We start from the raw sequence: 115343 nt of genomic DNA, 5'->3' as shown, positions 1-115343 counted from the left end.
GTAGGCGCGTGAGGCCGCCGAGCACTTCTGCCCCTGGTACTCGAACGCGCCCCGCACCAGCGCCGTAATCAGCGCCGCCGGGTCGGCCGACGGGTGGGCGATCACGAAGTCCTTGCCGCCGGTCTCGCCGACGACGCGGGGGTAGGAGCGGTACACGTTCTCGGCGACGGTCCGGTTCAGCTTGCGGAACACCGCGGTCGAGCCGGTGAAGTGGATGCCGGCCAGGTCCGGATCGGCCAGCGCGACCTCGGAGACGGCGAGCCCGTCGCCGGTGACGAGGTTGATCACGCCGGGCGGCAGGCCCGCGGCCTCGAACAGCCGCATCGTGTAGTGCGCGGCCAGCTGCTGGGTGGGCGAGGGCTTCCAGAGCACCGTGTTGCCCATCAGCGCCGGCGCGGAGGGCAGGTTGCCGGCGATCGCGGTGAAGTTGAAGGGCGTGATCGCGTAGACGAACCCCTCCAGCGGGCGGTGGTCGAAACGGTTCCACACGCCGGCCGAGGAGCGGGGCTGGTCGGCGAGGATCTGCTGCCCGAAGTACACATTGAATCGCAGGAAATCGATGAGTTCGCAGGCGCTGTCGATCTCGGCCTGGATCGCGGTCTTGGACTGCCCGAGCATCGTGGCGGCGTTGAGTGTGTCCCGCCACGGGCCGCTGAGCAGGTCGGCGGCGCGCAGGAACACGGCGGCGCGCTCGGCATAGGGCAGGTCCCGCCAGGCGGGGGCGGCGCGCTTGGCCGCGGCCACGGCCCGGGCGGCGTCGTCGGTGGTCGCGTTGTGCGTCACACCCAGGACGTGCCGGTGGCGGTGCGGCTGCACGACGTCGATCGGCTCACCGGCGGCCATCCGTCGCTCGCCGTCGATCGTCATCGTCAGCTCGTGCCGCTCGCCGGCCAGCTCGCCGAGGCGGCGCTGCAGGCTCGCCCGTTCCGGGGTGTCGGGGGCGTATCCGCGGACCGGCTCGTTTACGGGCTCGGGCACGGTGATCAAGGCATCCATGAGGGTCTCCCACGTCGTCTCGGCAGCGTTGGCGAGGTCTTTCCCATCCTCCCACGCACTCACGGACTGCTCGAAGTTGTCCACAGGCGGGCTCCAAAAGGAACTCGCGTACGCTGCAGATCGTGGGTGCGAAGCGTGCTGCGGTGGCGGAGCCGGCAGTGGAGACGTGGCGGCCGGCGCGTGCGGTGTTCGTGGCCGCGTTCGCGCTCGTGCTGCTGTTCCTGACGCTCTTCTCGGCGTACGGGCACGTCCCCGACGCCGCCGTCGCCGCGCTGGTGCTGCCGGGCGTGCTGACCCCGACGCTGATCGCCGGGGCGGCCGTCGGAGTCCTGGCCGTCGGGCGTTTCGCGGCCGAGGCCGGGGCGCGCGGGCGGCTGCTGTACGGCGCCCTCGGCGGCCTGCCCGTCGGGCTGCTCGCGATGGGCGGGATGCTCGCGGCGTACCACTCGGGCCCCTCCGTGGCCTACGTCGCCGTCACGGTGGCCGTCACCGGGGTGCTGGGCGGCCTCATCGCCGCGGCGCACCCGATCAGCGCGGTCGCGGCCGGCGCGGCGGCGGGCGTGCTGGCCTCGGCGATCGGGCTCCTGGCGGCGTACTTCCAGAACGACCTCGCCGACCTCTTCGGCAACCGGGAGACGGTCGGGAGCATGGCCGACGCGGCGTACCGGCTCCAGCTCACGACCTCGATCGCCTCCGGCATCGCGGCCGGCGCCATGGCCTTCGGCTACCTGCGGCGCACCGGGCTCGCACTGCCGTGGCCGTCGTACCCGCTGGCCGGGGCCTTCCCCGGGCTGCTCACCCTCGCGGCGGCGCTGGTCGGCTGGATCGGCGCTCTGCCGCTGTCGCACGCGGTGGCAAAGCAGAGCGAATTCGACGCGGCGATCATCGCCAACCGGCTCCCCGAGCAGGTCAACCACGGGCTGATCCTGCTGTTCGCGGGCGCGTTCGTGGCGATGATCCTGGTCGGGCGCACCCTCAAACGCGCTTAGGCCCGGTCGACGAGCTGGTCGAGCTCGGAGGGGTCATACCATTCCAGCTCGTGATCCTCGGCGCCGTCCACAGTGAACTGCGCATCCGGGTCGCCCGCCTCCGCCTCCTCGACCACATCGGCCGCCGCGGCGACGTCGGCCTCGGCGTCGTGGCCGTCCACATGGATCGCGGCCACGGTGCGCAGCGCGATCTTCCCGGAGATCTCGACGTTGCTCGAGCCGAGATCGAGCCCGTTCATCTTCACCATCGCGCCCGGCAGGTCGGCCGAGAGCACGACCCGGCGCCGAGGCGCCTTCGCGTCGTGCCGCAGCAGCCGCAGACCGCTCTGGGCGGCACGCGTGAAGGCGACGTACTCCAGCTCCTCCTCGTCGCCCTCGGCGTACCACTCCCGCAGCGAGGGCGTGACCGCGTGCGCCTCGGTCGGCGGCGGCAGCTCGCCACTCTCCCGCAGCACGGTGAGCTGAGCGAGCGTCGCGGGCAGGTACACGCGCGTGAGGTCCGTCGTCACGCTTCCTTGTACTACACCCTTGCCCGGGTTTCGACACGCATGTCGGGCGTGTCGGACCGATTCGTCGTAACCAGTGCTAAGCGAACGGTGGCAAACTGAGGCGATGGAGCCGCGATTCCTGCTCATGGCCGATGTTGCCGAGCAGTTGAACGTGTCTGCCTCGCAGGTGTACCACATGGTGCGCAGCGGGGAGCTGCCGGCGATCAAGGTCGGCGGACGCGGCCAGTGGCGCATCGAGCGGAGCAAGCTCGAGGAGTACATCGAGCGCAAGTACGCGGAGACGGCCGAGTGGGTGCGCAGCAACCCCCTCGTCGATCCCTCTCCAGACCTCGACTGACCTGCGCCTTTACGCCTTTCGCCACTTTCCATATTTCGCTCGTACCGCCTGAATCGGTCACGGCAGTCCCGCGCGCGCGAAAGGACGAGTCGGTCTTAACCGCCCATACCCCGCCATAAGCCCCCGCAGCATTCTTGACGGCACCGCGCCCCCTCGATACAACGGTTCCTGAAGGCAAACGAAAGCAAACGCAAGCATCGGGGGGCTTCTCATGACGGTGTCGACCGAGCAACGTCCGGGCAGCGGCTCACGCGGCGGATCCGCGGCCACCCGCAGCGGCAACGGCAGCGCCGCTCACACGACCACGGCCGCCCGCAGCGGCAACGGCAGGTCCGCTCGCATGACCACGGCCGCCCGCGACGGCACCGCCCCTCGAAGAAGCCCCGCGATCCGAGACAGCGACGCTCCTCCACGGAAGAGAACGGCCCGAGGAGGTGCCGCCGGCGGCGACGACGCTCCGGCTCGCGACGATGCCGCCCATCTCCGGGCCGGCCCCGTTCAGCGACGCAGGGCCGGCTTGCGAGCCGTCCCGAGTCGCGCCCCGTCCGCCGACTCCGGCCGCGGCTCGGACGACGGGGTAGACCGCGACGATGGCCATGAGCGACGGCCGGCACTCAGCGCCGTCCCACGCATAGCCGATACCTCACCGACGCGGCGCCGGGCCGGCGATACGCGCACCAGAGCGAGCCGAAGCCCCGAGGTCCGCGGCCTGCGGACCAGCGCGAGGCCGACCCCGGGCGCCCCCGCCGTCATCCTGCGCCTGCCCCCGCCGCTGGACCCGCCGATCGTCAATCCGCCGCCCGAGCCGCCGCGCCCGCTCGGCTACACGATGGAGCCGCTGCCGTTCGACTGGCCGCCCGGCTCCGCTCCCGCGCCCCGGCCGCCGGTGCGCGCGCCCAGGCTCCCGGCCGCCCCGCCGCAACCGACCGTGCGATCCGACTCGTATCAGGCCGTCAAGCGCTTCGCCGCCATGTGCGTGGAGATCCTCAACGGCTACCGCCCGCCGAGCCAACTCCGCCCCCTGGCCCACCCACAGAAGTTCGGGGACGTCAGCGATCAGGTGCTGCGCCGGACCGTTCGCATCCGCATGAACCCCAGCCACGCCGCACGCAAGGGCGCCCTCGTCCGCGTCCGCCGCGTGCTCGTGACCGAACCCCTGGCCGGCGTGGCCGAAGGCGTGGTCGTGCTCGAGCACGGCACGTCGAGCTGGGCCATGGCCGTGCGCTTCGAGAAGGCCAACCGCCCCAACTTCGGCGTATTCGGCTGGGTCTGCACCCTGGTCCAGGTCCTCTGAGCCACCTCACCCGCGACGGCGAGGTCCGGGCCGCTCCGATCACGGGGCCGAGCGGCCCGACCCCGTCAACGCTCCCGCCGCTCGTGGCTCCGGGGAGGGACAGCACACGAGCGGCGGCTCCGGAGGGCGGTCGTCCCGGATTCGGTGGGCCGGGACAACCCCTCCAAGGCGGCCATCGCGCCCAATCGTGCCGGGGCGCGATGGCCGCCGCCCACCACGCGTACCCCCGGTGTGCTCGGTAGCTCGATGAAGCGGCGGGTGCACTGGGTTCCAACCACCACCAATGGCGCGGCCGCCGCGGGTCGAATGGGCCCGGCCCGCGGCGGCCGCCTACAACCGAAGACCACCGCGCTGGACGCGGCCGCCGCATTTCCCCCAGAGCCCATGCGGCGGCCGCCCTCCCCTTCACCGACCGATTCACTCGTAATGAACAGCTCGACGGTCCGCCGTGCACTCGCGCACCCAGCTGACCCTCGAACCCGGCGAGCGTCACAAATCCCGCCCCGACAACCCCGAACCCGCCCGGCGAACCCCACGAACCCGAACCCGCTCGGAGAGCGCCCCGAACCCGGAACGCACCCGGCCGCTGGTCAGCACCGCGAACTCCGCGCCCGCCCGTCAGCACCCACGAACCCCGCCCTCGCTCGGCAAGTGCCACGGACCCGGAACCCGCCCGGCCAGCGCATGAACCCCAACGCGCCCGACGAGCGCTGCGAATTCCAGGCCGGCCGGATGAGCACCACGACGCCAAGCGCCCGCAACTGCGCATCCGCAGCGTGCAACCCGCGGCCCAGCGCCAGAGCCGAAGCCCGGGCGAGAGCCGCGCCCGCACAAACGCCGAAGCCCGCGCTGGGGCCAGAGCCGAGCGCCCGAACCCGCACGAGAGTCCGAGCCGGCACAAGAACAAGAGCCGAGCGCCCAAACCGCGAGCCCGCAGTTGAACCAGAGCCGAGCGCCCAAACCGCGAGCCCGCGCTTGAACCAGAGCCGAACGCCCAAACCGCGAGCCCGCGCTTGAACCAGAGCCGAACGCCCAAACCGCGAGCCCGCGCTTGAACCAGAGCCGAGCGCCCGAACCCGAGCCGCGGTACGGGCCAGAGTTCAGCGGCCGAGCCGGAGTCCAGGTCAGAGGTCAGCGCCAGAAGCCGACAGGTGTCGCGACCGGATGTGGGCCCAAAGAAGCGGGCGCTCCCTGGCGAACCAGGGAGCGCCCGTTTCGGTAGCGCAAAAGGGGGCCGGGTTAGGCGGGGCCGCCCGGGGCGCCGTGGCAGCGCTTGTACTTCTTGCCCGAGCCGCACGGGCACGGCGCGTTGCGCGACGGGCCGTTGCTCGCCGCCGCCTGGCCCGGTGAAGGCTTGCGCGCGCCCGCGTTCGGCGCCGGCGGACCCGAGCGGCGGGCCGAGGGCGACGGCCGCTGGCCCGCGGCCGAGCCGTTGGCACCGCTGGCGCCGCTGCCGAGGCCGAGGGCCGGGGCCTGCTCCTGCTCGATGACGACCCCGGACTCGCCGGCCGCGCCGTCGATGGTCGGGGCGGAGTACTGGAGGGCGCGGGGGGGCGCGGCTTCCGCCGAGGCCCTTCGCGCGGATCTCGACGTGCGGCTCCGGCAGCGGCACGGCAGGAGTCTCCTCGTCCGCCTCGGCGGCCACGGGCTCCTCCACCGCCTCCTCGACGTGGACCTCGAGGTTGAAGAGGAAGCCGATCGCCTCCTCCTTGATGCCCTCCTGCATCTGCTGGAACATGTCGAAGCCCTCGCGCTGGTACTCGACCACGGGGTCGCGCTGCGCGTAGGCGCGGAGGGTGATGCCCTCCTGCAGGTAGTCCATCTCGTAGAGGTGCTCGCGCCACTTACGGTCGATGACGTTGAGCAGCACCTGACGCTCGAGCTCGCGAACGGCCTCGGCGCCGAGCTCCTCCTCGCGGCGGTCGTACGCGCTGTGGGCGTCCTCGATGAGCTGGACGCGCAGGAATTCGGGGTCGAGCTGGCCGCCCGCCTCCTCCTCGAGGTCCTCGATCGTGACGCCGACCGGGTAGAGCTGCTTGAGGCTGGTCCACAGCTGCTCGAGGTCCCAGTCCTCGGAGGTCTCGCCGAGGGAGGTGGCGCCGACGACGTAGGCGCCGATGACGTCGTCGATCATGTTGCGGACCTGCTCGCTGAGGTCCTCGCCGTCGAGCACGCGCTTGCGCTCGGCGTAGATGACCTTGCGCTGCTTGTTGAGCACCTCGTCGTACTTCAGAACGTTCTTGCGGATCTCCGCGTTCTGCGCCTCGATCTGGGTCTGCGCGCTCTTGATCTGGCGCGTGACCATCTTCGACTCGATCGGCACGTCCTCGGGGATGTTGAACCGGTCCATGACGGCCTCGACCGCGCTGGCGCGGAAGCGGCGCATGAGCTCGTCCTGCAGCGAGAGGTAGAAGCGCGACTCGCCGGGGTCGCCCTGCCGGCCGGAACGGCCGCGGAGCTGGTTGTCGATGCGGCGGGACTCGTGCCGCTCGGTGCCGAGCACGTAGAGGCCGCCGGCGTCGGTGACCTCGTCGGACTCCTCCTCGACCAGCTTCTCGAACTCGGGCAGGATCTCCGCGAACGCCTTCTCGTACTCCTCCGGCGTCTCGTCCTCGGTGATCCCGCGCTGGCGCAGCTCGGCGTTGGCGAGGTATTCCGCGTTGCCCCCGAGCAGGATGTCGGTGCCACGGCCGGCCATGTTGGTCGCGACCGTCACCGCGCCCTTGCGGCCGGCCTGCGCGACGATCTCCGCCTCCTTGGCGTGGAACTTCGCGTTCAGCACGGCGTGCGGGACACCCTTGCGGCGCAGCAGCTGGGACAGCAGCTCGGACTTCTCGACGGAGACGGTGCCGACGAGGATCGGCTGGCCGAGGCTGTGGCGCTCGACGATGTCCTCGACGACGGCGTTGTACTTCGCCTTCTCCGTCTTGTAGATCACGTCGGGGTGGTCCACGCGGATCATCGAGCGGTGCGTCGGGATGGAGACCACGCCCACGCTGTACACCTTGTTGAACTCCGCGGCCTCCGTCTGCGCCGTTCCGGTCATGCCGGAGAGCTTGCCGTAGAGGCGGAAGAAGTTCTGCAGGGTGATCGAGGCAAGGGTCTGGTTCTCCTGCTTGATCTCGACGCCCTCTTTGGCCTCGATGGCCTGGTGCATGCCCTCGTTGTAGCGCCGGCCGTGCAGGATGCGGCCGGTGAACTCGTCGACGATGAGGACCTCGCCCTCGTTGACGACGTAGTCCTTGTCGCGCTTGTAGAGCTCCTTGGCCTTGATCGCGTTGTTGAGGTATCCGACCAGGGGCGTGTTCACCGACTCGTACAGGTTGTCGATGCCCAGCTGGTCCTCGACCTTGGCGACGCCGCGCTCGGTGACGGAGATGGTCCGCTTCGACTCGTCGACGTCGTAGTCGGCCTCGCCCTCCTTGCCCCGCTTGAGGCGGTTCACCACGCGGGCGAACTCCTGATACCACCGGGCGGACTGCTCGGCCGGGCCGGCGATGATCAGCGGGGTGCGGGCCTCGTCGATGAGGATCGAGTCGACCTCGTCGACGATCGCGAAGTTGTGGCCCCGCTGCACGAGCTCGTCGCGCGACCAGGCCATGTTGTCGCGCAGGTAGTCGAAGCCGAACTCGTTGTTCGTGCCGTAGGTGATGTCGCACGCATAGGCGGCCTTGTGCGCGCTGGAGGGCTGGTTGGGCAGCACCGTGCCGACGGTGAGGCCGAGGAAGCGGTGGACCCGCCCCATCCACTCGGCGTCGCGCTGGGCCAGGTAGTCGTTGGTGGTGACGACGTGCACGCCCTTGCCGGACAGCGCGTTGAGGTAGGCCGGGAGCACACAGGTGAGGGTCTTGCCCTCACCGGTCTTCATCTCGGCGATGTTGCCGTAGTGCAGGGCCGCGCCGCCCATGATCTGCACGTCGTAGTGGCGCTGGCCGAGCACCCGGGAGGCCGCCTCGCGCGCGACCGCGAACGCCTCCGGCAGGATGTCGTCCAGCGTCTGACCGTCGGCGAGCCGCTCCTTGAACTGCTCGGTCATGCCGGCGAGCTCTTCGTCGGTCAGGTCGGCATACTCGTCCTCCAGCGAGTTGACGGCGTCGGCGACGGCCTTCAACTTGCGCACCATCCGGCCCTCGCCGGCGCGGAGGATCTTCTCGAAAATCGACACGGGTCAGCGCTCCCTCAAACGTCTGCGACCCATCGTAGGCGGCTTTCCCGCCGACCTGCCGCCCCTGCCTGGCTACTCTTCGGACACTAACCCCCATACTAGGACAAATCACCCGAGGTACCGAGGAAATATCCGTCTCAGGGCGCCGAACGATACGGCAGGATCGGCGTTCATGGACCCGATCGAACTCGCCACCGGTGACGGGCTCGTCCTGCGCGCCTGGCAGCCCGAGGACGCCGTGGACGTCTTCCGGGCGTGCCAGGACCCGCTCATCCAGCGCTGGACCATGGTGCCCGTCCCCTACCTGCTCAAGCACGCCGAGGACTTCACCGGGCCGGTCACCCGGACGGCGTGGGCGGAGCAGACCTCAGCCCCGCTGGGGGTCTTCGACGCCCGCTCGGGTGAACTGCTCGCCTCGGCCGGGCTGGTCGTGCTGGACAAGGCCGGCGGCAACGCGGAGCTCGGCACCTGGGTGGCGCCGTGGGCGCGGGGCCGCCGGGTGGCCGAGCGCGCCGGGCGCGCGGTCGCGCACTGGGCGTTCGAGGTGCTGGGGCTGCGCCGGCTGACCTGGCGCGCCGAGGTGGGCAACCACGCCTCCAAGCTCACCGCCGAGCGGATCGGGTTCACCTTCGACGGGGTCGCGCGCGCCGCGCTGCCCGCGCGCGGGGGCGGCTTCGTCGACGGCTGGCACGGCGTGCTGCTGCCGGGCGAGGTCTGCGACACCCCGCCGGCCTGGGTGGCGCCGGGCGGCCCGGGCGCGCGACGGGCCCAGGCGCTCAGCCACCCGCCCGGCCGCCTGCCGGCCGGCCCGTGCACGCTGCGCCTCCTGCGGGAGAGCGACCTGGACGACGTCGTGGCCACCTTCCGCGACCCGGGCACCGTGCAGTGGACCTCGATCCCGTTGGACTACCGCCCCGAGCAGGGCCTGGACTTCATCCGCCACGCGTACCCGGCGATGTGGCTGCGCGGCACGGGCGTCGGCTTCGCGTTCGCCGACGGCGACGACCGCTTCGCCGGCACCGTCGACCTGCGCATCAGCGCGCTGGACCCGGTGACGGCCGAGGTCGGGTACTCCGCGGCACCCTGGGCGCGCGGGAAGGGCTACACCACGGAGGCCGTGCGGGCCGCGTGCGCCTACGGTTTCGAGCGTCTGGCGCTGGGCCGCATCGTGTGGCGCGCGCACGTGGGCAACAACGCGTCCCGCCGGGTGGCGGAGAAGGTGGGGTTCGAGGTGGAGGGCGTGCAGCGCGACAGTTGCGTCCAGCGCGGCGAGCGCGTGGACGGCTGGGTGGCCACGCTGCTGCCGGGGGACCTCACATGAGCGTCGAGCTGCGGCAGTGGCGCCCCGAGGACGCCGAGACCATCGTCGCCGCCGTCAACGACCCGACGACGCGGCGGTACCTGCCGATGCTCCCGGACCCGTACACCCGCACGGACGCGCTGGACTTCATCGAGCGCGGCGCCAACGAGCGCGCGGTGATCGACGGGGCCACCGGCGAGGTGCTCGGCTGCATCGGCTTCATCCCGCGCGGCCCCGGCGTCGCCTCGGTCGGCTACTGGGTCAGCCCGGCGGCGCGCGGGCGCGGGGTCGCCTCGGCCGCGCTCGGGCGGCTGAGCCGGGAGCTCTTCAAGGGCGAGTTCCATCGGCTGTACCTCGAGATCGAGGCCGAGAACATCGCCAGCCAACGGGTCGCGGTGACGGCCGGCTTCATCCGCGAGGGCATCGCGCGCGGGGGCGGGCGGCGGCCGGACGGCTCGCGGTTCGACATGGTGATCTGGGCGCTGCTCGACGACGATCCGGTCGGCCCGAGCCCGCGGGCGCTGCCCGATCTGCCCGGGGGCCGGCTCACCGACGGCGTGGTGACCCTGCGGCCCCTGGTGCCGGCCGACGCCGGCCCGACGTACACCTTGCGGATCCGGCCCGACGTGAGCGGAAGGTCCGTCGCCGCCGCCCCGCTGGACCTGGCCGTGGTCGAGCGCCACTGCGCCGAGGCCGCCTCGAAATGGCTGGCCGGGCAGCGGGCCGAGCTCACCATCCGCCGGGCGTCGGACGACGAGTACCTCGGCGAGATCGCGCTGTTCTACTTCGAGCCCGCGCTGCGGGAGGCGATGATCGGGTACAGCCTCACGCCCGAGGCGCGCGGCCACGGGTACGCATCGCGGGCCGCCCGCCTGGTCACCGACTGGGGCTTCGAGATCGGCATGGCCCGCATGGTCGCCGGCACCGCCGTGGACAACGTGGCCTCCCAGCGTGTGCTGGAGGCGGCCGGGTACCACCGCGAGGCGCTCCAGCTCGCCCGCCTCCCCGGACCCGACGGAGAGCGAATCGACAACATCGCGTTCGCCAAGGTGCGCCCATCGGTCACCTGAACGTCACGTGACGTTGCCGTACGGCCTCTTTCGTAACATCTATGCGCCGTCGTGCAGTCATTTCCGGGGTGGGTGCCGCCGCCGGTGCGGCCGTGCTGCCCGCCGCCCTCGTCAGCCCCGCCTACGCCGTCGACACCGCCTCGGGCACCGCCTCCGCCACCGCGACCGACCGCCACCGCCCGGCCCGCCCGCTGGTCATCGGCCACCGGGGCGCCAGCGGCCACCGCCCCGAGCACACGCTGGCCTCCTACCGCCTCGCCATCGACCTCGGCGCCGACTACATCGAGCCCGACCTCGTGCCGACCAAGGACGGCCAGCTCGTCGCCCGGCACGAGAACGAGATCGGCGGCACCACGGACGTCTCGACGAAGCCGCAGTTCGCCTCGCGCAGGACCACCAAGACGATCGACGGGCTGACGGTGACCGGCTGGTTCACCGAGGACTTCACGCTCGCCGAGCTCAAGACCCTGCGCGCGGTCGAGCGGCTGCCCTCGGTGCGCCCGCACAACACCATCTACGACGGCCTGTTCGAGGTGCCCACGTTCCAGGAGGTCATCGACCTCGCCCGCGTGGAGGGCAAGCGCGTCGGGCGGACGATCGGCGTGTACCCCGAGACGAAGCACCCGACCTACTTCAACTCGATCGGCCTCGCGCTGGAGCCGCTGGTCGCCCGGGTCCTGAAGCGCAACGGCCTCGCCGGGCGCACGGCCGCCGTGTTCCTGCAGTCGTTCGAGCCGACGAGCATCAAGAAGCTGCGCGGTCTCGTGGACACCCCATCGGTCGTACTGCTCGACGCCACCGGGCAGCCCTTCGACTTCCGCACCAGCGGCGACCCCCGCACCTGGGCCGACCTCGCCAAGCCCGCGGGCCTGGACTACCTCAAGGCGTTCACGGACGGCGTCGGCGCCACGAAGAACCTCGTCGTCGCCCGCGACTCGGCCGGCAACCTGCTGGCGCCCACGCCGCTGATCGGCGACGCGCATGCGCGCGGCCTGAAGGTGCACGCGTGGACGTTCCGCAACGAGAACCAGTTCCTGCCGCTGAACCTGCGCACCGGCAACGACCCCAACGCCTGGGGCAACGTCCTCGAGGAGATCGGGGTCTTCCTGGCCGCCGGCCTCGACGGGCTCTTCGCCGACTACGCGGACACGGCGGCACTGGCCCGCGACCTGCACCTACAGGCCACGAACCGCTGAACCGCCCCGCGGCGCGGACGCCCGGCGCAGACGCGGACGCCCAGCGTGGGACGACCGTCGGCCCGCGCAGCTGCGCGGGCCGACGGTGAGGGGATTGGACAACCGGCCCCGGTGGGCCACCCGGGGCAGCGGACGGCCCACCGGGGCACGGTCGTGCTCGGTGTGATGCTCGACGACGATCCGGCGTCGAGCCCGACACAGATGTTCGGCGTGGGCTCCGGCTACATGCCGAGGCTCATGACGCCGTAGTCGTACGCACGGCGGCGGTAGACCACGCTCGGGCGTCCCGACTCCTTGTCGTTGAACAGGTAGAAGTCGTGGCCGAGCAGCTCCATGTGGAACAGTGCATCGTCCACGGTCATCGGCTCACCGGGGTGTTCTTTCTCGCGCACGATGTGCCACGGCTGGTCGTCGGCTTCCTCGATGAGCTCGAAGCCCTCGGCGCGCTCGGCCTGGACCGGCGTTTCGGCCCTGGTGGCGAGCGCGGTCGTGGTGTGCCGCTCGGGTGGCGTGAATGCGAGTGACGCGGTCGCGGCGGCGACGGACACCGGCGCGTGCCGGCCCCGGTGCACTCGCCGCCGATCTGCGGCGCGGCTCAGCCGGCTGTCAAGCTTGCTGATCGCGGCGTCCAGGGCGCTGTAGAAGTCGGCGGCGCAGGCCTCCGCTCGGATCACCGGACCACGTGAGTAGCACGTGATCTCGACTCGCTGGCAGTGATCGGATTGGCGCGGATTGCGCTCGTGAAACAACTCGACGTCGACGCGGATGAGCTTGTGGTCGTAGCGCTCGATCTTCTGCAGCTTGTCTGCCACGTGCTGCCGGTAGTGATCGGGCACCTCGACGTTGCGGCCCTTGACGACGATGTCCACTCCTGACCTCCCCCACGGGTTCTTCCAGAGAAACGGGTTCGGGTTTCGGTATCGAGACTCGGCCGGAACGCGCCTCCCCAGAGGCTGAGCCCACGCGGCACGCGACCGAACAGCGGGTGTCAGGTCCTCCCTTCGCGGCCTTCTCGCCGCGGCTCACCAGGAGCGCCGCCGTGGCGAGCATTGGTCGTCTCTCGACGTTAAACCGAGGACAGCCGCTAGTCACCCCCCGTTCAAAAGAACGGTCAGTTCCCCGCCCGAAACCCACCCCGAGGGATTACCCCACGCTACGCAGGAAGTAACATTCGGTATAAATCGACCAAATCGCGTGATCCACTACTGACGTAGCGTAGTGCCGCGTACCGTCCACCCGGCCCGCCGTCGTCCACTCAGCCGAGCCGAACCCCGCTGAACCACGCCGTCCGCCGGCACCCGCTCCGAGCCGTCCGCCACCCCCGGAGCCGAGCCATCCGCCGGCACCCGCCCCGAACCGTCCGCCGGCATCCGCTCCAAACCCCGCCGAACCGGACTCCGCCCGGCCGACGCGCCAACCACCACACCGTCCGGCGCCGCCCGGCCGTAGTCTCGATCGCCCGCCGCCCAGCCGGTGTCTCGCCGCACCGCGTCGCGCTTGGCGCCCCCGCGGCGAGTCCCGTCCCGCTGCGTCGCGGCGAGCACGGCCGCGCCGTCGACCCGCACGCCCGCCCCCGCGAGCCGTTCCGCCGCCGCGGCCAGGGTGACCCCGGTGGTGACGATGTCGTCGAGGAGTACGACCGCGGCGCCCTCACGGTTCACCAGAGCCCGCAGCGCCGCCGCGGGCCGGGGCCGCACCGCGAACGCGTGCCGGGCCGCCACCGCGCGCCGGGCGGCCGTGAGCTCCGCCGAGTCGTCGTGCCGGGGAAGCGCCCGCAACGGCCGCGCGATCGCGACCCCGGGCCGCCCGCGCGCCGCCGCCCGGGCCAGGCGAAGCATGTGATCCCCGTGCCGCCGCCGCACGGCCGCCGCCGTGGCGGGGACGGGCACCAGCACGACCGGCCCACCGGCCACGGCCCGATCCACCACGCGGCCGAGCTGAGCCCCGAGCACCCCGCTCAACTCGTGGCGATTCTTCTCCTTGTACTGCACAATCGCCCGCCGCACCGCCCCCGCGTACGCCGCGAGCGCGAAGGTCACCGGCATCCCCTCCGGCGACGGATCCGGCGAGGTCCGCTGCGGCCGGGCCCCCTCCATCGCCGAACGGCACCGCTCGCACAACGCCCGCGGCGAGGGCTCGTCACACCCCGCACAGGTGGCCGGCAGCACCAGGTCGAGCAACGACTCCGCCAGCCCCCACGCTCCAGCCCGCATCGACTCACCCACCCCGGCCAAGCCCCACCACAGGCCGGTTTAGTCCGCGTAGAAGGGGGCAGTGACGAGTGCAGCGGGGTTGGGTTCCGGCGTCACGGGGATGGGGTCGTTGCTTGTCGAGTACATGCGCTGGGCCACCCCGTTCGCCTCGGAGACGATCGAGTAGTCCAGCGGGAAGCCCGGACGGTTCACGCGCGTCACCAGCTGGGTGACGTCCGTCGCCGCGTCCGTCGTGCGCGAGAAGGCCGGCAACGGCTCCTCCTGCGCACCGTCGATGGTGACGGCCACGATGTTGTACCGCGGGCCGTCGTTGCCCACACCGATCGGGTGCACCGACCGGGGGGACGGCTTGCCGCCCACGGCCAGCGTCGTCTCCGTGAGCCAGCCGACCGCCTGGCTGTCGCCGAGCGACGTGGTCACCGGCTGCGCCGTGCCGATGCTGAACTTGTTGCTGTCCTTGTCGTAGAGCAGCGGCGCGACCATGAGCTGCCGGTTGGAGACGAACGCGATGCGCCGGCCCTCGGGCGCCACCGCGAAGGCCGTGATCGCCGCGCTCGACAGCGCGCCGAGCTCCACGGGGTCGTACTCCTTGTTGCCCTCCTCCGTGCGGCTCACCCACAGCTGGTTGCCATCGGCGATCATCAGGCGCTTGACCGGATAGCTGATCCAGGCCGGCCGGCTCAGCCGCGGCGCGGCGATGCCGACGTCGGCGTATTTGGGCGTGCCGCCCACCGACTGGTCCGGCGTGTAGACGAGCAGGTGCTGCTCGCTTTTGCCGGCGGTCTGGGACTTGGTCACGAGCGCCGCCCGGCTGCCCTGCCGGTTGATCGCCGCCGACACGACCCCCTTGTTCTGACCGCCGGGCATGAACAGCGGGTTTTCGGTCACACCCGAGCTCAGGGTCATGCTGCGCACGGCCTCGTTGACGATCACGTAGACCTTGCCCTGGTCCACCGTCGCCGCCTCGACCGCGGGGTTGTAGTCGAGATACCCCTCCGAGTCCACGCCGGAGTCCTGGTTCTCGATGGTGAGCTTCACCGGCTTGTGGTCGGGCAGCGACCAGCGGATCTGCCACGCGAGCCGGACCAGGTCGTCCTTGCTCTGCGCGGCCGCCTTGCCGTTGAGGTTCACCCTGATGTCGTTGTCCTCGATGACCGGGTTGTCCGGGACCGTCAACGAGTTCAACCACTTGTTCACCACGGGCGACAGCAGCTGCCCCGGGCCGTTCTGCAGCCACCCCAGCGTCTCGGCCACCTGCTTGGCCGGCGACAGCGAGCTGGGCATGTATCGCAGCTCCGGCACCAGCCGCGGGCTGTCGCCCCCGTTGCTCCAGAAGTAGATGGGCTGCTGCGCATACCACTCCCGCAGGCCCGACTCGCTTATGTAGATGTAGTCGGTCGGCACGTCCTGCAGCCGGCGCTGGCCACCGACCAGGACCGTGGAGAAGGTCGCCGTCGGCAGCGGGCCACCCTTCCAGCCGGTGACCTCGCCGTTGGCGTTGAGGACACCCAGCGGCGTCAGCTTCACCTCGGCGGTGTCGCGGCCGTTGCCGTTGGGGACCGGCTCGATGCGCGGGTCCCGCACGATGACCACGCTGCCCGGCTTCTGCGGCTTCCAGGCGTCGGCCGTCGAGCCGACCATGAACAGCTTCATCCGTTTCAGCGCCTCTTTGTTGGCGTCGTCCGGCTCGCCCCCGTCACCGCCGCCACCCAGGTTGGCCCCGACCGACGCCTGCAGGAACCGCTCGATCAGCTGCTCCGAGGTCATCCCGTCGGTGGGCTTCGGCGGCGTCTTCTGGCCGCCCTGGGCCGCGGCCGGGCTCTGCGCCGGGCCCGCGTATCTCGGCTCGGTATGCGACGGCAGCCCGCACCCGCCGCCGAGCACGGCGAACGCGGCGAGCGTCGCCACCATGGCCAGCCCCCGCCGCAGCCGGGCGGCCACGACGGTCCGGGGAGCCGGCGGAGCCGGGGAAGGGCGGAACGAGCGGGTCACGGGGTCTCGCCGATCAGCGCGGCCTCGTCGGCGCGGGCGTCGTCCGGCACGAGCCGCAGCGGCGAGGAGACCAGCCGGTCCCCGCTGCGGGCCGGCAGCGTGAGGCGGAACTGGGCGCCCTTGCCGGCCGCGCCCCAGGCCTCCAGCCAGCCCCCGTGCAGGCGGGCGTCCTCGAGGCTGATGGACAGGCCGAGGCCGGTCCCACCCGTCTGCCGGGCGCGCGAGGGGTCGGCGCGCCAGAACCGGTTGAACACCAGCTTCTCCTCCCCCGGCTTGAGCCCGACGCCGTGGTCGCGGACGGTCACGGCGACGGCCGAGCTGTCGGCGGCCAGGGTCACCACGACCGGCTTGCCCTCGCCGTGCTCGACCGCGTTGCCGACGAGGTTGCGCAGCACGCGCTCGACGCGGCGCGGGTCGACCTCGGCGATGACGTCGCCCTCGGGCACGACGACCTTCAGCTCGACCTTGCACCGCTCGGCGAGCGACTGGAGCTGGTCGGTGACCCGCCGCACGACGGGGACCAGGTCGGTGGGCTCGGCGTCCAGCGCGGCGAACCCGGCGTCGAACCGGCTGATCTCCAGCAGGTCGGTGAGCAGGCCCTCGAACCGGTCGAGCTCGGCCTGCAACAGCTCCGCGCTGCGGGCCGCGGCCGGGTCGAACTCGTCGCGCGAGGCGAAGAGCAGGTCGGCCGCCATCCGCACGGTCGTCAGCGGCGTCCGCAGCTCGTGCGACACGTCGGAGGTGAACCGCCGCTGCAGCCGGGACATCTCCTCCAGCCGCACGATCTGGCGCTGGAGGTTGGCGGCCATCTGGTTGAACGCGGCGGCGAGCCGCGCCAGATCGTCCTCCCCGCGCACCACCATGCGCTGATCGAGCAGGCCGGCCGAGAGCCGCTGGGCGGTGCGCGCGGCCACCCGCACGGGCGTGACCACGAGCCGGGTCATCATGGCCGCGATGAGGGCGAGCAGTGCGACGAGCGCGATGCCGGTCCCGGTCACGACGGCGCCCGTGAACCGGACGAGCTCGTCCTCGTTGTCGAGGGGAATCACGTAGTACAGCTCGATCGGCACCGAGCCCACCGCGACGGGGGTGCCCATCACGAGGTATTTCTGCGTGCCGTCGCCGATGTTCAGCGTGGCGATCTGCTGGTAGGTGCCGCCCTTCGACCCGACCACGAGTGACCGCAGGCCATTGACCTGCGGGTCGTTCATCACGTCCTTGTCGCGGGTGGGCGGCCAGGAGGCGGCCAGGGGCCCGCTGCGGCGCAGCATGACGACCTCGGCCCGCTGGTTGTTGATCGACCCGTAGAGCTGGGTGACGACGTTCTTCACGCTCGGCGGCAGGCCCGGGTCGTCGGGCTGGGTGAAGCCGGCGAGCTCGCGCATCGCGTAGGAGGACCCGCTGTCGATCATCGACTTGGACTGGTCGAGCTTGCCCTCCAGCACGCTGTTGCTGATCAGCGACGCGACCGTGTAGCTGAAGGCCAGCACGAGCGCGGCGGAGAGCGACAGCGTGATGCCGACGACCCGGAACTGCAGCGAGCGGCGCCACTGCCGGCGGGCGACGGCCCAGAGCCGGCGCAGCCGCCGGCTCATGGCCTGCGGGACGAGCCGCCGGGGTCGCAGACGGCGGGCTCGCACGATGATGGGGTCGATGCGCACCACGAAAGGCCTATCCGGTCCCGGCCTTGTAGCCGACGCCACGCACGGTCAGGATGATCTCCGGCTTCTCGGGATCCGGCTCGATCTTGGCCCGCAGGCGCTGCACGTGAACGTTGACCAGGCGCGTGTCGGCCGCGTGGCGGTAGCCCCAGACCTGCTCGAGCAGCACCTCGCGGGTGAACACCTGCCGCGGCTTGCGGGCGAGCGCGACCAGCAGGTCGAACTCGAGCGGGGTCAGCTTGACCTCCTCGCCGTCGCGCATCACGGTGTGCGCGGGCACGTCGATGGTGATCTGGTTCCCCGGCGGCCCTATGGTCAGCAGCTCCGGCGCCACGTCCTCGCCCCGGCGCAGCCGCGCGCGCATGCGGGCGACGAGCTCCTTGGGCTTGAACGGCTTCATCACGTAGTCGTCGGCACCCGACTCCAGGCCCAGCACCACGTCGACCGTGTCGCTCTTGGCGGTGAGCATCACGATCGGCACGCCCGACTCGGCCCGGATGGACCGGCACACGTCGATCCCGCTCATCCCGGGGAGCATGAGGTCGAGCAGCACGATGTCGGGGCGGGTGTCCCGGAAAGCGGCAAGAGCGCGCTCACCGTCTGCGACGAAGGACGGCAGGAAGCCCTCGCTGCGCAGGACGATGCCGAGCATCTCGGCGAGGGCGGGGTCGTCGTCGACCACCAGGACACGGGCTCTCATGCGGTCCAATATTTCACCTCGACGCCCGAAGTTGGGAACCCGATCGCCGATCTTGGAATTTTCGCGCCCGGTAGTGTCGATCTCGTGACGCTCGGTAATCAGGCCACCCGGAGTCGCGCGGGCCGACTACGGTGTCCCGCGTGGAGGAGACCCGGGCCGTGATACCGATGCGTCCGCTCACCTTCGGGGAGCTGCTCGACGCCGCCGTGTCGCTACTGCGTGCCCAGGCCCCGCTGCTGCTGGGCACCGCCTTCGTGCTCTCCGCCGTCCAGCAGGTGCTGCTCTACCCGCTGCGGGAGTGGGCGCACATGCGGCCGCCGGCCTACTGGCTCGACCTCGACGACCACCCCGCCGAGTCCTGGATGGTGTTCTGCGTCTCCATGGCGCTGGAGGCCGGGATCCTGACGCTGCTCGGCGGGTTCGCGGGCGCCGCGGCCGGCCCGGGCCTGCTCGGCCGCAAAGCCCGCGGCCGGGACCTGCTGCGCCAGGTGGCCCGCCGCGCGCTACCGCTGGGCGTGATCGCGCTGGCGACCACCGCCCTGATCTTCGTCACGGCGTTCATGCTCATGCTGCCCTGGCCGCTGCTCTACGGGCTGCTCGGGCTCGCCCCGGCCGCCCTGGTGGTCGACCGCGTCGGGCCGTTCGCGGCCATCGGACGCTCGTTCAAGCTCGCCGGGCGCGGGCTGCGGGGCATGTCCATCCGGGTCGGGGGCTACGTCAGCTGGGCGGCCATCCGCATCGCCCTCGGCCTCGGCGGCGGGGCGCTGCTCGAGATCTGGCTGCGGCCCTACACCACCGGTTACGCGATCGCCATGGTCGCCGTCTGGGTGGTCGTCGACACGGTGGCATACGCGATGCTCGCCTGCGTCGACGCCGTGCTCTACCTGGAGATCCGGATGCGGGTGGAGGGGCTGGACGTGGCGATCGGGCGCCTGCGCCGTCTCAACCGCCCGATCGACCTGGCCGGATCGGTCATCCTCGGGGCGGCGGTCCGATGACCCGGGCCTGGGCCGGCTTTCTGCAGGCCGTCGACGACCTGATCGGCGTGCCGCTGGCGACGCTGCTGCTGATCGTCGCCGCGATCGCGTTCGGCCTGCTGTACTACTTCTACCCGAGATGGATCCCCCGGCGCTTCCCCAGCCTGCGCCTGCGCCGCCAGCGCAAGGCCAAGCAGGACAGCGAGCAGCTCGACGTCGACCTCGGCGCGGACGAGGAGCCCGAGCCCGAGGCGGAGCCGTCCGATGGCGAGGAGGTCCCCGAGCTGCCCGCGCACGTGTTCGCCTCCCTGGCCGACCGGCTCGCCGCCGAGGGCCGCTACGCCGAGGCCGTCCGCGAGCGACTCCGCTCGATGGTCCGCGGCCTCGTCGAGCGCCAGGTCCTCGAGCACGCGCCCGGGATGACCGTCACCGAGCTGGCCCGCGCGGCCGGCGCGGCCCGCCCCGCCGTCGAGGCGCCCATGCGCAGCGCGTCCGGGATCTTCTCCGACATCTGGTACGGCGAGCGTCCGGCCACCGCCGAGCACGACAGTCGCATGCGGGAACTCGCCGCGGAGGTCGGCCGATGACCACGACGGCGACGCAGCCGACGCCGTCGGCAACGGCGAAGAAGCCCAAGAAGCCGCGCAATTGGCGATGGCTGCGACTCGTCGTGCCCCCGGCGGCCACGCTGCTGCTCATGCTCGTGGGCACGCTCGTCTACCAGGCGGGCGAGCCGAGCGACGACGACCCCGCGTTCCTCTCCCCCACCAGCCGGGCCGGCATCGGCGCGGCCGACCTCGCCGACCGGGTGCGCCGGGCGGGCGTCGAGGTCGTCGCCGAGCAGAAGAGCTCCGACGCGCTCGTCGCCGCCTCGGCCGGCAACGCCACGCTGCTGATCACCACGCCGCAGCTGATGCACAAGTACTACCTGCGCATGCTCAAGGTCCTCCCGTCCTCGACCCGCGTGGTGATCGTCGAGCCGAACGCGAGCGCGATCGTCGACGGGCTGCTGCCGATGCGGGGCACGAGCCGCAACTACATCGCCAAGACCGCCGCGCCCGGCTGCTCCTACGCGCCCGCGGCCAAGGCCGGGACCGCGGCGGTGGTGCGCACCCGCTACGGCTCGCTGGACGAGGACCTCGGCCGCGAGGTCGCGCGCTGCTACGCCGACTCACTGGTGGTGTACGAGCGCGCCGCCGTCACCGTGACCGTCGTGGGCTCGGCGGACGTGTTCCGCAACGACCGCATCGGCGAGCACGGCAACGCGGCGCTCGCCACCGGGCTGCTCACCGCGGCGCCCCGGCTCATCTGGCTGGACCTGCACCGGCGCGAACCCCCGCCCGGCATCACGAACGACCCCGCGCTCGCGGGGGCCTCGGGCGCGCCGCCGTCGCTGCGCCCCGTCGACCCGTCCAACCCGGCGGACCCGGCCGACCGCGACTTCCCGCAGCCGGGCCAGCGCGCCACCGGCAACCAGCCCACGAGCCAGGCCAACTCGAAGAACGAGGACCCGAAGCCGCCGCGGGAGCCGCCCAACCCGCTCTGGAGCGCGTTCCCGCCGTGGACGTACGTCGCGACCGCCCTCGTCGTGCTCGGCGTCATCGCGCTCGCGGTGGCGATGGCCCGGCGGCTCGGCGCGCCCGTGGTCGAGCCGCTGCCGGTGGTCGTGCGCTCCAGCGAGACCGCGATCGGCCGGGGCCGGCTCTACCAGCGCGCGAAGGCCCGCGGCGAGTCGCTGCAGGTGCTGCGCGACGCCGCCTTGGCCCGGCTGGTCCGGCTGCTGCGCCTCGCGCCCGACGTCGAGCGGCCGGTTCTGGTCGCGGCGGTCGCGGCGAGCAGCGGCTGGCCGCCGCCCTCGGTCGAGCACACGCTCTTCGGGCCGCCGCCCGACACCGACGACGAGCTGGTCGCCGCGGCGCAGCGCCTCGAGCAGCTGGTCAACGCCGTCACAACCGAACAACCCGGGACGCAGCCGGCCCCGGCCGCCCCATTCGAAGGAGAGCCACGGTGACCGACATCGCCACCCCGCTGATCGAAGGCTCGCCGGAGGCCGGCGCGCAGCAGGCCCGGGCCGCGCTCGGGCGCCTGCGCGCCGAGGTGGCCAAGGTCGTCGTCGGGCAGGACGCGGTGGTGACCGGCATGGTCATCGCGCTGCTCGCCCGCGGCCACGTGCTGCTGGAGGGCGTGCCCGGCGTCGCCAAGACGCTGCTCATCCGCACCATCGCCGCGGCGCTGGACCTCGACTCGAAGCGGGTGCAGTTCACCCCCGACCTGATGCCCGGCGACGTCACCGGCTCGCTGATCTTCGACGCCCGCACCGCGGAGTTCCAGTTCCGCGAGGGGCCGGTCTTCACCAACCTGCTGCTCGCCGACGAGATCAACCGGACCCCGCCGAAGACCCAGGCCTCGCTGCTGGAGGTCATGGAGGAGCGGCAGGTGTCGGTCGAGGGCACCGCGCGCCCGCTGCCCGACCCGTTCCTGGTCGCCGCGACGCAGAACCCGATCGAGTACGAGGGCACCTACCCGCTGCCGGAGGCCCAGCTCGACCGGTTCCTGCTCAAGCTCACGGTCCCGCTGCCGACCCGCGACGAGGAGCTCGGCGTGCTGCGGGCGCACCACCGCGGCTTCGACCCGCGCAAGCTGCGCGAGGCCGGCGTGCAGTCGGTGGCCACCGCGGCCGACCTGGCCCTCGGGCGCGCCGCGGTGCAGCGGGTGCAGGTGGCCGACGGTGTCCTGGCGTACATCGTCGATCTCTGCCGCGCGACCCGCACCTCGCCGTCGCTGGAGCTGGGCGCCTCCCCGCGCGGGGCGACCGCGCTGCTGGCCGCGTCCAAGGCGTGGGCCTGGCTCACCGGGCGCGACTACGTGACCCCGGACGACGTGAAGGCCCTGGCCCGCCCGACGCTGCGCCACCGCGTGCGCCTGCGGGCCGAGGCCGAGCTCGAGGGTGTCACCACGGACAACGTGCTCGAGTCGGTGCTGGCCACCGTGCCGACCCCGCGATGATCACCTGGCGGGCCGCGGCGCTGCTCGGCGGCGGGGCCGTGATCCTGGCGCTCGTCGGCGTCATCGCGGGCGACACGATCCCGGCCGCCGGGCTGTGGGTCGCGGCCGGGGTGCTCGTGCTCGCCGTCGCCGGCGCGTGCGCGCTGGACTGGCACAACGCCGCGTCGCCGAAGCTGCTGCGGATGAGCCGCACCGGCGACCAGTCGCTCTGGCTGGGCGAGTCCGGCCAGGTGAGCCTGCTGCTGCAGAACCGCTCCGACCGGGTCCTCACCGGCCGGGTGCGCGACGCCTGGGTGCCGTCCGCGGGCGCCGCGCCCGCGATGCACGACGTGCGGATCGAGCCGGGCCGCGCGGTCGCCGTGGCCACCACGCTCACCCCGACGCGGCGCGGCGACCGCCCGGCCGTGCGGGTGCTGGTGCGCTCGGTCGGGCCGCTCGGGCTGATGTACCGCCAGACGAGCCGGCGAACCGCGGACCGTCTCACGCCGGCGTGGCGGTTGCGGGTGTACCCGCGCTTCCACAGCCGCCGCCTGCTGCCGGAGAAGCTCTCGCGCCTGCGCGTGCTGGACGGCTCGGTGGTGACCCGGGGCCGCGGCCAGGGCACCGAGTTCGACACGCTGCGCGAATACGTGGTCGGCGACGACGTGCGCTCGATCGACTGGCGGGGCAGCGCCCGGCGCTCCGACGTCGTGGTGCGCACCTGGCGGCCCGAGCGCGACCGGCGCCTGGTGTGCGTGCTCGACACCGGCCGCACCTCCGCCGCCCGCATCGGCGACGAGCCCCGCCTGGACGCGGCCATGGACGCCGCCCTCCTGCTCGCATCCGTGGCCGCCCGCGCGGACGACCGCGTCGACCTGCTGGCCGTGGACACCGCCGTGCGCGCGTCGGTCACCAACGTCGACAAGCGCACGCTGCTGTTCCGCCTGGTCACGACCATGGCCCCGCTGGAGCCGGCGCTGGTGGAGACCGACTTCGGCCTGGTCGCGGGCGAGGTGCTGCGCCGCGAGCGCAAGCGGGCCCTGGTCGTGCTGTTCACCGCCCTGGAGCCCGGCGCGCTCGGCGAGGGGCTGCTGCCCGTGCTGCCCCAGCTCGCCGCGCGGCACAAGGTGATCGTCGCCGCCGTGCACGACCCGGAGCTGATCCGCATGGCGCACGTGACGCCCGACGCCACCCCGGCCGACGTGTACGCCGCGGCCGCCGCCCAGCGCGCCCTGGCCGAGCGCGACCGGGTCGCCGCCGCCCTGCGCCGCCACGGCGTCGAGGTCGTGGACGCCCCCGCGGACGAGTTCGCCTCCCGGCTGACCGATCACTACCTCGCGCTCAAGGCCACCGGCCGGCTCTGATCCGCCAGCCGCGGCAGCAGCACCGGGGTGCCGAGGATCAGCAGGCCCGCGACCAGCAGCGCCGTGCGCGGGCCGGTGAGGTCGGCGAGCACGCCGCCGAGCGCGCTCAGCACGGCGATGGACAGGCCGCTGCCGATCGACCAGGCCGACAGGGCGCGGGCGACGCGCTCCTTCGGGATCTCCTCGAGCCGGTACGCGGCCAGGACCGGGTTGAACAGGCTCATGCTCACGATGATCGCGAGCTCGACGGCGATCACGGTCGCGAGCCCGACCGGACCGGGCTGGACGAACGCGAGGCCGACCAGCCAGACCACGCGCAGGGTGCCGACCACGCGCACGACCCGCCGCCGGCCCCACCGGGCCACGACCCGCGGCGCCAGGCGCGAGCCGAGCAGCCCGCCGAGGCAGGGAGCGGCGAAGGCGAGCCCGTACTGCCACGGCGGAAACCCGAGCTCGCGCAGCAGGAGCACGGCCAGCAGCGGCTCGGTCGCCATGATCAGGCCGCTCACGAGCACCTGGTTCGCGTACAGCAGCCGCAGACCGGGATGGCCGAACAGAAACCGCCACCCCTCCAGCAGCTCGCCGAGCCGGGTCCGGCGGACGAGCGGCGCGGGGCGCTCCTCGCGGTCCCGGATCGCGGCGATCCCCAGCGCCGACAGCAAGTAGCTCGCCGCGTCCGCCACGATGCTCGCGACCGGCCCGAACAGCCCGACCGCGGCGCCGCCGAGCGGCGGCCCGACCGCGATGGAGCTCCAGTTCGTCGACTCGAGGCGGGCGTTGGCCACGAGCAGGTCCCCGGGCTCGACCACCCGCTTGAGGTAGGCGCCGCTCGCCGAGTTGAACGCGATCTTGGCCGCCGCGACGACCGCCGAGACCACGAGCAGCTGGACGAAGCCGAGGATCCCGATGGCGTACGCGACCGGAATGGTCATCATCGCGGCGAACCGGGCCACGTCCATGGCGATCATCACCGGCCGCTTGCGCCGGAACTCGACCCACGGGCCGAGCGGGAGCGCGATCAGCGCGCCGACCGCCGGGCCGATCGCCGAGAGCGCGGACACCTGGCCCGGGCCGGCGTCCAGCGCGAGGACCGCGATGAGCGGGAGGGCGCCGAAGCCGAGTCCGGAGCCGTACGCGCTGACCGCGTACGCCGCCCACAGCCAGCCGAACCGCGCACCCAGATCCCGTCGAGCCACGCCGCCGATCTCAGCAGGCCGGGGCCGCCGCGATCAAACAACGCGCCCGCCGGGGCGCCACAACGGCCCGTTGTGCACATAGGGTCGGCGGCGTGGATCTCGACGCCGTGCGTACCTTCGTCGCCGCCGCGGACGCCGGGCAGTTCCAGGTCGCCGCGGCGGAGCTGGCGGTCACGCAGCAGGCCGTGTCCAAGCGCATCGCGGCCCTCGAGCGGGATCTCGGGGTGCGCCTGTTCACCCGCACGGCCCGCGGCGCCCGGCTCACCGTCGACGGGCAGGCGTTCCTGCCGCACGCGCGGGAACTGCTGCGCGTCGCCGAGCGCGCGGACGCCTCGGTGCGACCCGGGAAGCGGGCCCTGCGCGTCGACGTCGTCAACCGCCGGATCGCGGCGGCGGTGCTGCTGCAGGAGTTCTACCGGGAGTACCCCCGCATCGACCTCGACGTCGTGACGCTCAGCGGCGACGTGGACGCGGCCGTGGCGGCGCTGCAGGCCGGGACGATCGACGCCACCTTCCACGCCGTGCCCGGGCCTGCGCACCGGCTGCCGGAGGGGATCGGGGCCGCCCGCGTGATCGACGAGCCGCACGAGCTGCTCGTGGGGCCGCGCCACCCGCTCGCCGACGCCGAGTCGGTGACGCCGGCGGCGCTCGTGGGGCACCGCATCCGCATGCCGGGGCTGGCCCCCGGCACCGAGTGGGCCGCGTACTACGACGAGCTCGCCGCCGCCTTCGGCCTCACGATCGACGTGGTCGGGCCGATCTTCGGCAACGAGGCGCTGCTGGCCGAGATCGCCGAGTCCCCCACGGTGTCCACGCTGGTCGGGGCGGGCTCGTGGTACATGTGGCCGGACGCGTACGACCTGCGCCGCATCCCGGTGCGCGGGCCGGCCCCGATTTACCCGATGTCGCTGCTCTGGCGCCTGGACAACCCGCACCCGGGACTCGACCGGCTGCGCTCGTACGCGGTCGCGAAGCACGCGGCCCCGGACGGCGAGGTCTGGACGCCCGCGTGGGTCAGGCGACCGGGAGCGACTCCTGGGCGATCTCTCCCTCGATAGCCGTCGTCGCGCCCTCCAGGTGGGCCCGGCGCCCGAGCACGAAGACGTAGACCAGGAACGCGGCCCAGACCACGAAGCCGATGAAGTCGCGCACGATGTAGGGCAGCATGCTCGCCGGGGTCACGAACGCCTCCAGCAGGCCGCTGACCAGGAGCACGGCGACGAGCCCGAGGGCGACCAGCATGCCCTCCATCGCCGTCTCGGCGAGCGCGCGGCCGCGGGTGCGCAGCGGGCCCGGGGCGACCCAGGACCAGCCGATGCGCAGGCCCACGCCCGCCCCGACGAACACGGCGGTCAGCTCCAGCAGGCCGTGCGGGACGATGAGCCCGAAGAACGTGTCGGCTCGGCCGTAGCCGATCATGACCCCGCCGATGAGCCCGACGTTCATGGCGTTCTGGAACAGCAGGTACACGACGGGGAAGAAGACCACGCCCGCGGCCAGGCACTCGCCGGTGAGCAGCGCGTTGTGGGTCCACACGCGCAGGAACTGGTTCTGCGGGAGGTACTGGCTGTAGTAGCCCTCGAACTCCTCGTTGACCAGCGCGCTGATCTGGGCGTCGGAGAGGAAGTACCCGGCCACCGAGGGGTTGGCCGCCACGTATCCCATCAGCGCGAACGTGAACAGCGAGAACACGGTCGCCACGCCGCACCACCAGGGCCACGCGCGGTACACGGCCATCGGGAAGGTGTGGGTGAAGAAGCGCACCACCGTGGCGGGCGAGAACGAGGGGGTGCCCGTGAGCGCGTTGCGGGCACTCAGGACCAGCCGGGACAGCCGCGCGACCAGAATCGGGTCGGGCGAGCGGCTGCGGATGAGGCTCAGGTGGGTGGCGGCGCGCTGGTACAGCGCCACGAGCTCGTCCGCCTCGGCCGCGCCGAGCTTGCGGCGCTTCGCCAGCTCCTCCAGGCGCCGCCACTCGATGTTGTGCTCGGCGACGAAGGCGTCCAGGTCCACTCCGGCAGCGTAGACGGCCCCCGCACGCCCCGGGTGCCCGTTCTGCCCGGCTGCGGCCCCCACGAGGTGCGCGGCTGTAGCAAACTGTCAGCCATGACCGACCCCTCGGCCGCGGCCGCCCCCGGCGAGCGCCTCGTCAGCGGCGAGGCCGTCGAGCTCGAGGTGCGCGTGGCCCGGGCCGGTTCCCGCGTCCTCGCCCTGATGCTCGACATCGTGCTCCAGTGCCTGCTGCTGGTCGCGCTGCTCTTCGCCACCGCCCTGGTGGTCTGGCTGACCCTGCGCGCGAACGTCTTCGACGGGGGCCTGTTCCAGGCGATCATCGTGATCCTGCTGGCCGTCACCCTGATCGGGTATCCGGTGTTCTGGGAGACCCTCCTGCGCGGCCGGACGCCCGGCAAGGCGGCGATGGGGCTGCGCGTGGTCCGCGACGACGGCGGCCCGGTGCGATTCCGCCACGCTCTCGCCCGCGCCCTCGTCGGCATGGCGGTCGAGTGGCCGGGCCTGCTCTTCCCGGTGGTCTCCTGGCTGGGCAGCCTGGGCGTGCTGATGCTGAACCCGAGCGGTAAGCGCATCGGCGACCTGGTCGCCGGCACGATCGTGATCCACGAGCGCACCCCGGCCGGCTGGGGCTGGGTCCCGGCCATGCCCCCGCCCCTGGTGCGCTGGGCCGCCCTGCTCGACCTGACCGGGCTGGACGACAGCCTGGCGCTGGCCGTGCGGCACTTCCTGGCCCGCAACCGCGAGATCGCCGAGCCCGCGCGCACGGCCCTGGGCCAGGCCCTCGCCCGCGAGGTGTCGCAGCGCACGACGCCCCCGCCGCCCCCGGGCGTGCCGGGCTGGGCCTACCTGGCCGCGGTCCTGGCCGAGCGGCACCGGCGGTCGAGCCACCGCCTGGCGAAGGCCCGGGCGGCCTCGGCGGCGGTGTGGCCGGGGCTGTACGCGGTCGTCACGCCGCGCTTCCAGCCCCCGAAGCACCAGCCCAGCGTGACCAGCTCGTGGGCGCCGCCGCAGCCGCCGGCCGACCGGCCGCCGATGCCGCGCCCGCCGGTCCCGCACGCCTGACCAGGCGGTCCCGCACGCGCGATCAGGCGGAGCGCAGGCCCCACTCGCCGATGTTGTACGTCGGGCCCCACACGGACGGGTTGTCGCGGATGTTGGCGTACTCCGAGTAGGTGAACGTGAGCGTCGGGCGCTGCATGAGCGGCAGCACGTACGCGTCCTTCGTCAGCAGGTCGTCGGCCTGGTTCAGCAGGTCCGCCGCGTGCCGCGGGTCCACGTCCGTCGCCGCCGAGTGCACCAGCCGGTCCAGCTCCGGGTTCGTGTACCCGCCGTAGTTGCCCGCGGCCCCCGTGGACCAGCGCCGCTCGGCCGCGCCTTGGTAGAGCGGGCCGTTCACGAAGTCGGCCAGCACCAGGTCGAAGTCGGCGGAGGTCAGGGTCTGCGGCAGGCTGTCGGTGGCCTCGGGGTGGGCGTCGATCCCGATGTTCTTCAGCGCGGCCGAGATCAGCTCGGCCGCGGCCGCGCGGGTGGCGTTGCCCTTGTCGTAGCGCAGCCGCAGCGCCGGCACGGCCTCGCCCGCCTTCGTGGACAGGCGGCCGTTGTCCAGCTTGTAGCCGGCGCCGGTGAGCAGCTTCTTCGCCTTCTCGGTGTCGCCGGTGCCCTGGCCGGTGCCGGAGATCACGTCCTTGTAGGCGGTGTCCCCGGGCACGAAGTTGTGGCTGCCCAGCGGCTTGAGGTTCTTGTCGAAGGCGCCGTACGTCTTCTCGACCACCGTCTTGACGCTCACCGCGGTGAACAGCGCGCGGCGCAGGACCGGGTCGGCGAGGTACTTGTTGCGCACGTTGAGCGTCAGGTTCTCCCACGCGTAGCTCTCACCCACCGAGTAGATCACCCCGGGCGTGCCCGCCACGCCGGCGACGAGGGCCTGGCTCGGGCTCGGCGACATGCCGGTGAGCTCCTTGGCCTTCAGCGCGGGCAGGATCGCGTTGGGATCGGTGATGAACTTGAACGTGATGGTGTCGAGGCTCGGCTTGATCTTGCCGTACCACTTGTCGTTCTTCTTGAGCACCAGGCTCTGGCCCTGGTTGTAGCTGTCGACCTGGTAGGGGCCGCCGGACCAGGTCGGCACCGTGCGGGCGAACCAGTCGGACGCGGCCGCGATGCCGGCGGGCTTGGCCAGGTCGAAGCCCTGCTTGGTGGCCAGGTGCGAGGGGTACAGCCCGTCGTTGGAGAAGATGCCCTTCCAGTCGCCGAAGGTCTTGCCGTCGGTGAAGGTCATCGTGACGGTCTTGCCGCCGTCGGAGCCGACGATGCTCTTGATCACGTCGTAGCCGGCGGTGGCCGCGGGCGTGCAGTTCGAGCAGTGCGCCGGGTTGCCCGAGTTCTGCTTCCACGCGAAGACGAAGTCGTCGGCGGTGATCGGGATGCCGTCGCTCCAGACCGCGTCGGGACGGATCTTGTAGACGATCGTCTCGGGGTTCTGGTTGGTGATGTCGGCCGAGCTCACCAGGTCGGCGTTGAGCTGGAGGCGGCCCTGCGGGTCGACCTTGAACACCTGCGGCAGGAGGCCCGACAGCGCCTGCTTGGTCGCGGGCGAGGCGCCGTCGCGGGTGTTCACGTTCCAGTTGGCGATGGGCTGTTCGAGGCCGTACGTATACGCCCCGCCGAGCTTGAGATCGCCACCGTTGCAGGTGGTCGGGTTCTTCTCGCAGTCCGCGAACCCGATGGTGGCCGTCGGTGACGGCTTGCTGGAGCCGCCGCCGGTGCACGCGCCGAGCAGCAGCGCGGCCACCGCCAGCGCCGTGATCGAGCCCCGCATCTGCCTTCCAGTTACAAACGCCACCCGGCCACCATAGGGGGCGGGCCTAGACGAAGAGGGCACGACCCCACGAGTCGCCCGCGGCGGAGACGCCGGGTGGGCAGGCGAACAGGCCGCTGGAGACGTGCCGGATGTACTCGTTGAGCGCGTCCTGCCGCGACAACCGGGTCTGGATCGGCACGAACTGCTTGCGGGGGTCGCGCTGGTACGCGATGAAGAACAGGCCCGCGTCGAGCCGGCCCAGGCCGTCGGAGCCGTCGACGAAGTTGTAGCCGCGGCGCAGCAGCCGGGCCCCGTCGTTGAACTGCGGGTGCGCCAGGCGCACGTGGGAGTCCCGCGGGATCGTCTCGCCCGAGAAGTCCGGCTCGTCGAACTCGCCCGCCTTGCCCAGCGCCGCGCCCTCGCCCTTGTTCCGGCCGATGATCGCCTCCTGCTCGGCCAGGGAGGTGCGGTCCCACGTCTCGATCACCATCCGGATCTTGCGGGTGACCATGTAGGAGCCGCCGGTCATCCACTCCGGGCCGTCGCCCGGCTGCACCCAGAGCTGCTCGTCGAGCAGCTTCGTGTCCTCGGCCTTCAGGTTGGCCGTGCCGTCCTTGAAGCCGAACAGGTTCCGGGCGGTCTGCTGGGTTCGCGACGTCGAGGAGGTACGGCCGAAACCCAGCTGCGACCAGCGCACGCTCACGACGCCGAAGCCGATGCGGGCCAGGTTGCGCACCGCGTGCACGGCCACCTGGGGGTCATGCGCACACGCCTGCACGCAGATGTCCCCGCCGGAGATCTCGGGCTTCAGCGTGTCCTTGGCGAACTTCGGCAGGTCGGCCAGCGCCTCGGGGCGCCGGTCCGCGATGCCGAAGCGGTCCTTGCCCTCGGCCGTGCGGAAGAACGTCGGGCCGAAGCCGACGGTCAGCGTCAGCCCGGACGGCGGCAGCCCGATGGCCTCGCCGGTGTCGTCGGGCGCCGCCTCCGGCACCCCGTTCACGGCCCCGATGGCGCCGGCGTCCTGCCCCGCCGTCATCCGGGCCGCGGCCGCCGTCCACTTCTGCAGCAGCTCGGCGACCTCGGCCTTCTTGTCCGTGATCACGTCGAACGCGACGAAGTGGAGCCGGTCCTGGGCGGGCGTGACGATCCCGGCCTGCCGGGCCCCGTAGAAGGGCACCGCCGCGCCCGGGTCGTTGGCCCGGGCGGGCGGCGGCTCGTCGAAGACCTGCAGGCCGACGGCCCCGCCGGCCGCGGCCCCGAGGGCCCCGGCTCCGGCGAGTCCGAGCATCTTGCGACGATCCATGGCGAAAACTCCAGGAGCTACTTGGAGGCTACGAGCGGGGCGACCTTGCTGATCGGCTCGGCGAGCGCGTTGATCGCGTCGGCGAGCGCCTTGAGCTGGGCCTCGGAGAGCTCGTTGTGGAACTTCCAGCCGTCGCCGTTGCGGTGCTTGTCGAGCTCCGCCTGCGCCGCCGCGAACTTCTCGTCCAGGCTCTTGGCCAGGGCGGCGTCCTTCTCCTCGATGACCGGGCGCAGCGCCGCGATCGCGGCCCGGGAGCCCTCGAGGTTGGCCTGGAAGTCCCACAGGTCGGTGTGCGAGAAGGTGTCCTCCTCGCCGGTGATCTTGCCGGTGGCGACCTCGTCGAGCAGCTCCTTGGCCCCGTTGGCGAGCTCGATCGGGGACAGCTGGACCGTCTCGGCCTTGCTCACGATGGTCTTGACGTCCGCGAGCAGCTTGTCGGCGGTCGGGCCGGACTTGCTGATGTCCTTGGTGACCCAGAGGTCCTTCTCGATCTTGTGGAAGCCGGTCCACTCCTGGCCGGGCTCGAGGTCGGCCTCGCGGGCGTCGATCGCCGGGTCGAGGTCGCCGAAGCTCTCGGCCACGGGCTCGATGCGCTCCCAGTACGTGCGGGCGATCGGGAACAGCGACTTGGCCTTCTCGGCGTCGCCGGCCTTGACCGCGTTGACGAACTCGGTCGTCTTGTCGATCAGGGCGCCCGTGTTGTTCTTCACGTACGTCTGGTAGTCCTTGGTCGCCTGGGCGAGCTTGGCGTCGTCGGTCAGCGGCTTGCTCTCGCCGGTGGCCTTGAACTGGCCGCGGATGCCGTTGCCGATCATGCCCGGCTTGCAGGCGGTCTCGTAGGTGCCGGCCGGCAGCTCCACGATGAGGTCGCGGGTGAGGCCCGGCGCGACGTTCTCGACCTCGCCGACGATGCGGTCGCCGGTGGCGTACACGTAGAACTCGGTGACCTTGCCGCCCTTGTTGCTGACGGTGAAGGTGACCGGCCCCGACGCCGCCTCGGTCTTCTCGACCTTGCACTCGGAGTCGGTGGCGGTGACGGCGATCTTGCCGTTGGAGCTGGCCTCAGCCCCGGCTTCCGATCCGCTCTTGTCGTCGCCGCAGCCGGTCAGCGCGACGACGGCCAGCGCCGGTACGGCACCGAGCGCAAGCAGGCGTGATGTACGCATGGTTCTCCTACGAGACATGGAAAGAGGGGGAGGTGAGGCGGTCAGGCTTCGGAGGCGACCGGCTTCGATGACGGCCCTGATGCGGGCTCGGATGCCGGCCGGCGCAGGAGCGGCAGCAGGAAGAGGATCAGGACCGGCACCCCGTAGGCGACCCAGGCGATGGTCTCGAGCACGGACGGCTGCGGCGTGAAGTTGAACATGCCGCGCAGCAGCTCCGCGTACCACGCGGTGGGCGGCAGCGCGTTGGAGAGGTCGAACGCGTGGTTGTTCAGCCCCGGCAGGACGTTGGCCTCCTGCAGGTCGTGCACCCCGTACTTGAAGATCCCGGCGGCCACGAGCACTAGCAGCGCGCCGGTCCAGGTGAAGAACTTCGTCAGGTTGATCCGGATGGCGCTGGCGTAGAGCAGCCAGCCGAGCACGACCGAGGTGGCCAGGCCGAGCGAGATGCCGACGATCGGCTGCCAGGTGTCGGCGCCCTGGGCCGCGGCGAAGAAGAGGATCGACGTCTCCAGGCCCTCGCGGGCGACCGCCAGGAAGGCCATGCCGGCGACCGCGAAGGGGCCGACCTGGATCGCGTCCTCGAGCTTGCCGCGCAGCTCCTTGGCCATCTGGCGGGCCATGCGCCGCATCCAGAAGATCATGAAGGTGACGAACACGACGGCGATCAGCGAGGCGATCGCGTCCACCATCTCCTGGTGGGGGCCGGAGAGGTACGCGGTGCCGGCCTGCAGCAGCGCGGCGACCCCGATGGACAGCAGCGCCGCGACCGCGACGCCGGTCCAGACCCACCTCAGCAGGTGCTTGCGGTCACTCTTGACCAGGAAAGCGACGAGGATCGAGACCACGAGCGTGATCTCGAGCCCCTCGCGCAGGCCGATCAGGTAGATGGCGGTCATTCGAGCTCCGCAGGTAAGCCTTGTCTTACTTAGGTCAGCATTACCTTAGACCTCACCGGCATCTGCTACAAGCTTGTGGCACTTCAACACCAAGGGCCCCGCCGGAGTACTCCGGCGGGGCCCTTGACGATCAGACTCAGTAGCGGTAGTGGTCCGCCTTGTAGGGGCCCTCCACCGGGATGCCGAGGTATTCGGCCTGCTTCTTGGTCAGCTCGGTGAGCCGGACGCCGAGCGCGTCCAGGTGCAGCCGGGCGACCTTCTCGTCGAGGTGCTTGGCCAGCGTGTAGACGCCGATCGGGTACTCCTCGATCTTCGTGAACAGCTCGATCTGGGCGATCGTCTGGTTCGCGAAGCTGTTGGACATGACGAACGACGGGTGGCCGGTCGCGTTGCCCAGGTTGAGCAGGCGGCCCTCGCTCAGCACGATGATCGAGTGGCCGTCGTCGAACTTCCACTCGTCGACCTGCGGCTTGATGTTGATCCGCGTCACGTCGGAGCGGTGGGCGAGGCCGGCCATGTCGATCTCGTTGTCGAAGTGGCCGATGTTGCCGACGATCGCCTGGTGCTTCATCCGGCCCATGTGCTCGGCGGTGATGACGTCGAGGCAGCCGGTGGCGGTGATGAAGATGTCGGCGGTCTCGACGACGTCCTCCATCGTGGCGACCTGGTAGCCGTCCATCGCGGCCTGCAGGGCGCAGATCGGGTCGACCTCGGTGACGATGACCCGGGCGCCCTGGCCGCGCAGCGACTCGGCGCAGCCCTTGCCCACGTCGCCGTAGCCGAAGACCACGGCCACCTTGCCGCCGATAAGGACGTCGGTGGCGCGATTGATGCCGTCGATGAGCGAGTGACGGCAGCCGTACTTGTTGTCGAACTTCGACTTCGTGACGGAGTCGTTGACGTTGATCGCCGGGAAGAGCAGCGTGCCGGCCTGCTGCATCTCGTAGAGGCGGTGCACGCCGGTGGTGGTCTCCTCGGTCACGCCCTTGATGCCGGCCGCGACGCGGGTCCAGCGGCGGTTGTCCTCGCCGATGGAGCGCTGCAGCAGCTTGAGGATGACCGCGTACTCCTCCGAGTCGGCGGTGTCCGGCGACGGCACGGCCCCCGCGCCCTCGAACTCGGCGCCCTTGTGCACCAGCAGCGTGGCGTCGCCGCCGTCGTCGAGGATCATGTTCGGGCCCTGGCCGTCGGGCCAGAGCAACACCTGCTCGGTGCACCACCAGTACTCGTCGAGGGTCTCGCCCTTCCAGGCGTAGACCGGGACGCCGGCCGGCTTCTCGGGGGTGCCCTCGGGGCCGACGGCGATCGCCGCGGCGGCGTGGTCCTGGGTCGAGAAGATGTTGCAGCTGGCCCAGCGCACCTGCGCACCGAGCGCCACGAGCGTCTCGATCAGCACCGCGGTCTGGATCGTCATGTGCAGCGAGCCGGTGATCCGCGCGCCTTTCAGGGGCTGCGTCGCGGCGAACTCGCGCCGGATGGCCATGAGGCCCGGCATCTCGTGCTCGGCGAGCTGGATCTCCTTGCGCCCGAACGCGGCGAGGGACAGATCGGCCACCTTGAAGTCACCGTCGGCGACGGTGCTCGGCGGCAGCGTGCTGGTCAATGCGATCTCCTGGTCTGCAGAGGCGTACGGCGACCCTTCACGGTACGCGGCGGCGGGAAAGCCTTCCAATCGCCCCTGGACGAAGTGACCGGGACAGCGAGCGGGGCGGCGGGATTGCTCCCACCGCCCCGCTCTTCCCCCCGGTTTGGTTCCCCCGCATTGGCTTGGAGCGCTGTCTCAAACCCTGCGTAGCCGTAACACTACTCTGCGCAACTCAAATGTCAAGCAAATGCTCCGAATTCGGGCACCTTGGATTGGTAACGAGACCGGCCGCGCCGCGAGGATCGCGACGCGGCCGATTCAGCAGCCCGAGTGGGTGAACTCAGGTCAGGGGCGTCGCCGCCTGGAAGGCCTCACCGGAGCCGCTGAGCGCGAGCTCCGGCCGGCTCGCCGGCGCGAACGCCGCCTGACCGGGGCTCAGCGTCACCGGGACCGCGCCGTCGTCGACCCGGACGGAGCCCCGGGTGCACAGCACGATCCGCGGTCCCGAGCCCGGCAGCCGCACCGCCGACCGGTCCGCGCTGAGCACCGCCCGGTGCAGCGCGAAGTCGGGCACGGGCACCGGGTAGGCCCACAGACCGCCGCCCAGGTCCTCCGCGTGGGTGACGGGCTCGTCGAGCACCTCGAAGCGCAGCACCCGCAGCAGCTCCTCGACGTCCACGTGCTTCGGGGTCAGGCCGCCGCGCAGCACGTTGTCCGAGGCGGCCATGATCTCGACCCCGACGCCGCGCAGGTAGGCGTGCAGGTTCCCGGCCGGCATCCAGACCGCCTCGGCCGGGCGCAGCCGGATCCGGTTGAGCAGCGTGGCCACGATGACCCCGCTGTCGCCCGGATACTGCTCGGCCAGCCCGGTGACCAGGTCGTAGGCCGGCTTCTCGGCCGCCCGGGGCGCGCACGCGGCCACGACCTCGCCGACGAGGTCCGCGTCCGGATGCCCGAGCAGGCCCTGGACCGCGTCGTGCAGGGCCGCGGCCGCGTCGGCCTGGCTCAGCGCGTCGATCGTCGGCTTGAGCCGCGCCACGCCGAGCGCGGCGAGGTCGGCCGCGGCCGCCGCCGGGTCGCGGAAGCCGCACAGCGCGTCGAAGTCGGTCAGCGCGACCAGCATCTCCGGCTTGTGCCAGGCGTCGACGTAGGACTGGTGCCCGGCCGCGTGCGCCGCCCGGGCCTGCTCCAGCGTCGGGTGCGCCTGCAGCGACAGCGGCTGGGCGGCCGCGAGCACCTTGAGCAGGAACGGCAGCCGGGTGCCGAAGCGCTCGACGTTGGCCGCGCCGAGCAGCGTCCGCGGGTCGGCGGCGATCGCGTCGACCAGCGAGGCCCCGCTCACCGCGAGCCGCGACGGGCTGGCCGGGTGAGCCCCCATCCACAGCTCGGCCTCGGGGTCCGGGGTCGGCGTGGGCCGGCCCTGCAACGTGGCGATCGCGGTGCGCGAGCCCCAGGCGTACTTGCGGATCGGACTGTCGAGCAGTTCCACGGTCAGTGCGCCTCCGCGCTGGTCGGGACGGTGTTCTGGTCGGCCTCGCCGGCCTTGGCGGCACGGTAGATGTCGGGCTCCAGGTAGATCACGCGGGCGATCGGCACCGCGGCCCGGATGCGGGCCTCGGCGGCGTCGATGCCGCGGGCGATCTCGTCGGCCGTCTCGTTGTGCCGGACCGCGATCTTCGCCGCGACCAGCAGCTCGTCCGGGCCCAGGTGCACGGTGCGCATGTGGATCACGCGCTCGACCTCCGGGCCGTCGACGATCGCCTGCTCGATCGCGGCGACCTGGTCCGGCGTGGCCGACTCGCCGACGAGCAGGCTCTTCATCTCGACCGCGAGCACGGCCGCGACCGCGATGAGCAGCACGCCGATGGCCGCGGTGCCGATGCCGTCCCAGATGCCGTTGCCGGTGATCAGGGTCAGCCCGACGCCGAAGAGCGCGAGCACCAGGCCGAGCAGGGCCGCGAAGTCCTCGAGCAGGATGACCGGCAGCTCCGGCTCCTTGGCCCGCCGGATGAACTGCACCCAGGTCGCCTTGCCCTTGATCTTCTTCGTCTCGCCGATCGCGGTGCGGAAGGACAGGCCCTCCATGACGATCGCGGCGAGGAGGACGGCCACCGGCACCCACTGCCAGGACTCGATCGGCTCCGGGTGGGAGATCTTGTGCCAGGCCTCGTAGATGGCGAAGACGCCGCCGACGAAGAACAGCACGACGGCGACGATGAAGGCGTAGATGTACCGCTCGCGGCCGTAGCCGAACGGGTGGCGCGCGGTGGCCCGCTTCGAGGCCTGCTTGCCGCCGAGCAGCAGCAGGCCCTGGTTGCCGGAGTCGGCCACCGAGTGGATGGCCTCGGCCAGCATCGACGACGACCCGGTCAGGAAGAACGCGACGAACTTGGTGGCGGCAATGCCGAGATTCGCGGCCAGCGCCGCCAAGATCGCTTTAGTCCCGCCTTCAGTGCTCACATCGCCTCCGCTTCGCTACGGCGATGCGAGCATCGCACTGAGTTAAATGGTGAGAGGCCCCTCCGCTGCGCTCCGGACCTCTCACGGACTCACCAGATCCTTCATTTCCGACACAGCAGGGACGGCCATGGGGTCGAAGCCGTGCGCCAGACCCAGGTAGATCGAGGTGAAGTCCGGCACGGCGACGAGCGACGCCAATCGTTCCAGAGCGGAGCCACCCTCGGCGGTGATCAGGCTCACCCGCACGCCCCGGCGCTCGGCCAGCTCCTGCACGGCCTCGGCCCGGCGCTCCTCGACCGCGACGGGCTCGCCGTCGTCCTCGTCCTCGCCGGCCAGCCCGCCGTCGCGCAGCAGCACCAGCCGCAGCCGGGTGGCCGGGTTGTCGGCGTCCTCGTCCGGGTCGGCGAAGATGTCCCGGTCGGCCTCGGCCAGGCCGCCGTAGACGCCGTCGAGCAGGCCGACCCGGCCCCGGCCCGCCTCGCCGAGCGCGCCGACGACTGCGGGGTAGCGGGCGTTGGCCGACAGCGTGTCGCCGAAGCGGCGGGCCGCCACGGTGGCCAGCGGCGAGGAGCCCCAGACGATCGGCACCGAGTGGGCCAGGTCCAGGGCCAGGCTCTTGCCCGGGTTCACGAACGTCTCCATCGCCGTGCGGCACCGCTCGGCGTCGGCGTCCAGCCGCGCGGCGGTCTCGGCGAAGTCGGCCTCGGTGACCTTGACCAGGCCGAGCTGGCGCGCGGCGAGCAGCACCGGGACGGTCAGGCCCCAGAGGCTGGCCCGGGCCGGCGCCCGCCGCGGCACCGGGATGAACGGCGCGCGGAAGCGGTCGGCCAGGGCGTGCAGCTGGGTGTCGGGCGCGCCGATGGCCACGAGCCGGGCCCCGCGGCGACCGGCGGCCTCGGCGGCGGCGAGCGCCTCCGGGGAGCGGCCGGACGCCGAGACGGCGATGACCACGTCGGCCGCGCCGACCCAGCCGGGGATGCCCGCGCTGCGGTGGGCCAGGACCGGCACCGGACAGCGCGGCCCGGCGACGGTCTCGAGGATGTCGCCGGTGCGCGCGGCCGTGCCGACGCCCGCGACGACCACGGCCCGCGGGCGGCCCTCGTCGGCCAGCGCGCTCAGGTCGGTCTCGGCGGCCAGCGCCGCCGACTCCCGCACCTGGGCGCCGGCCGACGCGGTCGCCCGCAGCATGCCGCCCGGGTCGTTCTTCTCCAGCGACTCGGCGTTGTCCAGCAGCGCCAGGTCGATCTCGCGATGCCCGCGGACCCCCGCAGTGCCTTCCAGTGGATTCATGCCGCACCACCCTCTTCGGTCTTGGCGGATTCCCCGCCGGTGCCGTTCTCAACCGCACCATCGGCAGAGGGCTGGCGCGCCTCGTCGAGCAGGAGCACCGGGATGCCGTCGCGGATCTCGAAGATCCGCCCGCATTCGGTGCAGGTCAGCGTCTGCGCATCGGCGTCGAGGGTGAGCTCGGCGTGGTGCTCGTCGGGGCAGCGCAGGATCGACAGCAGGGCGGGGTCCACGGACACGCGTTCCAACTCCTTCTCAGCGGCGGACGACTCAGCGGCGGATGACGGCCAGCATCTCATCGCGCAGCGCCGCCATCCGCTCGGCGGTCGGCGCCTCAACGTTAAGCCGCAGAAGCGGCTCCGTGTTGGACGGGCGCACGTTGGCCCAGCTGCCGTCGGGGAAGCTGAGGGTGATCCCGTCGAGCCGGTCGATCTCCACCGGGAACGCCTGCTCGACCTCGGCCATCTTCGCGGCGGTGTCGGCGACCGTCGAGTTGATCTCGCCTGAGGCCGCGTAGCGCTCGTAGTCCTTCGCCAGCGCCGACAGCGGGGCGGGCTGGCCGCCGAGCAGGGCCAGCGTGTGCAGGGCGGCGAGCATGCCGGTGTCGGCGCCCCAGAAGTCGCGGAAGTAGTAGTGCGCCGAGTGCTCGCCGCCGAAGACCGCGCCGGTGCGGGCCATCTCGGCCTTGATGAACGAGTGCCCGACCCGGGTGCGCACCGGCTCGCCGCCGTGCTCGCGGACGATCTCGGGCACCACCTTCGAGGTGATGAGGTTGTGGATGATCGTCCCGCCCGGGTCCTTGGCCAGCTCGCGGACCGCCACCATCGCCGTGATCACCGACGGGGAGACGGCCTCGCCCCGCTCGTCGACCACGAAGCAGCGGTCGGCGTCGCCGTCGAAGGCCAGGCCGATGTCGGCGCCGGTCGCGCGGACCTTGGCCTGCAGGTCGACCAGGTTGGCCGGCTCCAGCGGGTTGGCCTCGTGGTTGGGGAAGGTGCCGTCGAGCTCGAAGTACAGCGGGATGATCGTCAGCGGCAGGCCCGAGCCGAGCACGGCCGGCACGGTGTAGCCGCCCATGCCGTTGCCGGCGTCGACCACGACCGTCAGCGGCCGGATGTCGGAGAGGTCCACGAGCTTGAGCAGGTGGGTGGCGTACCGCTCCAGGAGGCTGTACTGCTCCAGCCCGCCCTTGAGCGCACCCTCGGCGACCCGGGCCCCGCTGTCGAGGATCTGCTGCGCGCGCTCGCGGATCTCGGTCAGGCCGGTGTCCTGCCCGACCGGCTTGGCGCCCTGCTTGCACAGCTTGATCCCGTTGTACTGCGCGGGATTGTGGCTCGCGGTGAACATGGCGCCGGGCAGGTCGAGCACGCCCGAGGCGTAGTACAGCAGGTCGGTGGAGCCCAGGCCGGCCTCCAGCACGTCGGCGCCCTCGGCGCGCGCACCGTTGGCGAACGCCGTCGCCAGCGCCGGGCCCGACGCCCGCATGTCGTGCGCGGTCACGATCTTCTCGGCGAACTCCCCGCGGCTGCGCAGCGTCTGCACGAACGCCCGTCCGAGTGCCTCCGCCACCGGCTCGTTGAGCTGGTCGGGCACCGTCCCCCGCACGTCGTAGGCCTTGACGATCCGGCTCAGGTCGATCACAGTCTCGCACCCCTAGTCGTGGTCGCTGTTCCTACGACGGAGCCTAGTGCGGTTGCGTTCCGTGCACGTGTCAGTCCTAAGTTGCGCATGTGAGATCCGGGAAAGCATGTGGTGCAGGATGAACACATGGCGGAGGAAGGCAACTCCCTGCGGGCGATCGTCGCGGCCCTGTCCGCGAACCTCGGCATCGCGCTGAGCAAGTTCGTCGCGTTCCTGTTCACCGGCTCGTCGTCGCTGCTCGCGGAGGCCGTGCACTCGGTGGCCGACACCGCCAACCAGGTCCTGCTGCTCATCGGCGGCCGGCGCGCCCAGCAGCGGGCCAGCCAGCTGCACCCGTTCGGTTACGCTCGGTTCCGATACTTCTACGGCTTCCTCGTCACCCTGGTGATCTTCCTCGTCGGCGGCGTCTTCGCACTCTTCGAGGGCTGGCAGAAGCTGCACCACCCGGAGCCGGTCGAGGACCCGATCTGGGCGTTCGCGGTGCTGGGCATCTCGGTCGGGCTGGAGTCGTTCTCGCTGCGCACCGCGGTGCACGAGGCCGAGCCGTCCCGCCGCGGGGCGCCCTGGCTGCGGTTCATCCGGACCACCCGCTCCCCCGAGCTGCCGGTCGTGCTCGCCGAGGACTTCGGCGCGCTGACCGGCCTCACCTTCGCCTTCGTCGGCATCACCCTCGCGGTGGTCACCGGCGACGGGCGCTGGGACGCGGCCGGCACGCTGGCCATCGGCGCCCTGCTCGTGGTCATCTCGATCACCCTGTCGCAGCGGATGCGCAGCCTGCTCATCGGCGAGTCGGCCGACAACGGCACCCTGCTGGCGATCGAGGCGGCGATCGAGCGGGAGCCGCTGATCGAACGCATGATCCATCTGCGCACCATGCACCTCGGCCCCGATCAGCTGCTGATCGCGGCCAAGGTGGCGGTGCGGGCCAGCGAGACGATGGCGCACGTGGCCCAGGCGATCAACCGGGCGGAGAAGCAGGTCCGCGACGCCCTGAGCTACGAGTGCTTCATCTTCCTGGAGCCCGACGTGTTCGACGCGAAGTTGTACGAGGCCGCCGAGCGTCCTCCGGGCTCCTCGTCGAAGGAGCGGCGCGAGGCCTGGGAGTGACTACAGCTGGAGCCCGGTGAGGACCATGACGCGCTCCTCGGTGTAGTCGGCCATCGCGCTGGCCAGGCCCTCGCGCCCGACCCCGCTGGCCTTGGACCCGCCGTAGGGCATCTGGTCGGCCCGGTAGCTGGGCACGTCGCCCACGATCACCCCGCCGACGTCGAGCACCCGGTGGGCCTCGAAGGCCCGGTCCAGCCGCCGGGTGAACACGCCGGCCTGCAGCCCGTAGGGCGAGGCGTTGACCGCCGCGAACCCGTCGGCGTCGGAGGCGACGCGCTCGAGCACCAGCACCGGGCCGAAGACCTCCTCGGAGCTGACCTTGGCGTCGGCCGGCGCGTGCGCGATGACGGTCGGGGCGTAGGCGGCGCCGTCGCGGGTGCCGCCGGTGAGCACCTTGGCCCCGGCCGCGACCGCCTCGCCGACCCACTCCTCGACCCGCCGGGCCGCGGACTCGCTGATGAGCGGGCCGACGTCGGTCTCGTCGGCGGCCGGGTCGCCGGTCACCTGGGCCTCGACCGCGGCCACCAGCTTCTCGGCCAGCGCGTCGTGGTGGCGCTCGTGGACGTACACCCGCTGGACCGCGATGCAGCTCTGCCCGGCCTGGTAGTTGGAGAAGGTGGCGATCCGGGTCGCCGCCCAGTCCAGGTCGTCCCAGTCCTCGCACACCACCACGGCCGCGTTGCCGCCGAGCTCGAGGGTGACGTGCTTGCGCGGCACGGCGTCGCGGATCTGCCAGCCGACCGGGCCCGAGCCGGTGAACGACACGACGGGCAGGCGCGGGTCGGCCACCAGGGCGGAGGCGCGGTCGTTCGGGATCGGCACGATCGACCACATCCCCGCGGGCAGGTCGGTCTCGGCCAGGATCTCGCCGAGCAGCAGCGCGCTGAGCGGGGTCGCCGGGGCCGGCTTGAGCACGATCGGCGCGCCGACGGCCAGGGCCGGGGCGACCTTGTGGGCGACCAGGTTGAGCGGGAAGTTGAACGGGGAGATGCCCAGCACCGGGCCCCGCGGCACCCGCTTGACCAGGGCGATGCGGCCGGTCGCGGCCGGGTCGGTGTCGAGGCGCTGCAGCGAGCCGGAGAAGCGGCGGGCCTCCTCGGCGGCCCAGCGGAACGTCGACACCGCGCGGGCGACCTCGCCCCGCGACCACTTCATCGGCTTGCCGTTCTCGGCGGTGATGAGCCGGGCGACCTCGTCGGCGCGCTCCTTGAGCCGGGCGCTGACGTGGTCGAGGGCGGCGGCCCGGGCGCTCGCGGGCAGGGCCGCGGCCTCGGCGGCGACGGCGGCCGCGGCGGCGACCGCCGCCTCCACCTGCTCGGGAGTCGCGTTGGAGGTGGTGCCGACCTGACGCCCGTCGTAGGGGTGGCGGATCTCGACGGCGTCGTCGCTGGTTGCCGGGCGCCCGGCAATGAAGAACGGGGTCACGATTCCACCCTAACCCCAACGGAAACAGTTGCCCGAGGGCTTGTGTGCGACGGATTCGATGGAAAGATGTCCGTGCCGGGCACTCAAGGGAGCGGACATGACCAAGCAGCTGCAGAACTTCGTCGACGGCGCCTACACCGACCCCGCCGACGGCCGATACTCCGACCTGATCGACCCGTCCACCGGCGAGGTGTTCGCCTCCGCGCCGGTCTCCAGCGCCGAGGACGTCGACCGCGCCGTGCGGGCCGCGGCGAAGGCCTTCGAGACCTGGCGCGACGCCACGCCCTCGGAGCGGCAGCGGGCGCTGCTCAAGCTCGCCGACGCGATGGAGGACCGGGCGTCGGAGATCATCGACGCCGAGGTGCGCAACACCGGCAAGCCGCGTGCGATGACCGCCAGCGAGGAGCTGCCGCCGTCGATCGACCAGATCCGGTTCTTCGCCGGCGCCGCCCGGGTGCTCGAGGGCAAGTCCGCCGGCGAGTACATGAAGGGCCACACCAGCTACGTGCGGCGTGAGCCGATCGGCGTCTGCGCCCAGGTCACCCCGTGGAACTACCCGCTGATGATGGCGGTGTGGAAGATCGCCCCGGCGCTGGCCGCGGGCAACACGGTCGTGCTGAAGCCGTCCGACACCACGCCCGTCTCGTCGCTGCTGCTGGCCGAGCTGGCCGCCGAGTTCCTGCCGCCGGGCGTGCTCAACGTGATCACCGGCGACCGGGACACCGGCCGCGCCCTGGTCGCCCACCCGACCCCGAACTTCGTCTCCATCACCGGCTCGGTCCGGGCCGGGCGCGAGGTGGCCGCCGGGGCCGCCCCGTCGCTCAAGCGCACCCACCTGGAGCTGGGCGGCAAGGCCCCGGTCGTGGTCTTCGACGACGCCGACCTGGCCGCCGCGGCCGAGGCGATCGCGGTCGCCGGCTACTTCAACGCGGGCCAGGACTGCACCGCGGCCACCCGCGTGCTGGCCGGGCCGGGCATCTACGACGACTTCGTGGCCGCGCTCGCCGAGCAGGCGGCCGGGACGAAGACCGGCGCCCCGGACGACGAGGACATCCTCTACGGCCCGCTGAACAACGCCAACCAGCTCGCCCGGGTCGGCGGCTTCATCGACCGGCTGCCCGATCACGCCCGGCTCGATACCGGCGGGGCCCGGGTCGGCGACAAGGGCTACTTCTACTCCCCGACCGTCGTCTCCGGCCTGCGCCAGGACGACGAGATCATCCAGGACGAGGTGTTCGGGCCGGTCATCACCGTGCAGCGCTTCACGGACGAGGACGAGGCGGTGCGCTGGGCCAACGGGGTGGAGTACGGCCTGTCGTCCTCGGTCTGGACCCGCGACCACGGCCGCGCGATGCGCATGACCCGGCGGCTCGACTTCGGCTGCGTCTGGGTCAACGCGCACATCCCGATCGTCGCCGAAATGCCGCACGGCGGGTTCAAACAGTCCGGATACGGTAAGGACCTCTCCATGTACGGGCTCGAGGACTACACCCGGATCAAGCACGTCATGCACAACATCGAGCTGTGATGACGTCCTCCGAGGATCTGCGCAAGCGCCGCTCCGCCGCCGTCGCGCGCGGGGTCAGCAGCATGATCGGCTCGTACGTCGACCACGCCTCCGGCGGCACCCTCACGGACGTCGACGGGCGGGAGTGGATCGACCTCGCGGCCGGCATCGCGGTCACGAACGTCGGCAACGCGAACCCGCGGGTGGCCGAGGCGGTGCGGCGCCAGGCGGAGCGGTTCACCCACACGTGCTTCATGATCGCGCCGTACGAGGGCTACGTCGCCGTCTGCGAGCAGCTCAACGCGCTCACCCCGGGCACGTTCGAGAAGCGCTCGGCCCTGTTCAACTCGGGTGCCGAGGCGGTCGAGAACGCGGTGAAGATCGCCCGGCACGCCACCGGGCGCCGGGCCGTCGTCGTGTTCGACCACGCTTACCACGGCCGGACCAACCTCACCATGGCGCTCACCGCCAAGGACATGCCCTACAAGCGCGGCTTCGGCCCGTTCGCCGGCGAGATCTACCGGGTGCCGATGTCCTACCCGTTCCGCGACGGCCTCGCCGGCCCGGACGCCGCCGCGCTGGCCATCGGCATGATCGAGAAGCAGGTGGGCGCCGACCAGGTGGCCGCGGTGCTGATCGAGCCGATCCAGGGCGAGGGCGGCTTCGTGGTGCCCGCGCCGGGCTTCCTGCCCTCGCTGGCCACCTGGGCGAAGGCGAACGGGGCGCTGTTCGTCGCCGACGAGATCCAGACCGGCTTCTGCCGCACCGGGGACTGGTTCGCCAGCACCCACGAGCGGCTGGAGCCGGACCTGGTCACCACCGCGAAGGGCATCGCCGGCGGCCTGCCCCTGGCCGGGGTGACCGGGCGGGCCGAGCTCATGGACGCCGTGCACCCGGGCGGCCTCGGCGGCACCTACGGCGGCAACCCCGTGGCCTGCGCGGCCGCGCTCGCCTCGATCGAGACCATGCGGGAGCTCGACCTGGCCGCGGCCGCCCGGCGGATCGAGTCCGTCATGCTGCCCCGCCTGCGCGACCTGCGGGCCCGCTTTCCGTTCATCGGCGACGTCCGGGGCCGGGGCGCGATGCTGGCCCTGGAGATCGTGGTGCCCGAGTCCGCCGCGCCGGGCGAGCTCACCGCCGAGCGGGGCTGGGCGAAGGGCGCGCCGCTGGGCGCGACCCCGGACGCGGCCAAGACGGCCGACATCCAGCGCCTGGCCCACGAGGCCGGGCTGCTGCTGCTCACCTGCGGCACCTACGGCAACGTGATCCGTTTCCTGCCGCCGCTGGTGATGGACGACCCGACCCTCGAACGCGCGCTCGACCTGCTGGAAACGGCACTGTAGAAAGCCGTTCGCCCCTTGGCGATCGGGGGTGACCCGGGTCACTATGAGGCATGAACAGTCCCTGGCTCGCCCTGCCCACGGGGGCCAATCCCCGCAAGCGGAGCGGTCAGGTCGGCCGCGCCCGGGACGCGTTCCTGGGCGGCGGCCGGGTCGGGACGCAGGTGCGCGGCGTCGTGGCCGACTCGTGGCGGCGCAGCGCGGCCGCCCGGCTGGACCCGGACGCCACCGCCCCCGTCGACCTCAGCGACGACGAGCTCGAGGAGTATCGGCGCGACCATCCGCTCCGGCACGCGCTGCCGCTCTTCCGGGACCTGCTGGGCAGCTTCGCCGAGGACGGCGATCACCTGATGGCGGTCTGCGACGCCCACGGCCGGCTGCTGTGGGTCGAGGGGCACAAGACCGTGCTGCGGCGGGCCGAGGGCATGAACTTCGTCGCCGGGGCGCAGTGGGACGAGGCCCACGCCGGCACCAATGCGCCCGGCACCGCGGTCGCCGTCGACCACGCCGTGCAGATCTTCGCCACCGAGCACTTCAGCCGCCGCGTCCAGCGGTTCACCTGCTCCGCCGCGCCGATCCACGACCCGCGCACCGGCCGCCTGCTGGGCGCGATCGACGTGACGGGCGGCGACCACCTGGCCAGCCCGCACTCGCTGGCGCTGGTCGTCGCCACCGCCCGCGCGGCCGAGGCGCACCTGGCCACCCTCGCGCCGCCCGGCCCCACCTTCACCGCGCTCGGCCGCGACGAGGGTGTGCTGCGCGCGCAGCGGCTGAGCCGGCGGCACAGCGAGATCGTCGCCCTGTTGTGCGCCCATCCCGAGGGGCTCACCGGCGACCAGCTCGCCCTGGAGCTCTACGGCGATGAGTGCGTCAACCCGGTCACCCTGCGCGCGGAGCTGTCGCGGCTGCGCCACGTGCTCGGTCCGCTGCTGCTGTCGCGCCCCTACCGGCTGCGCGACGCGGTCACCTCCGACTTCGCCGAGATCGCCGAGTGCCTCGCGGCCGGGGACGTGAAGAGTGCCCTGCGCGCCTACCCCGGCCCGCTGCTGCCCCTCTCGGAGGCGCCCGGCATCGTGCGGCTGCGCCGGCTCATCGAGGGCCAGCTGCGCGCCGGGGTCCGGGCCAGCGGCGACCCGGCGATGCTCGCGGCCTGGACCGCGGCCGCCTGGGGCGCCGAGGACCTGTGGATGTGGGAGGCCCTCGCCGCCGCCCTGCCGCCCGGCTCGCCCCGCCAGGCCCTTGCCCTGGAGCGGGTCGCGTGCCTGTCGGAGGAGTACGCAACGTTCTTGCAACGTGGCCGTAACTAACTTCGGGGCATGACCCGCTACGCAGCCCCGGGCCAGGACGGATCCCTGGTCAACTTCGAGTCCCGCTACGACCACTGGATCGGCGGCGACTACGTCAAACCCGCCCGCGGCCAGTACTTCGAGAACCCGACCCCGGTGACCGGCCAGGCCTTCACCGAGATCGCGCGGGGCACCGCCGAGGACGTGGAAGCCGCCCTCGACGCCGCGCACGGCGCGGCCGACGCGTGGGGCCGCACCTCGGTGGCCGACCGCGCCAACATCCTCAACAAGATCGCCGACCGGATCGAGGCCAACCTCGAGACCCTCGCCGTCGCCGAGACCTGGGAGAACGGCAAGCCGATCCGGGAGACGCTCGCCGCCGACCTGCCGCTGGCCGTCGACCACTTCCGGTACTTCGCCGGCGCCATCCGCGCCCAGGAGGGCAGCCTCGGCGAGCTCGACGACGACACCGTGGCGTACCACTTCCACGAGCCCCTGGGCGTGGTCGCGCAGATCATCCCGTGGAACTTCCCGCTGCTCATGGCCACCTGGAAGCTCGCCCCCGCGCTCGCCGCCGGCAACGCGGTCGTGCTCAAGCCGGCCGAGCAGACCCCCGCCTCCATCCACGTGCTCATGGGCCTCATCGCCGACCTGCTCCCGCCGGGCGTGGTCAACATCGTCAACGGCTTCGGCGTCGAGGCCGGCAAGCCGCTGGCCAGCAGCCCGAGGGTCGCCAAGGTCGCGTTCACGGGCGAGACCACGACCGGGCGGCTGATCATGCAGTACGCCAGCGAGAACATCAAGCCGGTGACCCTGGAGCTCGGCGGCAAGAGCCCCAACATCTTCTTCGACGACGTCTCCGCCGCCGACGACGCCTTCTTCGACAAGGCGCTCGAGGGCTTCGCGATGTTCGCGCTCAACCAGGGTGAGGTGTGCACCTGCCCGTCCCGCGCGCTCATCCAGCAGGGCCACTACGGCACGTTCATGGACGCCGCGACCGAGCGCGTCCGGGCGATCAAGCAGGGCCACCCGCTCGACACCGACACGATGATCGGCGCGCAGGCCTCCAACGACCAGCTCGAGAAGATCCTCTCCTACCTCGACATCGGCCGGCAGGAGGGCGCGAAGGTCCGCATCGGCGGCGAGCGCGCCGACCTCGGCGGGGAACTCTCCGGCGGGTACTACGTGCAGCCCACGGTCTTCGAGGGCGACAACGCGATGCGCATCTTCCAGGAGGAGATCTTCGGCCCGGTGGTCTCGGTGACCTCGTTCTCCGACTTCGCCGACGCCGTCAAGATCGCCAACGACACCCTCTACGGCCTCGGTGCCGGCGTGTGGACCCGCGACACGAACACCGCCTACCGCGCGGGCCGGGCGATCCAGGCCGGCCGGGTCTGGACCAACTGCTACCACGCCTACCCGGCGCACGCGGCGTTCGGCGGCTACAAGCAGTCCGGCATCGGCCGCGAGAACCACAAGATGATGCTCGAGCACTACCAGCAGACCAAGAACCTGCTCGTCAGCTACAGCCCGAACAAGCTCGGGTTCTTCTAGAGATGCAGCGAGTGGCGGTGACCCCCGCGGCGGCCGACCTGATCCGGTCGCTGCGGGGCACGCATGGACCCCTGATGTTCCACCAGTCCGGCGGCTGCTGCGACGGCAGCTCGCCGATGTGCTACCCGGAGGGCGAGTTCCGCACCGGCTCCTCCGACGTGCTCCTCGCGTCGCTGGCCGTGGACGGCGTCGACGAGCCGGTGACGTTCTGGATGTCGAAGTCGCAGTTCGAGCTCTGGCGGCACACCCACCTCACGGTGGACGTGGTGCCCGGGCGCGGTTCCGGCTTCTCGCTGGAGGCTCCGGAGGGCGTCCGCTTCCTGATCAGGTCCCGGCTGCTGACCCCGGAGGAGTTAGCGGCCCTCGAGTAGTCAGCGGCCTCGAGTAGTCAGCGGCCCCGAGTAGTCAGCGGCCCTCGAGTAGCGGCCGGCGCGGGTCCCACGGGTCTCCGCGCCGGCGCCGGGCGATCGCGGACAGGGTCTCCAGGACCACGCGGTTGGCCAGGTACGCCGTGATCTCGGCGTGGTCGTAGGGCGGCGACACCTCGACCACGTCCATGCCGACGATCGGCAGTTCGAAGCAGCACCGGCGGACCGCGTCCAGCAGCTGCCGGGAGGTCAGGCCGCCCGGCTCCGGGGTTCCCGTCCCCGGGGCCATGCCGGGATCGACCACGTCGACGTCGACCGAGAGGAAGACGCCGTCGCACTCGTCGGTGGCGATGGTGAAGGCCTCCGTCAGGCACTGGTCCAGGCCGCGGGCGACGATCTCGGTCATCTCGTAGGAGCGCAGGCCCCGACCGGCCATCCAGTCCAGCGTCTCCGGGCCGGGCCAGTAGCCGCGCAGGCCCAGTTGCAGGAACCGGTCGCCGCGCAGGGCACCGGACTCGATCAGGCGGCGCATCGGCTGCCCGTGGCCGACCAGCGAGCCCATCTCGACGTCGCCGGTGTCGGCGTGGGCGTCGAAGTGGACCATCGAGACGCGGCCGTAGCCGAGCTTGCGGGCCACGCCGGTCGCGTCGGGCCAGGCGATGGTGTGATCGCCCCCGAGCACGACCGGGATCGCGCCCGAGTCGGCGACCGCGAAGACGGCGTCCTCCAGCGTCTTGAGCGCGGTCGTGGAGTCCGGGGCGTACATGTGGACGTCCCCGGCGTCGAAGACCCTCAGATCCTTGAGCGCGTCGACCCGCATGGCGAGCGAGGGCCGGGAGCCGTCGTGGGGCAGGTAGCAGGCCTGGCGGATGGCCTGCGGACCGAACCGGGTGCCGGGCCGGTGGGAGGTGCCGCCGTCGTAGGGCGCGCCGATGATCACCACGTCGGCCTCGGGCAGCGCGGCCAGGTCGCAGCGCGGCACCCCGAGGAACGTGAAGTCCGGACCGAACTGGTTCATGGCTCGATCATGACTCCTTCATAGCTCCTGCATACTCCACGGCACCCCGTGCTCGGCGAGCAGATCGAGAAACGGTCGCGGCGGGAAGGCCTCGGGGCCGAGCACGCCCGTGCCCGTCCACGTGCCGGCCGCGAGCAGTTCGAGGCCGACCACCGCGTTGACCGCGGTCTGCCACACGACGGCCTGACAGCCGTACTCGCGCATGGTCCACGCGTTGTCGACGACGTGGTACAGGTAGGTGGCCCGCGGCCGCCCGTCGCGCCCGAGCCCGGTGACGTAGGTGCCGGCGCAGGTGCGGCCGTGCATCCGCTCGCCGAGCTTCGCCGGGTCGGGCAGGACCGCGGCCACCACGTCGCGCGGGGAGACCGGGACGCCGCCGACCATCACCTTCCTCGTCGAGTCGAGCCCGAGCTTGTGGATGGTCTTGAGCACCCGGATGAACTCGTCGCCCAGGCCGTATTTGAAGGTGACCCGCCGCACGTCGATCCAGCGCGGGATGAGCAGCACCTCCTCGTGCTCCACGTTCACGCACTCGATCGGGCCGATGCCGGCCGGGAAGTCGAAGATCTCGGGCTCGGAGAAGGGCCTCGTGACGTACACCCCGCGGTTCTTCTCATAGATGAGCGGCGGGTTGAGGCACTCCTCGATCGTCGTCCAGATCGAGAACGAGGGGGCGAACTCGTAGCCGTCCACCACCAGGTCCGAGCCGTCGCGGATGCCGATGTCGTGCACCTCGGCGAAGAGCACGTCGGCGGCGTAGCGGGCGAAGACATCGGACAGCCCGGGCTCGACGCCCATGCCTACGAGCGCCAGCCGGTCGGCCGCCTGCCACTGGTCCTCGACCGCGAACTGCGCGGCGCCGAGCAGCACGCCGACCTTCTCGTAGGGCCGCTCCGGGTGCGGCTGGGACAGCGACATGGCCATGTCGACGTAGTGCGCGCGGGCCTCGAGGGCGCCGGTGAAGACCGAGACCACGAAGCGGGGGTCGACGGCGTTGAGCACGTGCGTGATGCGCAGGCTCCGGCACAGCTGCGCGACCGCGGGGGCGGAGGCGGCGTCGAGGACGGCCGCGGCGAACCGGGGATCGTCCACCGAGGACACCGCGGCCTCGGCCCGGGCGGCGTCGTAGTCGGCCACGACGCAGTGTTCGAAGAAGGGACGGCGGGCGGCGATGCGCACCGCGGCGCTGCCGACGCCACCGGCGCCGACGATCAGTAATCGCATGTGCTCCTAGGCCTTCCGGCGCAGGCGCGGCAACTGGCCGATCAGGACGATCAGGAACGAGATCAGGAACATCGCGGTGCCGATGACGTTGATCTGGGCGGGAATGCCGCGCTGCGAGGCCCCCCAGACGAACATCGGGAACGTCACGACGGTCCCGGAGTTGAAGTTGGTGACGATGAAGTCGTCGAAGGACAGCGAGAACGACAGCAGGGCGGCCGCGACGATGCCGGGCATCACCAGCGGCAGGGTCACGCGCAGGAACGTCTGGCGCTCGTCGGCGTAGAGGTCCATGGCCGCCTCCTGCAGCCGCGGGTCGAGCCCGGCCAGGCGCGCCTTGACCGTGACGACCACGAACGACAGGCAGAACAGCACGTGGGCGATGACGACGGTCCAGAAGCCCAGCGGCACGCCCGAGGCGACGAAGAGCGCCAGCAGCGACGAGCCCATCACGATCTCCGGCGTCGCCATGGGCAGGAAGATCAGCGTGTTGGTCGCGCCGCGGCCGCGGAAGCTGTGCCGGGCCAGGGCGAAGGACATCAGCGTGCCCAGCACCGTCGCGCCGACGGTGGCCAGCAGCGCGACGCCGATGCTGAGCCAGAAGGCGTCGCCGATGCCGGCCACGCCGAAGGGGTGCTTCCAGTGATCCAGCGTGAACTTGTAGTTGTCCAGCGTGTAGGGGGCGTTGGCGCGGGCGTCCCGGAACGACATCGCGGCCACGACGGCGATCGGCACGAAGAGGTACAGCAGGACGATCAGCCCGATCGCGAGGACCCAGTGATCGGCGAGGAACCTGCGCAGGCGGTGGAGCATCAGAGCACCTCGTCCGTTCCGGCGCGCTTGACGTAGACGAAGACCAGCACGAGGATCGCCGCCATCAGGGTGAACGACAGCGCGGCCGCGGCCGGGTAGTCGCCGACCTTGAGGAACTTGGACTGGATGACGTTGCCGATCATGTACTGCCGGTTGGTCCCCAGCAGCTGCGCGTTGATGTAGTCGCCGGCCGCCGGGATGAACGTCAGCAGCGTGCCCGCCACGACACCGGGCATCGACAGCGGCAGCACGACCCGCGTGAAGCGCGCGACCGGGCGGGCGTAGAGGTCGCCGGCCGCCTCGATGAGCCGCGGGTCGAGCTTCTCCAGGCTGGCGTAGAGCGGCAGCACCATGAACGGCAGGAAGTTGTAGACCAGCCCCGCGATCACCGCCGGCGTGGTGGCCAGCAGCCGGCCGTCGGGCAGCGGGACGTGCAGCGCGTTGAGCACCGACACGACCGTGCCGTTGTCGGACAGGATGACCTTCCAGGCCAGCGTGCGAATCAGGAAGCTGGTGAAGAACGGCGCGATGACGCAGATGAGCAGCACGTTCTTCCAGCGGCCGGCCTTGAGCGCGATCGCGTAGGCCAGCGGGTAGCCCAGCAGCAGCGAGAACGCGGTGGTCAGCAGCGCGTACCACAGCGAGCGGCCGAACTGGGGCAGGTATTCGGCGATGGCGTCGGAGTAGTTGCTGAACTGCCAGGTCATCGCGTATCCGTCCTCCAGCGACCCGCTCGGGTCGTAGAGGCTGGTCGCGAAGAGCTGGATGCACGGCACCGCGAAGAACAGGATCAGCCACAGGCCGCCGGGGAGCAGCAGCAGGTACGGCAGCCACTTCTTCCTGGGTTGTTCGAGCTTGACCGGCGCGCCAGTGCCAGCACCGGCCCCGAGCTGCCCCAAAGCGCTCATGCCGACAACTCCGCTTCGCTCCGGCGCCGACACGAGGAGGACCTGAGCTCATGATGAGCGGCCACTCCGCTTCGCTCCGTACCGCTCATGCCGCGACTTCCTCGGCATCCACCACCGGCGCGTGGGTCTCGCCGGCCGGGCGGGGCAGGAGGAACGCGTGGTCGGGCCGCCAGTGCACGGTCACCTCGCTGGCCACGGCGAGCGGCGCGGCCACGCCCGAGTTGGGCACGAAGACGGTCAGCTCGTCGCCCCAGGGCGCGCGCACGAGGTACTGCGTGCTGACCCCCATGTAGGAGGAGTCGGTCACGAGCCCGGTGACGCTCTGGTGGCCGGCCGGCACCTCCCCGGTGCTGAGGTGCATCTTCTCCGGCCGCACGCCGAGCCACACCGTGCCCTCGGTGGCGCGGGCGCGCGCGGCCGGGACCGTGTAGCGGCCCTCGTAGGCCCCGACCAGCAGGTCGTCGCCGGAGCGTCCGGTCACGTCGGCGGCGAGCAGGTTGGACTGGCCCAGGAAATTGGCCACGAAGGCGGTGCCGGGGAAGTCGTACATCTCCACGGGCGCGCCGAGCTGCTCGATGCGCCCGCCGTTCATCACCGCGACCGTGTCGGCCATCGTCATGGCCTCCTCCTGGTCGTGCGTGACGTGCACGAAGGTGATGCCGACCTCGGTCTGGATGCGCTTGAGCTCGACCTGCATCTGCCGGCGAAGCTTCAGGTCCAGCGCGCCGAGCGGCTCGTCGAGCAGCAGCACCTGGGGCCGGTTGATCAGCGCCCGGGCGAGCGCCACCCGCTGCTGCTGGCCGCCGGAGAGCTGGGCCGGGCGGCGCTTGCCGAAGCCGTCGAGGTCGACCAGGTGGAGCATCTCCTCCACCTGGTCGGTGCACTTGCGGATGCCGCGCCGGCGCAGGCCGAAGGCGACGTTGTCCTCGATGTTGAGGTGCGGAAACAGCGCGTAGCTCTGGAACACCGTGTTGACCGGCCGCTTGTAGGGCCGCAGCCGAGTGACGTCGGAGTCGCCGAGCAGGACCTGGCCCTCGGTCGGCTCCTCGAGCCCCGCGATCATCCGCAGGGTGGTCGTCTTGCCGCAGCCGGACGCGCCCAGCAGCGCGAAGAACGAACCCCGGGGAACGGTGAGGGTCAGGTCGTCGACCGCGGTGAAGGTGCCGAACCGCTTCGTCACACCGGTGAGGCGGAGATCGGCGCCGCTGGGCTGCTCGGTCATGTATCAGGCCCCCGATACGGCTTCGAACTTGGCGGCGTACTTCTTGTCCTCGTCCTCGGTGAGCGCCTTGAACGAGTGCGTCTTGGCCAGCGTCGCCGAGTCCGGGAAGATCAGCGGGTTGGTGGCCAGGTCGGGGTCGATCTTCTGCATCGCTTCCTGCGCGCCCTGGACCGGGCAGATGTAGTTGACCGTCGCGGCCACCTGGGCGGCCACCGCGGGGTCGTAGTAGTAGTCGATGAGCTGCTCGGCGTTGGCCCTGTGGGTCGCCGGGGCCGGGATCAGCATGTTGTCCGACCAGATGATCAGACCCTCCTCCGGCGTGACGAACGCGACCTTCGAGCCCTCCTCGGCGGCGAGCTGGATGACGTCGCCGGACCACGCGATGCACGCCGCGAGGTCGCCCTTGGCGAGGTCCTCCTTGTAGTCGTTGCCGGTGAACTTGCGGATCTGGCCGGAGTCGACGGCCTTCTTGAGCTTCTCGATCGCGGCGTCGAAGTCGGCGTCGCTGACCGTCGCCGGGTCCTTGCCCATCGACAGCAGCAGCAGGCCGACGGTGTCGCGCATCTCGGTGAGCACGGCGACCTTGCCCTTGAGGTCCGGGCGGGTCAGCAGCTCGTCGATGGTGCGGACCTCCTTGGTCACCGCGCCGTTGTAGGCGATGCCGGTGAGGCCGGACTGCCACGGGGCGGCGTACTTCATGTCCTTGTCCCACGGCCGGTTGCGCAGCGTCTTGATCACGTTCGCGGTGAAGTTGGGGGTCTTCGCCGGGTCGAAGGGCTGCACCCAGCCCAGGTTGACCACCCGCGAGGCCATCCAGTCGGTGAGCACCATGACGTCGCGGTCGATCGACTGGCACGCCTGGAGCTGGTTGCGCACCTTGCCGAAGAACTCGTTGTTGTCGTTGACGTCCTCGGTGTAGTTGACCGCGATCCCGGTCTTGGCCGTGAACGCGTCCAGCGACGGGCGCTTCTTGTCGTCGTTGGCATCGACATCGATGTAGAGCGGCCAGTTGGACCAGTTGAGCTTCTTCTCGGTCGCCGAGGCGTCGGTGCCGATGCAGGCGGCCTTCTCCGCGTCGTTCTTCTTCGCGGGCTTCGTGCCGCACGCCGCCAGCGTCCCGCCGGACGCGACGATGGCACCGCTGGCCAGCAGACTGCGAATCAGGGTCCGGCGCGAGAGGCCGGCGGCTTGGTTTCGCACAGGGGCTCCTACGGATCTCGATATCGATCACCCGAACTGGGGGTGGTGACCGACGACTGATCCTGACACGGGGTGCCATCACTCACAAGGGATTCCGTTGTCACGATCGGGCCGCACAACGAAAAACGCTATGAAGTCAACGTGCGGTCACGATCGTCATCTCGCCGAAACGCGGGGAGGACAGTCTGCAACGTTTTCCGGGCCGTCGGCAACCCTAACGATTCCGTAGATTGATCGTTGACCAGCCATGGAATCAGTTGCCAAAGCCCGCATCCTGGGTCAGAATCCACAGGTGACCGAGCCCGCCCTCGACGACGTGAACAAGCGCATCATCGAGCAGCTGCAGCGCGACGGCCGCATGTCCTACGCCGCCCTGGCGAAGGTCGTGGGGCTGTCGGAGGCGGCCGTGCGCCAGCGGGTGCAACGCCTGCTGGACACCGGCGTCATGCAGATCGTGGCCGTCACCGATCCCCTCACGCTCGGCTTCGCCCGCCAGGTGATGATCGGGGTCAAGGTCGAAGGGGATCTCCGCCCGGTCGCCAAGGCGCTCGCGGGGGTCCCGGAGATCGACTACGTGGTGATCTGCGCCGGCGGCTACGACCTGCTCGTCGAGCTGGTCTGCACCGACGACGAGCATCTCCTCGACCTCATCAACGACACGGTGCGGAGCATCCCCGGCGTCACCGCGACGGAGACCTTCGTCTACCTCAAGCTCGCCAAGCAAACCTATGCGTGGGGGACCCGATGACCACCGACCAGCAACCCGACGCCGCCGCGCTGGACAACGCGGCGCGCGATCACCTGTGGATGCACTTCACCCGCCTGTCGGACTACGCCGAGAACCCGGTGCCGGTCATCGTGCGGGGCGACGGCGCCTACATCTACGACAGCCACGGCCGCCGCTACCTCGACGGCCTCTCCGCGCTCTTCGTGGTGCAGACCGGACACGGCCGCCACGAGCTCGCCGAGGCCGCCGCCAAGCAGGCATCCGAGCTGGCGTACTTCCCGCTGTGGTCCTACGCGCACCCCAAGGCGATCGAGCTGGCCGAGCGGCTCACCAGCCTGGCCCCGGGCGACCTGAACCGGGTGTTCTTCACCACCGGCGGCTCCGAGGCGGTCGAGAGCGCCTGGAAGCTCGCCCGCTCCTATTTCCGCAAGGTCGGCAAGCCGCTGAAGACGAAGGTGCTCTCGCGGTACGTCGCCTACCACGGCACCTCGATGGGCGCGCTGTCGATCACCGGCGTCCCGGCGTTCCGGCAGGACTTCGAGCCGCTGGTGCCGGGCGCCTTCCGGGTGCCCAACACCAACTACTACCGCCGGCCCGACCAGTCGATGACGCCCGAGCAGTTCGGCGTCTGGGCCGCGGACCGCATCGCCGAGATGATCGAGTTCGAGGGGCCCGACACGGTCGCCGCGGTCTACCTGGAGCCCGTGCAGAACGCGGGCGGCTGCTTCCCGCCCCCGCCCGGGTACTTCCAGCGGGTCCGCGAGATCTGCGACCGGTACGACGTGCTGCTCGTCTCCGACGAGGTGATCTGCGCGTTCGGGCGGCTCGGCGAGTACTTCGGGGCCGACCGCTACGGCTACCAGCCCGACATCATCACCTGCGCGAAGGGCCTTACCAGCGGCTACATCCCGCTGGGGGCGATGCTGGTGTCCGACCGGCTGGCCGAGCCGTTCCTGCAGGGGCGGAACTGGTTCGCGCACGGCATCACCTACGGCGGGCACCCGGTCGCCTCCGCGGTAGCGCTGGCCAACCTCGACATCTTCGAGCGCGAGAACCTCAACGAGCACGTGCGCGCGAACTCGGCGCTGTTCCGGTCCTACCTCGAGCGCCTGCACGACCTGCCGATCGTCGGCGACGTGCGCGGAGACGGGTACTTCTTCGGCATCGAGCTGGTCAAGGACAAGACGACCAAGGAGACCTTCAACGAGGCCGAGTCCGAGGCCCTCCTGCGCGGCTTCCTGTCCAAGGCGCTCTTCGAGGCGGGGCTGTACTGCCGCGCCGACGACCGCGGCGACCCGGTGATCCAGCTCGCGCCGCCGCTGATCTGCGGCGAGGAGCAGTTCGCAGAGATGGAGCAGATGCTGCGCGCGGTCCTCACCGAGGCATGGAACCGCCTGTAGAGCGCACGCGGATTCGCCGGCTGCCCGACAAGGCGGTCCGTGAGCGTTCCGCGCTGCACGCCGTGCTCGACGCCGGGATGGTCGCCCACGTGGCGTTCGTCCACGATGGACAGCCGTACGCGATTCCGGTCGCGTACGGCCGCGACGGGGACTCGGTGCTGTTCCACGGTTCGAGCGGGAGCCGGCTGTTCCGCCTGCTGGCGGGCGGCGCCCCGGGCTGCTTCACGGTCACCCTGCTGGACGGGCTGATCCTGGCGCGCAGCGCGTTCGAGGCGTCGATGCGGTACCGCTGCGCCATGGTCCTCGGCTCGTGCACGGTCGTCGAGGATCAGGCGCCGGCGCTGCGGGTGATCAGCGAGCACCTCGCGCCCGGGCGGTGGGACATGATCCGGCCCCCGTCCCGCAAGGAGCTCGCGGCGACGCTCGTGCTGCGGCTGCCGCTGGCCGAGTGGTCGCTGAAGGTGAGCGACGGCTGGCCCGAGACCTCGCCCGAGGACGCCGGCTGGTCCCCGCCGACCGGCGTGATCCCCATCCGCACCGAGCTCGGTGCGTTCTTGCCGGGCGAGGCGCCATGAGCTTCTGGACGGCGGTACTGCCGCCGCAGCCCCCGCGCCCGCCCCTCGCCGGCGACGAGGAGGCCGACGTGTGCGTCGTCGGCGCCGGGTACACGGGCCTGTGGACCGCGTACTACCTCGCCGTGGCCGATCCCTCGCTGCGCATCACGGTGCTGGAGGCCGAGCACGCCGGCTTCGGGGCGAGCGGCCGCAACGGCGGCTGGTGCTCGGCCCTGTTCCCCAAGTCGGTCGGCTACCTGGACCGCGCGTTCGGCCGCGAGGCCGCCCTCGCGCTGAACGCGGCGATGGAGTCCGCCGTGGACGAGGTCGGCCGGGTCGCCGCCGCCGAGGGCATCGACTGCGACTACGCCAAGGGCGGCACCGTCGTGCTGGCCCGCTCGCCGGCGCAGCTCGCCCGGGCCCGCGCGGAGGTCGCCGAGGCCGCGCGCTACGGCATCGAGCTGCACCTGCTCTCGGCCGCGGAGGCGAAGGCGCGCGCGGGCGCGACCGACGTGCTGGGCGGCACCTACACCCCGCACTGCGCCGCGATCCAGCCCGCCAAGCTCGTGCGCGGCCTGGCCGCGGCGTGCCTGCGGCGCGGCGTGCGCATCTACGAGCGGACCCCGGTGACGCGCCTCGGCCCCAGGGTGGCCACCACCGCCCACGGCCGCGTCCGCGCGCCGATCGTCGTGCGGGCGACGGAGGGCTTCACGCCGCGCCTGCCTGGCCACCGCCGTGCCATCACGCCGCTGTACTCCCTCATGATCGCCACCGACCCCCTGCCCCCGGCATTCTGGGCGGAGGCGGGGCTGGCCGCCCGCGAGACGTTCGCCGACGGCCGCCACCTGATCATCTACGGCCAGCGCACCGCCGACGATCGCCTGGCCTTCGGCGGCCGCGGCGCCCCCTACCACTACGGCTCGGCGATCGACCCCGCCTTCGACCACGAGCCCCGCGTCTTCGCCGACCTGGCCCGCGTGCTGCGGACGCTGTTCCCGTTCATCGGCGACGAGGTGCCGGTCGCCCGCACCTGGGGCGGCCCGCTGGGCGTGGCCCGCGACTGGATGGCCTCGGTCGGCCTGGACCCGGCGACGGGGCTGGCCTGGGCCGGCGGCTACGTCGGCGACGGGGTCGGCACCGCGAACCTGGCCGGCCGGACCCTGGCCGACCTGATCACCGGCGCCGAAAGCGAGCTGGTCCGGCTGCCGTGGGTCGGCCACCGCTCCCCGAACTGGGAGCCGGAGCCCCTGCGCTGGCTGGGCATCAACGCGAGCCTGCGCCTGATGACGACGTCCGACGCCGCCGAGGCCCGCACCGGGCGTCCCGCGAAACGGGCCGAATTGATCTCCCGAATGCTCGGTAACTGACCATTCCGCACCATTCACGCGCCGCCGAATGAGCCGATCAGCCCAATCCATCCGGCTCATTCTTTCTTAGAATTCCAGACATGGCTGAGCCGGCCCGGATCGCCGAGATCGCGCGGGGCTTCGCGGTGCGTTCCTGGGCGCTCGGCCGGATCGAGAGCTGGCTGAACCGGGTCGACGGACCCCCGGCCATGCTGCTCACGGGCCGTCCGGGCAGCGGGAAGTCGAGCGTCCTGCTGCAGGCGTGGGCCGGCTTCGAGGCCGCCGGCGAGCACCGCCGGGTCATCGCGACCGTCCTGCGCCATTCCAAGGTCGACAATGCGTTCGACGCGAGTCATCTGCTCGTGCAGATCATCGACCGGCTCAAGGCGGGCACCGGCGACGATCATGTGCTGAGCGTTCGCGCGCCCGCCGTCGTCATCGAAAACGTCAATCAACAGGTCGGCAGCGCCGAGCGCGTCGCGGCCGTCGCCGTCACCGTGAACGCGACGAATTTCTCCGCGCTCAGCGGGCTCGTGCCCGAGGCCGAACGGCGCATCCGGGCCACCCCGCCTTCCGAGCCGGCCCTGATCCTGATCGACGCGCTGGACCAGGCCGAGGACGAGGGGGCCGAGGAGTTCCTCCGGGTCCTGAACACGCTGACCGCCGCCGCCCAGGGCACCGGCGTGCGGTTCCTGTGCGCCAGCCGGCGCCGCGGCTCCATCTGGCTCGACCCGGCCCGCAGCGTGACGCTCGACCTCGTCGACGACGCCGAGGACCTCGACGGGGAGCTGCGGGCGTACCTCGGCCGGCGCTTCGCCGCGGTGCCCGGCGACGACCGTGGGCGCCTGGTCGAGGCCCTGGTCGGCGGCGCCCAGGGCAACTGGCTGTGGGCCACGACCAACGCGGCCGCGCTGGAGGCCGAGATCGCGGCGTCCGGCCGGGTGCCCCAGCCGATCCGGCTCTCGGCGGGGCTGTCCGGGCTCTACGAGGACGGCATCCGGCGCATCCAGCAGCACGTCAGCCGGCCGGCCTGGGAGTCGAAGGTCCGGCCGCTGCTGGGCGCCGTCGCGTGCTCGTTCAGCGGCGGCCTCGGCCCGACCGAGCTGCGCTGGGTCACCGGGCTCGACGACGCCGACCTCGACTCGCTCATCGAGGTCTGCCATCCGTTCGTGGAACCCGACCCGCGGCGGCGGATCCGGCTCTTCCACCCGGACTTCGGCCGCTGGCTGCTCGCCGGGAACATCGCCGGCATCTCCGAGGCGGCCGAGCACCTGCGCCTCGCCATCGGGCTGACCCGGCTCGGCACGAGCGCCAACTGGGGCCCGGTCACCGAGGACTACGCGGCCTCGTGGGTGCTGGGCCACTGGTTCTCGCTGTTCGTGCTCGACCCCTTCCACCCGGACGCGGAGCGGCACGAGCGCGAGGTCGAGCGGATCCTCGCCGAGCCCCGCTGGCTGGAGCGGGCCGGGCCGATGCTCGAGACGATCGAGCAGGCGGGCCGGATCGTGCCGCGGCTGCGGCTGCCGGGGCTGGCCCTGCCGCTCTCCGTCGGGTTCCGGGCGCTGATGCACTCCGACTCCGTGAACCGGTACATCGGCGTGCAGGTGCTGTCGGCCCTGTCCATCCAGGACCTCGACGAGCACGCGGCGTTGGCCGGCAACGAGCGCACCGACTGGCTGAAGCAGCGGCTGCCCGACTACCAGGCGCGCGTGTCCCGGGCGATGTGGGGCGGCCTGCTGCGCGGCTACTACCTCGTCGTCAGCGACTCCGGGCGGCTCGAGGTCGCGCTGGCCCCGAGCTGCGTGGTCGACCTGCTGTCCCCGGACTCGGGCTGGCCGAACCCGGACAGCCTGGAGGCGGCGGCGATCGCCCTCGCCGGGACGGTCCGGCCCGGCCAGATCCCCGAGCTGCTGAACCGGCTCGAGGCCATCGCCGCCGACCCCGCCCGGCCTTCGGAGATCCATCGGGTCGCGTACGTGTGCATCGGTACGGTGCGCCGGGACCGGGCCGCGGGCCGGGACGACCTCATCGCGGCCGTCGCCGCCTTCGTGGCCGCGTGGCGGCTGATGCGGCCCGACGACCCCAACCTGGTCGACGGCGCGATCAACGTGGCGAACACCGTGCGCGACCTGGCCGATCCGGCGCCGGAGCACCTCGACCTGCTGGTCCAGGCCCAGACCGAGATCCAGGAGCTGCGCCGGGCGGGCGACGACCCCGCCTGGCTGCTGTCGCTGAACCTGCTCGGCGACGCGTACCTCGCCCGCGCCGACGCCACCGAGGACGACGACGCCCGCGCCGCGGACCTCGAAGCCGCGCTCGCCGCCTATCTCCCGCCCTGGACGATGGCCCCCGAGGACGACGACCTCCGCCTGGTCTTCGCCATCGGCGTCGCCGACATCCTGCGCCGGCTGCCGTCCCCCTCCCCCGACCAGCGCGACCTGCTGATCCGGGCCCAGGCCGAGGTCCGGGACCGGCGCCGCGCGGCCGGCGAGCCGGCCTGGCGCAACTCGGCCAACCTGCTCGGCGACGCCTACCGGGCCCGGGCCGCCACCTGGCCGGACGATCTCGCGGTCGCCCGCGCGTTCGACCTCGGCGCCGCGCTCGACGCCTACCAGCAGGCGTGGTCGGGGGCGCCCGGCGACGACGAGAACCGCCTCATGTTCACCGCCGACCTGGCCGACGCCCTCCGGGAGCTGCCGGACCGCTCGGCCGAGCAGGTCGAGCTGCTGATCGAGGCGCAGACCGAGATCCGCGACCGCAAGCACGCGGCCGGCGACCCCGGGTGGGTGCTGGCGGAGAGCCTGCTCGGCGACGCCTACGGCGAGCGGGCCGGGCACCGGCCCGAGGACGACCCGGCCCGGGCCGCCGACCTCGACGCCGCCCGCGCCTCCTACCTGCGGACCTGGGAGGCGTCGCCCGCCGACGACTCCCTGCGCCTCACCTACGCCGCCGACCTGGCCGACGCGCTCCACGCGGTCGCCCAGCCCTCGGCCGCGCAGCTCGACCTGCTGATCAGCGCGCAGACCGAGGTCCGGGACCTCTCCCGCGCGGCGGGCAACGCCTCGTGGCCGCGCGCGGCCGGCCTGCTCGGCGACGCCCTCGGCGCCCGCGCCGGCACCCGGCCCGACGACGACCCCGGCCGCACCGCCGACCTCGAGGCCGCCGTCGACGCCTACGTGGAGGCCTGGCGGGCGACGGCGCAGGACGAGGGCAGGGTCGAGGACGAGGACGAACACGTCGACTTCGCCATCGACGTCTCCAACGCCATCCGCCGGCTGGACGAGCCGTCGGCGGAGCACCTGGACCTGCGGATCGCGGCCCAGATCGAGATCCGCGACGCCCGGCACCGCGACGGCGATCCGCAGTGGCCGCTCGCCGCGGCGCTGCTCAGCGGCGCCTACCTGGACCGGGCGACCGCCCGCTCCGAGCCGCCCGACGCCGACGACCTCGCGGCGGCGCTCGAGGCCGCCCGGCCGGCCTGGACCGCGACCGCGGACGAGCCCGAGCACCGGGCCGACGCCGGGGTCGCCCTGGCCAATGCCCTGCTGACGATGCCGGACCGCACACCCGGGGAGCTGGATCTCTGGGTCGCCGTCCAGCGGGAGCTGCACGACCTGCGCGTCGCGACCGGCGATCCGCTGTGGCCCCAGTCGGCGAACATCCTCGGCGACGCCTACACGGCCCGGGCCGAGGCCGCGCCCGACGACGACGCCCGCGCGGCCGACCGCGACGCCGCGCTCGGCGCCTATCTCCAGGCCTGGCAGGGCGCGCTCCCGGACGATCCCCGCCGGCTCACCTACGCCATCGACGCCGCCCGGGCGCTGCGCGAGCTGCCGGAGCCGTCGCCGGGGCAGCTCGACCTGTGGATCCGCGCGCAGACGGAGATCCGCGACCTGCGCCTCGCGGACGGCGACGAGGACTGGCACCAGTCGGCGAGCCTCCTCGGCGACGCCTACACGGCCCGGGCCGGGGCCGCGCCGGACGACGACGCCCGCGTCGCGGACCTCCTCCGGGCGATCGAGGCCTACGACGAGGCGCTGAGGGCGGTGGCCGCCGACGACCCCGACCGCCGCCGGGACTACGCGATCATGCTGGCCGACACCATCCGCGAGCTGCCGGTGCCGTCCGACGCGCTGGTCGACCGGTGGGTCGAGGTGCAGCTGGAGATCCTGGACCTGCGCCGCGCGGCCGGCGAGCCGGGGTGGGAGTCCTCGGCGAACCTGCTCGGCGACGCCTACGCCCTGCGGGGCCGCCGGCGGCCGGACGACGAGACCGCCGCCGTGGACGTCGCGGCCGCGCTCGCCGCCTACCTCGAGGCGTGGCGGGCGGCGGCCCCGGACGACGAGCACCGGGTCACCTACGCGGTCGACGTCGCCGACACCGTTCGCGAGCTGCCGGCGCCGTCCGACGAGCAGCTCGACGTGTGGATCCGGGCGCAGACCGAGATCCGCGACCGGCGGCGCGCGGACAACGACCCGCTGTGGATCAACGCGGCGAACCTGCTCGGCGACGCCTACGCCGCGCGGGCCGACAGCCGCTCCGACGAGGCGCTGCGCGTCGCCGACCTCGGCCGGGCGATCGCGGCCTACGACGAGGCGCTGGCCGCGACGCCGGCCGACGACGCGCGCCGGCTCGACTTCGCCATCGACGCGGCCAACGCCCAGGTGATCCACGCGGCGATCGCCCGGCAGAACGGGCGCGCGGCCCTGGACGAGGCCCTGCGCAAGGTCATCGCCGAGGTGACCCGCACGCAGGACGACTACTCCAAGCTCCAGCGTCTGCTGCCGGTCATCTTCGCCCGGCTGCGGCGCCACGAATGGTGGACCTACTCCGGCTAGCCCGACTGGGAGACCCCATGGACATCGCGATCATCGCCACCGGAGCCGTCACGCTGCTGGCGCCCTACGTGCGCAAGGCCGCCGAGGAGTACGCCGGGGCGGCCGGGCAGGCGGTCTGGGAGGCGACCCAGCGGCTCTACCGGCGGCTGCGGAGCGCGCTGACTCCGGACCCGGCGGCGGCCGACGCGATGGCCCGGTTCGAGCGGGCGCCGGAGGCCGAGCAGGAGGCCTTCGTCCGCGTGCTCGCCGCCCGGCTGGCCGCCGACCCGGACCTGGCCGACCAGGTCGCGGAGTCCATCGCCGCGGCGAAGCGGGCGGGCGCCACCGTCCACGTCATCCAGCGGGTGGTCGAGGCCGAGCGCGTGGTCGGGGCCGAGGTGGGCCGCATCCGGGGCGACCGCTCGCTGCGGGTCGACCAGCAGGTCGAGCGGGGTAAAGACGTGCTGGGCGTGCGGATCGACGAGCTCTGAGGCGCGGGCCTGCTCGACGGGTCCACAGTGGAGCCGTGCGGGGAGCGCTCAGCCCTCGAGTTCGTCGGGCGACACGCCCAGCAGGTTGGCGACCTGCTCGATGATCACGTCGTGCACGAGGTCGGCCAGGTCGTCGTGGTCGGCGGCGCGGAACTCGAGCGGGCGGCGGTAGAGGACGATGCGCGGCGGGACCCCGTGCCGGCCCGGGCGACCGGGCAGCAGGCGGGCCAGCGGGACCTCGCCGTCCTCGAGCACGTCGGAGTCGTAGACGTTGAGCTCCGGGGGCACGTCCTCGACGGCGAACTCGACCCCGGCCAGCTCCTGGGAGAAGCGCTGCTCCAGCTGCTCGACCGAGTCCAGGACGAGATCGTCGAACATCTCGGCGCGCGTGCGGGACATCGGCAGCGACGCGGGGACCAGGCGGCCGCGCAGCCCCCGGCCGTGCCGGTCGCGACCGCGCCGGCCCGGTCCACTGCGTCGTCGGTCTGGGCTCGCCACGATGTTCAGCGTAGCGCCAGGTGCCCGCCCCGGGCTCGGTGCGGCCGCCGCGGGTCGCCGGGCTCTTGCGACGGTCGCCCGTGCGGGCGTGTCGCCGTGGTCACGTCGGCGTGTCGCGGGCCTTAGGGGACGACGCGGCGGCCTTCGAGCGATACCGTCTGGCCGTGAGGACCCCACGTCGATGCTCGCGCAACGGTTGCCCCCGATCTCCCGTTGCGACGTTGACGTACGTTTATGCCGAATCGACCGCAGTTGTCGGTCCGCTGGCCGCGTTCGCCGAGCCGCACTCCTACGACCTGTGCGAGTCGCACGCCCGCGGGCTGACCGCGCCGCGGGGATGGGACCTGGTGCGGCACGAGGGCGAGTACGGTCCCCCGCCGCCGACCAACGACGACCTCGTGGCGCTCGCGGAGGCGGTGCGCGAGGCGGCCCGGCCGGCACCCAACCGCGAGGAGCCCGATCAGCAGCATCCACTCGGCCGGCGCGGGCATCTGCGCGTCATTCCCCCCGACGCGTAGATTATTCCTCCGACCGCATAACAATTCCAAGAAAATGGGCGCCGACCCCCAAAAGGAGATCGGCGCCCGAATTCGAAAATCCGATCCGCTAAGCAGCCCGTCGTTTGAGCTTGCGACGCTCGCGTTCCGAGAGCCCACCCCAAATCCCGAAGCGCTCGTCGTGCCCGAGCGCGTACTCCAGGCAGTCCGCCCGCACCTCGCAGCGCGAGCAGATGCGCTTGGCCTCGCGCGTCGACCCGCCCTTCTCCGGGAAGAAAGCCTCCGGGTCGGTCTGCGAACACAGAGCGCGCTCTTGCCACTCCGGAGCGTTACCCAGCAGGTCGGCCACGACTGGTCGGCCGTCCATCAGCGTGCCTCCTTCTTGCGCACCGGCGTCAATGCCGGCGCAACCCCCCACGCGGAAGGCGCATGTCCTACAAGGTTGCTGTACCTCGGCGCGGTGTTCCTTATGTCCGCTTGACAGGTTGTCGGAACCCATCCGGCGAACATCCCCCGTGAAATTACACGCGTGTAATGCGTGCGTCGTCAAGCCGAACCTGCTAAATAGGCCCGCTCGGGCGATCGCCTGCACCCCGTGCCGTACCCATACCGACGAAGCCCCACCGGAGGTAACGGGCGACACGCCGGACGCGCCGGAAGAGTTCTGGAAAGTTTGCTCAAGCCGCGCGTGACCTGGCCGAACTGCGCCGATGTGCGGCAAAAGCTGAGACCCGACCTCACGGCCCGCCCATGATCCACCGAGTGCTCCTGGGCGCCGCCGTCTCCGTGATCATGTTCACCGTCGGCGTCGCCGGCCTGGGGTGGAAGCCCTACGTCGTGATGTCCGAGTCCATGGCGCCCTCGATACACGCGGGCGACCTCATCTTCGTCGACCCGCACGCGCAGTCCGTCGCGCAGTACGAGATCGTCACGTACAACGATCTCCGGGGCCCGGTCACGCACCGGGTCGTGGCACAGGCGGCGGACGGCGCGCTGACGGTCAAGGGCGACGCGAACGCACAGGCGGACCCGCGCGCGGTCGACCGCAAGCGCGTGGTGGGGCCGGTGCGGCTGATCTTGCCCCACGTGGGGTGGCCGGTCGAGCAGGTCCGGACCCACCCCGTGAAGATCGCGCTGGGCGCGCTCGTGCTCGCCCTGCTCATCCCCGGCCGGCGCATCTTCGCCCTCATCCTGCTGGGCGCCCTCGTGGCCGGCGTGGCGATGGTCCCGACGACCGTGAGCTAGGCCCCGTCCCGGACCTTTGCTCAGACACGACCGTAGGTGGTGGTGCGGCGGCGCACCGGACGGCCGGCGGCCTGGCCGATCGCCTCCAGCTCCTCCTTGGTGCGGGCCGAGCCGTGCTCGGAGCCCGCCATGCGCGAGATGGTCTCCTCCATGAGCGTGCCGCCGATGTCGTTGGCGCCGCCGCGCAGCATCGCGACCGTGCCCTCGTCGCCGAGCTTCACCCAGGAGCACTGGATGTTGGGGATGCGCCCGTGCAGCAGCACGCGGGCCATGGCGTGCACGGCGCGGTTGTCCCGCCAGGTGGGGCCGGGTCGCGCGATGCCCGCGAGGTAGATGGGCGCGCTGTGGTGCACGAACGGCAGCGCCACGAACTCGGTGAAACCGCCGGTGCGGTCCTGGATGCCGGCCAGCACCCGGAAGTGGCCGAGCCAGTGGCCGGGGTGGTCGACGTGGCCGTACATCATCGTCGAGCTCGACCGGATGCCCAGCTCGTGCGCCGTGCTCACCACCTCGACCCAGGCCGACGTGGGCAGCTTGCCCTTCGTGAGCACCCAGCGGACCTCGTCGTCGAGGATCTCGGCGGCGGTGCCGGGGATGGTGTCGAGGCCGGCCTCCTTGAGCTGGGTCAGCCAGTCACGGATCGACACGCCGGCCTTCGACGCGGCGGTCACGACCTCCATCGGGCTGAACGCGTGCACGTGCATGCCGGGCACCCGCGCCTTGACCGCCCGCACGAGCTCGGCGTAGGCGCTGATGGGCAGCTTCGGGTCGATGCCGCCCTGCATGCAGACCTCGGTGGCGCCCGCGTTCCAGGCCTCCTCGGCACGGTCGGCGACCTGCTCGTACGACAGCCGGTAGGCGTCGGCGTCGCGCTCCCGCTGGGCGAAGGCGCAGAACCGGCAGCCCACGTAGCAGACGTTGGAGAAGTTGATGTTGCGGTTCACCACGAACGTGATGTCGTCCCCGACGGCCTCGCGGCGCAGGTCGTCGGCGATGCCGACCAGCTCCTCCAGCCCGGCACCGTCCACATTGAACAGCGCCAGGGCGGCCGCCTCGTGCTCGGGCCGCAGCAGGGCGCCCGGGTCGCTCGCGGCCAGCTTGAGTCCACTGTGGACGTCGGAGTCCAGGCGCTCGGGCGCGGTCTGCCGCACGCGCGTGGCGACCTCGTTCCAGTCGCCGTAGACGGTGTCGAAGTCGCCGCGGCGGTCCGCGCTGCGCCCCTGCTCGTCGATCGCGGTGTGCAGGTCGGTGCGGCCGCTGTCCTCGTGCCCGCCGTCCGGCTCCTGCCACGGCCGGCCGACCGGCATCGCGGACTCGTCGGCCAGGCCCGAGTCGCGCTCCATGAGGGCCTCGACGTGCTCCACGAGGCGGGCGTCGAGCCACGGCACCCCGCGGCGGGCGTACTCGGGGTAGATGGTCAGGCGCTCGCGCAGTACGAAACCGGCCGCTTTTGTCCTTGTGGCCAGCTCGTCGAGGGCCGGCCAGGGGCGCTCGGGATTCACGTGGTCCGGGGTCACCGGGCTCACGCCGCCCCAGTCGTCGATCCCGGCCCGGATGAGCAGCGCGTACTCCTCGTCGATCAGGTTCGGCGGGGCCTGGATGCGCGCCTTGGGCCCCAGCACCAGCCGGGCCACGGCGATGCTCGCGGCCAGGTCCTGCAGCTCGGCGTCCGGCATCCCGCGCATCGCCGTGTCCGGCTTGGCGCGGAAGTTCTGGACGATGACCTCCTGAATGTGGCCGTACTCCCGCATCGTCCGGCGGATCGCGAACAGCGACTCGGCCCGCTCGTCCAGCGTCTCGCCGATGCCGATGAGGATGCCGGTCGTGAAGGGCACGCCGACCCGCCCGGCGTCATCGAGCACCCGCAGCCGGACCGCGGGCTCCTTGTCCGGCGAGCCGAAGTGCGGGCCGCCCGGCTCCGACCACAGGCGGGTCGCGGTGGTCTCGAGCATCATGCCCATGCTCGGCGCGACCGGCTTGAGCCGCTGCAGCTCCGCCCACGACAGCACACCCGGGTTGAGGTGCGGCAGGAGGCCGGTCTCCTCCAGCACCGCGATGGCGCACGCGCGCAGGTAGGACAGCGTCGAGTCGTAGCCGCGCTCGTCCAGCCAGCGCCGGGCCTGGGGCCAGCGCTCCTCGGGCCGGTCGCCGAGCGTGAACAGGGCCTCCTTGCAGCCCTGCCGGGCGCCCTCGCGGGCGATCTCGAGCACCTCGTCGATCTCGAGGTATTCGGCGGGCAGCCGGTGCGGGACGGTCGCGAAGGTGCAGTAGTGGCACCGGTCCCGGCACAGCCGGGTGAGCGGCACGAAGACCTTCTTGGAGAACGTGATGACGCCCGGGCGGCCGGCGTCGGCGAGCCCCGCGTCGCGCACCGCGCCGGCGATGCCGAGCAGTTCGTCCAGGGCCGCGTCGCGGGCGCTCAGCAGGACGGCCGCCTCGGTCGCGTCGAGCGTCCGGCCATCGGCCGCCCGCCGCAGTGCCCGGCGCATGGCGTTGCCTTCGGTGCCTCTACCTTCAGGTGTCACCACCGAACTGTAGGCCGCCGGGGGGCGATTCCTCGCCAGGCCGGTGTGTGACGTAATACCACCCGTGGCCGCGACTGGGTCGCGGCCACGGGTGTGCGGGCGAAACGGTCAGTTACTGGGCGGAATCGCCTGGGTGCGCTGGGTCGCCTCGCCCTCGTCGTCCTTCTTGGCACCCGGCTGCAGCACCGTGGTGCGGTCCGGGTCCACGGCCTCCTGCGCTGCGGTCGCCTCCGCGGCCGGCTCCTGTGCGGCCGGCTCAGCCGGCCTGACCACGGGCGCCTGCTGGGTGGCGTCGGGGTCGGCCGGGCTGAGCACCGCCGTGCCCTCCTCCTCGGCCGGGGCCGGGTGAGTCGAGTGGCCACCCGGCCAGCCCGCCGAGGCGAACCCGCCGGGCGGCGTCGACGACTGGGCGTCGGCCGGAGAGGCCGAAACGGGCTCGTCGGCCACCGGGGTCGGGGCCGGCGCCGTGTAGGCGGCGAACGGCGAGCTCAGCGGAGGCCCGGAGGCCGGCTGGGCCGCGGGCGCCGCCGTCTCGGCCGCGGCCGGAGCGGCGGGCACAGCCGGAGCGGCGGGCACGGCCGGGGCGGCCGGCGTCGCGTACGCCGGGGTCGCGTAGGCGGGCGCCGCGTATCCACCCGAGGTCGGCTGGGCCGTCGGGTAGGCCTGGGGCTGCGCGGCGACCACCGGCGTGCCACCCGTCGTCGGCTGCTGCCAGCCCTGGGTGGCCGGCTGCTGCGGGGCCTGCTGGGCCGGCTGCTGCGAGGCCGGCTGAGCGCCGGTGACGTAGCCGGTCTGCTGAGCCGCGTACGCGGCCTGGTGCTGCGCGTACTGCTGGGCGTACTGCTGCTGGGCGTAGGCCTGCTGCTGGTACTGGTAGCCCTGGTACGGCGAGGCGACCGGCTTCGGGGCCGTGTAGGCGCCGAGGTAGATCCGCGCGGCGAGGAACAGCCCGAGGCCGATGAGCGCGAGGCCCGCCAGGTGCTCGAGGAAGCCGCCGAGCGCCCAGCCGATCGGGCCCTCGCTCTGGAAGTCGCCGATGAGGCCGCCGAGCAGCAGCACGAGACCGAGCACCGCGGCGATGGCGTATTCGATCATCGCCATGAGCACGACGATCTTCGCCCGCGGCGTGACCGGGTCGAGCAGCAGCACGAGCACGACCGCGACGATCGGCAGCAGGATGACCTCGAAGCCGATCACGTTGGAGAACGACGCGGTCGCCGTGGCCAGGAACGAGTTGAACAGGCCGGTGAGGACGCGCACGAGCCCCGCGAGCAGGATCAGCGCGACGGCGCCGAGCAGGCCGAACGCGGCCAGCTCGCGGTAGGGCTCCAGCAGGCCGCGGGCCTTCTTCGCATCCGGGGGCGCGACCGGCGCGACGGAAACGGCCTGATACTGCTGCGCGGCTCCGGAGACGGGGGCGGCCTGGTACTGCTGCTGCGCGGCACCCGAGACGGGAACAGCCTGCGTCGCCGGGGCCGGGGTCTGATACTGCGGCGCCGCCTGGGGCTGGTAGGCCCCGGTGGAGGTCGGATCGGGTGGCTGGGTGCTCACTGGCTCTCCCGAAGTGAAGCGGTCCGTGCAACAGGTCGCCAGCAGCCTAGCTGCCGGCGGCGATTCTCGCGTCCGTGAGAGACCCCCAACGGCGACGTGACGGCGGTGGGGCAGGATTGGACGCATGCGGATCGTGGTTCTTGCAGGTGGCATCGGCGGCGCGCGCTTCCTGCTCGGGGTGCGCGCGGTGGCCCGGGAGACGGGCGCCGACGTCACCGCGGTGATCAACGTGGGCGACGACGTGACCCTGCACGGGCTGCGCATCTGCCCCGACCTGGACAGCGTGATGTACACGCTCGGTGGCGGAGCCGACCCGGAGCGCGGCTGGGGCCGGGTCGGCGAGAGCTGGACGGTCAAGGAGGAGCTGGCCGCCTACGGCGCGGAGCCCACCTGGTTCGGCCTCGGCGACAAGGACATCGCGACCCACCTGGTGCGCACCCGGATGCTGGAGGCGGGCTACCCGCTCTCGGCGGTCACCGAGGCGCTCTGCGACCGCTGGCAGCCCGGGATCCGCATGCTGCCGGCCAGCGACGACCGCGTGGAGACGCACGCCGTCGTGGAGGTCGACGGGGCGACCCGCGCGATCCACTTCCAGGAGTGGTGGATCCGTCACCGCGCGCAGATCCCGACCCAGCGGTTCGTGTTCGTCGGGGCCGAGACCGCGAAGCCGGCCGCGGGGGTGCTGGACGCGATCGCGGAGGCGGATGTCGTACTGGTGGCGCCGAGCAATCCCGTGGTCTCCATCGCCCCGATCCTCGCCGTGCCCGCGATCCGCGACGCCGTGGCCGGCGGCCGGGCGCCGGTCGCCGGGTTCTCCCCCATCATCGGCTCCGCCCCGGTGCGCGGGATGGCCGACAAGTGCCTGGAGGTGATGGGCGTGGAGTGCAGCGCGGCCGGCGTCGGCGGGCTGCTCGGGGCCCGGTCACAGGGCGGGGTCCTCGACGCCTGGCTGGTCGACTCGTCGGACGTGGATGTGGTCGTACCAGGCCTGCGGGTGCGGGCCGTCCCGCTCTGGATGACCGACGAGGCCGCGACCGCGACCATGGTCCGCGACGCGCTCGCCACGGTGGGTGTCGCATGATCCCGTCGCTGGAGGTCCACCCCGTCGTCGGCATCGGCGAGGTGCGGCCGGGCGACAACCTCGCCGAGCTCATCACCGGGGCGGCCGACTGGCTCCGCGACGGCGACGTGCTCGTGGTCACCAGCAAGATCGTAAGCAAGGCCGAGGGCCGGCTGGTCGAGCTGCCGCCCGAGGGGCCCGACCGCGACGCCGCCCGCGAGGCCGCGCTGCGCGCCGAGACCGCCCGCGTGGTCGCCGAGCGCGGCCCGACCCGCATCGTGCAGACGCACCACGGGCTCGTGCTCGCCCAGGCCGGCATCGACGCGTCCAACGTCGACTCCACGCACCTGGTGCTGCTGCCCAAGGACCCGGACGCCTCGGCCCGGGCGCTGCGCGAGGAGCTGCGCGAGCGCTTCGGGCTCGACGTCGCCGTCGTCATCACCGACACCATGGGCCGGCCGTGGCGGCTCGGCCTCGTCGACTTCGCGATCGGCGCGGCCGGCGTCGACGCGGTGGTCGACTACCGGGGCCAGCGGGACGCGTACGGCAACGAGCTCCAGCTGACCCAGATGGCCCAGATCGACCAGCTGGCCGCCGCGGCGGAGCTGGTGAAGGGCAAGACGGCGCAGGTGCCGGTCGCGGTGGTGCGCGGGTTCGCGCCCGGCTTCGCGCCCGACCACGGCCGCGGCGCCGCCGAGCTCATTCGCGGGGCCGATGCCGATCTGTTCGCGCTCGGTACCGCCGAGGCCACCGCCCGCGGCCTGCGCGCCGCCGCCGAGCTGCCCGACGCGACCGGCTTCGCCCCGGCCGAGGGACCCGTGCGCCTGCCCGCCCTGCCGTTCCCGCAGACACGCAGCGTGACGGTTCCGGCCGACACCGTGGCGGCCGTGATTGTGTGGTCCCCGGCCGGCGATCTGCGCGCAGCGGCCGAGGCGGGCCGGACGGCGGAGCGGTTGCGAGCCGTTCTCGCAGCTGATGGGCTTGCGAGCGGCTGGCTGGAGGTCACCGATCCGGCGACACTCGCCGCCGAGCTGCCCGAAGGCGGCGTGCCCCTCGGCGTGCTCGTCATCGGGCGCGGTAGCCTGCCGTCACTATGACGACGCTGCACGAGGACGCACTGGCGGTGCTGTCGGACTGGGCGGCTCCCTCGCCGGAGGCCGAGGCGACCCGACAGCGGTTCCTGGATTTCGTACGGCCCGATCCGACCACCGTCTGGCGCGAGCACACCGGCGGCCACGTGACCGCGAGCACCCTGGTCGTGGACGCTAACGCGGAGCGGGTGCTGCTGTGTCTGCACGGCCGGGTCAACCGCTGGATGCAGCTCGGCGGGCACTGCGAGCCGGTCGACACCACGATCGCGGGCGCGGCCCTGCGCGAGGCGTCGGAGGAGTCGGGCATCCTCGGGCTGCGGGTGAGCGAGGCGCCGATCGACCTCGATGTGCACCATGTGCACTGCTCGGGCGGGTCATCGCTGCACTACGACATCCGGTATGCGGCGATCGCGCCGGCCGGGGCCGTTGAGCTCGTCAGCGCGGAATCCAGTGCGCTTGGGTGGTTTGCGCCGGATTCGCTGCCTGAGCCGCTTGCTGATGCTACTGAGCAGTTGGTCGGGCCGGCGCTGGCTTGGGCCAAGCGCGTCTGACTCGGCTGGTGCTGATCCGGGATATGTCATGACTCGTTCCTCGTCACGACATATCCGGATTTATGCGGTGGCGGGTCAAATATCGGGTGTGTTGGGTTCAGCGGCGGGCGAGTTCGGCTTTTGCCGCAAAACGGACGGCGCCGAGCCGCTCACGAAGTCCGGGGCGGGCCGCGGTCGTGCATGAGCGGGGGCCGCGAGAAGGGGCCGTGCATGAGCAGGGGCCCGAGCACGCAAAGCGCGAGAAGCAGTCGCGCATAGACAGGGACCGGCACGCACACAGCACGGGAAGCAGTCGTGCACGAGCGGAGACCGGCGCACACAAAGCGCCAGAAGCAGTCGCGCATAGACAGGGACCGGCACGCACACAGCACGGGAAGCAGTCGTGCACGAGCGGAGACCGGCGCACACAAAGCGCGAGAAGCAGTCGTGCATAGGCAGGGACCGGCACGCACACAGCACGGGAAGCAGTCGTGCGCGAGCGGAGACGGACGCACACAAAAGCGCGAGAAGCGATCGGGCCCGGACGAAAGCGCCCGGGCCCGGGGCAAGCGCCGCCCTACAGCAGCTCGCTCGAGCCGCGCTCCTTCAGGGAGTCGACCAGCTTCTTCACGTCCTGGGCGCGAGCGCGCGGGCAGATCAGCAGCGCATCCGGCGTGTCCACGATGATCAGGTCGCTCACGCCCACCGCGGCCACCAGGCGGCCCGAGCGCGGGACCACGACCACGCGCTCCGCGTCGTGCATGAGGACCGTCGGCTTCTGGGCGACGACCGGGTCGTCGATGACGCCGCCGAGTTCGACCACCACGTTGCCCGCGGTGTCGGTCTCGAGCAGCTCGCCCAGGGTGTGGAAGTCGCCGACGTCGTTCCAGCCGAAGTTGCCCGGCACCGTGCCGACCAGGCCGGCTCGGCCCGCGCCCTCCATGACGCCGAAGTCGACCGAGATCTTGGTCAGGCCGGGCCAGATCTCGGCCAGGACCTCCTCGCGCTCGCGCGACTCCCAGGACTCGGCGATGCGCCGCAGGCCGTCGTGCAGGGCCGGCTGCTGGCGGGCGAGCTCGTCGAGGAACACGTCCACGCGCCAGACGAACATACCGGCGTTCCAGAGGTACTCCCCCGAGTCGACGTAGCGCTGGGCCACGTCGAGCGCGGGCTTCTCCGCGAACTCGGCGACCTTGCACACGTCGCCGGTGCCCGTGGGCTCGCCGACGTGGAGGTAGCCGTAGCCGGTCTCCGGGTGGGTCGGCGTGATGCCGATCGTCATGAGCAGGCCGTCCTCGGCGCCCTGGATCGCCCGGTGGAGCGTGTCCTGGAAGGCCGGGACGTCGCGGACCAGCTGGTCGGCGGCGAACGCGCCCATGATGGCGTGCGGGTCACGGCGGGCGATCACCGCCGCGGCGAGACCGATCGCGGCGCAGGAGTCGCGCGGCGTGGGCTCGACGAGGATGTTGCCCTCCGGCAGGCCCGGCAGCTGCCGGGCCACGGCGGCCGCGTGCGCTACGCCGGTCACCACGAATGTGGACTCGGGCGTCGCCAGGCCTTCGAGACGCCCGTACGTCGCCTGGAGCAGCGACAACGGGGTCCCGGTGAGGGCGTGGAGAAACTTCGGATGGCCGGCTCGCGACAGCGGCCATAGCCGCGTGCCGCTGCCACCTGCAGGAATCACCGCGTAGAACACGCGCCCATCATGCCCGGAAAAGGGTGCCTTCTCACAACTCGGGGGTGTCAACACCATTACCGAAATCGCCTCGCGCCGTTTCGGCGGGTGACATTGGAGGTCACCCGGGGTCAGTAACCGCGGGGGCCCGCGGCTCTCGCCCATGCGGCGAGGTGGACCTCGGCGCTGGACTCCCAGGTGAACTCCTTGGCGCGCGCGGCGCCGGCCTTGGCCAAAGCGTTACGTCGCTCCGTGTCGTCGAGCAGTGCCGCAAGGTCGCGGGCGATCTCGTCGGGGCTCGGCCCGGTGTAGGCCACCGCGTCCCCGCCCACCTCCGGCAGGGAGAGCCGCGGCGTGGTGAGCACCGGCGCGCCGCAGGCCATCGCCTCCAGGATCGGCAGGCCGAAGCCCTCGCCGAAGGACGGGTAGGCCGCGACCACCGCGCCGCCGAGGAAGCCCGGCAGGTCCGCGTAGCGCAGGTAGCCCGGGCGCAGCAGGCGCAGGTGGCTGGGGACCTCCGCGATGGCCCCGTCGATCTCGTCGTCGTGGCCCTGGCCGCCGGCGACCACCAGCGCGGGCGGGTCGGGCCGGTCGCGCACGGCCGAGATCCAGCCGCGGATCAGGCTGGGCACGTTCTTGCGGGGCTCCTTGGCCCCCAGGAAGGCGACGTACTCCGTCGACCCGAGCCCCAGCCGCGCGCGCACGCGGGCCTTCTCGTCGTCGCTGGGCGCGTGGAACGCATCCGGGTCGACGCCGTGGTAGGCCACGTCGATGCGGGTCGGGTCGGCGTCGAGCAGGCGGATCAGCTCGTCGCGGGTCGCCTTGCTGGGCACGATCACCCGGCTGGCGCGCCGCAGCGACGTCTTGATCGCGGAGCGGAAGAACGTGCGGCGGGACTTGTCGTAGTGCTCGGGCTCGGTGAAGAACGTGGCGTCGTGGACCGTCACCGTCACTGGGCACCCCGCGCGCAGCGGGCACGTGTAGAAGGGCGAGTGCAGCACCTGGGCGCCGACCTGCTGGGCGAGCATCGGCAGGCCGGTCTGCTCCCACGCCAGGCGGGCCGGGCGGTGCGCGGCCGCGGCGGGGGCGGACATGATCCGCGCGTTCGGCAGGAGCCGCCCGTAGCGCTCCGCGTCGGTGCGCTGGCACACGACGGCCAGGTCGGCGTCGAGCGCGCCCAGCGCGCCCAGGAGACCGTCGACGTAGCGCCCCACCCCGCCTCGGTCGGCTGGGACACTCGTGGCGTCTACGAGCACGCGTGGCGGTCGGCCGGGGGTCACGGGGCACTCCCTTTGAACTCGATGCGGATCTTCGGTGCGACGGTCTCGCGGCAAAGCCTACGCCCGATCCGCCGGTGATCGATGTCCACGACGCGACTCGCATCGTGAGTTCCACCCAGGATTCAGCCTGAATCAACTCATGTGCCGAGTCGGAAGTTCAAGTTTTGCTCAATTCAGCGGCATCGGTACGTCGCCGGGCGCTCCGACCTCGTACTTCCCTATTCCCCGCACGTCGAACCGCCCGTCGTGGTATACCGCGAGGTCCGCCCGCCCGTCCCCGTCGTACTGCCCCGGCACCGGCGTGTCGCCCGGGTCGCCGAGGCGCACGGGGGCCTGGCCGGTGACCGTGAACTGCTGCGTCGACGGGGACCACACGGCCGCGTCGAGCCGGCCGTCGCCGTCGTAGTCCGCGGGCACCGCGATCGCGCCGGGCTCGCCGAACTGCCACTCACGGATCGCGCGGATCGCCCACAGGCCGGTGGACGGGCGCCAGATCGCGGGCTCGGCCTTGCCGTCGCCGGTGTAGTCGCCGGGCACGGGCTGGTCGCCGGTCTGCCCGAGCTGCAGCTCGCCGACGCCCTTGATGTACCAGACCCCGTTGGACGGCCGGAACACGGCGAGATCGGCCTTGCCGTCGCCGTCGTAGTCGGCGGGGGCCGGCACGTCGCCGGGCAGGCCCCACTGGGCGACCGAGCGCCCCTCGCCGGTGAGCAGCATCGTCCAGTTGCCGGTGATCGGCGACCAGGTGGCCACGTCGGCCTTGCCGTCGCCGTTGTAGTCGGCCGGCACCGCGATCTCGTTCGGGCCGGACGTGAAGATGGGCTGGGCGATCCCCTGCAGCCGCACGGTGCCGTCGGCCGGGCGGTAGGCCGCCATGAGCGACCGCACGGTCTGCGGCTTGACCAGGTCCCCGAGCAGCTCGGCGGCGCGGTCGCGGATCGCCGGCAGGGCGTCCATCCCGCGGGCGCCCGGGCACTCGGTGGGGTTGGTCTGGCGGTGCGGGAAGACGCGCGGGACGGTGACGGTGGTGCCGGCCGGATACCGCGACGTGGAGCCGCCCCCGGTCAGCGTCACGTTCCCGTGCGGGTCGATGGCCTGGCTGAGTGAAAGTTTCCACGCGGTGTACTTGGCGGCCGACTCCACCACGGCGGGCGGGACGGCCACGGAGGAGTACGTGCCGATCATGGCGATGCCGGCCGTACCGGTGTTGAAGCCGCCCGCCTGGGCCCCGACCACGGGACGGCTCAGCCCGCCGGCCCGGCCCTCCCAGAGCCGGCCGAACCGGTCCACCAGCACGTTGTAGCCGATGTCGCCCCAGCCGCGGCTGACCGTCTGGTACTGGTAGATCGAGCGCAGGATCTTGGGTACGTCGGCCTCGGAGTAGTCGTTGCCCGTCGCCGTGTGGTGCACCGCGACCGCCTTGACCATCGGCGCGTACTGCGGCCGCCAGTCCATCAGCTGCTCATTGGCCCCCCAGGAGGCGCGGCGGTTGATGACCGGCATGAACGGCCGCAGCGCGACCGGCGCGTCCTCGAGCACGGGCGGGGCCGGGGGCGCGGCGTCGGCGGGCGAGTCGGTCGGGTCGATGAGGTCGGCGGCGAGATCGTGCGGGGCCGAACCACCGGTGGCGCTGACGGTGATCTGCACGCCGTCGCTCGGCCCGACCCAGACGAGATCGGAGCCGCCGCGCTCGACGGGGCCGGCGGCCGGCGCGCTCGGCGAGGGCGAGGCCTTGCCGCGCGGCCGGGCCGGCACGCTCTGCGGATCGCGGTCGGCCTCGCCGGCGCCGACGGTCTGCCACGCGCTCCAGGCGCCGCCCGGGGTGTGGTGGCGCACGGCGACGCTGACCGCGCCGATGCGCTCGGTCTCGCGCCAGGTGACGCCGACGGCACTGAAGGGCGCGACGGAGGTGCGGGTGACGGTGAGCGTCCGGCTGCGGGTGGTCTTGTGGTAGCCGCCGTCCAGCGGTACGTCCTCGAGCACCCCGCTCTGGGCGCTCACCCCGTCCGCGGGCCGGTCGAAGTCGCCGAGCGCGACGCGGGTCACGCGGGTGGGCACGCCGCTGCCGCCCGGGGCCGTGGCCGCCGGGTTGGCCCACTCGACCGGCGCGGTGAGCCCCTCGTCGGCGACCGGGGGCTCGCTCGTGCGGGCCGCGGCGCCGCCGCCGATGGCCCCGGCGGCGAGGAGGGCGAGCGAGCAGCCGGCGAGGGCGACCAGCCTGTTGCGCCGGTATCGTCGCGTTGCCCAGACACCCATCTCGCTTGCCCCATCTCGCTAGAAATCAGGTGAGATGCTATGGAAGGGATTAATTGGACATATGGGGAATACAGTTCCTTCACTCTTTGCGGCATTTGTGGGTAAAGACCCGTCACTTCCGTTCCTGACGTTCTATGACGACGCGACCGGCGAGCGGACGGAGCTGTCGGGGGCGACGCTGGCCAACTGGGTGTCGAAGACCGCGAACCTGCTGGTCGACGGGTGCGGGCTGGGGCCGGGCGACCTGGCCGCGGTGCGCCTGCCCGCGCATTGGCAGACCGCGGCGGTGCTGCTCGGCGCGTGGACGGCCGGGCTGAGCGTGGCCTACGGGGAGCCGACGGGCGCGGGGGCCGACGTGGAGTTCGCGTCGCTGACGGCGGCGGAGACGGGCGCGCCGGGGCCGGCCGACCGGTACGTGCTCGGGCTCGCGCCGATGGGGCTGCCGATGCGCGGCGGGGTGCCGGAGGGGTTCGCGGACTACGTGGCCGAGGTGCGGCAGTTCGGCGACCACTACCCGGGGCCGGTCGGCGGGGCCGGGACCGAGGACCTGGTCGAGCGCGCGCGGGCGCTGGGCTACCCCGCCGGGCGCGTGCTCGTGGACGCCGTCGCGCACCCGGACCCCGTCGAGTGGCTCGTCGCGCCGCTCGTCGCCGGGGCCAGCATCGTGCTGAGCGTCAACAGCGACCCGGCGAAGCTCGAGCAGCGCGCGGCGTCGGAGCAGGCTACCGCCGTGCTGTGACGAAGTACTGCAGCGACTCCGGGTTCGCCAGCGCGCCCTTGGCGGCCGCCCGATCCACCGGCGTTCCCGTGAGAATGCGCTTCACGGGCACCTCCAGCTTCTTGCCCGACAGCGTGCGCGGCACGGCCCCGACCTGGAAGACCTCGTCGGGGACGTGTCGCGGCGAGAGCGCGGTGCGCAGCTCCCGGGCGATGCGCGCCCGCAGCGTGTCGCCGAGGGTCACGCCGTCGGCCAGCACCACGAACAACAGCAGCTCACCGGCGCCGCCCTCGGGGTCTTCCAGGTGTACGACCACAGAGTCCACGACCTCGTCCAGCCCCTCCACGACCGAGTAGAACTCGCTCGTGCCGAGCCGGACGCCGCCGCGGTTCAGGGTCGCGTCCGAGCGGCCGGTGATCACGCACGCGCCGCGCTCGTCGATGGTGATCCAGTCGCCGTGCCGCCACACGCCCGGGTAGGTGCCGAAGTACGCCTCGGCGTAGCGGCTCCCGTCCGCGTCGCCCCAGAACCCGACCGGCATGCTCGGCATCGGGGCGGTGATCACCAGCTCGCCGAGCTCGCCCACCACCGGGGTGCCGTCCGCCGCGAACGCCTCGACCCGCGCGCCGAGCGCCCGGCAGGCGATCTCGCCGGCCCGCACCGGCAGCAGCGGCACTCCCCCGACGAAGGCGGTGCAGACATCGGTACCGCCCGAGGCCGACGCCAGCAGCACGTCCTTCGACACGGCGTCGTAGACCCACTCGAAGCCCTCGGGCGGCAGGGGCGCGCCGGTGGAGCCGACCCCGCGCAGGCGGCTCAGGTCCGCGAAGTCCTTCGGCACCAGCCCGGCCTTGCGGCAGGAGAGCAGGAAGGGGGCGGAGGTGCCGAAGTACGTGGTGGCGGACTCCTGCGCCACCCGCCACAGCCAGCCGAGGTCGGGGTGGGCCGGGTTGCCGTCGACCAGCACGACCGCGGCGCCGACGGCGGGGCCGGAGACGAGGTAGTTCCACATCATCCAGCCGGTCGTGGTGAACCAGAAGAACCGGTCCCCCGGGCCGAGGTCGTGGTGCAGGGCGAGCATCTTGAGGTGCTCGAGGAGGATGCCGCCGTGGCCGTGCACGATCGGCTTCGGCAGGCCCGTCGTGCCCGAGGAGTAGAGGACGTACAGCGGGTGCGCGAACGGGACCGCGGCGAACTCCAGCGGCTCGTCGGTCGCCGCGGTGAGCCCGGACCAGTCGTCCCGGGTCGGGTCTGTGTCTCGGTTCAGGTATCCGATGCGCACCACGTGCTCGACCGACGGCAGGGCCGCGTGGATGGCCTCGACCTCGGCGGTGCGGTCGATGGGCTTGTCGCCGTAGCGGTAGCCGTCGACCGCCACGAGCACCTTCGGCTCGATCTGCTGCCAGCGATCGACGACGGAGCGGGTGCCGAACTCGGGGGCGCAGCTGGAGAAGATGGCGCCGAGGCTGGCCGCGGCGAGCAGGAGCACGAAGGTCTCGGGGATGTTCGGGGCGTAGGCCGCGACCCGGTCCCCCTCGCCGACCCCCAGCCGCCGCAGCCCGGCCCGCGCCCGGCGGACCTGCTCGCGCAGCTCGGCGGCGGTCAGCTCGACGGGCCCGCGGGTCTGCGAGCGGGCGATCACGATCGGCTCGTCGTCGGCGACCCCGGGCATGCGCAGGACGTGCTCGGCGTAGTTGAGGCGGGCCCCGGGGAACCACCGGGCGCCGGGCATCGTCGCGTCGGGCAGGGTGTCGCTGGGTGCCACATGCGCGATGACCTCGAAGTGGTCCCAGATCGCGCGCCAGAACTCGGCGGGCTCGTCGACCGACCACTGCCACAGTGCCTGGTAGTCGTCGAAGGCCAGGCCGCGCTCGGCCTCCAGCCGGTGCAGGAACGCCCCGATACGGGTGTTTTCACGCACGTCCGACGGGGGTTCCCAGAGCACCTTTGCCATTGGTCCATCTTGCGATACGCGTGAACGGTCGCTCAGTGTGGGTGAACCCCATCCGATCCCTCGATCGGATGGAGCCCACCCACATCGCACTACTTCGTCCTCGCGGACCCGCTCGGCTTGGGCGGGCTGCTCGGCCGCACGGCGGGGGCCGGGCGGGGCTGGGTGCCGTAGTCGATCAGGCCGACGTTGCCCGGGTTCAGGGCCAGATTCTTGGACGGCCAGGCGCTGCCCGCGTGGCGGCCCGTGGCCGAGTCGAACAACCAGCAGTCCACGGTGCCCGAGCCGTTGGGTTCACGATCCATGCAGACGAGGTCGTACGGCCGGTTGTCGATCTTCGCCGCGGTCGCCTTCACGTCGGGCATCTGCGCGAGCGCCTTGTAGATGACGGCCCGCTGCTGCGGTGTCCAGAACGGCTCCGAGTAGTCGATCAGCTCGAAGGCGTCCTTCCAGATCATGGCGTCGGCCGGGCGGCCGGGGTACTCGGTCTGGGCCCACTGCCGCCAGGACGTGAGGAGCTGGCCCGGGTCGGTGGGCAGGCCGGCCAGGAACTGCGCGGTCGGGCGGTACAGGCCCGCCGGGGTGGCCGCGGCCTGGTCGATCTCCTCCTGGGTGCTCGGCGCGTCCATCGTCTGCGTGCCGTCGGTGCGGCGGACGCGCAGGGTGACCATGGTGACCGGGTCCATCCAGAGCTCGTGGACGTAGGTCTGCTCGCCGGCGGTCAGGTTGTACGTCTTCACGTAGAGCACCTGCCCCGCCGGGACCGGCATCGGCCGGGCGCTCGCCCCCGCGTCGGCCAGGCGATCCATCGCGGCGACCGCCTTGGCGTGCGTCGCGCCCCCGTCGCCGCTGACCTTGGCGTTGAGCGGAGCCCGGGTGCCGATCGCGACCGGGATGTCCGCGGGCTTGCCGTTCGTAGGCGCGCCGCTCGTGGCCGGGCGCCCGGCCGGGGCCTGGCCGCCGTCGCCCGCCGGGCCGCCCGCGTGCCGCACGGCCACCGCCGCGCCCACGACCACGGCCAGGGCCGCGGCCGCGCCGGCGGTGGCCAGCAGCCACTGGCGGCGGCGCGCCGGGGGGCGGTACTCGCTGCCGGCCAGCCGGTAGCGGCCCTTCACGAGCACCCCCTCCGGCGGGGCGTCCAGGGCAGTGCGGAACTCCCGCAGGGCCAGAAGGTCCTTATCGTCAGTGCTCATCGTCGCTCCGCCTCGTCGAGTGCCTTGCGCAACTTGGTCCGGGCCCGGTGCAGCGCCGACTGGACGGTGCCGAGGGGCAGGTGCAGCGCCTCGGCGATCTCCGCGTACGACAGGTCGGCGACTGCGAACAGCAGCAGAACGTCGCGCTGGCGGGCCGGCAGCTTGGCGAGCACTCGCGCGATGAGGCGCGCCCGCTGGCCGGCATCCACCCGTTCGTCCGTCCGAGCCGCGTGGCTCTCCGCCGACACCTGCACCAGCAGCGGGTCCGCGCCCGTCCGGGCCAGCGCCCGGTAGCCGCGCACCTCGTCGCGGCGATGGCGGAACAGCACGTTGGTGGCGATGCCGAACAGCCACGGGAGCGGGTCGGCGCCGGGGTCGACGGTGTGGCGCTTCTCGTACGCGACCAGAAACGTCTGGGCCACCGCGTCCTCGGCGAGATCCGGCCCCACCCGGCGCGCGCAGTAGCGGTACAGCGCCCGCGCGTGCCGGTCGTAGAGGGCGGTGAAGCCGTCCGCGATCAAGAGGTTGCCTTCCGGGTCCACACACCTTCTTGTCCGGTGCCCGGCGCGCTGTTCCCGGGGGTTTTCGCTCTTGCCACCGCGGAGGCCGGGATGTCTGGCGGGAGCGACGGTCAGTGACTGACGCGGACCCGAGCCATGGGCCGCTTTTGACCTTTCAGCTTTTGACCCTTCAGCGGTTTGATCGATGCTGCTGGATCGCGTCCCGGCGGGCGAGACGGTGCTCGCGTCGGATTTCCGCCTCGCGCCACCGGCTCTCGTCGACGGGCGAATCGGGGACCACGGCCGGGACGGGGCGGGGCTTGCCCTCGGCGTCAATGGCGACGAAGACGAGGTACGCCGTCGCCACGACCAGCGGGTCGGCCTCGCTGACCACGTCCCAGCGCTCGGCCTCGAGCCGGACGCCCACCTCCATCGAGCTCGTGCCGGTCCAGTTGACCTGCGCGAACGCGTGGACGAGGTCGCCGACGCGCAGCGGTTCGAGGAACGCGATCTCGTCGATCGAGGCGGTCACGGCCGTCCCGCCGCTGTGCCGCGCGGCCGCCGCGCCCGCCACGTCGTCGATGAACTTCATGATCACGCCGCCGTGGACGGTGCCGTAGAGGTTGACGTCGACCGCGGTCATGATCCGGCTCAGCGTGACCCGCGAGTAACCGGTGGGGCGGCCGGGCGGTCGGGCGGTGTGCTCGGTCATGCCAAAGACGGTACGGTGCGAGCCATGCGACACGTCGGAAGCCTGATCGCGGGGATGTTCATCGCCCCGATCGCCTGGCTGCTGATCGCGATCGGTCAGCAGCAATCCGCGGAAACCGTGGCGAAGTGGGTCGAGCGCGGCGCTTTCGACTCCGTCGACCTGCTCGTGCCCGCCGCCTACCTCCTGGGTGCCGGCCTGCTCATCGGGCTCATCGCCAGCCTGCGCATCTCGCCCGTCGGCCCGATCGTCGCGGGGCTCGCGCTGCTCGCCACCTACGTGAGCCTCTTCATCGACCCGCTGTCGGTGATGAACAGCCTGCCCCGCGACCTGGCGATCGGCTCGCTGAAGGTGGACCTGCGCCTGCCGATCGTCAACGGCACCACCGCGGTGCTCGGGCTCGCGCTGCTCATCGCCGCCTTCAGCGTCAAGCGCTGGCGGACCTGGCCGACCGCGGTGCCGCTGGTGCCGGCGGCGGGCGAGGGGCCGGCGGATGCGCACGAGTACCCGCTCGGGCAGGGCCCGGCGGCTCCGCCCCCCGTGGCCCGGCCCGCGTACTCGCCGTCCTCCACCACGACCGCGTTCCCGGCCGCCGCCACGTCGGTGCTGCCCTCGGCGGGCGGGTTCGGCGCCGCGCCGCCCGCGCCCACCGACGAGACGCAGCCGGTGCCGCGGTTCGCCCCGCCGGCCGCCGCGCCGTTCGTGCCCGCGCCGCCGCCGGTCTCCACGCCGCCGGTTTCGGCGCCGCCGGGGGCCTTCGTGCCGCCCGGGTCGGCTCCGCCGCCGTTCGCCGCGCCGCCGCTGCCGGTGTCCACGCCGCCGTTCATTCCGCCGGCGCCGCCCGTCTCCGCACCTCCCGTCTCCGCACCTCCCGTCTCCGGGCCGCCCGTCTCAGGACCGCCTGTTTCCGGGCCGCCGCCCGTGCCGTTCCCGCCGGCGCCACCCGCTTCCGCGCCGCAGCCGGTCTTCACGCCGCCGGTCGTCTCCGCGCCGCCGGTCGCTTCCGCGCCGCCGGCGGCTGCTGCGGAGCCGGGCTGGTTGACGCCCGAGGACAACGCGCCCGCCACCGGGGCCGTGGCCTACAGCCGGGGGGCCAGCTCGCCGCCGCCGGCCGACGAGCCGCCGGCCTGGCCGGTGCCCGCCTCGCCCGCGCCGGCGCCCGGGTCGCCGGACACGCCGTCGGGCTCGTGGCCCGTCGTCCCCGCGCCGAGCGCGCCCGCCGACACCGACTCCGCGGCCGACATCGAGGCCGAGAGCGAGTCGGAGGCGACCCGGCCGCTGCATGCGGGCGAGAGCGCCAGCGGGCTGCCGTCGCGCGCGGCTCGGGGGCCGGCCGAGGAGGAGCGGTCGATTCTCGCCGGGCCCTCGTTCGACGGGTTCGCCGTTCCGCCGGCGCGGCCGGGGCGCGAGGAGGAGACCGAGGCGTTCCACCCGGGCTCCCAGTCGCCCGCGGCGCCGCGGCCGCGGCATTCGGCCCCGCCGGCCGGTGCCGGCGAGCCGGAGGAGCGGCGCGGACGGTTCCAGCCGATGGCGCCGCAGCCGCCGGTCGAGGAGGCCACCACCGTGATCAAGGCGCCTTCCGCGGACGAGGCCACGACCGTGCTGCCGTCCGGCGGCCCGGCCCGTTCCGCGGAGCCGGTCGAGGATCCGGATGCCACGACGCTGTGGCCGTACGGCGGCGGCGACGAGGCCACGACGCGGCTCGCGGCGCCGGTGGCCGATGCCGAGGCGACCGCGAACTTCGGGTTCGGGGAGCAGGCGGTCAGCCCGGCCGAGGCGGCCGAGCGGCGGGCGGCGTTCGCGCGGGGCGAGGCGGAGCGGCGGGCGACCGCGGCGCAGTCCCAGCTCGATCGCATCGCGGCGGAGCGGGCCACCTCCCAGGCGACCGGCCCGCAGCCGGCCGCGAACCAGCCGGACGCGGAACAGCCGGACGCGTCCGCCACGGCGGACGAGCCGCAGCCGCGCCGGGACAACCCCTGGGCACAGCCGCCGCGCGATCGGGCCTGAGCCGCACGTCGATCACCTTCTGGCCCCGTCGCTCGGCTCGAGCGGCGGGGCCATTGCCGTGCACGCCCTTCGATGGATCAATCGACGGCGCTTTAAGGTTCCCGACCCTTACATTTAATAGTGTTAACTGATAACGTCCCTGCTCATCGATCCATCGATGGGCAGGAGGTCCCGTGAGATCTCGTCGTCGCACAATCGCCCTGGTGACCGGGGCGGCCGCGGCTCTCGTTACGGCGCTGGCCCTCGCGCCCGTGCTCGGGGCCCAGGCCGCCACGAACGTCGCCGCCGCCGCCTGTTCGGCACCGGTCTGGGCCGAGGGCAACACATACACCGCCGGCCAGCAGGTGACGTACAACGGCCACACGTACCAGGCGCTGGTGACCCACACCGCCTATGTGGGAGCCGGCTGGAACCCCGCGGCCACGCCGTCGCTGTGGAAGGACCTCGGTGCCTGCTCGGGCGGCGGGACCACCTCCCCCACCGCCTCGCCGTCGCCGTCGCGCACCACGTCCCCGTCGCCGTCGACCTCCCCGAGCAAGTCGCCGTCGGCCTCGCCGAGCAAGTCCCCGAGCACGTCGCCGACCGGCGGCACGGGCTCCTGCGCGGTGAAGTCCCGGCCGGCCGGGAAGGTGCTGCAGGGCTACTGGGAGAACTGGGACGGCGCCTCCAACGGCGTGCACCCGGGCCTCGGCTGGATTCCGATCACTGACAGCCGGATGGCGCAGCACGGGTACAACGTCATCAACCTCGCCTTCCCGGTCATCCGCTCCGACGGCACCGTGCTGTGGGAGAACGGCATGGACTCGGGCGTGAAGGTGCCGACGCCGGCCGAGATGTGCCAGGCCAAGGCGAACGGCATGACGCTGCTGATGTCCATCGGCGGCGCCGCGGCCGGCATCGACCTGAGCTCGTCGACGGTCGCGGACCGGTTCGTGGCCACGATCGTGCCGATCCTCAAGGCCAACAACTTCGACGGCATCGACATCGACATCGAGACCGGGCTCAGCGGTAGCGGCAACATCAACACGCTGTCGACGTCGCAGGCCAACCTCATCCGCATCATCGACGGCGTGCTGGCCCAGATGCCGTCGAACTTCGGCCTCACCATGGCGCCGGAGACGGCCTACGTGACCGGCGGCAGCGTGACGTACGGCTCCATCTGGGGCTCGTACCTGCCGATCATCAAGAAGTACCTGGACAACGGCCGCCTGTGGTGGCTGAACATGCAGTACTACAACGGCTCGATGTACGGCTGCTCCGGCGACTCGTACTCGGCCGGCACGGTCCAGGGCTTCACGGTGCAGACCAACTGCCTGAACTCGGGCCTGACGATCCAGGGCACCACCATCCGGATCCCGTACGACAAGCAGGTTCCCGGCCTGCCCGCGCAGTCGGGTGCCGGCGGCGGCTACATGGCCCCGTCGCTGGTGTCGCAGGCGTACAACAGCGTCAGCGGCATCAAGGGCCTGATGGACTGGTCGATCAACTGGGACGGCTCGAAGAGCTGGACCTTCGGCGACAACGTGAAGTCGCTGCAGGGCCGCTGACCGCACACTTCGATTCCGCACTGACGAAGGGCCGGGCGCGCATGCCCGGCCCTTTCGTCATGCCGCCCGGGGCAGGGACGGCGACTCCAGCAGCGGCGGGATCGCGGCCGGGTCGAGCGGCCGGTGAAGGTGGAACCCCTGGCCGAGGGAGCACCCCAGCCGTTGCACCGCATCCAGCTGCGCCTGGTTCTCGATGCCCTCGGCGACGACCCGCAGCCCGAGGATGTGCCCGAGCTCCATGATGGTCGAGACCAGCGCCATGTCCCGCCCGGTCAGCTGGGTGCGCGCGATGAACGCGCGGTCGACCTTGAGCTCGTCGACGGGCAGGTCGCGCAGGTAGGCCAGCGAGGAGTACCCGGTCCCGAAGTCGTCGATCGACATCTGCACCCCGCGCGCCCGCAGCCGGCTGAGCGCCAGCACCGCCGGCTGCGGGTCGCTCATCAGCACCGACTCGGTGAGCTCCAGCGTGACCGCGTTCGTCGGCAGCCCGGCGGCGGCCAGGGTGCGGGTCACGTCCTCGACGAAGCCCGGCCGCACCAGCTCCCGCCCGGAGATGTTGACGTTGAGCGTGAGCCCGGGCCGGCGCCGCCGCCAGGCCGCGACCTGCCGGGCCGAGCTGGCCAGCACCCACTGCCCGATGTCGCCGATGAGCCCCGACTCCTCGGCGATCGGCAGGAACTCGCCCGGCGCGACGATGCCGCGGCCCGGGGAGTTCCAGCGCAGCAGCGCCTCCACGCCCACGACCGAGCCGGCGTCGAGGCGGACGAGCGGCTGGTACACCAGCCCGAACTCCCCCTCGGCGAGCGCCCGCTGCAGGTCGGCCCGCAGCGAGAGGTAGTGCAGCGCGGCCGCGTGCATGGCCGGCTCGTAGACGACGACCCGCCCGGGGCCGTCCTTCTTCGCGCGGTACATCGCCAGGTCGGCGCAGTTGAGCAGGTCATCGGGCGACCCGTTGCCGTCGGCGCCGGGCAGGGCCGCGCCGATGCTCGCGCCGATGTAGACGCTGCGGCCCTTGACCCGGAACGGCTCCCGCACCGCGTCGATGATCCGCTCGCCGGTCGCCACCGCGGTGTCGCGGTGCGCGTCGCCGAGCAGCACCGCGAACTCGTCGCCGCCGAGGCGGGCCACGGTGTCGCCGGCGCGCACGCAGCCGCGGATCCGCTCGGCGACGTCGGCGAGCAGCTGGTCGCCGGCGTCGTGGCCGAGGCTGTCGTTGACCGCCTTGAACCGGTCCAGGTCGATGAAGAGCACGCCGGCGCGCGGGCGGCCGTTGAGGGCCTTCAGGAACAGGGCGCGGCTGGGCAGGCCGGTCACGTGGTCGTGATGGGCCTCGTGGACCTGCTCGACGGTGCGCGCGTCGGTGAGCGCCAGGCCGACCTGCTGGGCGAAGGCCTCGAGCTGGTCGGCGTGGTAGCCGGCGGCGTCGCCGGCCCGGGCCACCAGGCTCCCGGCGATCTCCCCGGTCACGAGCACCGGCACGGCGATGATCGCGTGCCCCCGCTCGTCCTCGTCCACCTGCAGCGAGCCGGTGTCCATCGCCGCCCGGGCCGCGTTGCCGGGGCGCTCGCCGGGTCCGACGCCGCCCGCGCAGGACGCCACCCACGGCGCCGGGTCGGCCAGGATCAACGCGACGTAGGCGTCGCCCAGCAGCTCGGCCGCGCCGCCGGTGATCGCGTCGAAGGTCTCCTGCAGCGGGCGCCGGCTCGTGATGCCGCGCTGGATGGCCAGGAGGGTCTCCACGAGCCGGGTCTCCCGCTCGCGGTCGGCGCGCAGGGTCTGCTCGGCGGCCAGCGCCCGGGCGCCGCGCAGGGCGGCACCGAGCATCTGGGCCATGCCGTGCAGCGTCTGGCGCTCCTCGGGCGTGAACGGCTCGTCGAGCCGGCCCAGGATCAGCGCGCCCGGCAGGCCCGAGCCGAGTTGGCTCGGCACGGCGTGGACGTCACCGAGCCCCGGGATGTCCACGATCCCGCCCGCCGGGGACAGGGCGAGCAGGTCGCGCTCGGGCGCGGCGACGCCGAAGCCCCACGCGCCGCGCGGGCGCCCGCCGAGCACGACGAGACCGACCTCGGCCTCGACGATCTCGGCGGCCCGCTCCACGGCGAGCGCGATGGCGGCCTCCTCGGAGCCGGCCGCGTTGACGGCGACGAAGTACTCGGTCAGCTGAGCGGTCGACCAGGCGGTCACGAGACTCCCCTCAGGCCAGCGCGAGGGCGACCAGGGTGAGCTGGTGCAGTCCGGATGCGCCGCGCACCCGCGCGATCTCGCCCAGCGTGTAGAGGCCGGCGAAGGGCACGTCGCCGAGCGCGGCGCGCATGGCCGCCACCTCCGCGGCGATGCCGTCCTCGCCCAGGGTGAGCTTGCGGCCGCCGCAGTCGAAGGCGAGCAGGCCGAGCGGTTCGGCGCCGCCCAGGGCCGCCGTCGCCGCGCCGATCGCGTCCCCCGCGCCGGCGACGAGCTCGTCGCGCTCGGCCTCCATCAGCCAGACCAGGGCGCCCTGCGGGATCTCGGCGGTCCCGGAGACCGAGCGCTCCTCGTCGTCGCCCGCGTGCAGCGAGCGGATGTCGAGGCCGCTGCGCCGGGCCAGGCCGACGGGCTGGAGATTGACCCCGTCCTGGAACAGCTCGGCGGCGGTGCCGGGCGCGCCGGCGCCGGACGCGGCGGCCCGGCGCAGGAGCACGTCGAGGGCGGGCTCGCCGTCGAGCTCGTAGATGCGCTCGCCGGCCGACCGCGTCACGATCAGCGGCGGCTCGACGCGGCGCCAGCCGTGCGCGATGCCGATGCCGATCGGGCGGTCGGAGCCGAGGGCGACGCCGACGACGCTGCCGGCCAGCACGCGGTCGCCGAGGAACTGGGCCCGGCCGTGGGTGAGGCCGCCGACGAGCGGTACCGCCGCCCCCACCACCGAGTAGGCGCCGCGCACGATCTCGTGCGGGCCGAGCGCGGTACCGTCGCCGACGAGCAGCAGCGCGGTGTGGGGCGCGTCGATCTCGGCCATCGCCGCGGCCACCTCGGCCCCGGCCGCGCGGGCGCCGAGCCCGGCGATGCCGGCCGCGCGGGCGCGCACGGTGAAGCCGGGGCCGCCCAGGGCCGCGACCGCCGCGCCGTGCTCCGTCGCGCCCGCCCCGGTCAGCTCGCCGAGGCCGACGCCGCCGACCACGACGGCGTCGCCCGCCTCGGCCCGGACCCCCGCGAGCACCGCCACCGCGTCGTGCCCGCCGGAGGTGAAGACGAAGACCGCGGCTGGGGTACGCCCGGCGATCGCCTGGGCCGCGGCCTCGCCGCCGGCCTTCGCGGAGTCGGCGGCCGTGCTGTGCCCGGCGCCGAACCAGCGCTCACTCGTGCTTGACATGGCCCTGCTATCGGCACGGCCCCGGGCAAGCTGAGCCGCCGTTACGCGGACCTCAGGGCAGGGTCGCGGCGAAGCCGTCCAGCAGCCAGTCCAGGCCTTCGTCGAACTCGGCGATCTACTCGTCGACGCCGCCGCGCAGCAGCCCGTGGCGCCCGGCCTCGGCCAGGTGCGGCTCGGCCCTGGCGCTCACGGTCGCCGGGCGCCTGGCCGACCGCTTCGGCGGCCGCCGGATCGCGCTCACCGGCGCGCTGCTGCTGCTCGGGGTGACGGTCGCGCTCACCCGGCTCTCGGCCGGGACGAGCCAGTGGACGATCGCGGCGCTGATCGCGCTCGGCGGGGCCGGCTTCGGCGGCATCATCGTGGCCGCCCAGTCCGGGGTCTTCGCGGGCCTCCGCCGGGCCGAGGTGCCGCACGCCACCACCGCGGTGCGGGTGTTCCAGCAGGTCGGCGGCTCGTTCGGGGTGGCCGTGCTGGCCGTGGCCCGGCAGCGCGGCGCGTCCGGCGCCCGCTCCCTCGACGCGCTCGCCGGCGCCTTCGGCCACACCTTCTGGTGGGCCGCCGGGGCCGCGGCCCCGGCCCTTGTCCCGATCCTGCTGATGCGCGGGAAGACCCCGGGCGGCCCGGTGGCCCCGGCCCCCTCGCCCGGGACCACCGCACCCGAGGCCGCCGCGCCCGAGGTCACGCCGGCCTGACGGCGGCCTCCGCCGCGGCCGCGCGGGCCTGGATGCGCCGGATGTACCGGACCTGCCAGGCCGCCAGGATCACCATCGTGGCGATGAACAGCACGGTGGAGGCGGTGACCGCGGCCGACGTGGACAGGGCCAGCACCAGCGGGATGCGCACGACCGCGTCGAAGAGCAGCCCGGCGCCCCAGGTCGCGGACATGACGCGGAAGCTGCGCCGGAAGCCGGGCAGGTCCCGCCACTTCTGCTCGAACTCGGCCGCCTTGGCCGGGTCGCCCTCCTGCATGCGCAGCGCTGCGTGGTAGATCAGCGGGCGGCCGACGAAGCAGGACACCACGAAGGCCAGGCCGGCGATGCCGGTGCCGAAGGACTCCTTGATCAGCAGGAACTTCGGCGAGCCGGTCAGGAACGACAGGCCGAGGCCGACCAGGAACACGCCGAGCATCACGGCGGCGAAGACGTCGAAGCGGCGGGCCCGGGTCGCGACCCAGAGGATCCGGGCCAGCGCGGCGAGGGAGCCGCACAGCAGGGCCACGTAGTCGCTCGCGCCCAGCCAGTGAGCGACGAAGTAGGCGGCCAGCGACAGGCCCACGTCCCACAGCAGGGACTTGAGGATGGCCAGGAATCCGGGGGTCTTGCTCGTCGCGCGCTCGTCGTCAGCCATGTGTCGACTCTGACATGTCGTTTTCGACATGTCAATGAGAACATGTAGTAGCTGTCATGTCATGGTCGACATGTCGAGTTCGACAGGTTAGGCTTCGGTCATGTCCCTTCGCCACGCCCTGCTGGGGCTGCTCTCCGACACCCCGCAGAACGGCTACGACCTGACCAAGCGCTTCGAGGTCACGCTGTCGTCGCACGCGTGGAACGCCGGGCACAGCCAGATCTACCCCGAGCTCAAGCGGATGCTCGCCGACGGGCTGATCGAGGTCGTGGACGAGGGGTCGCGGGGCAGCAAGGTCTACGGCGTGACCGAGCCCGGCCGCGAGGAGCTGCGCCGGTGGATGTTCAGCCCCCTCGGGGAGACCCCGCCGCGCAACGAGTTCGTGCTGCGCCTGTTCATGCTCTCCTCGCTGGAGGTGCCCGACGTCAAGGTGCTCGCCGAGCAGATGGCGGGCGCCAGCGACGCGGAGGTCGCCGAGCTCGACCACGTCATCAAGCAGATGGACGAGGCCGCCGCGGCCGGGCACGCGCAGGGCTATTCGCGCTACGCCGCGGAGTTCGGCCGGCGCTACTACGCCCTGCAGCGCGACTGGGCCCGCTGGGTCGTCGAGCAGATGGACCGGGACGCCGCCGGCCCGCCGGACGGCATGGACTGACCCGTTCAGCGCATCCCGCGGTAGACGCCCCGCAGCCGGTCCAGCCGCTGCCGCTGCTCGTAGGTGGCGCCCAGGCTGATCAGCAGCACGCCGGTGCCGGTGAACAGCAGCAGCATCATCCAGAACGGCAGGCCGATGCGGAACAGCTCGTTCACCGTCGCGATCACCGTCACCGCGGCGCCGACCGCGACCGGGGCCTTCTGCTGCCGGGCCGCGCCGATCGCCACGCAGATGACGCCGGCCAGGATCAGCAGCACCTGGCGCAGCTCGGGCGAGTCGGGCTGGGCCACGGCGATCGCGAGGCTGGGGCCGAAGCCGGCCACGAGCGCCGGCCCGTAGGCGAGCCAGCTGCCCAGCTCCGGCCGGTTGCGAATCTCGATCAGGCCGGTGATGAGGGCGAGGCCGGCGAACGGGAGCGTGTAGGCCTCCGGGACCGCGACCCGCACGGTCATGAGCAGCAGCCAGATCGCCAGCAGCTCGGCGACGGACGCGGCCACGATGAGGGTCGTGCGCTGGCGCGGGCTGCGGCCCTTGCGCGCCGCCGACAGGCCCAGGATCGCCCCGACGGCGGTCAGGGCGGCCGCGGTGTGCGCCCACGAGCCGAGGGTCATCAGCACGGCGATAGCGGCGCCGGCGTACCCGGCCGCCTCGACCGTCATCGCCTCCCGGTTGATGCTGTCGCTGGGCCGCAGCCGGGGCAGGGCCGCGCCCAGCACCAGCAGCGCGGTCGCCACGATCAGCAGCGGGAACGCGCACTGCTTCAGGCCCAGGCCGGCCGCGAGCCCGGCGGCCACCGCGAAGCCCTCGGCGGTCGAGGCGGCCACGTTCCAGCCGAGCATCCGCGCGGTCGCGGTCTTGCCCCAGATGCCGCCGATCGCGCCGACCACCACCGAGCCGGCCAGCCAGGTCAGGGTCTGGCTGCGGGTGGCCAGGCTCCCGGCGCCGCCCGCGCCCGCGGCCAGCACCGCGATGACGAACACCAGCCGCCGGGCGCCGGTCATGAGCCGCGCGTCGGCGCTGTCCGGGCTCGGCGGCAGCGTCAGGGCCAGGCCCAGGCCGGCGATGGTGGCCACCAGCAGCGCCAGCGTCGGCTGCACCGGCCACGGCGCGTCGAGCGCGGCCGGGGCGATGAGCAGCGTCAGGGCCGCGCCGGGCACCACGATCGCCACGGCCCGGTTGGCGATCGCCTGCCCGTCGCCGCCCAGCCCCACGGCCATCAGGGCGGCGGCGACGGTGAGCAGGAAGGCGCCCAGCACATGGGTGCTGTTGCCGGCGTACTGCGCCAGCGGCCCCAGATGTGCCGCGGTGGCCGGGGTGCCGGTCCACGGCTGCTGGAGCCAGCGGTACGGCCCGGCGAGCGCGGCGAACAGCGCGGGCGCGATGAACACCACGACGATCACGGCCGGGATGCCGGCGGCGGCCGCGACGCCCATCGCGAAGTTGCGCGGGATGCGCTGCTCGCCGGCGCGCGTGCTCGGGCGGCGGCCGGAGCGGTCCGGCCGGAAGCGCCCGAGCTCGGGTTCGGCCGGGCGGTACCAGTTCGCCCGCAGCAACTCCGCGAGCACCCCGAGCAGCGCGGCGGCCGCGGCGTAGACGACCGCGCCGTCGCGCTGGACCACGAGCGCCACCACGGCCGTCGTGGTCGCCGCGACCGCGACGCCGGTGCTGACGTAGGGCATGTATCCGGGCGCCTGCTGCGCCCCGGCCGCGGCGACGGCGAGGCCCACGGCGGCGGTCGCGAGCGCGGCGATGAGGATGGTGCTGGGCCGGTCCGGGTGCAGGCTGCCGACCATGGCCGCGGCCGCGCCGGTGAACGCGAAGAGGGCGCCGGCGACCCCGGCCCCGCCGACGACGGTCAGCGGGCCGCCGTCGACGTCGTCCTCGCCGTCTTCGCCGTCCTCGCGGACATCACGGACGCGCTCGCCCGCGGCCGCGCGCCGCAGGGCGACCGTGCGGGCCAGGGCGGCGACGAAGGCCCCGCTGATGCCGAGCGCGGCCAGGGTGCCCGCGGTCGCGCCCGGGCGCACGAGGCTCGCCCCGGCCGCGTAGAGCCCGGCGACGAGGGCGGCGCCGAGGCGCGTGTAGACGCCGCGCCAGCTGCGGGCGAAGGCGGCCCACGCGGCGACGCCGGTGGCCGCGGCCCAGCCGATGACCATCGGTGCCGACCAGCCCAGGCCCAGCCCGACCGGCGCGCCGAGCGTGGCGAGCACGAGGGCGGCCGAGGCGGTGTCGTCGCCGTAGGGCTGGGGCAGCGCGATCGCGGCCGCCCCGGCGAGCAGCAGCAGGGCGATCGGGATCTGCCAGCCGAACTCCGCGAGCCCGTGCGCGGTCTGCGCCCAGCGGGCGTCCAGCGGGGCGTGCCACATGGGGTCGGCCGCCCGGATCACCCCGATCGCGCCGATCACCGACAGCGCACCGGCGTAGAGGCCGGTGCCGAAGCCGACCATGGCCGCGCCCGCGACCGGGCCCCGCCGCCACTCCTCCGGCAGCGACGAGCGGGCCGCGACCGCGACGAGGAACACGAGCACGGCGAGGACCACGACCTCGATGCCGGAGGCGGCCAGGGACACGGCCCGGGCCAGGGCGCCGATCGCGGCGATGGTGACCGCCGCGGCGGCCGCGTCGGAGCCGGTGAACTCGACGCCGAAGGTCTGCCGGTCGTCCATGCGCGGCGCCGCCCACAGCATCACCGCAGCGACGAGCATGAGCAGGCCGATGACGAAGTCGATGGTGGTCGCGCCGGGCGCGATGACCGTGGCGAGGCCGACCGCGACGGCGCCGGCGGTGGCCCCGGCGAGCAGCGGCACGCTGGGCCCGCCGCCGGCGCGGTCCCGGGCGACCTGGATCAGGGCGGCCACGCCGAGGCTGACCGCGAGCGCGAGGAAGCTCAGCACCAGCACGACGGTCGCGCCGCCCGGCAGGCCGCCGAAGACGATCGCGGCACTGGACGCGGCCGCGCCGGGCAGGGCGAAGAGCGCGCCCCCGGCGGCGGCGTCGGCGACCCGCTGGGTGACCGCGAGCCGGTCGCCGTCGGTCTGGTGCGGGCGGGGCAGCCAGGCGATCGCGGCCCCGGCGACGGCGATCGCGGTCAGGGTGAGCGCGGTCGCGCCCGGGCGGACCAGGGCGGCCGCGGCGGCGTAGAGGCCGAGCACGAGCGCGGCGCCGAGGCAGACCCACGCGGTGTGCGGGGCGCGCACGCGCAGGGCCAGGGCCCCGATCACGACCGCCGCACTGACCGCCAGGGCCGGGATCGCCAGCCAGCTCAGGCCGAGCGCGGCGGGCGCGACGAGCAGGGTCAGGGCCGCGCCGACGACCGCGATGTCGGTCCGCAGCTCGTCCGGGGCCACCTCGGGACCCACGTTGTCGCGCAGCCGGACCGCCACCGGGTCGCTGCGGCCGCTGAGCATGAGGATGCAGGCGCCCGTGAGCAGCAGGATGGCGACGACGTACTGCCAGCCCTCCGCCCCGACGGCGGCGTGGATGCGGGCCTCGTACGCCCCCAGATCCGCCTTCCAGACCGGCCACGCGGCCCGCAACGGCGCGGCGATGCCGGGGAAGGCCCGCACCAGCACCAGCAGCGTGGCCCCGGCGGCCGCGACCGACACGGCGTAGCGCGGCCCCCGTCGGGCGTCCTCGGGCAGGAACGGCACCCCCGCGGCCGCGACGGTCACCGCGAGCGCGAGGAACAGCGGGGTGGAGCCGGGCAGCCAGACGGCGCCGACCCGCGCGATGGCCACGATGACCGCGCCGGTGGCCACGCCCGCAGCGATGTCCGGCAGCATCCCGCGGCGCCAGGTCAGCGCGCCGCCGACGCCGAGCGCGGCGGCCACGAGCATGGCCGCGGCGGCCTGCAGGGTGGGGACGCGCGCGTCGGTGACGGCCAGCCCGACCGCGGCGGCCAGCAGCGCGACGCCGGTGGCCACGGCGAAGAGGACCCAGGCCAGGTCGCGCATGAGCCCGTCGGCGATGCGGTTGGTGCGGCCGGTGTGGGCGAGCTCGTCCTCGGCGGCGGCGTCCTCGTGGTGCGCGTCGAGCCGCCGCTGGATCGACTGCTTGAGCGCGACGGCGAAGCCGAGGTCGATCAGCGCCACGCCCGACAGCGCGATCGCCCAGCCGGTCGGGCCGTGGATCGCGTCGTAGAACAGCAGCGGCAGGACCGGCTGCAGGGCCAGCAGCGTCGCGTAGCGGGAGGCGATGAGGTGGCTCTGCATGCTGTACACGGCGGCGACCCCGGCCGTGAGCAGACAGACGAGGCCCAGATAGGTGCTGAACTGGGGCCGGTCCGCGCCCAGCAGCTTCTCCGAGCGCACCACGTAGCCGTCGAGCAGCACGAGCAGCAGGGCGACGGACGCGACGGTCTCGGCGGTCGCGCTCAGCCCGCGCTTGACCAGCACGAGCGGCAGGGCCAGGGCGATCGCGGTGATGACGGCCAGGGACAGCACCCGCCCGACGGTGCCGATGCTGCCGAACGCGTCGAGGGTGAGCACGATCGCGGCGCCGGCCAGCAGCAGGCCGCCGAGCGCCAGGACCGACGCCTGCATGCTGCTCTCGGTGGCCTCGGGCTGGTCACCGGGCGGGAGGCTCTTCTGGCCCCCGCTCGGCCGGCGCGGCGGAGGAGGCGCGTTGAGCGGCGCGATGCGGGAGCCACCGGCCGCGGGCGCGTGCCCGCTCTCGGCGGTGTGCGGCGCGCGGGGCGAGAAGCGCTGCTGGCTCGGCGGCAGCGTCGTGGTCGCGGTGGTCGCGGTCGTCGTGACGGCCACCGGCTCCGCGGCCGTGGACGCCGGGGTCGCCGCGGGCGGGACGGCCTCGCGCTGGCGGCCCAGGAGCGGCCGCTTCGCCTTGGCCTCCTGGGCGGCGCGCTCGGCGTCGACGGCCGCGCGGACCTTGCGCCGAAGGCTGTCGCGCTGCGCGGAGGTGTGCGCGAGCTGCTTGCGCAGCATTTGCGTGTTTTCGGTGAGGTCCCGCTTCTTCTGCTCCAGCGCCGCGACGGTCCGCTGGAACAGCGCGAGGGCCGCCGCGTCCGGATCGTGCGGCCGGCCGCACGAACGGCAGCCGGTGGCCTCGCTGGCCGGCCCACCGCACGCCGGGCACGGATACGTCTCCACGCCACTCCTCCCCCGGTGCTCTCGGCCGGGGCTCCGCGGTGCGGTGCCCCGGCCGTTCACGCCCTACTGGGAAGAATGCCTTGTTTCGCCGGGCGACGAAAGCGATGCGCCCGTTCGGGAGGTTCTCTATGAAACGACCGGGCGCCCCATGCCGCGGTACTCCCAGCCGGCCGCGACCCAGACCGCCTGGTCGAGGCAGTTCCGGCCGTCGATGACCTTCTTCGCGGAGACGAGCGGCGAAAGCGCCTGCGGGTCGGTGTTGCGGAACTCTTCCCACTCCGTGAGCACACAAACGAGGTCGGAGTCGGTGACGGCGTCGGTGAGCGTCTTGGCGTAGGCGACGTCGCCGACCTCGGCCCGGGCCTGCTCCATGCCCTCCGGGTCGTAGACCGTGACCTCGGCGCCGGAGCGGGCGAGCTTGCGCACGACCGAGAGGGCCGGCGAGTCGCGCACGTCGTCGGAGTTGGGCTTGAAGGTCGCGCCCAGCACCGTGATCTTGGTGCCGGCCAGGTCCGGGCCGGCCGGGCCGTAGCCGCGGCCGAGCAGCTCGGCGGAGAGCTGGACGATCTTCTGCCGGCGGCGCTGGTTGATCAGGTCGACCTCGTGCAGGAACCGCAGCGCCTCGCCGACGCCGAGCTCCTGGGCGCGGGCCTGGAACGCGCGGATGTCCTTGGGCAGGCAGCCGCCGCCGAAGCCGACGCCGGCGCGCAGGAACTTGTTGCCGATGCGGGCGTCGTAGCCGATGGAGCGGGCCAGCTGGGTGACGTCGGCGCCGGCCGCCTCGCAGACCTCGGCCATCGCGTTGATGAAGGAGATCTTGGTGGCCAGGAACGCGTTGGCCGCGACCTTCACGAGCTCGGCGGTGGCGAAGTCGGTGACCACGACCGGGACCTCGCGGTCCTCGGTGACGGCGAGGTCGAAGACGCCCTTGTGGGCCGCGTAGAGCATGCCGGTCGCCCACTCGGACTTGACGCCGAAGATGACGCGGTTGGGCCGCAGCACGTCCTCGACGGCCACGCCCTCCTGCAGGAACTCGGGGCTCCAGGCCACCTCGACTCCGAGGTCGACGGTCGAGTGCCGGGCGACGAGCTGCTCGATCCACTCGGCGGTGCCGACGGGGACGGTCGACTTGCCGACGATGAGCGCCTTGCGGGTCAGGTGCGGCGCGAGCTTGGAGACGGCGCTCTCGACGTGGGAGAGGTCCGCGGCCATGCCGTCGGGGCGCTGCGGGGTCCCCACGCAGATGAAGTGGATGTCCCCGAACTCGGCGACCTCTTCGTAGGAGGTGGAGAACCGCAGCCGACCGGCCGACAGGTTCTTGCGCAGCAGCTCGTCGAGGCCGGGCTCGTGGAACGGCACGTCGCCGCCCGCCAGCTTGGCGATCTTGGCCTCGTCGATGTCGAAACCGATCACCTCGTAACCGAGTTCCGCGAAGCAGATGGCGTACGTCGCGCCGAGATATCCGGTGCCCAGGAAGGTCAGCCGGGGCCGCGCCGAACCGGACGGCGGGGCTACGACAGGTGGGGTGCTGGGGTACGCGATGGTCACGCCTTGTCTCCGCTCGATCGAGGTCTGCTCGGCCGACCCTCACCTGTGGGATCGGGCCGACGTCGCCACGGCGAGGATAGACCCTTGGAAGCTACCGTGCCTCCGGCCATTTCGTTACTCGTCGGTATGCTCACAGCGGCGGGCTGCTGAACGCGGGTTCAGTAGCGCTGTGACGAGGGGGTTTGCCGTGTTCGAGGTGTATGCACTGCCCGAGGAGCACATCGCTGTGCGTGAGGCTGTGCGCGCGGTTTGTGACGGCAAGGTCGCACCGAACGCGGCAGCTGCGGACGAATCCAGCGAGTTCCCTCAGGCGTCGTACGACGCGCTGCGTGCATCCGACTTTCACGCGCCGCACATTCCTGTCTCCTATGGCGGCGCCGGAGCCGACGCGCTCGCCACCGCGATCGTCATCGAAGAGGTCGCGCGGGCCTGCGCCTCGTCCTCGCTCATCCCGGCCGTGAACAAGCTCGGCACCATGCCGCTGCTGCTGGCCGGCTCCGAGTCGCTGAAGCAGCGCTACCTGCCCGCGGTGGCCCGCGGCGACGCGATGTTCTCCTACTGCCTGTCCGAGCCCGACGCCGGCAGCGACGCAGCCGGCATGAAGACCCGCGCGGTGCTGGAAGGCGACACCTGGGTCCTCAACGGGGTCAAGCGCTGGATCACCAACGCCGGCGTGAGCGAGTACTACACCGTCTTCGCCGTCACCGATCCCACCGCGCGCTCGCGAGGCATCTCGGCCTTCGTGGTCGAGAAGTCCGACGCCGGCGTGAGCTTCGGCGCGCCCGAGAAGAAGCTCGGCATCAAGGGCAGCCCGACCCGCGAGGTCTACCTCGACAACGTCCGCATCCCGGCCGACCGCATCATCGGCGCTCCCGGCACCGGCTTCGGCACCGCGATGCGCACCCTGGACCACACGCGCGTGACGATCGCGGCGCAGGCCCTGGGCATCGCGCAGGGGGCGCTGGACTTCGCGCTCGGCTACGTCCAGGAGCGCAAGCAGTTCGGCAAGCCCATCGCGGACTTCCAGGGCATCCAGTTCATGCTGGCCGACATGGGCATGAAGCTGGAGGCCGCGCGCCAGCTGACCTACGCCGCGGCGGCGAAGTCGGAGCGCGGCGACGCGGATCTGACGTATTTCGGCGCGGCGGCGAAGTGCTTCGCCTCGGACGCGGCCATGTCCATCACGACGGACGCGGTGCAGCTGCTCGGCGGCTACGGCTACACGAAGGACTTCCCGCTGGAGCGCATGATGCGCGACGCGAAGATCACGCAGATCTACGAGGGCACGAACCAGGTCCAGCGCATCGTCATGGCCCGCCAGCTCCTCGCCGGCTGAGACGCCACCGATCTCCGCGCGCAGCCGGCGGCCGGGCAGAGATCCCGGCCGCCGGCTGCTGCGGCATTGCGAGGACGTCGATGCGGAACTCCCACTGCGGTCAGCCGGCTGACCTCGACCGCATGCGACGCACCGCAACAGTCGGGCCGGCCGCGCGACAAGCAGGCTGCCGCAAACGCCGCCCGGAGATCACATTCCTCGCGTCTGACCGATCGCGAGAGGCCGGCCCCGGCGCTCGGCGGCGCGACCGGGACCGGCCTCTGCAGTACTGCTACGACGACCATCTATCTATTTGCGTCTTGTGTCAAGTCCGGAATTAACATCCGCGTTACAGACCGGGCCGGGACGGTGCACATGGACCGTGATGTCGACGCGGCCACAGGGCGCGCCGACCCGCTCCACCGGCCCCCCTACTGGTCGAGGGCGTGCGGCGGCCAGACGTGCCACGAGGCGATGTCGATGATCGCGGTGGTCCGCGGCTGCTCCCGGTTCGCGTAGGGCTTGCCGGTGTAGTGCGTGGCGATGCGGTCGATGTCCACGAGCTCCGGGTCGTCCTTGAGCTCGGCGACGGTGCCGGTGACGGAGACGTGGGTGTACCAGTTCTCCTTGTCGAGCACCGTCAGGCTGACGCGGGGCTCCTGGCGCAGGTAGGCGAGACGCTTGCGACCGGCGTCCATGTTCACGACGATGCGGCCGTCCTCGAAGAGGTACCAGGTGGCCACCGAGACGGGCTGCCCGTCCTGGCGCACGGTCGCGATGACGGCTGGGTTGGGCTGGGCGAGCAGCCGCTGCAGAGACTCAGGAAGTGTCACGTCTCCACCGTACGATCCCGCCGACGGGCGCGGTCGCTACCCGATGCGGTCGCGGAGCCAGGCGATGAGCGCCGGGTATTCGCCGAGAATCCGGGCCACGGCCGCGGTGTCCTCGGGCCGCAGGAGCCGCTGCTCGGTGATGCAGGCCGCCTGCTCGGCCAGCAGCCGCTCGGCCTCGGCGTCGTTGCCGCTGGCGACGGCCCGGTTGCGCAGGCGCGCGTAGCACGCGATCGCCTCTTCGACGGCCTCGAGCGCGGCGTCGTAGCGCGCGCTGTCCCGCCGGTTCCACTCGAACGACCCGACCCCGCCGACCGCCGAGTAATCGGACATCGATCCTCCTCACCGTCAACGCGACGCGGTCACTGTACCGCTACGCCACGGCTGCGTGGGGTCACCGATCGAAGTTCGAAAAGCCCGACCTTTTCCGCCGCAGATCAGCGCACCTGACGGCGAGCGTTGAAGATTCGCACGAGTTGAATCAAGCGCGGCGCCACGACGAGGATCGTGCCCGCGAGGAGCAGCAGCAGGGTCACCGAGGCCACCCCGGCGACGACGACGCCGCTCACCGCGCGGGCCGGCTCGGCGCCGGGAACGGTCCGCGGCGGCGCGGCGGCCGCGCGGCCGAACACGAGCGCGGAGGCCACGGTGGCCCCGCCGACCAGCGTGCGCGCCGTCCACCGGTGGAGCTTGCCGCCCTGGTGCGCCGTCATGCCGTACCCGCCCTCGTCCGCCCGAACCAACACCTCCGATAACGGAAGAAACAGACAAAGAGTTGCGCCGATCAGGCGATGCGGGCCCATTGGCCGCGCTCGGCCAGGTGCAGCACGAGCGCGGCGATGTTCCAGGCGTCGTCCGCGCCGTTGTGGTGGCGCCCCTCGAGGGGCAGGCCCGCCGTCTGCAGGGCGCCGGCCATGCCCTGCCTGCGCAGTCCGTGCGCGTCGGCGAAGACGGCCTTCGCGTTGGTGTGGTCGGAGCCGAAGGGGTACCGCTGCCGCCCCTGACATTGCCGCTCGAACTGCTTGCGGTCGTAGTCGCCCCAGCTCGCCCAGGGCCGCGAGTCGCTGTGGTGCACGGTGCGCAGGCGCTCGCACGCCTCGGCGAACGAGAGCCCGGCCGCGGCCTCGGCGGGGGTGATGCCGGTCAGCTCGGTGCAGAACGCGCTGACGGCCGACCGCGCGGGCCGCACCATGATCCGGTCCCGGTCGACGCGCTCCCGCGCGTCGAGGTCCACGACGCAGACCCCGACCTCGATGATCTCGCTGACCTGTCCGGCGGGCGGCTGCCCGGCCCAGCACGTCGCCTCGACGTCGATCACATTGAGCAGCCGTCCCATGACCGCCGAGGGTAGGCGCGACCGGCCCGGCCGCGCCTCCGGATTACTGGCCGGCCGGCTCGATCAGGGACGCCGACAGCGCGGCGTCCTTCTCCGCGACCATGGCGCGCAGGGACTCCTGGAAGTCGCGGACCTTGGCCAGCAGCTCCGGGTTCGCGGCGGCCAGGATGCGCACGGCGAGCAGACCCGCGTTGCGCGCGCCGCCGATGGACACGGTGGCGACCGGGATGCCGGCCGGCATCTGCACGATCGACATCAGGGAGTCGAGGCCGTCCAGATATTTCAGCGGTACCGGCACGCCGATCACCGGCAGCGGCGTGGCCGAGGCGACCATGCCCGGCAGGTGAGCGGCCCCGCCCGCGCCCGCGATGATGACCTTCAGGCCCCGGGCCACGGCATCGCCCGCGTAGTCGAGCATCAGGTGCGGGGTGCGGTGCGCCGAGACGACGCGGACCTCGTAGCCGATGCCGAACTCATCGAGGGCGTCGGCCGCGAGCCGCATGACCGGCCAGTCGGAGTCGCTGCCCATGATGACGCCGACCTCGATCACTGGCGCGCTCAATGCTGATACCCCTCCTCGAGAATGCGGGCGGCCTTGCGAGCCCGTCGACGGCAGTCTTCCAGGTCGTCGCCGAGCACCGTCACGTGCCCGATCTTGCGGCCGGGGCGGACCTGCTTGCCGTAGAGGTGGACCTTGGCCCCGGGCTCCTCGGCGAACAGGTGGTGCAGGCGCTCGTCGATGGACATCCCGCCCGGCTCGCCGCCGAGCACGTTGGCCATGACCACGGCCGGCGCGGTGAGCCGCGTGTCGCCCATCGGGTAGTCGAGCACGGCCCGCAGGTGCTGCTCGAACTGCGAGGTGCGCGCGCCCTCGATGGTCCAGTGCGCGGAGTTGTGCGGGCGCATCGCGAGCTCGTTGATGAGCAGGCGCCCGTCGGTCGTCTCGAACAGCTCGACGGCGAGCACGCCGACCACGCCGAGCCCGGTCGCGATGTCGATGGCGAGCCGCTGGGCCGCGATCGCGTGGTCCTCGTCGAGGCCGGGGGCGGGCGCCAGCACCTCCACGCAGATCCCGCCCTCCTGGACGGTCTCCACGACCGGGTAGGCCGCGACCTGCCCGAGCGGCGAGCGCGCGACGACCGCGGCCAGCTCGCGCTTGAGGGGCACCATCTCCTCGGCGATGACCTCGACGCCGGGCGGCACGTCGGCCATCGAGTGCGCGACGAACACGCCCCGCCCGTCGTACCCGCCGGTCGCCGTCTTCACGATCACCGGCCAGCCGACCTCGTCGCCGAACGCCTGGACGTCGCCGTCGGTCCAGCGCGGCATCGGGAGCCCGAGCCCGCCGAGGTGCTCGCGCATGGCCCGCTTGTTCTGGGCGAAGCGCAGCGCGTCGGCGCCCGGCAGCAGGGTGAAGCCCTCGCTCGCCAGCTGCCGGATCAGGTCGCCGGGCACGTGCTCGTGGTCGAAGGTGACCACGTCGCAGCCCTTGGCGAACTCGCGCAGCGCGTCGATGTCGTCGTGGCGGCCGATCCGCACGTCGGCGGCGACGAGCGCGGCGCCGTCGTCGGGCGAGACGGCGAGCACGCGCAGCGACTGGCCGAGGGCGATCGCCGCCTGGTGGGTCATCCGGGCCAGCTGCCCGCCGCCCACCATGCCGACGACGGGAAGTCCGGTTCGGGTATCCATAGGCTGGCCAGCCTATCGCTCCGGTTTTCGGGCTCGATGCAGGGACGATATGTCGGGCGCTGGCGCGCCGCGACATATCGGACTGACCTTGTCCGGGGCTGCGCCGCGCGGCTTTCGGGCATGTCCGACTTGCCCGAAAACACCGCGCGGCGCAACCGTGGATCTAGACCGCCGGACCCCGCTTGCGCAGCTCGTCCACGGACTCCATGGCCTGCCGCAGCTCGGTCAGCCACGTGTCCGCGTGCTGCCCGACGAGCGCCACGCACCACGCGAGCGCCTCGGACCGCGACCGCGCCACGCCCGAGTCGACCAGCGTGTCGAGCACCTGCCGCTCGGCCTGGCGCAGGCGGGTCATCACCGGCGCCGAGTGCGTGGTGAACAGCTCCCGGGCCTCGCCGACCTGCACGCCCCAGGAGACCTTGCGGCGGTAGCGCCGCTCGAGCTGCTGGGCGATGCCGATCCGCTGGTCGCGGGTCGTCTCGCGGAAGCCCGCGATCCGGCCCTGCTCGGCGGCGGCCCGGTCGGCGTCGCTCGCGTCCTCGACCAGGGCCGGCGCGCCGAGCCGGCCCACGATCAGGATCTCGTCGCGGTCGATGGTCACCTCGGCCGGACCTTGGAACCAGCTCTCCGGCAGCGCACCGCCGATCCAGGCGGTGGCGTCGTCGGCGGGCGGGGGCTCGCTGCGCGGCCCGCCGCCCCGCCCCCAGGGGGCGTCTCCTCGTCGCATCATCATGATTACACGATTACACCGTTACAGCAGTTGGCCAACCGCGAGCGCTACGCTGCCAGCGGAATACCGCGAAATGCTGATAAGTCCGAAATATCCGGTGAGGAACGAGCCGGATATTTCGCGACCCGACTTCGCTCACGCGAGCTTGGCGACCAGGTCCTCCAGCGCGGTGACCGGCGCGTCGCACACGAAGCCGCGGCAGACGTACGCCGTTGCCTGGCCGCCGCGCAGGGGGCGGTCCGACAGCAGCGGCACCCCGGGACGATCGGGCGCGCCGGAGACCACCACGGCGCCGGGCGGGGCGTGCCACCACGCCGCCGCGACCAGCGGGTCCGACGGGTCGGCGGTGGCGATCGCGATCTCGAACGGCCCCGAGTGCAGCGCCTCCCCCGCGGCGCAGGCGTAGCCCGTGAACCGCCCGTGCGTGGCCGCCACGACGGAGACCGTCGCGAGGGCGCGCTCGGCCGCCTCGCGGTAGGCCGTGTCCGCCGTCAGCGCCGAGAACGTCACGAGCGCCGCGCACACCGCGGACAGCCCGGCCGGGGTGGCGTTGTCGGTGATGTCGGCCGGGCGGGCCACGAGCGCCTCGGCGTCGTCGGCGGTGTCGAAGAAGCCCCCGGACTCGGGGTCGCGGAAGTGCTGGAGCGCCACGTCGAGCAACTGCCGGGCCAGGTCGAGCCAGCGGCCGTCGCCCGTCGCCTGGTGCACGGCGCAGAACGCCTCGGCGACCGCGCCGTAGTCCTCGAGCACGCCCGCCGGCTCACCGGCCACGCCGTCGCGGGAGACCCGGCGCAGGCGGCCGCCGACGAGATGCGTGCCGGCCAGGAACTCGGCGGTCTCGACGGCCAGCGCGATCGCGTCCGGGTCGCCGTACGCCTTCCCGAACTCGACCAGCCCCGTGATCGCCAGGCCGTTCCAGGCCGCGACCACCTTGCCGTCGCGTGCGGGCTGGGGCCGGAGCGTGCGGGCCGCCAGCAGCCGGGTGCGGATGTCGTGCCAGCGCTCGGCGTTCATCGGGTCCTCGGGCAGCTGGAGCACCGACGAGCTGTGCTCGAAGGTGCCCTCCGGCGTGACCTGCAGCAGGTACCGCGCCCAGGCCCCGTCGACCTCGCCGAGCACCTCGTCGAGCTGGGCCGGGGTCCAGACGTAGGTGAGGCCCTCCTCGCCGTCCGCGTCGGCGTCGAGCGCGGAGATGAAGCCGTGCCCGTCGTGCAGCTCCTGCGAGAGGAACGCGACGAGCTCGTGGGCAACCCGGCGGCCGGTCCCGCTGCCGGCGATGCGGTCGAGGTGGGTGTAGACCCGCAGCAGCATCGCGTTGTCGTAGAGCATCTTCTCGAAGTGCGGCACGGTCCAGGTGCCGTCGACGGCGTACCGCGCGAAGCCCCCGGCGAGCTGGTCGTACATGCCGCCGCGGGCCATCCGCTCACAGGTGTGCCGGACCGCGTCGAGGATCGCCTCCTCCCGCGTGCGCTGGTAGTGGCGCAGGAGGAACAGCAGCGCCATGTGCGGCGGGAACTTGGGCGCGCCGCCGAAGCCGCCGTGCTCCGCGTCGTAGGACTTCATGAGCGAGGTCGCGGCGGCGCGCAGTACCGCATCGTCCATGGGGTTGGACGGCGGACGCTCCGCCACCTTGCGGATGGCCTCGACCACCGCGGCGCCCTGCTGCAGCACGCCCTCGCGCTGGTCGCGCCAGGCGGCGGCGACGGCCTGGACGAGGCTCGCGAACGCCTCGCGCGGGAAGTAGGTCCCGCAGTAGAAGGGCTCGCCGTCGGGCGTGGCGAACACCGTCATCGGCCAGCCGCCCTGGCCGCTCATCGCCTGGGTGGCGGTCATGTAGACGGCGTCGACGTCGGGCCGCTCCTCGCGGTCGACCTTGATCGGCACGGTGAGCTCGTTGACGAGCTTGGCCACGCCCTCGTGCTCGAAGGACTCGTGGGCCATCACGTGACACCAGTGGCAGGCCGCGTATCCGACCGAGATGAGCACGGGCACGTCGCGGCGGCGCGCCTCCGCGAACGCCTCGGGCGACCACTGCCACCAGTCGACCGGGTTGTCCTTGTGCTGCTGCAGGTAGGGCGAGGTCGCCCCGGCGAGACGGTTGGCCATGGGGGTCAGGCTACCCAGGCCGGTTGCGGACATGTACCGATCCGCCGGGCCGCTCGGCGGCCGCCGCTAGGACTGAGCGGCGCCTTCGCCGGAGGCCCGCAGCACGAGCAGGTCGAGGGCGTCGACGACGGGCTGCGTCGGATCGGCGGCCCGGAGCCGGGCCAGGCCGCGCGCGTACTCGTCGTCGCCGATCAGCAGGAGCGGGGTGTGGGCCGCCCGGTCGAAGGTGTCGACGATGTGGCCCAGGGTCGGCGCCGTCAGCTGGGGAACCGGTTCGAGGGCCAGGGCGGCGAAGCCGGCGGTACCGAATCCGCGGGCGACGTCCAACGCGGACGGGAATCGCGTGGCCATCGCGGTCGCGGCCTCCGGGAAGTGCGTGAACAGCGAGATGCCGTCGGGGCGGCCCGCGAACGCCGAGCGGATCAGCACCAGGCCGCCGGGGCGCAGGACGCGGCGGATCTCGGCGGCCGCGGCGGGCAGGTCGGGGAGGTGGTGCACGACGGTGGAGAGCCAGACCGCGTCCACGTCGCCGTCCGGGAGCGGGATGCGCTCGGCGTCGCCCCCGAGGATCGACTCCTGCGCGAGCGCGCGCATCGCGGCGGACGGCTCGATGCCGAGGGGGGTCAGGCCGTACCAACGCCGGAACGCCGACATCCACTGACCCGTTCCGGCCCCGAGGTCGAGCAGGTGGGTCTCGGCGGTGGGGCGCAGGTAGTGCGCGATGCGCTCGCGCCATCCCCGCAACGCGTCGTCGTCGAGGTGCCGTCCGGCGGCGAACGCGGTCGCGGCCCTGGTGTCGTACTCGATGAGCGCCACGGCATCAGTCTGGACATCTCGCGCCTCTCGTGCCACAGTTCTAGAACAGTCACTGTTCTAGAACTGTGGAGGCTCACCATGACTGAGCTGCTCATTCGGCCGCGCCACTCCGTGATGACCGACCCCGGCGCGCTCGGGCGGTTCGGGGAGTACGGCGGGCGGTACGTGCCCGAGTCGCTCATCGGCGCCTGTCGCGAGGTCGAGGACGCGTTCCGGGAGGCGTGGGCCGACCCGGCGTTCCGCGGGCAGCTCGACCGCCTGCTGGCCACGTACGCGGGCCGCCCGACCCCGCTCACGCCCGCGCTGCGGCTCTCCGCCGAACTCGGGCTGACGGTGCTGCTCAAGCGCGAGGACCTGACCCACACCGGCTCACACAAGATCAATAATGTGCTCGGGCAGGCGCTGCTGGCGAAGCGGATGGGGCGTACGAAGCTCATCGCGGAGACCGGCGCCGGCCAGCACGGCGTGGCCACGGCGACCGCGGCGGCGCTGTTCGGCCTCTCCGCGACCGTCTACATGGGCGCGAAGGACATCGAGCGCCAGGAGCTCAACGTCTTCCGGATGCGCATGCTCGGCGCCGAGGTCGTACCCGTGCACACGGGGGCCCGGACGCTGAAGGACGCGACCAGCGAGGCGATGCGCGCCTGGGTCGGCGAGGTCGCGACGGCGCACTACTGCATGGGCTCGGTGCTGGGCCCGGCGCCGTACCCGTGGATGGTCCGCGAGTTCCAGCGCGTCATCGGCGACGAGGCCCGGCGCCAGTGCGCGACCGAGCTGCGCGCGGCCGTGCCCGACTACGTGGTGGCCTGCGTGGGCGGCGGCTCGAACGCGGCCGGCACCTTCGCCGGCTTCGTCGACACGCCGGCCCGGCTGATCGGCGTCGAGGCCGACGGCGGCGCGGGCGCGAGCCACGGCCAGCTCGGCGTCCTGCACGGCGTGCGCTCCCTGTTCCTGCAGGACGACGACGGCCAGGTGGCCGAGGCCCACTCCATCGCGGCCGGCCTGGACTACCCCGGCGTCGGCCCCGAGCACGTCCACCTGCGCGACCTCGGCCGGGCCCGCTACGTCACCGTCTCCGACGCCGAGGTCGTGACCGCGTTCGGCCGGCTCGCCCGCACCGAGGGCATCGTCGCGGCCCTCGAGTCCGCGCACGCGCTGGCCTGGGTCATGCGCGGCGAGCTGCCCGAAGGCTCGACGGTGCTCGTCACCGTGTCGGGCCGCGGCGACAAGGACCTCGCGTCGATGCGGGAGGCGTTGTGAAACTGCTGATGCCGTACGTCACCGCCGGCGTGACGTCGTCGTGGACGGAGTATCTGACGGCGTTCGCGGACGCCGGGGCCGACTACGTGGAGGTGGGCCTGCCGTTCTCGGATCCGACCCTGGACGGCCCGACGATCCAGGAGGCCACGGAGACCGCGTTGTCCCGCGGCGCGACCCTGGACCGCATCCTGTCCGACCTTGCCGCGGTCTCCGTTTCGGTACCGCTCATCGCCTCCACCTACGCCAACCTCGTGATCCGCTCGGGCGCCGCGGCGTTCTGCGCCCGCCTGAAGGCGGCGGGCTTCACGGCCCTGATCGTGCCGGACCTGCCCCTGGAGGAGTGCGAGGAGGTGGCCGCCCACATCGACCTGATCCTGCTGGCCTCCCCCGCGACTCCGGACGCCCGCTTGGCCGAGATCGGCCGGAGAAGCCGCCACTTCGTCTACGGCGTCACGGTGATGGGCACGACGGGCGAGCGGACGTCGCTGGCCTCTTCCGCCGCGGACCTGGCCGCCCGCCTGAAGCCGCAGACCTCGCTGCCGGTCCTGCTCGGCTTCGGCATCTCGACACCGGCCCAGGCGGCGCAGGCCGCGTCACTGGCGGACGGCGTGGTGGTGGGCGCGGCCCTGATGCGCAGGATCCTCGACGGCGCGAGCGCCTCCGAGGCGGGCGACTACGTTCGCGCCTTGCGGGCGGCGATATCGTAGCGGCCTGCTCGCATCAGGCTTCAGCTTCAGGCTCCAGGAGGACCGGTTGCCCCGCGACGGCGAACCCCGCTACCGCGCCATTGCGACCGACCTGGCCGCGAAGATCCACAGCGGCTTCTACGCCCCCGGGGCGGCCCTCCCGGCCCAGCGCGACCTGAGCACCGCCTACGGCGTCACCTTGATGACCCTGCGGCAGGCCCTGCGCCAGCTGAGCGACGAGGGCCTGATCGTCCAGCAACCGGGGCGGGGCACCTTCGTGTCCCCGCCCCACCTGGCCTACCGCCTGGGCTCCCTGCGCAGCCTGACCGACGACCTGCGGGAGCAGGGCTTCGCGGTGGCCACCACGGTGATCTCGTCGACCCTGACGGACTCGAAGACCTTCGGCGGGCGTGCCCTGCGCCTGGAGCGGGTCCGCACGTTCGCCGGCCGCCCCTCGGTCCACCAGGTGTCGTGGGTGCCGGCCCCGTACGCCACCCCCTTGCTGGAGGTGGACTTCACGACGACGGCCCTGTACACGGCCCTGTCGAACGCGGGCGTCCCGGTCCTGCGGGCGACGGAGACCGTGAGCCCGGGCCTGCTGGACGCCACGTCGTCGGCGCTGCTGGCCGAGCCCGCGAACACCCCGGTCTTCATCAGCACGCGGCAGACGTACACAGTGGACGACACGCTGGCGGTGTCGGACCGAGCGGTGATTCTGGGCTCGGCAATGGAGATCCGGGCCGAGCGAGCGGCGACGGCCCTGTCCATGACGTGGTCGGGCACGGCCCCCTAGAGCCTTCTTCGCCCTGGCGGCACTCAGACGTGTCCCCGCAGCGATTCGTCGTACGTCACCACGGGATTCCCGCCGAGCACCCCCTTGGCCGCCCGCTGGAACGCCGTGGCCTCGCTGGGCCGCCGAAGCCGCACGGCGATCTGCGCACAGCCACTCCCCCCGTCGAGCCGAGTCATCGCCCCCGCCGGCAACAACGCCACGGCATCCGGCTGCCCGGAGGGCCGGGCCACGACCCCGACCACGCTCCCCGCCACCCCGCGCCCGCCCCGCGTCACGGTGACCCGGTCCCCGAGCTTCAGCCCCCGCCCGTCCACGGCAAGCATCTCGGCGTCGCCCCGCACCGCCCGCCCTTGCACCAGCGCCGCCCGCTGCAGCCCCGGGCTCCGCACCGCCGTCAGCACCGTCACCTGCTCGAGCTGGAGCCGCCCGCTCGCGATCCCCACGTCGTACAGCGTGTCGTCGCACTCGACGGCCTGCGCCTGCGGGAGCCCGGCGAGCCGCTCGACCTGCGGCGGCGTGAACCGCCCGACGAGCCGCACGTCGGCGCCCCCGGGCAGATCGGCGAACCGCTCGCTCCCCCCGAAGTGATCGAGCACGACAAACGCCCCAACCGCGGCGACCACAAACCCGGCGACCCCGGCAATCCCCCGCCTGCTCACATTCGGTGACGCTAGGGCAACGGAACTCCAACGCCGAGCACCCGCCCGGTGTGTCAGCCCTCGATCACCCGTTGCCTCACATCCGTCCACAGTGGATGAGGAGCGGCGGCACCGGTCAGACCGCGGACCCGGCGGTCCAGCGGGGGTCGCGGCCGAGGTAGCGCAGGAGGGTCGCGGTGTCGTCGTCGGAGGGGTCGGCGGGCAGGACCGCGGCGTACGCACCCCAGGCCCGGAGCGGCTCCACGAGCTCGTGGGCGACCTTCAGCAGGTCGCGCGACAGGGCGTTGGTGAGCGGGGAGGGCTGGTCGGTGGCGAGCGCGATGTCCCAGGCGTGCACTGCGGCGTCGAGCGCGCAGGCGCCCGCGGCGAGCCAGCCCGGGAGCTTGCCCTGCGGGAGCGGGGTGGCGACCTCCGCGGCGTTCTGCGGCACGGTGGCCCACGCCGCGGCGGAGGCGCGCATGGCCTCGTCGGCGAATTCGGCAGGGTTGTCGGCAGGGTTGTCGGCCGTGTCGAAGTGGCCCGTCGGGGCGAAGGGGTCGAACGCCGGCCAGCCGGAGCCGGTGATCGAGGCGGCGTAGCCGAGCTGGTCGCCGGCCGCGTGCTGGAGGACCTGGGCCACGTTCCACTGGGCGCACGGAGTCGGGCGCGTCCAGTCGCCGGCCCGGACGCCCGCGACGGTGGTGCGCAGGGCGAGGTGAGCCTCGTCCAGCACGGCCCAGGTGCTCGTCAGCTGCTCGTTCATGATTGCGGCTCCCATCGTGTCGCCCTCTCGCTTGCACCTCCAGCCTATCAGAACGGAACGTTCCATTCCAATAGTCGGGCACGGCGGGGCGCTGAAGGAGTCGCGTGGTGGATCAGCCGGTGCCCTCGGCCCTCAGGTGGCGGCGCTGGACCTGGCGGCGCTCGCGCAGGACGGACTGGAGACTCTCCGGTGACATCGGCGGGTAGAAGAGGAAGCCCTGGGCGGCCGTGCAGCCCAGCTCCGCCAGCCGGGCCCGCTGCTCCGGGTTCTCCACTCCCTCCGCGACCACGCGGAGGCCCATCCGGCGGCCGAGGTCCACCGTGGTCTGGACGATCGCGCCGGCCTTCGGCGAGTCGAGCATCTGGGCGACGAACTCGCGGTCGATCTTCACCTCTTGGACCGGCACCCGGGTCAGGAGCGTGAAGGCGGAGTAGCCGGTGCCGAAGTCGTCCACGGCGAGCTGCACGCCCAGGCGGCGGACACGCGCCAGGACGTCGTCGATCACCGGGGAGTTGGAGAGCATGACGGTCTCGGTGATCTCCAGGACGAGAAGCTCGGCCGGGAGGCGGTAGCGGCCCAGGAGTTCCTTGATCGTCTCGGGGAGCTGGCGCTCGGCGAGGCTGCGGGCCGAGATGTTCACGGCGACCGGCACGGCCGAGCCGGCCCGGCGCCAGCCCGCGGCCAGGAAGATGGCCTTCTCCAGGACCCAGTGGGTCAGGGGGCCGATGAGCTCGCTCGCCTCCACGGCCGGGAGGAACTGCGCGGGCATCAGGCGGCCCCGGCGGGGATGACGCCAGCGGATCAGGGCCTCGACGCCGGTGACAGGAGCGGCGCCGGCCGCGAGGGCGATGGCCGGCTGAAGGTCCAAAGTCAGCTGCTCGTCGCCGGTGGTGGCGTTCAGGGCCTCGCGGAGTTCGGCCAGGAGGGCCAGGCGGTCGGTGCTGGCGTCGTCGCGCGCCGGGTCGTACCAGGCGACCGGCTGGCCGCCGTTCTTGGCCTGGTACATGGCGATGTCGGCGCGGCGCAGGAGCTCGGTCAGGTCGGCGGAGCCGGCGGCCGCCACGACCACGCCGATGGAGGTCTCCTTGGACATGACCACACCGTCGATCTCCATGGGCGCCGCGATCTGGGCGCCCAGGCGGCGCGCCCGCTCCACGGCGGCGGCCAGGGCCAGGTCTTCGGCGCCGTCGGCCAGGTCGGTGATGAGGATCGCGAACTCGTCGCCCCCCAGGCGGGCGTGGAGGTCGGTGGAGGGGTGGCCGTCGTTCGCGGCGGTCGGGTTCGCGGGCGGGTCCGGGGAGTACGACGGGCCGGGGGCCGACCGGGCGAACATGGGCGAGGAGGCGGTCCTGGGGCGCGGGATGACCGGGCCGGAGGGCTGATCCTCGGTTGCGGTGCCTTGGACCCGGCGCGCGATCACCTTCAGGACCTCGTCGCCCGCCGTGTGGCCCAGAGCGTTGTTGACCTCTTTGAAGTCGTTCACGTCCAGGAGGAGCAGGGCCACCGGGGCGCCCGGCGAGCGGGCGGACAGCCGGCCGTTGCCCCTCGCCAGCAGGGCCGCCCGGTTGAGGAGGCCGGTCAGCGGGTCGCGCACGGCGTCGTAGGTCGTGCGCTCGCTCATCGCTCGTAACTCGTCGTGCGTGATGGCGTCGTGCAGGGCCGCGGCCAGGGCGTCACCGAAGGTCGCCAGCATCAGGCGGTCCCTCGATCGCCGGGGCTCCGGGCCGGCCAGCCGGAGCTCACCTACCGGCACCGAGCCGACCGTCAGGGCTCGGCTGGTGTACGGACCCGGGGGGAGATCGCCGTGGGAGCGGCCACCCGAGAGGACGATCTTGGCGGCCGGGACGCGGAAGAGGCGCACCGCGCCCGCGATGCCGGCCATCGCCGCGTCTCGTTCGTCCAGGCGGTTCAGGTCGCGGGCCACTTCGGCGAACTCGGCCCACGTGCGGCGCTCGTCGTCCTCGCCGATGCGGTTCGCGTAGAACTGGTGCATCAGCCAGAGCACGGGAGGCAGGAGCAGGAGCAGAAAGCCGCTGGTGGCGCAGGCCCAGACGATCACCAGGCCGACCGCCACATTGCCGATCAGCATGAGCGGGATGCTCGTGGCCATGGACGACACCGTGTCGCGCAGGTCGCCGCCGGCGGCGACGATGCGCAGGACCACGAGGGCGAACGTGGCCACGAAGTACACGGCGGCGGCCGCGCACAGGGCCGCGATGAAGCGCGGCGGAAGGCCCTCGCGGGCGGTGCCGTTGCCCCAGATCGCGACCATGACCAGCGTGGCCAGGGCGGCGCCCACGGTCAGGGCCGCCACGCCGTAGATGCTCTCGCGGACGGGGCGGGCGCGGCTCGCACGGGCGTCGACCAGGTGCAGGGCGGCGTGGGCGGCGGCGAAGCCCAGCAGGGCCACGGGCGGGACGACCTGCGGGGGGAGGTTCGCGAGCAGCACCACGATCGCGGCCTCGCCCCAGGCCAGCCGGGCCAGGCCGCCGCCCGCGCGCACGCGCACGCGGGCCAGCTGCGAGACCATCGCCACGGCGGCGCCGGTGAGCACGGCCGACGGTACGGGCGGCAGACCTTGGATGTTGAACCGATTCAACGCGGCGGCGACGGCTCCCTCGGGGAGACGCGTGGCGGCCACCAGCGCGGCGACGACGCTCAGCCCGGCGGCCGCGACCATGAGCGCGACGAGCCGGGACGGCAGTGCCCGATGCGCACGCGCCAAGGCGATCACCGCCACCCCCGCGGGAGCGCGGCGGCCCTCTGCCCGATGGCGACAGCGAGAGACGAGGGCGGGTGGAACGGGGCGCGCGCCATCGCGGTCACCATTGCTCCCTTCCCTGCCTCACAGGGATGCGCGCACGGCGAAGCAAACACGCACCCCGTGAAGGCTAAGCCACGCAGGAAAGGGACAACAGTGGCCAGCGATGCGTTTCTAACTCAGATCGCTGCTACCGACTACTCAGACGATGTGGTCGAGTCGTTCCGGTCCGGGTTCTTGTGGGCGTCCGGATCGGGGAACTCGGCCGGCAGGCGGCGGATCCGCGCGGTCATGTTGCGGATCAGGAACACCGTCGCGATGCCCAGGAGCACGATGATGAGCAGCCCCATGGGGCCGGCCAGGCCCCCGGAGCGGGTGTCGCCG

94 protein-coding genes and 2 pseudogenes (2 of these 96 running past the window's edge) are annotated in these 115343 nt (G+C 72.7%); 39 read left to right on the top strand and 57 right to left on the bottom strand.

Annotated features, from left to right (window positions below; translation table 11 throughout):
* On the bottom strand, nucleotides 1-996 hold the 5' portion of the coding sequence (gene pruA, locus AC6JBM_RS48845; protein ID WP_497980397.1) for an L-glutamate gamma-semialdehyde dehydrogenase. 624 nt of this gene lie to the left of the window's left edge; 996 of the gene's 1620 nt are visible here — the first part of the coding sequence; it begins with the start codon at nucleotides 994-996; its stop codon lies beyond the left edge, outside the window.
* A 122-nt stretch (nucleotides 997-1118) separates the two neighbouring features.
* Between pruA and AC6JBM_RS48840 the strand changes: the two genes are divergently transcribed.
* A complete protein-coding gene (locus AC6JBM_RS48840; protein ID WP_497980396.1) occupies nucleotides 1119-1985 on the top strand; it encodes a hypothetical protein in 867 nt (288 codons plus the stop codon).
* Here AC6JBM_RS48840 and AC6JBM_RS48835 read toward each other — a convergent pair.
* Nucleotides 1982-2494 (bottom strand): DUF6912 family protein, encoded by a 513-nt coding sequence (locus AC6JBM_RS48835; RefSeq protein WP_497980395.1) that lies wholly within the window; start codon nucleotides 2492-2494, stop codon nucleotides 1982-1984. The two genes, AC6JBM_RS48840 and AC6JBM_RS48835, sit on opposite strands and share 4 nt — an antisense overlap.
* Before the next feature lie 103 nt (nucleotides 2495-2597).
* Here AC6JBM_RS48835 and AC6JBM_RS48830 point away from each other — a divergent pair, with 103 nt between their 5' ends.
* Together AC6JBM_RS48830 and AC6JBM_RS48825 are read left to right on the top strand one after the other, a co-directional pair.
* Nucleotides 2598-2831 (top strand): helix-turn-helix domain-containing protein, encoded by a 234-nt coding sequence (locus tag AC6JBM_RS48830; protein ID WP_350612106.1) that lies wholly within the window; start codon nucleotides 2598-2600, stop codon nucleotides 2829-2831.
* Nucleotides 2832-3042: 211 nt separating this feature from the next.
* Nucleotides 3043-4125, top strand: coding sequence for an Rv3235 family protein (locus AC6JBM_RS48825; protein WP_497980394.1), 1083 nt, complete (start codon nucleotides 3043-3045; stop codon nucleotides 4123-4125).
* Between the two features lie 1239 nt (nucleotides 4126-5364).
* Here the strand turns inward: AC6JBM_RS48825 and AC6JBM_RS48820 are convergent.
* Nucleotides 5365-5487: pseudogene (locus AC6JBM_RS48820) on the bottom strand (SEC-C metal-binding domain-containing protein); the annotation flags it as partial.
* 134 nt (nucleotides 5488-5621) lie between these two features.
* Nucleotides 5622-8290, bottom strand: a pseudogene (secA, locus tag AC6JBM_RS48815) (preprotein translocase subunit SecA); the annotation flags it as partial.
* A 172-nt stretch (nucleotides 8291-8462) separates the two neighbouring features.
* Here secA and AC6JBM_RS48810 point away from each other — a divergent pair.
* Genes AC6JBM_RS48810 through AC6JBM_RS48800 form a run of 3 tightly spaced genes read left to right on the top strand, consistent with a single transcriptional unit; the run spans nucleotide 8463 to nucleotide 11856 of the window.
* Complete coding sequence (locus AC6JBM_RS48810; RefSeq protein WP_497980393.1) at nucleotides 8463-9611, top strand: GNAT family N-acetyltransferase; 1149 nt, start codon at nucleotides 8463-8465, stop codon at nucleotides 9609-9611.
* On the top strand, nucleotides 9608-10660 hold the full coding sequence (locus tag AC6JBM_RS48805; RefSeq protein ID WP_497980392.1) for a GNAT family N-acetyltransferase: 1053 nt from the start codon (nucleotides 9608-9610) through the stop codon (nucleotides 10658-10660). Before AC6JBM_RS48810 ends, AC6JBM_RS48805 begins: the two co-directional genes overlap by 4 nt.
* A 41-nt stretch (nucleotides 10661-10701) precedes the next feature.
* Complete coding sequence (locus AC6JBM_RS48800; protein ID WP_497980391.1) at nucleotides 10702-11856, top strand: glycerophosphodiester phosphodiesterase; 1155 nt, start codon at nucleotides 10702-10704, stop codon at nucleotides 11854-11856.
* Nucleotides 11857-12077: 221 nt separating this feature from the next.
* Here AC6JBM_RS48800 and hpf read toward each other — a convergent pair whose 3' ends face one another.
* From hpf to mtrA, 5 genes are all read right to left on the bottom strand, one after another.
* Nucleotides 12078-12725, bottom strand: a complete 648-nt coding sequence (gene hpf / locus AC6JBM_RS48795; RefSeq protein ID WP_350612100.1) for a ribosome hibernation-promoting factor, HPF/YfiA family — start codon at nucleotides 12723-12725, stop codon at nucleotides 12078-12080.
* Between the two features lie 333 nt (nucleotides 12726-13058).
* A complete protein-coding gene (locus AC6JBM_RS48790; protein ID WP_497980390.1) occupies nucleotides 13059-14069 on the bottom strand; it encodes a ComF family protein in 1011 nt (336 codons plus the stop codon).
* Nucleotides 14070-14108: 39 nt separating this feature from the next.
* The gene (locus AC6JBM_RS48785; RefSeq protein ID WP_497980389.1) at nucleotides 14109-16061 is read right to left on the bottom strand and encodes an LpqB family beta-propeller domain-containing protein; all 1953 of its coding nucleotides are present in this window, start codon (nucleotides 16059-16061) and stop codon (nucleotides 14109-14111) included.
* Nucleotides 16058-17656, bottom strand: a complete 1599-nt coding sequence (gene mtrB, locus AC6JBM_RS48780; protein WP_497986706.1) for an MtrAB system histidine kinase MtrB — start codon at nucleotides 17654-17656, stop codon at nucleotides 16058-16060. The genes AC6JBM_RS48785 and mtrB overlap by 4 nt, the downstream gene beginning before the upstream one ends.
* Before the next feature lie 76 nt (nucleotides 17657-17732).
* Nucleotides 17733-18422, bottom strand: coding sequence for an MtrAB system response regulator MtrA (gene mtrA, locus AC6JBM_RS48775; RefSeq protein WP_223098678.1), 690 nt, complete (start codon nucleotides 18420-18422; stop codon nucleotides 17733-17735).
* A gap of 140 nt (nucleotides 18423-18562) precedes the next feature.
* Here mtrA and AC6JBM_RS48770 point away from each other — a divergent pair, with 140 nt between their 5' ends.
* Genes AC6JBM_RS48770 through AC6JBM_RS48750 form a run of 5 tightly spaced genes read left to right on the top strand, consistent with a single transcriptional unit; the run spans nucleotide 18563 to nucleotide 23748 of the window.
* A complete protein-coding gene (locus AC6JBM_RS48770; protein ID WP_497980388.1) occupies nucleotides 18563-19420 on the top strand; it encodes a hypothetical protein in 858 nt (285 codons plus the stop codon).
* Entirely contained in the window at nucleotides 19417-19986 is a 570-nt protein-coding gene (locus AC6JBM_RS48765; RefSeq protein ID WP_497980387.1) for a DUF4129 domain-containing protein, read from the top strand. The genes AC6JBM_RS48770 and AC6JBM_RS48765 overlap by 4 nt, the downstream gene beginning before the upstream one ends.
* Nucleotides 19983-21410 carry a DUF4350 domain-containing protein gene (locus AC6JBM_RS48760; protein WP_497980386.1) on the top strand — a complete coding sequence of 476 codons (1428 nt, stop codon included), beginning with the start codon at nucleotides 19983-19985 and terminating at the stop codon, nucleotides 21408-21410. The genes AC6JBM_RS48765 and AC6JBM_RS48760 overlap by 4 nt, the downstream gene beginning before the upstream one ends.
* Nucleotides 21411-21415: 5 nt before the next feature.
* Nucleotides 21416-22405, top strand: a complete 990-nt coding sequence (locus tag AC6JBM_RS48755) for an AAA family ATPase (RefSeq protein ID WP_350612153.1) — start codon at nucleotides 21416-21418, stop codon at nucleotides 22403-22405.
* Entirely contained in the window at nucleotides 22402-23748 is a 1347-nt protein-coding gene (locus AC6JBM_RS48750; protein ID WP_497980385.1) for a DUF58 domain-containing protein, read from the top strand. The genes AC6JBM_RS48755 and AC6JBM_RS48750 overlap by 4 nt, the downstream gene beginning before the upstream one ends.
* Here AC6JBM_RS48750 and AC6JBM_RS48745 read toward each other — a convergent pair.
* Nucleotides 23715-24944 carry an MFS transporter gene (locus tag AC6JBM_RS48745; protein ID WP_497980384.1) on the bottom strand — a complete coding sequence of 410 codons (1230 nt, stop codon included), beginning with the start codon at nucleotides 24942-24944 and terminating at the stop codon, nucleotides 23715-23717. The two genes, AC6JBM_RS48750 and AC6JBM_RS48745, sit on opposite strands and share 34 nt — an antisense overlap.
* A gap of 92 nt (nucleotides 24945-25036) precedes the next feature.
* Here AC6JBM_RS48745 and AC6JBM_RS48740 point away from each other — a divergent pair, with 92 nt between their 5' ends.
* Nucleotides 25037-26002, top strand: a complete 966-nt coding sequence (locus AC6JBM_RS48740; protein ID WP_497980383.1) for a LysR family transcriptional regulator — start codon at nucleotides 25037-25039, stop codon at nucleotides 26000-26002.
* Here AC6JBM_RS48740 and AC6JBM_RS48735 read toward each other — a convergent pair.
* Nucleotides 25959-26957, bottom strand: coding sequence for a stage II sporulation protein M (locus AC6JBM_RS48735; RefSeq protein ID WP_497980382.1), 999 nt, complete (start codon nucleotides 26955-26957; stop codon nucleotides 25959-25961). The two genes, AC6JBM_RS48740 and AC6JBM_RS48735, sit on opposite strands and share 44 nt — an antisense overlap.
* A gap of 93 nt (nucleotides 26958-27050) precedes the next feature.
* On the opposite strand from AC6JBM_RS48735, the gene AC6JBM_RS48730 reads away from it, so the two are divergent.
* Nucleotides 27051-28019 carry an RDD family protein gene (locus AC6JBM_RS48730; RefSeq protein WP_497980381.1) on the top strand — a complete coding sequence of 323 codons (969 nt, stop codon included), beginning with the start codon at nucleotides 27051-27053 and terminating at the stop codon, nucleotides 28017-28019.
* A gap of 22 nt (nucleotides 28020-28041) precedes the next feature.
* Here the strand turns inward: AC6JBM_RS48730 and AC6JBM_RS48725 are convergent, their stop codons facing one another.
* The 10 genes from AC6JBM_RS48725 to AC6JBM_RS48680 form a co-directional block, all read right to left on the bottom strand.
* The gene (locus AC6JBM_RS48725; RefSeq protein WP_497980380.1) at nucleotides 28042-29799 is read right to left on the bottom strand and encodes an ABC transporter family substrate-binding protein; all 1758 of its coding nucleotides are present in this window, start codon (nucleotides 29797-29799) and stop codon (nucleotides 28042-28044) included.
* Nucleotides 29800-29821: 22 nt separating this feature from the next.
* Nucleotides 29822-31060, bottom strand: a complete 1239-nt coding sequence (gene efeB, locus AC6JBM_RS48720) for an iron uptake transporter deferrochelatase/peroxidase subunit (protein ID WP_497980379.1) — start codon at nucleotides 31058-31060, stop codon at nucleotides 29822-29824.
* Between the two features lie 17 nt (nucleotides 31061-31077).
* Nucleotides 31078-32226 (bottom strand): iron uptake system protein EfeO, encoded by a 1149-nt coding sequence (efeO, locus tag AC6JBM_RS48715; RefSeq protein WP_497980378.1) that lies wholly within the window; start codon nucleotides 32224-32226, stop codon nucleotides 31078-31080.
* A gap of 41 nt (nucleotides 32227-32267) precedes the next feature.
* Complete coding sequence (gene efeU / locus AC6JBM_RS48710; protein ID WP_497980377.1) at nucleotides 32268-33122, bottom strand: iron uptake transporter permease EfeU; 855 nt, start codon at nucleotides 33120-33122, stop codon at nucleotides 32268-32270.
* A gap of 136 nt (nucleotides 33123-33258) precedes the next feature.
* Nucleotides 33259-34725: an adenosylhomocysteinase gene (gene ahcY / locus AC6JBM_RS48705; RefSeq protein WP_497980376.1), complete on the bottom strand. Its 1467-nt coding sequence runs from the start codon at nucleotides 34723-34725 to the stop codon at nucleotides 33259-33261.
* Between the two features lie 322 nt (nucleotides 34726-35047).
* A complete protein-coding gene (manA, locus tag AC6JBM_RS48700) occupies nucleotides 35048-36196 on the bottom strand; it encodes a mannose-6-phosphate isomerase, class I (protein WP_497980375.1) in 1149 nt (382 codons plus the stop codon).
* 2 nt (nucleotides 36197-36198) lie between these two features.
* Nucleotides 36199-37167: a cation diffusion facilitator family transporter gene (locus AC6JBM_RS48695; RefSeq protein ID WP_497980374.1), complete on the bottom strand. Its 969-nt coding sequence runs from the start codon at nucleotides 37165-37167 to the stop codon at nucleotides 36199-36201.
* An 81-nt stretch (nucleotides 37168-37248) separates the two neighbouring features.
* Complete coding sequence (locus tag AC6JBM_RS48690) at nucleotides 37249-38457, bottom strand: SIS domain-containing protein (protein ID WP_497980373.1); 1209 nt, start codon at nucleotides 38455-38457, stop codon at nucleotides 37249-37251.
* Nucleotides 38454-38693, bottom strand: a complete 240-nt coding sequence (locus tag AC6JBM_RS48685) for a Trm112 family protein (RefSeq protein WP_350612083.1) — start codon at nucleotides 38691-38693, stop codon at nucleotides 38454-38456. Before AC6JBM_RS48685 ends, AC6JBM_RS48690 begins: the two co-directional genes overlap by 4 nt.
* Before the next feature lie 31 nt (nucleotides 38694-38724).
* The gene (locus AC6JBM_RS48680) at nucleotides 38725-40095 is read right to left on the bottom strand and encodes a phosphomannomutase/phosphoglucomutase (RefSeq protein WP_497980372.1); all 1371 of its coding nucleotides are present in this window, start codon (nucleotides 40093-40095) and stop codon (nucleotides 38725-38727) included.
* 126 nt (nucleotides 40096-40221) lie between these two features.
* On the opposite strand from AC6JBM_RS48680, the gene AC6JBM_RS48675 reads away from it, so the two are divergent.
* On the top strand, nucleotides 40222-41202 hold the full coding sequence (locus AC6JBM_RS48675) for a cation diffusion facilitator family transporter (protein ID WP_497980371.1): 981 nt from the start codon (nucleotides 40222-40224) through the stop codon (nucleotides 41200-41202).
* On the opposite strand, the gene AC6JBM_RS48670 is transcribed toward AC6JBM_RS48675, so the two are convergent.
* Nucleotides 41203-42627: an aldehyde dehydrogenase family protein gene (locus tag AC6JBM_RS48670; RefSeq protein WP_497980370.1), complete on the bottom strand. Its 1425-nt coding sequence runs from the start codon at nucleotides 42625-42627 to the stop codon at nucleotides 41203-41205.
* A 97-nt stretch (nucleotides 42628-42724) separates the two neighbouring features.
* Here AC6JBM_RS48670 and AC6JBM_RS48665 point away from each other — a divergent pair, with 97 nt between their 5' ends.
* The 5 genes from AC6JBM_RS48665 to AC6JBM_RS48645 are packed head-to-tail and all read left to right on the top strand — an operon-like array spanning nucleotide 42725 to nucleotide 48685.
* Nucleotides 42725-44155, top strand: a complete 1431-nt coding sequence (locus tag AC6JBM_RS48665; RefSeq protein WP_497980369.1) for a gamma-aminobutyraldehyde dehydrogenase — start codon at nucleotides 42725-42727, stop codon at nucleotides 44153-44155.
* Entirely contained in the window at nucleotides 44155-45477 is a 1323-nt protein-coding gene (gene gabT, locus AC6JBM_RS48660) for a 4-aminobutyrate--2-oxoglutarate transaminase (RefSeq protein ID WP_497980368.1), read from the top strand. Before AC6JBM_RS48665 ends, gabT begins: the two co-directional genes overlap by 1 nt.
* 50 nt (nucleotides 45478-45527) lie before the next feature.
* Nucleotides 45528-46781 carry a GAF domain-containing protein gene (locus AC6JBM_RS48655; protein WP_497980367.1) on the top strand — a complete coding sequence of 418 codons (1254 nt, stop codon included), beginning with the start codon at nucleotides 45528-45530 and terminating at the stop codon, nucleotides 46779-46781.
* A 9-nt stretch (nucleotides 46782-46790) separates the two neighbouring features.
* Nucleotides 46791-48314, top strand: a complete 1524-nt coding sequence (gene adh / locus AC6JBM_RS48650) for an aldehyde dehydrogenase (protein WP_350612076.1) — start codon at nucleotides 46791-46793, stop codon at nucleotides 48312-48314.
* A 2-nt stretch (nucleotides 48315-48316) separates the two neighbouring features.
* Nucleotides 48317-48685, top strand: coding sequence for a DUF779 domain-containing protein (locus AC6JBM_RS48645; protein WP_497980366.1), 369 nt, complete (start codon nucleotides 48317-48319; stop codon nucleotides 48683-48685).
* A gap of 34 nt (nucleotides 48686-48719) precedes the next feature.
* Here the strand turns inward: AC6JBM_RS48645 and speB are convergent, their stop codons facing one another.
* The 6 genes from speB to AC6JBM_RS48615 form a co-directional block, all read right to left on the bottom strand.
* The gene (gene speB / locus AC6JBM_RS48640; RefSeq protein ID WP_497980365.1) at nucleotides 48720-49700 is read right to left on the bottom strand and encodes an agmatinase; all 981 of its coding nucleotides are present in this window, start codon (nucleotides 49698-49700) and stop codon (nucleotides 48720-48722) included.
* A gap of 18 nt (nucleotides 49701-49718) precedes the next feature.
* On the bottom strand, nucleotides 49719-50924 hold the full coding sequence (locus tag AC6JBM_RS48635; protein ID WP_497980364.1) for a saccharopine dehydrogenase family protein: 1206 nt from the start codon (nucleotides 50922-50924) through the stop codon (nucleotides 49719-49721).
* 6 nt (nucleotides 50925-50930) lie between these two features.
* Complete coding sequence (locus AC6JBM_RS48630; RefSeq protein ID WP_350612072.1) at nucleotides 50931-51734, bottom strand: ABC transporter permease; 804 nt, start codon at nucleotides 51732-51734, stop codon at nucleotides 50931-50933.
* Nucleotides 51734-52642 carry an ABC transporter permease gene (locus AC6JBM_RS48625; protein WP_497980363.1) on the bottom strand — a complete coding sequence of 303 codons (909 nt, stop codon included), beginning with the start codon at nucleotides 52640-52642 and terminating at the stop codon, nucleotides 51734-51736. The genes AC6JBM_RS48630 and AC6JBM_RS48625 overlap by 1 nt, the downstream gene beginning before the upstream one ends.
* A gap of 85 nt (nucleotides 52643-52727) precedes the next feature.
* Nucleotides 52728-53864 (bottom strand): ABC transporter ATP-binding protein, encoded by a 1137-nt coding sequence (locus tag AC6JBM_RS48620; RefSeq protein ID WP_497980362.1) that lies wholly within the window; start codon nucleotides 53862-53864, stop codon nucleotides 52728-52730.
* A 3-nt stretch (nucleotides 53865-53867) separates the two neighbouring features.
* Nucleotides 53868-55064 (bottom strand): polyamine ABC transporter substrate-binding protein, encoded by a 1197-nt coding sequence (locus AC6JBM_RS48615; protein ID WP_497980361.1) that lies wholly within the window; start codon nucleotides 55062-55064, stop codon nucleotides 53868-53870.
* Nucleotides 55065-55311: 247 nt separating this feature from the next.
* On the opposite strand from AC6JBM_RS48615, the gene AC6JBM_RS48610 reads away from it, so the two are divergent.
* The 6 genes from AC6JBM_RS48610 to AC6JBM_RS48585 all read left to right on the top strand — a co-directional run bounded on the left by AC6JBM_RS48610 (nucleotide 55312) and on the right by AC6JBM_RS48585 (nucleotide 64399).
* Nucleotides 55312-55812, top strand: coding sequence for an Lrp/AsnC family transcriptional regulator (locus AC6JBM_RS48610; protein WP_350612068.1), 501 nt, complete (start codon nucleotides 55312-55314; stop codon nucleotides 55810-55812).
* Complete coding sequence (locus tag AC6JBM_RS48605; protein ID WP_497980360.1) at nucleotides 55809-57191, top strand: aspartate aminotransferase family protein; 1383 nt, start codon at nucleotides 55809-55811, stop codon at nucleotides 57189-57191. The genes AC6JBM_RS48610 and AC6JBM_RS48605 overlap by 4 nt, the downstream gene beginning before the upstream one ends.
* Entirely contained in the window at nucleotides 57176-57766 is a 591-nt protein-coding gene (locus tag AC6JBM_RS48600) for a pyridoxamine 5'-phosphate oxidase family protein (protein ID WP_497980359.1), read from the top strand. Before AC6JBM_RS48605 ends, AC6JBM_RS48600 begins: the two co-directional genes overlap by 16 nt.
* Nucleotides 57763-59112, top strand: coding sequence for an NAD(P)/FAD-dependent oxidoreductase (locus tag AC6JBM_RS48595; RefSeq protein ID WP_497980358.1), 1350 nt, complete (start codon nucleotides 57763-57765; stop codon nucleotides 59110-59112). Before AC6JBM_RS48600 ends, AC6JBM_RS48595 begins: the two co-directional genes overlap by 4 nt.
* Before the next feature lie 80 nt (nucleotides 59113-59192).
* The gene (locus AC6JBM_RS48590; protein WP_497980357.1) at nucleotides 59193-63929 is read left to right on the top strand and encodes a hypothetical protein; all 4737 of its coding nucleotides are present in this window, start codon (nucleotides 59193-59195) and stop codon (nucleotides 63927-63929) included.
* 17 nt (nucleotides 63930-63946) lie between these two features.
* A complete protein-coding gene (locus AC6JBM_RS48585) occupies nucleotides 63947-64399 on the top strand; it encodes a hypothetical protein (protein ID WP_497980356.1) in 453 nt (150 codons plus the stop codon).
* A gap of 48 nt (nucleotides 64400-64447) precedes the next feature.
* Here the strand turns inward: AC6JBM_RS48585 and AC6JBM_RS48580 are convergent, their stop codons facing one another.
* Entirely contained in the window at nucleotides 64448-64897 is a 450-nt protein-coding gene (locus AC6JBM_RS48580) for a metallopeptidase family protein (protein WP_350612063.1), read from the bottom strand.
* Nucleotides 64898-65061: 164 nt separating this feature from the next.
* Here AC6JBM_RS48580 and AC6JBM_RS48575 point away from each other — a divergent pair, with 164 nt between their 5' ends.
* Nucleotides 65062-65415: a DUF3499 domain-containing protein gene (locus AC6JBM_RS48575; RefSeq protein ID WP_350612062.1), complete on the top strand. Its 354-nt coding sequence runs from the start codon at nucleotides 65062-65064 to the stop codon at nucleotides 65413-65415.
* A gap of 88 nt (nucleotides 65416-65503) precedes the next feature.
* On the opposite strand, the gene AC6JBM_RS48570 is transcribed toward AC6JBM_RS48575, so the two are convergent.
* Nucleotides 65504-65761 (bottom strand): WhiB family transcriptional regulator, encoded by a 258-nt coding sequence (locus AC6JBM_RS48570; RefSeq protein ID WP_033364663.1) that lies wholly within the window; start codon nucleotides 65759-65761, stop codon nucleotides 65504-65506.
* 383 nt (nucleotides 65762-66144) lie between these two features.
* Between AC6JBM_RS48570 and AC6JBM_RS48565 the strand changes: the two genes are divergently transcribed.
* Entirely contained in the window at nucleotides 66145-66639 is a 495-nt protein-coding gene (locus tag AC6JBM_RS48565; RefSeq protein WP_497980355.1) for a signal peptidase I, read from the top strand.
* Between the two features lie 20 nt (nucleotides 66640-66659).
* On the opposite strand, the gene AC6JBM_RS48560 is transcribed toward AC6JBM_RS48565, so the two are convergent.
* Together AC6JBM_RS48560 and AC6JBM_RS48555 are read right to left on the bottom strand one after the other, a co-directional pair.
* Nucleotides 66660-69167, bottom strand: a complete 2508-nt coding sequence (locus AC6JBM_RS48560; protein WP_497980354.1) for a bifunctional FO biosynthesis protein CofGH — start codon at nucleotides 69165-69167, stop codon at nucleotides 66660-66662.
* Between the two features lie 105 nt (nucleotides 69168-69272).
* A complete protein-coding gene (locus tag AC6JBM_RS48555; RefSeq protein WP_497980353.1) occupies nucleotides 69273-70715 on the bottom strand; it encodes a hypothetical protein in 1443 nt (480 codons plus the stop codon).
* A 124-nt stretch (nucleotides 70716-70839) separates the two neighbouring features.
* On the opposite strand from AC6JBM_RS48555, the gene cofD reads away from it, so the two are divergent.
* From cofD to AC6JBM_RS48540, 3 genes are read left to right on the top strand one after another with little or no spacing between them, the layout of a single operon-like run.
* Nucleotides 70840-71796, top strand: coding sequence for a 2-phospho-L-lactate transferase (gene cofD / locus AC6JBM_RS48550; RefSeq protein ID WP_497980352.1), 957 nt, complete (start codon nucleotides 70840-70842; stop codon nucleotides 71794-71796).
* Nucleotides 71793-72872, top strand: a complete 1080-nt coding sequence (locus AC6JBM_RS48545; protein WP_497980351.1) for a coenzyme F420-0:L-glutamate ligase — start codon at nucleotides 71793-71795, stop codon at nucleotides 72870-72872. The genes cofD and AC6JBM_RS48545 overlap by 4 nt, the downstream gene beginning before the upstream one ends.
* Nucleotides 72869-73417, top strand: a complete 549-nt coding sequence (locus AC6JBM_RS48540; protein WP_497980350.1) for an NUDIX hydrolase — start codon at nucleotides 72869-72871, stop codon at nucleotides 73415-73417. The genes AC6JBM_RS48545 and AC6JBM_RS48540 overlap by 4 nt, the downstream gene beginning before the upstream one ends.
* Nucleotides 73418-73973: 556 nt before the next feature.
* Here AC6JBM_RS48540 and AC6JBM_RS48535 read toward each other — a convergent pair.
* The 3 genes from AC6JBM_RS48535 to AC6JBM_RS48525 form a co-directional block, all read right to left on the bottom strand.
* Nucleotides 73974-75092 (bottom strand): mannose-1-phosphate guanylyltransferase, encoded by a 1119-nt coding sequence (locus tag AC6JBM_RS48535; RefSeq protein ID WP_497980349.1) that lies wholly within the window; start codon nucleotides 75090-75092, stop codon nucleotides 73974-73976.
* A gap of 110 nt (nucleotides 75093-75202) precedes the next feature.
* Nucleotides 75203-76351, bottom strand: coding sequence for a glycosyltransferase family 4 protein (locus AC6JBM_RS48530; protein WP_350612054.1), 1149 nt, complete (start codon nucleotides 76349-76351; stop codon nucleotides 75203-75205).
* Nucleotides 76352-76519: 168 nt separating this feature from the next.
* Nucleotides 76520-78607, bottom strand: a complete 2088-nt coding sequence (locus AC6JBM_RS48525) for an FG-GAP-like repeat-containing protein (RefSeq protein ID WP_497980348.1) — start codon at nucleotides 78605-78607, stop codon at nucleotides 76520-76522.
* A 97-nt stretch (nucleotides 78608-78704) separates the two neighbouring features.
* Here AC6JBM_RS48525 and AC6JBM_RS48520 point away from each other — a divergent pair, with 97 nt between their 5' ends.
* The gene (locus tag AC6JBM_RS48520; protein WP_497980347.1) at nucleotides 78705-79346 is read left to right on the top strand and encodes a TIGR03089 family protein; all 642 of its coding nucleotides are present in this window, start codon (nucleotides 78705-78707) and stop codon (nucleotides 79344-79346) included.
* Here the strand turns inward: AC6JBM_RS48520 and AC6JBM_RS48515 are convergent.
* From AC6JBM_RS48515 to AC6JBM_RS48500, 4 genes are all read right to left on the bottom strand, one after another.
* Nucleotides 79330-81279: an acetoacetate--CoA ligase gene (locus AC6JBM_RS48515; protein ID WP_497980346.1), complete on the bottom strand. Its 1950-nt coding sequence runs from the start codon at nucleotides 81277-81279 to the stop codon at nucleotides 79330-79332. The genes AC6JBM_RS48520 and AC6JBM_RS48515 overlap by 17 nt on opposite strands.
* Nucleotides 81280-81368: 89 nt before the next feature.
* The gene (locus AC6JBM_RS48510; protein WP_497980345.1) at nucleotides 81369-82469 is read right to left on the bottom strand and encodes a hypothetical protein; all 1101 of its coding nucleotides are present in this window, start codon (nucleotides 82467-82469) and stop codon (nucleotides 81369-81371) included.
* Complete coding sequence (locus AC6JBM_RS48505; protein ID WP_497980344.1) at nucleotides 82466-83011, bottom strand: RNA polymerase sigma factor; 546 nt, start codon at nucleotides 83009-83011, stop codon at nucleotides 82466-82468. The genes AC6JBM_RS48510 and AC6JBM_RS48505 overlap by 4 nt, the downstream gene beginning before the upstream one ends.
* 148 nt (nucleotides 83012-83159) lie before the next feature.
* The gene (locus AC6JBM_RS48500) at nucleotides 83160-83681 is read right to left on the bottom strand and encodes an acyl-CoA thioesterase (RefSeq protein ID WP_497980343.1); all 522 of its coding nucleotides are present in this window, start codon (nucleotides 83679-83681) and stop codon (nucleotides 83160-83162) included.
* A gap of 24 nt (nucleotides 83682-83705) precedes the next feature.
* On the opposite strand from AC6JBM_RS48500, the gene AC6JBM_RS48495 reads away from it, so the two are divergent.
* Complete coding sequence (locus tag AC6JBM_RS48495; protein ID WP_497980342.1) at nucleotides 83706-85685, top strand: hypothetical protein; 1980 nt, start codon at nucleotides 83706-83708, stop codon at nucleotides 85683-85685.
* 173 nt (nucleotides 85686-85858) lie between these two features.
* Nucleotides 85859-87232: a carbohydrate-binding protein gene (locus AC6JBM_RS48490; RefSeq protein WP_497980341.1), complete on the top strand. Its 1374-nt coding sequence runs from the start codon at nucleotides 85859-85861 to the stop codon at nucleotides 87230-87232.
* Nucleotides 87233-87289: 57 nt separating this feature from the next.
* On the opposite strand, the gene AC6JBM_RS48485 is transcribed toward AC6JBM_RS48490, so the two are convergent.
* Both AC6JBM_RS48485 and AC6JBM_RS48480 read right to left on the bottom strand, forming a co-directional pair.
* On the bottom strand, nucleotides 87290-89416 hold the full coding sequence (locus AC6JBM_RS48485) for a putative bifunctional diguanylate cyclase/phosphodiesterase (protein WP_497980340.1): 2127 nt from the start codon (nucleotides 89414-89416) through the stop codon (nucleotides 87290-87292).
* 10 nt (nucleotides 89417-89426) lie between these two features.
* Nucleotides 89427-90581, bottom strand: a complete 1155-nt coding sequence (locus AC6JBM_RS48480) for an FIST signal transduction protein (protein WP_497980339.1) — start codon at nucleotides 90579-90581, stop codon at nucleotides 89427-89429.
* Between AC6JBM_RS48480 and AC6JBM_RS48475 the strand changes: the two genes are divergently transcribed.
* A complete protein-coding gene (locus AC6JBM_RS48475; protein ID WP_497980338.1) occupies nucleotides 90575-91273 on the top strand; it encodes an MFS transporter in 699 nt (232 codons plus the stop codon). The two genes, AC6JBM_RS48480 and AC6JBM_RS48475, sit on opposite strands and share 7 nt — an antisense overlap.
* Here the strand turns inward: AC6JBM_RS48475 and AC6JBM_RS48470 are convergent.
* Entirely contained in the window at nucleotides 91260-91928 is a 669-nt protein-coding gene (locus AC6JBM_RS48470; protein WP_497980337.1) for a VC0807 family protein, read from the bottom strand. The two genes, AC6JBM_RS48475 and AC6JBM_RS48470, sit on opposite strands and share 14 nt — an antisense overlap.
* Nucleotides 91929-92028: 100 nt before the next feature.
* Here AC6JBM_RS48470 and AC6JBM_RS48465 point away from each other — a divergent pair, with 100 nt between their 5' ends.
* Nucleotides 92029-92583, top strand: a complete 555-nt coding sequence (locus AC6JBM_RS48465) for a PadR family transcriptional regulator (protein WP_497980336.1) — start codon at nucleotides 92029-92031, stop codon at nucleotides 92581-92583.
* 5 nt (nucleotides 92584-92588) lie between these two features.
* Here AC6JBM_RS48465 and AC6JBM_RS48460 read toward each other — a convergent pair whose 3' ends face one another.
* Nucleotides 92589-97688 (bottom strand): SCO7613 C-terminal domain-containing membrane protein, encoded by a 5100-nt coding sequence (locus AC6JBM_RS48460; RefSeq protein WP_497980335.1) that lies wholly within the window; start codon nucleotides 97686-97688, stop codon nucleotides 92589-92591.
* A gap of 126 nt (nucleotides 97689-97814) precedes the next feature.
* Nucleotides 97815-99236: a UDP-glucose dehydrogenase family protein gene (locus tag AC6JBM_RS48455; RefSeq protein WP_497980334.1), complete on the bottom strand. Its 1422-nt coding sequence runs from the start codon at nucleotides 99234-99236 to the stop codon at nucleotides 97815-97817.
* A gap of 187 nt (nucleotides 99237-99423) precedes the next feature.
* Between AC6JBM_RS48455 and AC6JBM_RS48450 the strand changes: the two genes are divergently transcribed.
* Nucleotides 99424-100572 carry an acyl-CoA dehydrogenase family protein gene (locus AC6JBM_RS48450; RefSeq protein ID WP_497980333.1) on the top strand — a complete coding sequence of 383 codons (1149 nt, stop codon included), beginning with the start codon at nucleotides 99424-99426 and terminating at the stop codon, nucleotides 100570-100572.
* A gap of 410 nt (nucleotides 100573-100982) precedes the next feature.
* Here the strand turns inward: AC6JBM_RS48450 and AC6JBM_RS48445 are convergent, their stop codons facing one another.
* From AC6JBM_RS48445 to AC6JBM_RS48405, 9 genes are all read right to left on the bottom strand, one after another.
* Nucleotides 100983-101384 (bottom strand): PPOX class F420-dependent oxidoreductase, encoded by a 402-nt coding sequence (locus AC6JBM_RS48445; protein WP_497980332.1) that lies wholly within the window; start codon nucleotides 101382-101384, stop codon nucleotides 100983-100985.
* Nucleotides 101385-101420: 36 nt separating this feature from the next.
* A complete protein-coding gene (locus AC6JBM_RS48440) occupies nucleotides 101421-101714 on the bottom strand; it encodes a hypothetical protein (protein ID WP_497980331.1) in 294 nt (97 codons plus the stop codon).
* A 104-nt stretch (nucleotides 101715-101818) separates the two neighbouring features.
* Nucleotides 101819-102127, bottom strand: a complete 309-nt coding sequence (locus AC6JBM_RS48435) for a hypothetical protein (RefSeq protein WP_497980330.1) — start codon at nucleotides 102125-102127, stop codon at nucleotides 101819-101821.
* Between the two features lie 38 nt (nucleotides 102128-102165).
* Entirely contained in the window at nucleotides 102166-102717 is a 552-nt protein-coding gene (locus tag AC6JBM_RS48430) for a 3'-5' exonuclease (protein WP_497980329.1), read from the bottom strand.
* 43 nt (nucleotides 102718-102760) lie between these two features.
* Complete coding sequence (gene purE, locus AC6JBM_RS48425) at nucleotides 102761-103267, bottom strand: 5-(carboxyamino)imidazole ribonucleotide mutase (protein ID WP_497986705.1); 507 nt, start codon at nucleotides 103265-103267, stop codon at nucleotides 102761-102763.
* A gap of 8 nt (nucleotides 103268-103275) precedes the next feature.
* Complete coding sequence (locus AC6JBM_RS48420) at nucleotides 103276-104406, bottom strand: 5-(carboxyamino)imidazole ribonucleotide synthase (protein ID WP_497980328.1); 1131 nt, start codon at nucleotides 104404-104406, stop codon at nucleotides 103276-103278.
* Nucleotides 104407-104569: 163 nt separating this feature from the next.
* Nucleotides 104570-105139, bottom strand: coding sequence for an ATP-binding transcription factor AbmR (gene abmR / locus AC6JBM_RS48415; RefSeq protein WP_497980327.1), 570 nt, complete (start codon nucleotides 105137-105139; stop codon nucleotides 104570-104572).
* A gap of 132 nt (nucleotides 105140-105271) precedes the next feature.
* Nucleotides 105272-107242, bottom strand: a complete 1971-nt coding sequence (locus AC6JBM_RS48410) for a thioredoxin domain-containing protein (protein ID WP_497980326.1) — start codon at nucleotides 107240-107242, stop codon at nucleotides 105272-105274.
* A 66-nt stretch (nucleotides 107243-107308) separates the two neighbouring features.
* Nucleotides 107309-108058, bottom strand: a complete 750-nt coding sequence (locus tag AC6JBM_RS48405) for a class I SAM-dependent methyltransferase (protein WP_497980325.1) — start codon at nucleotides 108056-108058, stop codon at nucleotides 107309-107311.
* A 78-nt stretch (nucleotides 108059-108136) separates the two neighbouring features.
* Between AC6JBM_RS48405 and trpB the strand changes: the two genes are divergently transcribed.
* Genes trpB through AC6JBM_RS48390 form a run of 3 tightly spaced genes read left to right on the top strand, consistent with a single transcriptional unit; the run spans nucleotide 108137 to nucleotide 110797 of the window.
* Nucleotides 108137-109318, top strand: a complete 1182-nt coding sequence (gene trpB / locus AC6JBM_RS48400; protein ID WP_497980324.1) for a tryptophan synthase subunit beta — start codon at nucleotides 108137-108139, stop codon at nucleotides 109316-109318.
* On the top strand, nucleotides 109315-110025 hold the full coding sequence (gene trpA, locus AC6JBM_RS48395) for a tryptophan synthase subunit alpha (protein WP_497980323.1): 711 nt from the start codon (nucleotides 109315-109317) through the stop codon (nucleotides 110023-110025). The genes trpB and trpA overlap by 4 nt, the downstream gene beginning before the upstream one ends.
* Nucleotides 110026-110071: 46 nt before the next feature.
* On the top strand, nucleotides 110072-110797 hold the full coding sequence (locus AC6JBM_RS48390; protein ID WP_497980322.1) for a GntR family transcriptional regulator: 726 nt from the start codon (nucleotides 110072-110074) through the stop codon (nucleotides 110795-110797).
* Between the two features lie 23 nt (nucleotides 110798-110820).
* Here the strand turns inward: AC6JBM_RS48390 and AC6JBM_RS48385 are convergent, their stop codons facing one another.
* The 4 genes from AC6JBM_RS48385 to AC6JBM_RS48370 all read right to left on the bottom strand — a co-directional run.
* The gene (locus tag AC6JBM_RS48385; protein ID WP_497980321.1) at nucleotides 110821-111456 is read right to left on the bottom strand and encodes a hypothetical protein; all 636 of its coding nucleotides are present in this window, start codon (nucleotides 111454-111456) and stop codon (nucleotides 110821-110823) included.
* Nucleotides 111457-111571: 115 nt separating this feature from the next.
* Nucleotides 111572-112198, bottom strand: coding sequence for a TIGR03086 family metal-binding protein (locus AC6JBM_RS48380; protein ID WP_497980320.1), 627 nt, complete (start codon nucleotides 112196-112198; stop codon nucleotides 111572-111574).
* Nucleotides 112199-112310: 112 nt separating this feature from the next.
* A complete protein-coding gene (locus AC6JBM_RS48375; protein ID WP_497980319.1) occupies nucleotides 112311-114932 on the bottom strand; it encodes a putative bifunctional diguanylate cyclase/phosphodiesterase in 2622 nt (873 codons plus the stop codon).
* A 224-nt stretch (nucleotides 114933-115156) separates the two neighbouring features.
* Nucleotides 115157-115343, bottom strand: the 3' portion of a protein-coding gene (locus AC6JBM_RS48370; RefSeq protein WP_350612155.1) for a hypothetical protein. The gene runs 35 nt beyond the window's last position; only the last 187 of its 222 coding nucleotides appear in the window; its start codon lies off the right edge, out of view; it ends in the stop codon at nucleotides 115157-115159.

It is taken from the genome of Dactylosporangium thailandense, assembly GCF_059739745.1.
The sequence above is the reverse complement of the archived record's forward strand: the minus strand, read 5'-3'. Positions and strand labels throughout refer to the sequence as shown.

Bases quoted from the DNA above. Each gene is read 5' to 3' on its own strand.
- AC6JBM_RS48380 (WP_497980320.1), bottom strand. From the start codon at position 112,198: ATGAACGAGCAGCTGACGAGCACCTGGGCCGTGCTGGACGAGGCTCAC.
- mtrB (WP_497986706.1), bottom strand. From the start codon at position 17,656: ATGAGCCGGCGGCTGCGCCGGCTCTGGGCCGTCGCCCGCCGGCAGTGG.
- AC6JBM_RS48515 (WP_497980346.1), bottom strand. From the start codon at position 81,279: ATGGCAAAGGTGCTCTGGGAACCCCCGTCGGACGTGCGTGAAAACACC.
- cofD (WP_497980352.1), top strand. From the start codon at position 70,840: ATGCGGATCGTGGTTCTTGCAGGTGGCATCGGCGGCGCGCGCTTCCTG.
- adh (WP_350612076.1), top strand. From the start codon at position 46,791: ATGACCCGCTACGCAGCCCCGGGCCAGGACGGATCCCTGGTCAACTTC.
- AC6JBM_RS48540 (WP_497980350.1), top strand. From the start codon at position 72,869: ATGACGACGCTGCACGAGGACGCACTGGCGGTGCTGTCGGACTGGGCG.
- AC6JBM_RS48810 (WP_497980393.1), top strand. From the start codon at position 8,463: ATGGACCCGATCGAACTCGCCACCGGTGACGGGCTCGTCCTGCGCGCC.
- AC6JBM_RS48600 (WP_497980359.1), top strand. From the start codon at position 57,176: ATGGAACCGCCTGTAGAGCGCACGCGGATTCGCCGGCTGCCCGACAAG.
- AC6JBM_RS48690 (WP_497980373.1), bottom strand. From the start codon at position 38,457: ATGAATCCACTGGAAGGCACTGCGGGGGTCCGCGGGCATCGCGAGATC.
- AC6JBM_RS48430 (WP_497980329.1), bottom strand. From the start codon at position 102,717: ATGGGACGGCTGCTCAATGTGATCGACGTCGAGGCGACGTGCTGGGCC.
- AC6JBM_RS48750 (WP_497980385.1), top strand. From the start codon at position 22,402: ATGATCACCTGGCGGGCCGCGGCGCTGCTCGGCGGCGGGGCCGTGATC.
- AC6JBM_RS48495 (WP_497980342.1), top strand. From the start codon at position 83,706: ATGCGACACGTCGGAAGCCTGATCGCGGGGATGTTCATCGCCCCGATC.
- speB (WP_497980365.1), bottom strand. From the start codon at position 49,700: ATGAACCAGTTCGGTCCGGACTTCACGTTCCTCGGGGTGCCGCGCTGC.
- AC6JBM_RS48595 (WP_497980358.1), top strand. From the start codon at position 57,763: ATGAGCTTCTGGACGGCGGTACTGCCGCCGCAGCCCCCGCGCCCGCCC.
- efeB (WP_497980379.1), bottom strand. From the start codon at position 31,060: ATGGATCGTCGCAAGATGCTCGGACTCGCCGGAGCCGGGGCCCTCGGG.
- AC6JBM_RS48570 (WP_033364663.1), bottom strand. From the start codon at position 65,761: ATGGACGGCCGACCAGTCGTGGCCGACCTGCTGGGTAACGCTCCGGAG.
- AC6JBM_RS48510 (WP_497980345.1), bottom strand. From the start codon at position 82,469: ATGAGCACTGACGATAAGGACCTTCTGGCCCTGCGGGAGTTCCGCACT.
- AC6JBM_RS48585 (WP_497980356.1), top strand. From the start codon at position 63,947: ATGGACATCGCGATCATCGCCACCGGAGCCGTCACGCTGCTGGCGCCC.
- AC6JBM_RS48645 (WP_497980366.1), top strand. From the start codon at position 48,317: ATGCAGCGAGTGGCGGTGACCCCCGCGGCGGCCGACCTGATCCGGTCG.
- abmR (WP_497980327.1), bottom strand. From the start codon at position 105,139: ATGATGATGCGACGAGGAGACGCCCCCTGGGGGCGGGGCGGCGGGCCG.
- AC6JBM_RS48830 (WP_350612106.1), top strand. From the start codon at position 2,598: ATGGAGCCGCGATTCCTGCTCATGGCCGATGTTGCCGAGCAGTTGAAC.
- efeU (WP_497980377.1), bottom strand. From the start codon at position 33,122: ATGACCGCCATCTACCTGATCGGCCTGCGCGAGGGGCTCGAGATCACG.
- gabT (WP_497980368.1), top strand. From the start codon at position 44,155: ATGACGTCCTCCGAGGATCTGCGCAAGCGCCGCTCCGCCGCCGTCGCG.
- AC6JBM_RS48610 (WP_350612068.1), top strand. From the start codon at position 55,312: ATGGAATCAGTTGCCAAAGCCCGCATCCTGGGTCAGAATCCACAGGTG.
- AC6JBM_RS48500 (WP_497980343.1), bottom strand. From the start codon at position 83,681: ATGACCGAGCACACCGCCCGACCGCCCGGCCGCCCCACCGGTTACTCG.
- AC6JBM_RS48420 (WP_497980328.1), bottom strand. From the start codon at position 104,406: ATGGATACCCGAACCGGACTTCCCGTCGTCGGCATGGTGGGCGGCGGG.
- AC6JBM_RS48620 (WP_497980362.1), bottom strand. From the start codon at position 53,864: ATGACCGAGCAGCCCAGCGGCGCCGATCTCCGCCTCACCGGTGTGACG.
- AC6JBM_RS48440 (WP_497980331.1), bottom strand. From the start codon at position 101,714: ATGTCCGATTACTCGGCGGTCGGCGGGGTCGGGTCGTTCGAGTGGAAC.
- AC6JBM_RS48665 (WP_497980369.1), top strand. From the start codon at position 42,725: ATGACCAAGCAGCTGCAGAACTTCGTCGACGGCGCCTACACCGACCCC.
- AC6JBM_RS48605 (WP_497980360.1), top strand. From the start codon at position 55,809: ATGACCACCGACCAGCAACCCGACGCCGCCGCGCTGGACAACGCGGCG.
- AC6JBM_RS48590 (WP_497980357.1), top strand. From the start codon at position 59,193: ATGGCTGAGCCGGCCCGGATCGCCGAGATCGCGCGGGGCTTCGCGGTG.
- AC6JBM_RS48675 (WP_497980371.1), top strand. From the start codon at position 40,222: ATGGCGGAGGAAGGCAACTCCCTGCGGGCGATCGTCGCGGCCCTGTCC.
- AC6JBM_RS48800 (WP_497980391.1), top strand. From the start codon at position 10,702: ATGCGCCGTCGTGCAGTCATTTCCGGGGTGGGTGCCGCCGCCGGTGCG.
- AC6JBM_RS48655 (WP_497980367.1), top strand. From the start codon at position 45,528: ATGAACAGTCCCTGGCTCGCCCTGCCCACGGGGGCCAATCCCCGCAAG.
- AC6JBM_RS48480 (WP_497980339.1), bottom strand. From the start codon at position 90,581: ATGTCAAGCACGAGTGAGCGCTGGTTCGGCGCCGGGCACAGCACGGCC.
- AC6JBM_RS48465 (WP_497980336.1), top strand. From the start codon at position 92,029: ATGTCCCTTCGCCACGCCCTGCTGGGGCTGCTCTCCGACACCCCGCAG.
- trpB (WP_497980324.1), top strand. From the start codon at position 108,137: ATGACTGAGCTGCTCATTCGGCCGCGCCACTCCGTGATGACCGACCCC.
- AC6JBM_RS48410 (WP_497980326.1), bottom strand. From the start codon at position 107,242: ATGGCCAACCGTCTCGCCGGGGCGACCTCGCCCTACCTGCAGCAGCAC.
- AC6JBM_RS48760 (WP_497980386.1), top strand. From the start codon at position 19,983: ATGACCACGACGGCGACGCAGCCGACGCCGTCGGCAACGGCGAAGAAG.
- AC6JBM_RS48805 (WP_497980392.1), top strand. From the start codon at position 9,608: ATGAGCGTCGAGCTGCGGCAGTGGCGCCCCGAGGACGCCGAGACCATC.
- AC6JBM_RS48765 (WP_497980387.1), top strand. From the start codon at position 19,417: ATGACCCGGGCCTGGGCCGGCTTTCTGCAGGCCGTCGACGACCTGATC.
- AC6JBM_RS48630 (WP_350612072.1), bottom strand. From the start codon at position 51,734: ATGCTCCACCGCCTGCGCAGGTTCCTCGCCGATCACTGGGTCCTCGCG.
- AC6JBM_RS48525 (WP_497980348.1), bottom strand. From the start codon at position 78,607: ATGGGTGTCTGGGCAACGCGACGATACCGGCGCAACAGGCTGGTCGCC.
- AC6JBM_RS48545 (WP_497980351.1), top strand. From the start codon at position 71,793: ATGATCCCGTCGCTGGAGGTCCACCCCGTCGTCGGCATCGGCGAGGTG.
- AC6JBM_RS48825 (WP_497980394.1), top strand. From the start codon at position 3,043: ATGACGGTGTCGACCGAGCAACGTCCGGGCAGCGGCTCACGCGGCGGA.
- mtrA (WP_223098678.1), bottom strand. From the start codon at position 18,422: ATGAGAGCCCGTGTCCTGGTGGTCGACGACGACCCCGCCCTCGCCGAG.
- AC6JBM_RS48730 (WP_497980381.1), top strand. From the start codon at position 27,051: ATGACCGACCCCTCGGCCGCGGCCGCCCCCGGCGAGCGCCTCGTCAGC.
- AC6JBM_RS48470 (WP_497980337.1), bottom strand. From the start codon at position 91,928: ATGGCTGACGACGAGCGCGCGACGAGCAAGACCCCCGGATTCCTGGCC.
- AC6JBM_RS48565 (WP_497980355.1), top strand. From the start codon at position 66,145: ATGATCCACCGAGTGCTCCTGGGCGCCGCCGTCTCCGTGATCATGTTC.
- AC6JBM_RS48635 (WP_497980364.1), bottom strand. From the start codon at position 50,924: ATGCGATTACTGATCGTCGGCGCCGGTGGCGTCGGCAGCGCCGCGGTG.
- efeO (WP_497980378.1), bottom strand. From the start codon at position 32,226: ATGCGTACATCACGCCTGCTTGCGCTCGGTGCCGTACCGGCGCTGGCC.
- AC6JBM_RS48790 (WP_497980390.1), bottom strand. From the start codon at position 14,069: ATGCGGGCTGGAGCGTGGGGGCTGGCGGAGTCGTTGCTCGACCTGGTG.
- AC6JBM_RS48625 (WP_497980363.1), bottom strand. From the start codon at position 52,642: ATGAGCGCTTTGGGGCAGCTCGGGGCCGGTGCTGGCACTGGCGCGCCG.